This is a genomic window from Acinetobacter sp. 797_lipA (genome assembly GCF_058243025.1).
The window spans coordinates 807,398-922,740 of record NZ_JBZAYQ010000001.1 but is presented as its reverse complement, the minus strand read 5'-3'; the positions used below and the strand labels follow the sequence as shown (position 1 = coordinate 922,740).

105 protein-coding genes, 6 tRNA genes, 1 other RNA gene, 2 pseudogenes and 1 riboswitch (2 of these 115 running past the window's edge) are annotated in these 115,343 nt (G+C 42.0%); of the genes and pseudogenes, 52 read left to right on the top strand and 62 right to left on the bottom strand.

The genetic code is table 11. The annotated features are described in order from the left end of the window. From carB to AC4CU2_RS04430, 3 genes are all read left to right on the top strand, one after another. Positions 1-2,700, top strand: the 3' portion of a protein-coding gene (gene carB / locus AC4CU2_RS04440) for a carbamoyl-phosphate synthase large subunit (protein ID WP_078425325.1). 534 nt of this gene lie to the left of the window's left edge; only the last 2,700 of its 3,234 coding nucleotides appear in the window; the start codon falls outside the window, past its left edge; its stop codon occupies positions 2,698-2,700. Between the two features lie 93 nt (positions 2,701-2,793). Continuing rightward, positions 2,794-3,270 (top strand): transcription elongation factor GreA, encoded by a 477-nt coding sequence (gene greA, locus AC4CU2_RS04435; RefSeq protein WP_005400425.1) that lies wholly within the window; start codon positions 2,794-2,796, stop codon positions 3,268-3,270. 212 nt (positions 3,271-3,482) lie between these two features. Beyond that, a complete protein-coding gene (locus tag AC4CU2_RS04430) occupies positions 3,483-4,100 on the top strand; it encodes a CatB-related O-acetyltransferase (RefSeq protein ID WP_151836779.1) in 618 nt (205 codons plus the stop codon). Positions 4,101-4,134: 34 nt separating this feature from the next. On the opposite strand, the gene AC4CU2_RS04425 is transcribed toward AC4CU2_RS04430, so the two are convergent. Further along, positions 4,135-4,938: a hypothetical protein gene (locus AC4CU2_RS04425; RefSeq protein WP_151836778.1), complete on the bottom strand. Its 804-nt coding sequence runs from the start codon at positions 4,936-4,938 to the stop codon at positions 4,135-4,137. A gap of 510 nt (positions 4,939-5,448) precedes the next feature. Here AC4CU2_RS04425 and AC4CU2_RS04420 point away from each other — a divergent pair. Further along, entirely contained in the window at positions 5,449-5,889 is a 441-nt protein-coding gene (locus AC4CU2_RS04420) for a universal stress protein (RefSeq protein WP_490768340.1), read from the top strand. A 43-nt stretch (positions 5,890-5,932) separates the two neighbouring features. On the opposite strand, the gene AC4CU2_RS04415 is transcribed toward AC4CU2_RS04420, so the two are convergent. Further along, positions 5,933-6,256, bottom strand: a complete 324-nt coding sequence (locus AC4CU2_RS04415; protein ID WP_125279993.1) for an MGMT family protein — start codon at positions 6,254-6,256, stop codon at positions 5,933-5,935. Positions 6,257-6,370: 114 nt separating this feature from the next. Next, positions 6,371-7,870: a cation:proton antiporter gene (locus AC4CU2_RS04410; protein WP_078388592.1), complete on the bottom strand. Its 1,500-nt coding sequence runs from the start codon at positions 7,868-7,870 to the stop codon at positions 6,371-6,373. Positions 7,871-8,093: 223 nt separating this feature from the next. Between AC4CU2_RS04410 and AC4CU2_RS04405 the strand changes: the two genes are divergently transcribed. After that, complete coding sequence (locus AC4CU2_RS04405) at positions 8,094-8,651, top strand: hypothetical protein (RefSeq protein WP_490753216.1); 558 nt, start codon at positions 8,094-8,096, stop codon at positions 8,649-8,651. 53 nt (positions 8,652-8,704) lie between these two features. On the opposite strand, the gene ypfJ is transcribed toward AC4CU2_RS04405, so the two are convergent. After that, a complete protein-coding gene (gene ypfJ / locus AC4CU2_RS04400; RefSeq protein WP_436904961.1) occupies positions 8,705-9,610 on the bottom strand; it encodes a KPN_02809 family neutral zinc metallopeptidase in 906 nt (301 codons plus the stop codon). Between the two features lie 41 nt (positions 9,611-9,651). Then, entirely contained in the window at positions 9,652-10,578 is a 927-nt protein-coding gene (locus tag AC4CU2_RS04395; protein WP_004695578.1) for a DUF808 domain-containing protein, read from the bottom strand. Between the two features lie 197 nt (positions 10,579-10,775). On the opposite strand from AC4CU2_RS04395, the gene trpS reads away from it, so the two are divergent. The 3 genes from trpS to AC4CU2_RS04380 all read left to right on the top strand — a co-directional run bounded on the left by trpS (position 10,776) and on the right by AC4CU2_RS04380 (position 14,651). Further along, the gene (trpS, locus tag AC4CU2_RS04390) at positions 10,776-11,789 is read left to right on the top strand and encodes a tryptophan--tRNA ligase (protein WP_004695576.1); all 1,014 of its coding nucleotides are present in this window, start codon (positions 10,776-10,778) and stop codon (positions 11,787-11,789) included. A gap of 459 nt (positions 11,790-12,248) precedes the next feature. Beyond that, positions 12,249-12,893: a YqiJ family protein gene (locus AC4CU2_RS04385; protein WP_004982725.1), complete on the top strand. Its 645-nt coding sequence runs from the start codon at positions 12,249-12,251 to the stop codon at positions 12,891-12,893. A gap of 45 nt (positions 12,894-12,938) precedes the next feature. Continuing rightward, positions 12,939-14,651, top strand: a complete 1,713-nt coding sequence (locus AC4CU2_RS04380) for a flotillin family protein (protein WP_126037508.1) — start codon at positions 12,939-12,941, stop codon at positions 14,649-14,651. A 299-nt stretch (positions 14,652-14,950) separates the two neighbouring features. Here the strand turns inward: AC4CU2_RS04380 and AC4CU2_RS04375 are convergent, their stop codons facing one another. From AC4CU2_RS04375 to sdhC, 10 genes are all read right to left on the bottom strand, one after another. Further along, positions 14,951-15,325 (bottom strand): hypothetical protein, encoded by a 375-nt coding sequence (locus AC4CU2_RS04375; RefSeq protein ID WP_490768339.1) that lies wholly within the window; start codon positions 15,323-15,325, stop codon positions 14,951-14,953. Positions 15,326-15,693: 368 nt separating this feature from the next. Then, on the bottom strand, positions 15,694-16,584 hold the full coding sequence (gene sucD, locus AC4CU2_RS04370; RefSeq protein ID WP_490768338.1) for a succinate--CoA ligase subunit alpha: 891 nt from the start codon (positions 16,582-16,584) through the stop codon (positions 15,694-15,696). Between the two features lie 11 nt (positions 16,585-16,595). Then, entirely contained in the window at positions 16,596-17,762 is a 1,167-nt protein-coding gene (gene sucC, locus AC4CU2_RS04365; protein ID WP_490768337.1) for an ADP-forming succinate--CoA ligase subunit beta, read from the bottom strand. Positions 17,763-17,934: 172 nt separating this feature from the next. Then, a complete protein-coding gene (gene lpdA, locus AC4CU2_RS04360) occupies positions 17,935-19,368 on the bottom strand; it encodes a dihydrolipoyl dehydrogenase (protein ID WP_490768336.1) in 1,434 nt (477 codons plus the stop codon). Positions 19,369-19,427: 59 nt separating this feature from the next. Next, positions 19,428-20,642 carry a 2-oxoglutarate dehydrogenase complex dihydrolipoyllysine-residue succinyltransferase gene (odhB, locus tag AC4CU2_RS04355; protein WP_062033969.1) on the bottom strand — a complete coding sequence of 405 codons (1,215 nt, stop codon included), beginning with the start codon at positions 20,640-20,642 and terminating at the stop codon, positions 19,428-19,430. Between the two features lie 16 nt (positions 20,643-20,658). Beyond that, the gene (locus AC4CU2_RS04350) at positions 20,659-23,481 is read right to left on the bottom strand and encodes a 2-oxoglutarate dehydrogenase E1 component (RefSeq protein WP_490768335.1); all 2,823 of its coding nucleotides are present in this window, start codon (positions 23,479-23,481) and stop codon (positions 20,659-20,661) included. Positions 23,482-24,285: 804 nt separating this feature from the next. Continuing rightward, on the bottom strand, positions 24,286-24,996 hold the full coding sequence (locus AC4CU2_RS04345) for a succinate dehydrogenase iron-sulfur subunit (RefSeq protein WP_005400410.1): 711 nt from the start codon (positions 24,994-24,996) through the stop codon (positions 24,286-24,288). Between the two features lie 14 nt (positions 24,997-25,010). Then, positions 25,011-26,909, bottom strand: coding sequence for an FAD-binding protein (locus AC4CU2_RS04340; RefSeq protein WP_490768334.1), 1,899 nt, complete (start codon positions 26,907-26,909; stop codon positions 25,011-25,013). Between the two features lie 12 nt (positions 26,910-26,921). Continuing rightward, positions 26,922-27,287 carry a succinate dehydrogenase, hydrophobic membrane anchor protein gene (sdhD, locus tag AC4CU2_RS04335; protein ID WP_004695554.1) on the bottom strand — a complete coding sequence of 122 codons (366 nt, stop codon included), beginning with the start codon at positions 27,285-27,287 and terminating at the stop codon, positions 26,922-26,924. After that, positions 27,287-27,685 (bottom strand): succinate dehydrogenase, cytochrome b556 subunit, encoded by a 399-nt coding sequence (sdhC, locus tag AC4CU2_RS04330; protein ID WP_005400408.1) that lies wholly within the window; start codon positions 27,683-27,685, stop codon positions 27,287-27,289. The genes sdhD and sdhC overlap by 1 nt, the downstream gene beginning before the upstream one ends. A gap of 1,026 nt (positions 27,686-28,711) precedes the next feature. On the opposite strand from sdhC, the gene gltA reads away from it, so the two are divergent. Next, entirely contained in the window at positions 28,712-29,986 is a 1,275-nt protein-coding gene (gltA, locus tag AC4CU2_RS04325; protein ID WP_004695551.1) for a citrate synthase, read from the top strand. 148 nt (positions 29,987-30,134) lie between these two features. On the opposite strand, the gene AC4CU2_RS04320 is transcribed toward gltA, so the two are convergent. The 4 genes from AC4CU2_RS04320 to AC4CU2_RS04305 form a co-directional block, all read right to left on the bottom strand. After that, a complete protein-coding gene (locus AC4CU2_RS04320; protein ID WP_490768333.1) occupies positions 30,135-31,727 on the bottom strand; it encodes a flavin-containing monooxygenase in 1,593 nt (530 codons plus the stop codon). 18 nt (positions 31,728-31,745) lie between these two features. Then, positions 31,746-32,591, bottom strand: coding sequence for an SDR family NAD(P)-dependent oxidoreductase (locus AC4CU2_RS04315; RefSeq protein WP_490768332.1), 846 nt, complete (start codon positions 32,589-32,591; stop codon positions 31,746-31,748). A gap of 15 nt (positions 32,592-32,606) precedes the next feature. Further along, positions 32,607-33,563 carry a metal-dependent hydrolase gene (locus tag AC4CU2_RS04310; RefSeq protein ID WP_490768331.1) on the bottom strand — a complete coding sequence of 319 codons (957 nt, stop codon included), beginning with the start codon at positions 33,561-33,563 and terminating at the stop codon, positions 32,607-32,609. Positions 33,564-33,746: 183 nt separating this feature from the next. Beyond that, positions 33,747-34,253 (bottom strand): type IV secretion protein Rhs, encoded by a 507-nt coding sequence (locus tag AC4CU2_RS04305; protein ID WP_490768330.1) that lies wholly within the window; start codon positions 34,251-34,253, stop codon positions 33,747-33,749. A gap of 203 nt (positions 34,254-34,456) precedes the next feature. Between AC4CU2_RS04305 and AC4CU2_RS04300 the strand changes: the two genes are divergently transcribed. Then, on the top strand, positions 34,457-36,082 hold the full coding sequence (locus AC4CU2_RS04300) for an NAD+ synthase (RefSeq protein WP_078389148.1): 1,626 nt from the start codon (positions 34,457-34,459) through the stop codon (positions 36,080-36,082). A 117-nt stretch (positions 36,083-36,199) separates the two neighbouring features. Here the strand turns inward: AC4CU2_RS04300 and AC4CU2_RS04295 are convergent. Continuing rightward, positions 36,200-36,276 (bottom strand) — tRNA-Met (locus AC4CU2_RS04295). A gap of 691 nt (positions 36,277-36,967) precedes the next feature. On the opposite strand from AC4CU2_RS04295, the gene AC4CU2_RS04290 reads away from it, so the two are divergent. After that, the gene (locus AC4CU2_RS04290) at positions 36,968-37,960 is read left to right on the top strand and encodes an RDD family protein (RefSeq protein WP_490753234.1); all 993 of its coding nucleotides are present in this window, start codon (positions 36,968-36,970) and stop codon (positions 37,958-37,960) included. 52 nt (positions 37,961-38,012) lie between these two features. Here the strand turns inward: AC4CU2_RS04290 and AC4CU2_RS04285 are convergent. The 4 genes from AC4CU2_RS04285 to coaD form a co-directional block, all read right to left on the bottom strand. Continuing rightward, positions 38,013-38,089, bottom strand: a tRNA-Met gene (locus tag AC4CU2_RS04285). A gap of 73 nt (positions 38,090-38,162) precedes the next feature. After that, positions 38,163-38,540: RNase P RNA component class A (gene rnpB / locus AC4CU2_RS04280), an RNA gene on the bottom strand. Positions 38,541-38,566: 26 nt separating this feature from the next. Then, entirely contained in the window at positions 38,567-38,830 is a 264-nt protein-coding gene (locus tag AC4CU2_RS04275; RefSeq protein ID WP_004695536.1) for a YfhL family 4Fe-4S dicluster ferredoxin, read from the bottom strand. Between the two features lies 1 nt (position 38,831). Then, positions 38,832-39,323, bottom strand: a complete 492-nt coding sequence (gene coaD, locus AC4CU2_RS04270) for a pantetheine-phosphate adenylyltransferase (RefSeq protein ID WP_004695534.1) — start codon at positions 39,321-39,323, stop codon at positions 38,832-38,834. A 141-nt stretch (positions 39,324-39,464) separates the two neighbouring features. Here coaD and smpB point away from each other — a divergent pair, with 141 nt between their 5' ends. Further along, positions 39,465-39,941: an SsrA-binding protein SmpB gene (gene smpB, locus AC4CU2_RS04265; RefSeq protein WP_004695532.1), complete on the top strand. Its 477-nt coding sequence runs from the start codon at positions 39,465-39,467 to the stop codon at positions 39,939-39,941. A gap of 28 nt (positions 39,942-39,969) precedes the next feature. Here smpB and AC4CU2_RS04260 read toward each other — a convergent pair whose 3' ends face one another. The 3 genes from AC4CU2_RS04260 to rluD all read right to left on the bottom strand — a co-directional run bounded on the left by AC4CU2_RS04260 (position 39,970) and on the right by rluD (position 42,467). Then, on the bottom strand, positions 39,970-40,536 hold the full coding sequence (locus tag AC4CU2_RS04260) for a flavodoxin family protein (protein WP_005400401.1): 567 nt from the start codon (positions 40,534-40,536) through the stop codon (positions 39,970-39,972). 107 nt (positions 40,537-40,643) lie between these two features. Then, positions 40,644-41,384, bottom strand: a complete 741-nt coding sequence (gene pgeF, locus AC4CU2_RS04255) for a peptidoglycan editing factor PgeF (RefSeq protein ID WP_490768329.1) — start codon at positions 41,382-41,384, stop codon at positions 40,644-40,646. A 30-nt stretch (positions 41,385-41,414) separates the two neighbouring features. Next, a complete protein-coding gene (gene rluD, locus AC4CU2_RS04250) occupies positions 41,415-42,467 on the bottom strand; it encodes a 23S rRNA pseudouridine(1911/1915/1917) synthase RluD (protein WP_490768328.1) in 1,053 nt (350 codons plus the stop codon). 71 nt (positions 42,468-42,538) lie between these two features. Here rluD and AC4CU2_RS04245 point away from each other — a divergent pair, with 71 nt between their 5' ends. Further along, the gene (locus tag AC4CU2_RS04245; protein WP_490768327.1) at positions 42,539-43,522 is read left to right on the top strand and encodes an outer membrane protein assembly factor BamD; all 984 of its coding nucleotides are present in this window, start codon (positions 42,539-42,541) and stop codon (positions 43,520-43,522) included. A 191-nt stretch (positions 43,523-43,713) separates the two neighbouring features. Continuing rightward, positions 43,714-45,609, top strand: coding sequence for a DNA primase (locus tag AC4CU2_RS04240; protein ID WP_490768326.1), 1,896 nt, complete (start codon positions 43,714-43,716; stop codon positions 45,607-45,609). Between the two features lie 25 nt (positions 45,610-45,634). Here AC4CU2_RS04240 and hemA read toward each other — a convergent pair whose 3' ends face one another. After that, positions 45,635-46,918, bottom strand: a complete 1,284-nt coding sequence (gene hemA, locus AC4CU2_RS04235; protein WP_490768325.1) for a glutamyl-tRNA reductase — start codon at positions 46,916-46,918, stop codon at positions 45,635-45,637. 78 nt (positions 46,919-46,996) lie between these two features. Here hemA and AC4CU2_RS04230 point away from each other — a divergent pair, with 78 nt between their 5' ends. From AC4CU2_RS04230 to panD, 11 genes are all read left to right on the top strand, one after another. Then, positions 46,997-48,706 (top strand): tetratricopeptide repeat protein, encoded by a 1,710-nt coding sequence (locus tag AC4CU2_RS04230; RefSeq protein ID WP_195728181.1) that lies wholly within the window; start codon positions 46,997-46,999, stop codon positions 48,704-48,706. Between the two features lie 5 nt (positions 48,707-48,711). After that, positions 48,712-49,293: a lipoprotein insertase outer membrane protein LolB gene (gene lolB, locus AC4CU2_RS04225; RefSeq protein WP_279677676.1), complete on the top strand. Its 582-nt coding sequence runs from the start codon at positions 48,712-48,714 to the stop codon at positions 49,291-49,293. Positions 49,294-49,304: 11 nt separating this feature from the next. Beyond that, positions 49,305-50,135: a 4-(cytidine 5'-diphospho)-2-C-methyl-D-erythritol kinase gene (gene ispE / locus AC4CU2_RS04220; RefSeq protein ID WP_195728183.1), complete on the top strand. Its 831-nt coding sequence runs from the start codon at positions 49,305-49,307 to the stop codon at positions 50,133-50,135. Position 50,136: 1 nt separating this feature from the next. Next, a tRNA-Gln gene (locus AC4CU2_RS04215) sits at positions 50,137-50,211 on the top strand. A gap of 28 nt (positions 50,212-50,239) precedes the next feature. Beyond that, positions 50,240-50,314, top strand: a tRNA-Gln gene (locus AC4CU2_RS04210). Positions 50,315-50,333: 19 nt separating this feature from the next. After that, positions 50,334-50,408, top strand: a tRNA-Gln gene (locus tag AC4CU2_RS04205). Between the two features lie 90 nt (positions 50,409-50,498). Then, positions 50,499-50,573 (top strand) — tRNA-Gln (locus AC4CU2_RS04200). A 36-nt stretch (positions 50,574-50,609) separates the two neighbouring features. After that, a complete protein-coding gene (locus AC4CU2_RS04195; RefSeq protein WP_004695513.1) occupies positions 50,610-51,563 on the top strand; it encodes a ribose-phosphate pyrophosphokinase in 954 nt (317 codons plus the stop codon). Positions 51,564-51,664: 101 nt separating this feature from the next. Continuing rightward, positions 51,665-51,961 carry a 50S ribosomal protein L25 gene (gene rplY, locus AC4CU2_RS04190; protein WP_004695511.1) on the top strand — a complete coding sequence of 99 codons (297 nt, stop codon included), beginning with the start codon at positions 51,665-51,667 and terminating at the stop codon, positions 51,959-51,961. Positions 51,962-51,979: 18 nt separating this feature from the next. Further along, positions 51,980-52,561, top strand: a complete 582-nt coding sequence (gene pth / locus AC4CU2_RS04185; protein ID WP_004695508.1) for an aminoacyl-tRNA hydrolase — start codon at positions 51,980-51,982, stop codon at positions 52,559-52,561. Positions 52,562-52,704: 143 nt separating this feature from the next. Next, a complete protein-coding gene (gene panD / locus AC4CU2_RS04180; protein WP_004695506.1) occupies positions 52,705-53,085 on the top strand; it encodes an aspartate 1-decarboxylase in 381 nt (126 codons plus the stop codon). A gap of 64 nt (positions 53,086-53,149) precedes the next feature. Here panD and AC4CU2_RS04175 read toward each other — a convergent pair whose 3' ends face one another. Further along, entirely contained in the window at positions 53,150-53,752 is a 603-nt protein-coding gene (locus AC4CU2_RS04175; protein ID WP_490768324.1) for a GDYXXLXY domain-containing protein, read from the bottom strand. Continuing rightward, on the bottom strand, positions 53,749-55,533 hold the full coding sequence (locus AC4CU2_RS04170) for a DUF2157 domain-containing protein (RefSeq protein WP_490768323.1): 1,785 nt from the start codon (positions 55,531-55,533) through the stop codon (positions 53,749-53,751). The genes AC4CU2_RS04175 and AC4CU2_RS04170 overlap by 4 nt, the downstream gene beginning before the upstream one ends. 264 nt (positions 55,534-55,797) lie before the next feature. Continuing rightward, positions 55,798-55,960, top strand: a riboswitch (FMN riboswitch). 105 nt (positions 55,961-56,065) lie between these two features. Between AC4CU2_RS04170 and ribB the strand changes: the two genes are divergently transcribed. Further along, positions 56,066-56,725, top strand: a complete 660-nt coding sequence (ribB, locus tag AC4CU2_RS04165) for a 3,4-dihydroxy-2-butanone-4-phosphate synthase (protein ID WP_490768322.1) — start codon at positions 56,066-56,068, stop codon at positions 56,723-56,725. Positions 56,726-56,788: 63 nt separating this feature from the next. Here ribB and AC4CU2_RS04160 read toward each other — a convergent pair. Together AC4CU2_RS04160 and AC4CU2_RS04155 are read right to left on the bottom strand one after the other, a co-directional pair. Further along, positions 56,789-57,402, bottom strand: a pseudogene (locus tag AC4CU2_RS04160) (LysE family translocator). Positions 57,403-57,483: 81 nt separating this feature from the next. Then, a complete protein-coding gene (locus AC4CU2_RS04155; protein ID WP_010327314.1) occupies positions 57,484-57,969 on the bottom strand; it encodes a DUF1289 domain-containing protein in 486 nt (161 codons plus the stop codon). Positions 57,970-58,149: 180 nt separating this feature from the next. Here AC4CU2_RS04155 and trhO point away from each other — a divergent pair, with 180 nt between their 5' ends. Further along, complete coding sequence (gene trhO, locus AC4CU2_RS04150) at positions 58,150-59,082, top strand: oxygen-dependent tRNA uridine(34) hydroxylase TrhO (protein WP_010327315.1); 933 nt, start codon at positions 58,150-58,152, stop codon at positions 59,080-59,082. Between the two features lie 214 nt (positions 59,083-59,296). Next, positions 59,297-59,548 carry a hypothetical protein gene (locus AC4CU2_RS04145; protein ID WP_490768321.1) on the top strand — a complete coding sequence of 84 codons (252 nt, stop codon included), beginning with the start codon at positions 59,297-59,299 and terminating at the stop codon, positions 59,546-59,548. Here AC4CU2_RS04145 and AC4CU2_RS04140 read toward each other — a convergent pair. Next, positions 59,525-60,553: an IS701 family transposase gene (locus tag AC4CU2_RS04140; protein ID WP_007116247.1), complete on the bottom strand. Its 1,029-nt coding sequence runs from the start codon at positions 60,551-60,553 to the stop codon at positions 59,525-59,527. The two genes, AC4CU2_RS04145 and AC4CU2_RS04140, sit on opposite strands and share 24 nt — an antisense overlap. A 227-nt stretch (positions 60,554-60,780) precedes the next feature. Here AC4CU2_RS04140 and AC4CU2_RS04135 point away from each other — a divergent pair, with 227 nt between their 5' ends. Continuing rightward, the gene (locus tag AC4CU2_RS04135) at positions 60,781-61,395 is read left to right on the top strand and encodes a DedA family protein (RefSeq protein WP_026056455.1); all 615 of its coding nucleotides are present in this window, start codon (positions 60,781-60,783) and stop codon (positions 61,393-61,395) included. An 18-nt stretch (positions 61,396-61,413) separates the two neighbouring features. Continuing rightward, complete coding sequence (locus AC4CU2_RS04130) at positions 61,414-61,827, top strand: ABZJ_00895 family protein (protein ID WP_010327317.1); 414 nt, start codon at positions 61,414-61,416, stop codon at positions 61,825-61,827. 61 nt (positions 61,828-61,888) lie between these two features. Here the strand turns inward: AC4CU2_RS04130 and AC4CU2_RS04125 are convergent, their stop codons facing one another. Then, positions 61,889-62,782, bottom strand: a complete 894-nt coding sequence (locus AC4CU2_RS04125) for a LysR family transcriptional regulator (RefSeq protein WP_184118115.1) — start codon at positions 62,780-62,782, stop codon at positions 61,889-61,891. Between the two features lie 103 nt (positions 62,783-62,885). On the opposite strand from AC4CU2_RS04125, the gene AC4CU2_RS04120 reads away from it, so the two are divergent. Beyond that, a complete protein-coding gene (locus AC4CU2_RS04120) occupies positions 62,886-63,488 on the top strand; it encodes a LysE family translocator (protein WP_490768320.1) in 603 nt (200 codons plus the stop codon). A gap of 117 nt (positions 63,489-63,605) precedes the next feature. Here the strand turns inward: AC4CU2_RS04120 and AC4CU2_RS04115 are convergent, their stop codons facing one another. Together AC4CU2_RS04115 and AC4CU2_RS04110 are read right to left on the bottom strand one after the other, a co-directional pair. Further along, complete coding sequence (locus AC4CU2_RS04115; protein WP_490768319.1) at positions 63,606-64,130, bottom strand: YecA/YgfB family protein; 525 nt, start codon at positions 64,128-64,130, stop codon at positions 63,606-63,608. 70 nt (positions 64,131-64,200) lie between these two features. Continuing rightward, positions 64,201-64,410 (bottom strand): PA3496 family putative envelope integrity protein, encoded by a 210-nt coding sequence (locus tag AC4CU2_RS04110; protein WP_004982817.1) that lies wholly within the window; start codon positions 64,408-64,410, stop codon positions 64,201-64,203. A gap of 433 nt (positions 64,411-64,843) precedes the next feature. Between AC4CU2_RS04110 and rpoD the strand changes: the two genes are divergently transcribed. The 6 genes from rpoD to AC4CU2_RS04080 all read left to right on the top strand — a co-directional run bounded on the left by rpoD (position 64,844) and on the right by AC4CU2_RS04080 (position 71,420). Continuing rightward, positions 64,844-66,730, top strand: coding sequence for an RNA polymerase sigma factor RpoD (rpoD, locus tag AC4CU2_RS04105; protein WP_062033953.1), 1,887 nt, complete (start codon positions 64,844-64,846; stop codon positions 66,728-66,730). Between the two features lie 122 nt (positions 66,731-66,852). Further along, complete coding sequence (locus AC4CU2_RS04100; RefSeq protein ID WP_010327321.1) at positions 66,853-67,140, top strand: YbeD family protein; 288 nt, start codon at positions 66,853-66,855, stop codon at positions 67,138-67,140. Between the two features lie 162 nt (positions 67,141-67,302). Next, the gene (gene lipB, locus AC4CU2_RS04095) at positions 67,303-67,962 is read left to right on the top strand and encodes a lipoyl(octanoyl) transferase LipB (protein WP_428854105.1); all 660 of its coding nucleotides are present in this window, start codon (positions 67,303-67,305) and stop codon (positions 67,960-67,962) included. Between the two features lie 132 nt (positions 67,963-68,094). Continuing rightward, on the top strand, positions 68,095-68,574 hold the full coding sequence (locus AC4CU2_RS04090; RefSeq protein ID WP_490769206.1) for a hypothetical protein: 480 nt from the start codon (positions 68,095-68,097) through the stop codon (positions 68,572-68,574). 1 nt (position 68,575) lies between these two features. Next, positions 68,576-69,760 carry an iron-containing alcohol dehydrogenase gene (locus AC4CU2_RS04085; RefSeq protein ID WP_004982825.1) on the top strand — a complete coding sequence of 395 codons (1,185 nt, stop codon included), beginning with the start codon at positions 68,576-68,578 and terminating at the stop codon, positions 69,758-69,760. 265 nt (positions 69,761-70,025) lie between these two features. Continuing rightward, a complete protein-coding gene (locus tag AC4CU2_RS04080) occupies positions 70,026-71,420 on the top strand; it encodes an APC family permease (RefSeq protein ID WP_058870112.1) in 1,395 nt (464 codons plus the stop codon). 65 nt (positions 71,421-71,485) lie between these two features. Here the strand turns inward: AC4CU2_RS04080 and AC4CU2_RS04075 are convergent, their stop codons facing one another. Continuing rightward, positions 71,486-72,040 carry a flavodoxin family protein gene (locus AC4CU2_RS04075; protein ID WP_078389127.1) on the bottom strand — a complete coding sequence of 185 codons (555 nt, stop codon included), beginning with the start codon at positions 72,038-72,040 and terminating at the stop codon, positions 71,486-71,488. 90 nt (positions 72,041-72,130) lie between these two features. Further along, the gene (locus tag AC4CU2_RS04070; RefSeq protein WP_490769205.1) at positions 72,131-72,913 is read right to left on the bottom strand and encodes an SDR family NAD(P)-dependent oxidoreductase; all 783 of its coding nucleotides are present in this window, start codon (positions 72,911-72,913) and stop codon (positions 72,131-72,133) included. A 115-nt stretch (positions 72,914-73,028) separates the two neighbouring features. Here AC4CU2_RS04070 and AC4CU2_RS04065 point away from each other — a divergent pair, with 115 nt between their 5' ends. Next, positions 73,029-73,415 carry a winged helix-turn-helix transcriptional regulator gene (locus tag AC4CU2_RS04065; RefSeq protein ID WP_004695464.1) on the top strand — a complete coding sequence of 129 codons (387 nt, stop codon included), beginning with the start codon at positions 73,029-73,031 and terminating at the stop codon, positions 73,413-73,415. A gap of 24 nt (positions 73,416-73,439) precedes the next feature. On the opposite strand, the gene AC4CU2_RS04060 is transcribed toward AC4CU2_RS04065, so the two are convergent. From AC4CU2_RS04060 to rplU, 8 genes are all read right to left on the bottom strand, one after another. Beyond that, the gene (locus tag AC4CU2_RS04060; RefSeq protein ID WP_010327328.1) at positions 73,440-73,919 is read right to left on the bottom strand and encodes a tRNA (cytidine(34)-2'-O)-methyltransferase; all 480 of its coding nucleotides are present in this window, start codon (positions 73,917-73,919) and stop codon (positions 73,440-73,442) included. 32 nt (positions 73,920-73,951) lie between these two features. Further along, a complete protein-coding gene (gene cysG, locus AC4CU2_RS04055; RefSeq protein WP_490768318.1) occupies positions 73,952-75,328 on the bottom strand; it encodes a siroheme synthase CysG in 1,377 nt (458 codons plus the stop codon). Positions 75,329-75,404: 76 nt separating this feature from the next. Then, on the bottom strand, positions 75,405-76,676 hold the full coding sequence (gene serS, locus AC4CU2_RS04050; protein ID WP_004695457.1) for a serine--tRNA ligase: 1,272 nt from the start codon (positions 76,674-76,676) through the stop codon (positions 75,405-75,407). 100 nt (positions 76,677-76,776) lie between these two features. After that, positions 76,777-77,589, bottom strand: a complete 813-nt coding sequence (locus AC4CU2_RS04045) for an RsiV family protein (RefSeq protein ID WP_010327330.1) — start codon at positions 77,587-77,589, stop codon at positions 76,777-76,779. Positions 77,590-77,720: 131 nt separating this feature from the next. After that, positions 77,721-78,419, bottom strand: a complete 699-nt coding sequence (gene lolA, locus AC4CU2_RS04040; protein ID WP_010327331.1) for an outer membrane lipoprotein periplasmic chaperone LolA — start codon at positions 78,417-78,419, stop codon at positions 77,721-77,723. 219 nt (positions 78,420-78,638) lie between these two features. Continuing rightward, complete coding sequence (locus AC4CU2_RS04035) at positions 78,639-79,772, bottom strand: YadA-like family protein (RefSeq protein ID WP_228276841.1); 1,134 nt, start codon at positions 79,770-79,772, stop codon at positions 78,639-78,641. 343 nt (positions 79,773-80,115) lie between these two features. Then, the gene (rpmA, locus tag AC4CU2_RS04030) at positions 80,116-80,370 is read right to left on the bottom strand and encodes a 50S ribosomal protein L27 (protein WP_004695443.1); all 255 of its coding nucleotides are present in this window, start codon (positions 80,368-80,370) and stop codon (positions 80,116-80,118) included. A 19-nt stretch (positions 80,371-80,389) separates the two neighbouring features. Then, positions 80,390-80,701, bottom strand: a complete 312-nt coding sequence (gene rplU, locus AC4CU2_RS04025) for a 50S ribosomal protein L21 (protein WP_004695441.1) — start codon at positions 80,699-80,701, stop codon at positions 80,390-80,392. Between the two features lie 467 nt (positions 80,702-81,168). Here rplU and sdsA point away from each other — a divergent pair, with 467 nt between their 5' ends. The 9 genes and pseudogenes from sdsA to AC4CU2_RS03980 all read left to right on the top strand — a co-directional run bounded on the left by sdsA (position 81,169) and on the right by AC4CU2_RS03980 (position 93,028). Then, entirely contained in the window at positions 81,169-82,146 is a 978-nt protein-coding gene (sdsA, locus tag AC4CU2_RS04020; protein WP_176538148.1) for an All-trans-nonaprenyl-diphosphate synthase, read from the top strand. A 33-nt stretch (positions 82,147-82,179) separates the two neighbouring features. Then, positions 82,180-84,234, top strand: coding sequence for a site-specific recombinase (locus tag AC4CU2_RS04015; RefSeq protein WP_490769204.1), 2,055 nt, complete (start codon positions 82,180-82,182; stop codon positions 84,232-84,234). A gap of 146 nt (positions 84,235-84,380) precedes the next feature. Continuing rightward, positions 84,381-84,992, top strand: coding sequence for a phosphatase PAP2 family protein (locus AC4CU2_RS04010; RefSeq protein ID WP_004695435.1), 612 nt, complete (start codon positions 84,381-84,383; stop codon positions 84,990-84,992). Between the two features lie 25 nt (positions 84,993-85,017). Beyond that, positions 85,018-86,262 carry an efflux RND transporter periplasmic adaptor subunit gene (locus AC4CU2_RS04005; protein ID WP_490768317.1) on the top strand — a complete coding sequence of 415 codons (1,245 nt, stop codon included), beginning with the start codon at positions 85,018-85,020 and terminating at the stop codon, positions 86,260-86,262. A 12-nt stretch (positions 86,263-86,274) separates the two neighbouring features. After that, entirely contained in the window at positions 86,275-89,454 is a 3,180-nt protein-coding gene (adeJ, locus tag AC4CU2_RS04000; protein ID WP_490768316.1) for a multidrug efflux RND transporter permease subunit AdeJ, read from the top strand. Then, a complete protein-coding gene (gene adeK, locus AC4CU2_RS03995; protein ID WP_151835891.1) occupies positions 89,454-90,911 on the top strand; it encodes a multidrug efflux RND transporter AdeIJK outer membrane channel subunit AdeK in 1,458 nt (485 codons plus the stop codon). Before adeJ ends, adeK begins: the two co-directional genes overlap by 1 nt. A gap of 103 nt (positions 90,912-91,014) precedes the next feature. Next, positions 91,015-91,371 carry a YbjQ family protein gene (locus AC4CU2_RS03990; protein WP_490768315.1) on the top strand — a complete coding sequence of 119 codons (357 nt, stop codon included), beginning with the start codon at positions 91,015-91,017 and terminating at the stop codon, positions 91,369-91,371. 3 nt (positions 91,372-91,374) lie between these two features. After that, positions 91,375-91,812 (top strand): YbjQ family protein, encoded by a 438-nt coding sequence (locus AC4CU2_RS03985; protein WP_490768314.1) that lies wholly within the window; start codon positions 91,375-91,377, stop codon positions 91,810-91,812. 180 nt (positions 91,813-91,992) lie between these two features. Next, positions 91,993-93,028, top strand: a pseudogene (locus AC4CU2_RS03980) (agmatine deiminase family protein). A gap of 94 nt (positions 93,029-93,122) precedes the next feature. Here AC4CU2_RS03980 and AC4CU2_RS03975 read toward each other — a convergent pair. Together AC4CU2_RS03975 and AC4CU2_RS03970 are read right to left on the bottom strand one after the other, a co-directional pair. Next, a complete protein-coding gene (locus AC4CU2_RS03975) occupies positions 93,123-93,929 on the bottom strand; it encodes an SDR family NAD(P)-dependent oxidoreductase (protein ID WP_490768313.1) in 807 nt (268 codons plus the stop codon). Positions 93,930-93,941: 12 nt separating this feature from the next. After that, positions 93,942-94,616: a hypothetical protein gene (locus tag AC4CU2_RS03970; protein WP_490768312.1), complete on the bottom strand. Its 675-nt coding sequence runs from the start codon at positions 94,614-94,616 to the stop codon at positions 93,942-93,944. 183 nt (positions 94,617-94,799) lie between these two features. On the opposite strand from AC4CU2_RS03970, the gene AC4CU2_RS03965 reads away from it, so the two are divergent. The 4 genes from AC4CU2_RS03965 (at position 94,800) to AC4CU2_RS03950 (ending at position 99,203) form a co-directional block, all read left to right on the top strand. Beyond that, positions 94,800-97,694, top strand: coding sequence for a valine--tRNA ligase (locus AC4CU2_RS03965; RefSeq protein ID WP_490768311.1), 2,895 nt, complete (start codon positions 94,800-94,802; stop codon positions 97,692-97,694). A gap of 60 nt (positions 97,695-97,754) precedes the next feature. Then, positions 97,755-97,910: a hypothetical protein gene (locus AC4CU2_RS03960; protein ID WP_490768310.1), complete on the top strand. Its 156-nt coding sequence runs from the start codon at positions 97,755-97,757 to the stop codon at positions 97,908-97,910. 31 nt (positions 97,911-97,941) lie between these two features. After that, a protein-coding gene (locus AC4CU2_RS03955; RefSeq protein WP_490768309.1) for an IS5 family transposase occupies positions 97,942-98,693 on the top strand; the annotation gives its coding sequence in 2 pieces (ribosomal slippage) (positions 97,942-98,278 and positions 98,278-98,693; 753 coding nt in all). 78 nt (positions 98,694-98,771) lie between these two features. After that, positions 98,772-99,203, top strand: coding sequence for a hypothetical protein (locus AC4CU2_RS03950; RefSeq protein ID WP_490768308.1), 432 nt, complete (start codon positions 98,772-98,774; stop codon positions 99,201-99,203). A gap of 128 nt (positions 99,204-99,331) precedes the next feature. Here AC4CU2_RS03950 and AC4CU2_RS03945 read toward each other — a convergent pair whose 3' ends face one another. Both AC4CU2_RS03945 and AC4CU2_RS03940 read right to left on the bottom strand, forming a co-directional pair. Continuing rightward, complete coding sequence (locus AC4CU2_RS03945) at positions 99,332-100,354, bottom strand: molecular chaperone DnaJ (protein WP_490768307.1); 1,023 nt, start codon at positions 100,352-100,354, stop codon at positions 99,332-99,334. 155 nt (positions 100,355-100,509) lie between these two features. After that, positions 100,510-101,271 carry a ferredoxin--NADP reductase gene (locus tag AC4CU2_RS03940; protein WP_490768306.1) on the bottom strand — a complete coding sequence of 254 codons (762 nt, stop codon included), beginning with the start codon at positions 101,269-101,271 and terminating at the stop codon, positions 100,510-100,512. An 85-nt stretch (positions 101,272-101,356) separates the two neighbouring features. Between AC4CU2_RS03940 and gigC the strand changes: the two genes are divergently transcribed. Continuing rightward, on the top strand, positions 101,357-102,235 hold the full coding sequence (gigC, locus tag AC4CU2_RS03935) for a LysR family transcriptional regulator GigC (RefSeq protein WP_004695408.1): 879 nt from the start codon (positions 101,357-101,359) through the stop codon (positions 102,233-102,235). A 30-nt stretch (positions 102,236-102,265) separates the two neighbouring features. On the opposite strand, the gene AC4CU2_RS03930 is transcribed toward gigC, so the two are convergent. The 12 genes from AC4CU2_RS03930 to nuoF form a co-directional block, all read right to left on the bottom strand. Next, positions 102,266-102,997 carry a cold shock domain-containing protein gene (locus tag AC4CU2_RS03930; RefSeq protein WP_490768305.1) on the bottom strand — a complete coding sequence of 244 codons (732 nt, stop codon included), beginning with the start codon at positions 102,995-102,997 and terminating at the stop codon, positions 102,266-102,268. A 121-nt stretch (positions 102,998-103,118) separates the two neighbouring features. Beyond that, entirely contained in the window at positions 103,119-103,412 is a 294-nt protein-coding gene (locus AC4CU2_RS03925; RefSeq protein ID WP_004695403.1) for a cold shock domain-containing protein, read from the bottom strand. An 81-nt stretch (positions 103,413-103,493) separates the two neighbouring features. After that, entirely contained in the window at positions 103,494-104,129 is a 636-nt protein-coding gene (upp, locus tag AC4CU2_RS03920; RefSeq protein ID WP_058870138.1) for a uracil phosphoribosyltransferase, read from the bottom strand. Between the two features lie 122 nt (positions 104,130-104,251). Further along, a complete protein-coding gene (nuoN, locus tag AC4CU2_RS03915) occupies positions 104,252-105,748 on the bottom strand; it encodes an NADH-quinone oxidoreductase subunit NuoN (RefSeq protein WP_005400347.1) in 1,497 nt (498 codons plus the stop codon). A gap of 3 nt (positions 105,749-105,751) precedes the next feature. After that, positions 105,752-107,359 carry an NADH-quinone oxidoreductase subunit M gene (gene nuoM / locus AC4CU2_RS03910; protein ID WP_171455667.1) on the bottom strand — a complete coding sequence of 536 codons (1,608 nt, stop codon included), beginning with the start codon at positions 107,357-107,359 and terminating at the stop codon, positions 105,752-105,754. Positions 107,360-107,366: 7 nt separating this feature from the next. After that, on the bottom strand, positions 107,367-109,256 hold the full coding sequence (gene nuoL, locus AC4CU2_RS03905; protein WP_005400345.1) for an NADH-quinone oxidoreductase subunit L: 1,890 nt from the start codon (positions 109,254-109,256) through the stop codon (positions 107,367-107,369). Continuing rightward, the gene (nuoK, locus tag AC4CU2_RS03900) at positions 109,253-109,561 is read right to left on the bottom strand and encodes an NADH-quinone oxidoreductase subunit NuoK (protein WP_004695395.1); all 309 of its coding nucleotides are present in this window, start codon (positions 109,559-109,561) and stop codon (positions 109,253-109,255) included. The genes nuoL and nuoK overlap by 4 nt, the downstream gene beginning before the upstream one ends. Then, positions 109,561-110,079 carry an NADH-quinone oxidoreductase subunit J gene (gene nuoJ, locus AC4CU2_RS03895; protein ID WP_171056751.1) on the bottom strand — a complete coding sequence of 173 codons (519 nt, stop codon included), beginning with the start codon at positions 110,077-110,079 and terminating at the stop codon, positions 109,561-109,563. The genes nuoK and nuoJ overlap by 1 nt, the downstream gene beginning before the upstream one ends. After that, the gene (gene nuoI / locus AC4CU2_RS03890; RefSeq protein WP_004651038.1) at positions 110,079-110,621 is read right to left on the bottom strand and encodes an NADH-quinone oxidoreductase subunit NuoI; all 543 of its coding nucleotides are present in this window, start codon (positions 110,619-110,621) and stop codon (positions 110,079-110,081) included. The genes nuoJ and nuoI overlap by 1 nt, the downstream gene beginning before the upstream one ends. A gap of 16 nt (positions 110,622-110,637) precedes the next feature. Then, positions 110,638-111,645: an NADH-quinone oxidoreductase subunit NuoH gene (gene nuoH / locus AC4CU2_RS03885; protein ID WP_004695391.1), complete on the bottom strand. Its 1,008-nt coding sequence runs from the start codon at positions 111,643-111,645 to the stop codon at positions 110,638-110,640. 3 nt (positions 111,646-111,648) lie between these two features. Next, positions 111,649-114,330 carry an NADH-quinone oxidoreductase subunit NuoG gene (gene nuoG / locus AC4CU2_RS03880; RefSeq protein ID WP_490768304.1) on the bottom strand — a complete coding sequence of 894 codons (2,682 nt, stop codon included), beginning with the start codon at positions 114,328-114,330 and terminating at the stop codon, positions 111,649-111,651. A gap of 11 nt (positions 114,331-114,341) precedes the next feature. Beyond that, a protein-coding gene (nuoF, locus tag AC4CU2_RS03875; protein ID WP_178928348.1) for an NADH-quinone oxidoreductase subunit NuoF crosses the window boundary here: on the bottom strand, positions 114,342-115,343 show its 3' portion. 330 nt of this gene lie beyond the right edge of the window; 1,002 of the gene's 1,332 nt are visible here — the last part of the coding sequence; its start codon lies off the right edge, out of view — the gene reads right to left on this strand; its stop codon occupies positions 114,342-114,344.

The window sequence follows — 115,343 nt, the reverse complement described above, 5'->3', positions numbered from 1 at the left end:
GGCGGTATCGCTTATAACAAAGAAGAATTCCTTGAAATCTGTGAACGCGGTTTCGATCTTTCTCCAACCAAACAATTATTGATTGATGAATCTTTAATTGGTTGGAAAGAATACGAGATGGAAGTTGTTCGTGACAAAAACGACAACTGTATTATCGTTTGTGCGATCGAAAACTTTGACCCAATGGGCGTGCACACAGGTGACTCAATCACTGTTGCTCCTGCGCAAACATTGACAGACAAAGAATATCAATTGATGCGTAATGCATCTTTAGCAGTTCTTCGTGAAATTGGTGTGGAAACAGGTGGTTCTAACGTTCAGTTCGGTATCTGTCCAGATACTGGCCGTATGGTGATCATCGAGATGAACCCACGTGTATCGCGTTCATCTGCCCTTGCATCAAAAGCAACTGGTTTCCCAATTGCAAAAATCGCTGCGAAACTAGCAGTTGGTTATACCCTTGATGAATTAAAAAATGACATCACGGGTGGAACAACTCCTGCTTCGTTCGAACCTGCAATTGACTACGTGGTAACAAAAATTCCACGTTTCAACTTTGAAAAATTCCCACAAGCAGACGCAACACTGACCACACAGATGAAGTCTGTGGGTGAAGTGATGGCGATTGGTCGTAACTTCCAAGAGTCTGTAAACAAAGCGCTTCGTGGTCTTGAAGTTGGTGCGTGTGGTTTTGATGAAAAAATCGCTGTAGGTACTGAAGGCGCGAAAGAAAAGATCTTGGTAGAACTTAAAGTTCCGGGTCCAGAGCGTATTTGGTATGTAGCCGATGCATTCCGTCATGGTTTCACCTTAGAAGACGTGTTCCAAGCGACGAAAATCGATAAATGGTTCTTGATCCAAATCGAAGACATCATCAAAACTGAAAATGAAATCAAAACTTTAGGTTTTGGTGATCTAAACGCAGACAACATCCGTTCGTTCAAACGTAAAGGTTTATCTGACCTTCGCATCGCGAACTTGATGGGTATTTCACAAAAACAATTCCGTAAGCACCGTTGGAACTTGGGCGTGACTCCAGTTTACAAACGTGTGGATACTTGTGCAGCAGAATTCGAATCTGACACTGCCTACATGTACTCAACTTACGATGATGAGTGTGAATCAAACCCATCTGATAAAGATAAGATCATGGTGATCGGTGGTGGCCCTAACCGTATTGGTCAAGGGATCGAATTCGATTACTGCTGTGTACACGCGGCGCTTGCAATGCGTGAAGATGGTTTTGAGACCATCATGGTGAACTGTAACCCTGAAACAGTTTCAACAGATTACGACACTTCAGATCGCTTGTACTTCGAACCAATCACTTTGGAAGATGTACTTGAAATCGTACGTACTGAAAAGCCAAAAGGCATTATCGTGCAGTACGGTGGTCAAACTCCGCTTAAATTGGCTCGTGCTTTAGAAGAAGCAGGTGCGCCAATTATCGGTACATCACCGGATGCGATTGACCGCGCAGAAGACCGTGAACGTTTCCAACAAATGATTCAACGTCTACAACTTCGTCAGCCAAACAACAGCATTGTAAAATCTGCTGAAGAAGGTATGGCTGAAGCATCGAAAGTCGGCTACCCACTTGTGGTACGTCCTTCTTATGTACTCGGTGGTCGTGCGATGGAAATCGTATACAACGACGACGAACTTAAGCGCTACTTACGTGATGCGGTACAAGCATCAAATGAAGCACCTGTTCTTCTTGACCGTTTCTTAGATGATGCAATTGAAGTTGACGTAGACTGCGTATCTGACGGTAAAGACGTTGTGATCGGCGGTATCATGCAGCATATCGAACAAGCAGGCATTCACTCAGGTGACTCAGCATGTTCTATTCCTCCGTACTCTTTATCTCAAGAAGTTCAGGATGATATGCGTCGTCAAACCATTGCTATGGCGAAAGAGCTTGGCGTAATTGGTTTGATGAACGTACAGTTTGCTGTAAAAGGCACTGACGTTTACATCTTAGAAGTGAATCCACGTGCATCACGTACTGTACCGTTCGTTTCTAAATGTATCGGTGAATCATTAGCGAAAGTTGCTGCACGTTGTATGGCGGGTCAATCTTTAGAATCTCAAGGATTCACGAAAGAAATTATCCCTACATATTTCTCAGTAAAAGAAGCAGTATTCCCTTTCAATAAGTTCCCTGGTGTTGACCCAATTCTTGGCCCTGAGATGAAATCTACAGGCGAAGTGATGGGTGTGGGTAAAACTTTTGGTGAAGCATTCTACAAAGCTGTTTTAGGTGCAAACGAGCGTTTACCAGGTCTTCCAACAGAAGGTGAAGTGAAGCATGCATTTATCTCTGTGCGTGATTCAGACAAACCTCGTGCTGTTGGTATTGCGAAGCAACTGGTAGGCTTTGGCTTCAAAGTACTTGCGACTGGCGGTACTTATGAGTTCATTAAAGCTGCAGGTATTGAGTGTGAACGTGTAAATAAAGTCACTGAAGGCCGTCCTAATATCGTGGACCGCTTGAAAAATGGCGAAGTTCACCTCATTATCAATACAACTGAAGGCAAACAAGCTCAACAAGATTCGTTCTCGATTCGTCGTTCAGCGCTTCAAGCGAAAGTGTATAACACTACGACCTTGAACGGTGCTGATGCTGTATGCCAAGCTTTTGCAATTCAATTGCCAATGGATGTATACCGTTTGCAAGATTTACAAACTGTAGGTTAATTCGTTTGCCGAGAAGTCCCGTCACCTCTCGGTGGCGGGCTTTTTTCATTTATAAACCTATATTTTTTACACTCACAGACTTGAGGGACAACAATGCAACGTTATCCTATGACTCCCCAAGGCAAATTAGCCTTAGAGAAAGAATTACATCAATTAAAAAGTATTGAACGTCCACGTATTATTGCGGCAATTGCTGAAGCACGTGAGCACGGGGATTTAAAAGAAAATGCGGAATACCATGCTGCGCGTGAGCAACAAGGTTTCTGTGAAGGTCGTGTTCAAGACATCGAAGGTAAATTGGGTGCGGCTCAAGTTATCGATGTCAAAGAACTTGAACAGAACGGTCGTGTGGTTTTTGGGGTGACAGTCACTATCGAAAACTTAGACACCGAAGAACAAAAGACCTATATGATCGTTGGTGACGACGAAGCTGATTTTAAAATCAATAAAATTTCAGTGAACTCTCCTATCGCACGTGGCCTTTTGGGTAAAAGCGAAGGCGATGAAGCAAAAATTCAAACCCCACAGGGTGAAGTTGAATACGAAATTGTAAAAGTTGCATATATCTAAGTTTCTTTGATATTTACGGCTGTAAGAACCCCTCGATTGAGGGGTTTTTTGTTTTTGTATTTTCCCAAATACTTCTCCTTTGCTCTCTTCTTATGCACGTGGGAAATTTCACTCTAAGAATGAGATAGATTTAAGGAATCCTTTTCCCTCTCTTTTTCAAAGCAAGACTTTTATTTGTTATAATTCCTTACACCCTGCAATATTATCATTATATGTCTGAACCACTGATTAATTCGCCTGTCAAACACTGGTGTGAGTTTGAGTTCATCTCTAAAACCGTGAAGAATCCGAACATTCATATTAAAGGGAATTACTCTTACTACTCAGCGTATTGGGATCAAGGTTTTGAACGTTGTGTCGTGCGTTATTTACATGATAAGCCTTCTACAACCGACAAACCGATTGATCAGCTCTATATCGGTAACTTCGTTTGTTTTGGCGCAGAATGCGTCATTATGATGGGAGGTAACCAACTACATCGTACTGACTGGATTTCAGCTTTTCCCTTTGATACACGTAGTTTTGTGCCCGCAGGTAATACCATCATTGGGGATGGCTGTTGGATTGGTTCACGTGCCATGATTATGCAAGGTGTGCAGTTAGGTGAAGGCGCAGTAGTGGCAACAGGCGCTGTCGTGACCAAAGATGTTCCACCCTATGCCGTTGTGGGTGGTGTACCTGCCAAGATTATTAAGCATCGCTTTCCCGAAGCAGATATAGAAAAACTGCTTTCCCTTAAATTATACGACTTAGATGAAAAGCAGATTTTAAAAATGCGTGAGCAGTTACAGACGAGTGATGTTACTCAACTCATTGAACACCTGAATTAAACATCTGTTGTGAGATAGCATCTCATTCTTCTTGTTATACCCTCACCCGGAAAGAATCGATCATTTTAAAAGAATCTTGTTGTATTTCTTGCCAATGCGGAAGCAATTCTGCATGAAAATAGATCGTTATATAGCTCGTATTGAATCCATAATTTGGTACATGATAACTTAATTCACAACTTGTATTTTCACTTTGAAAGTAATAGCAATTGATAATGGCATCCACTCCTTTCCCCTCAACTTCTTGCCAAAAAACTCTTTGAGAAACCCGCCCGATTCCTCTAACATCTATTTGGTAGAGTCCAAGATTTAGGTTAAATACTTTTTTTTCATTGATCTCTTTTGCGCTCATCTCTTCATGTGTTGCTATATCTCTTAAGTAGAGTTTTAAACTAGCAATTGAATCAAAAAAGCCTTTGCTCTCTTGTTCTTCTGGCCATATAGTCCGCTGATTGAGTGCTACTGTGATGTTATTTACATTTTTTGAATCCAACTGAAATCCATCTGATGGCTCCATTTCAGGCCATTTGACGTCAAAACTAGCATTTTGAATCTGATCATCGCATCCTTTGATATTATGCTGTTCTCTAACATTCTTACCCCAATAGTTCACATCTTGGTATTCAACTCTTGCAAAAAATAGATAATTTCGATCGATCTTCATTTGTTGATCACCAAATCTCCCACACTCGTAAGGCTGATCTTTTATACTTGGAATATCACTAGGTTCTAAAATTATGGCAATAAAGATCACAATACTAATAATTACTGGTGACAATAATAGTAAGACTAAAAAATCTACGACTGTAAGTGGTTTTCTGAGAAAATCTAAAATCATGAGTTGCCTTAGTTGGTAAATATTTAGCTACCTAATGCTTAACATCTAATAAGTTACTAAAATATATTGTTGTATTTTCTATCATTATCATTAAAATTCAACTACTTATTATTCTTTAAATATAACCATTCGAAAAATTTAAAATAGCTTAACAAACATTTCAACATTCTCTAAATTTGTCCGTTGCCAATTCAGTTGATTCGTATCTGTCATCGTATTTATAAAATAGTAAGTTGTTCATAAATATAAGCTATTTTTTAGACAAAGCCTATGTTTCTTAAACGCTACATTTACATTCAACTTTAGTGTTAAATTGATTATTATTCACACGCTTTTGTGCTAATTTAGAAGTGAGAAATTAGCATTTCATATGCAAATATCCATATGAATTTACTAGGTTTTATTCTTTAAAAAATACAGCTAATATCAAGGTATAAGCTGTATTTAACCCGTGATACATTGGAACAGAAATCTGCACGTATAATCAGTTGATAATAAGGAGAAACAACCATGGCATACCAAAACATTTTAGTCCCTGTAGACGGTTCAGAAACATCATATGCAGCAGTTGCTCAGGCGGCTGAACTTGCTAAAGTATTTGGCGGAAAAATTACAGTCGTTCAAGTACTTGCACTTGACCCTTACATTGCTGCCGAATACATTTCTGCAACTCAAACCAATGACTTAATTGAACGTGCACGTACTTCAGTTTTGAAAACGCTAGAGGAAGCTGCGGCTAAATTTAGCGATCTGGGCATTCCTGTTGAAGCAAAACTACTTGAAGGTCAGGTGGTGCACCGTGAAATTATCAAAGAAGCAGAAACATCTAAAGCAGACCTCATTGTCATTGGCTCTCATGGCCGTACAGGTTTAAAACGTTTATTCCTAGGCAGTGTTGCACAAAGTGTTTTAGGTGAAGCGCACATTCCAGTTTTAGTTGTTCGTCAGTAATACATCGAGTGCTCTACTTCTACGGAGGTAGAGCATTTCTATTTTAAATATCCCACTGGAACTCTTTCATTTTCACTTTGTCCCCAATCACTAAAATACCTTCCGCCAGAAGTAACTGTGCTTGAATGTTCTGTCCCTGATCATTCAGTTTACTTAGGCTAATTTTTCCTTGGGAGTTGATTACCCGATACCAAGGCAAACTACTGTCTGCATCCATATGTTTTAGCACATAGCCTACTAAACGTGCATGTTTGGGAATACCTGCTAAACGTGCAATTTGTCCATAACTGGCTACCCGCCCATAAGGAATCTGAGCGATCACCTGAAAAATCATCGGGGCTAGTTCTTTGACTATCGATTCTGCCATTTCAAATGTGCCCTATTCTAAGTATTCCATAATGACATCATTATTTGATTCAAATAAACCAGCTCATTCATTCTAAAAAGCCCCAATACAGGGGCTTCTTGATTGAGCAAATCACTAAAAATTATCAGGACTTTCCAGCCGTTTCACTTCCTGAACTCGCTCAGGGTTATGCACCGCAGCAATGCCATCATCTGCTTTAACATCAATCAATGCTTCAGGTTGATAGACAATAATGGTTTCATAGCCCTGTGCATCTTCACCAATAATGTACTTGAAACCTTTACGGTTCATTTTATTACACAGACGTTGATACCAACCTTTAAAACCCGTCTTTTCTTCATTCGGATTGTAGTAAAACGCATTCATTACAGCAGGTAATCCTAGACCGCAGACCATGCCTGAAAGCAACACGGCGATAAAAGTATAACCAATCAAAATACTGCTGTATTCACTTAACTCAGGCACGTTAGCTACCGCTAAGATCAATGCTAAGGAGATCCCTCCACGCACTCCCCCCCATGACAAAATCGCCAAACTTCCGTTATAACTTTTCTTACGGAAAGAGGGAAAAAAGGCAAAAGATAAATAGTTCGCTGCAAAACGTGAAGCATGCAGAATAATAAACGCGATGATGCCACCAAAAATTAGACTAAAGCTGAGATCTAAAATAAACAGTTCCAAACCAATTAAGGTGAATAAGAACGAGTTAATAATCCCTTCAACCGTATGCCAAAAATGGTTTACTTCCCGTATCTCGCGCTCTTGTAAAATTTCTTTCCACTTGTTCCCCACAATTAAACCACCGATGACGCAAGCAATCGGTGCTGAAGCATGAGCAAACAGTGCAACCAAGTACGAACCGCAGGCCAAGAGTGCTGTGGTCAAAATGAGAGACTCCATTTCGTGCTTACCACGCAGCAGTCGCAAGATCCCTAAACCAAAGGCCCAACCAATAATGACGGCGACAAAAATTTCATAGAGTAAGGTCTGCAACACACCCATGACAGTAAAATTTTCACCTTGTAAGACATTTAAGAGCGTCATGAATAAGGCAATACACATGGCATCATTAAACAGTGATTCACCTTCGAGCTTGACCATTAAATGATGTGGCGCACGTACCGAACTAAGTACGCCTTTGATCCCAATCGGATCCGTTGCACCCAATGCAGCCCCCAATAGCAAAAGCACCAATAAATCGACATGTTGTCCAATAATGAACTGATAACCGTAGAGCACCACCCCAAAAAACACGGCGCACAGCACCAGTGCAATACTGGCTAAAATGCTGATCGGCTTCCAGTAACTACGTAAGTCTGAGACTTTGAACTTCAGTGCCGAAGAGGTCAAAATGAAGCAAATCACACCATTGATTAAAAAGTCATAAAAGTCGATGTGACGAACCGCTTCTTCAATGTTGTGAATATTGATGGTAATAAACTGATTACCACTCAGCAGGCTCGCGCCCCACTGTAAAATAAAGACAAAAATGGCAGAAACGATGGGTACGCCAATGGCTTGGGGAAAACCTAAAATACGTTTATTAAAAATAGTCGTTGCAATGGATAATGCAAAAATAACGGTAAAAACTTGTAGAAAAAAATAATTTCCCATTGAACTTCCAAATTGGGCGGTTGGGGAGACGGCGGCTTTCGGTGCTGATATATGGAATAAAAGTTCATTTCATACACATTGATGCTCGAAATATTTTAATCATTTTTCACATCAACGCCCGAAAAAAATAATTTTTTTAACATTTCTCCTGATGATGAATTAACATAAGACATATGCATGTTTTTTATGCGTGAACTTTCCCTTTGGCCAAGTTTGATCTCCTATGCAATTCACTTTTAAAACCATCTTTCGGATGTTCTTCGCACTGATTATTTTCATGACCACCTTTGCGTTGTTTCTGACCTGCTTTGCAAAAACCAAAGAAATTTTACAAGCTGAGCAAACTTTCGCCGCAGCTCAAAGTTTTAAAATGAACTCTCGTCCCGATCAAACACTGGTTCTACTTTCAAACAATAAAGCTCCCGATGATCATATTTATTTGCATGTGGCCAATCAGGGTTATATCGCCAAACTCAGCTGTGATCATTATTTAACTGACATTTGTGTGGATGATTACAACGAACAACATACCCGCCAAATTCAGTCAATTGAACTACTCAAAGCAGGTCAGTTTAACTATATTCAGCAAGTCAGTTATCTCGATACACGCACACAAGATGTTAAAACATTGCGTTATACGCCTGAACAAATTCAACAGTTTTACCGTGCGGATATGAGCAACTTAAAGTATGTGGTGTTTGGGGTGTTGTTATTTGCCTGTATTGCGTTATATGTGAGTGTCCGTATTGCTCGAAACTTTAAGCAGTTCTTAAACCGCTAGAATGAATTGCTTGAAATAAAAAAGAGGCGATCAATCGCCTCTTTTTTTATAGCTTAAATGGCTTGATTAAAGGTATCGCAACTTTCAACTTGACCCGATTTAAAGCCCGTGCCAAACCATGTCATACGCTGTTGGCTGGTTCCATGGGTAAAGCTATCAGGGACCACTTGGCCTGTTGCCCGCTTTTGTAGGTAATCATCACCAATCTTATGTGCCGCATCCATCGCTTCTTCAACATCGCCTTGCTCTAAGAACTGAGTCCGTTGATTGTTATGATGCGCCCATACCCCCGCTAAACAATCAGCCTGTAACTCTTGGCGTACCGATAAAGCATTGCCTTGCGCTTTTGAGCCCTGTGCACGAGCCTTTTGCACTTGTTCAGAAATACCTAAAATGGTTTGAATATGATGTCCAACCTCATGTGCCACCACATAAGCCTGAGCAAAGTCACCCGCTTGATCTTGGCGCGCTAACTCCGTTTGGTTTTGCTCACCGCCAATACCCATTTGAGTCCGCATGTCTTTAAAGAAAGCGGTGTCGATATACACCTTCTGATCTGCTGGACAGTAAAACGGCCCCATTGCAGACTGAGCAGTACCACAACCCGAATTGATCCCCCCTGAAAACATCACCAACTTCGGTGGAACATATTGTTGTCCCAATTGCTGTTGGAAAATTTGACTCCATGTGTCTTCAGTATCGGCCAGTACAGTACCGACAAAGTCCATCGCTTCCTGCTGATCAGGCGTTGGGTTATCCAAACCTTGGGTTTCTGCCGCTCCAGTTTGTGCGGTCACTTGTTTAGTGGCTTGGTAGGCTTGCTGCGGATCGACACCTAGAAACTTCCATGCCACAAAGGCCACGATCAGCCCCAAAATACTGATGCCACCCGCCTTGACACCGCCACCACCTCGACGATCCTCGACATTGCTACTGACACGACGTCCCTTCCAACGCATAGCACTCTTCCTTCTTCTAATACATGCTGACCCGATCCAGTTTATGCCTTTTTTGAGCTCGGCCAAACTTTTTTAATCAAGCTCACAATAGCCAATACAATCAAACCAGCCACAAAACCAATCACTAAGTTAATCAGTGTTGGGGTTAATGCCCCCACAATGCTTCCCACAGTTGGAATATGTTCAGCATAATCCACTGAACCTTCCGTGAAATGATGCAATAAAGGCACGCCGTGGGAAATAATGCCACCACCCACTAAAAACATCGCGATAGTGCCTACGATGGTTAAGGTCTTCATCAGTTTTGGTGCAAAAGCCAATAAACCACGGCCAATAGTTTGCTTAAATGAAGAGGCTTGCTGAGTTAGATACAGCCCTAAATCATCAATTTTGACAATCATCGCCACAAAACCATACACACCGACGGTCATTAAAATGGCAATCACAGACAACACCATAACTTTGGTTGAAAAAGTTGCGGCAGCCACAGTCCCCAGTGAAATCACTACAATTTCTGCCGACAAAATAAAGTCGGTACGAATCGCCCCTTTGACTTTATCTTTTTCAAAAGTCGCCATATCGGTTTCAATCGCAGTTAATTCTTGGCTGGCTTCTTCTTCGGTTTTGGCTTTTTTGTGATGCAAACTGTGCAGGACTTTTTCTACCCCTTCATAGCATAGAAATAAACCACCAATCATTAACAGTGGCGTGATCAGCCACGGTGCAACCACACTAATCAACAGCGCGGCAGGGACTAAAATCAATTTATTAACAAAAGAGCCTTTTGCCACAGCCCAAACCACAGGCAGCTCACGGTCAGTACGAACCCCACTGACCTGTTGTGCATTGAGTGCTAAGTCATCCCCCAAAACACCCGCCGTTTTTTTTGCCGCCATTTTACTCATGACTGCAACGTCATCTAATATCGTGGCAATATCATCTAGTAATATTAATAAGCTACTCGCCATTTATTTTTATCCATCTTGAGAATTTTGACATTTTAATCTGTGATCTAAGCTTTTGAATATTTGTTTTTTGAAATTTAACTGATTTTATAATTTTTTCTCTGCAGTTTTTTTAAGACTGACATTGAAAAAGATTATGCCGTACAATGTCTGCATTCTTTGAAAATAGCATGTCGCTACGACGACTTTGGAAATAGATAATGAGTAATCAAGACAACCGTCCTGTTATTTTGACAGGCGACCGTCCAACGGGACAACTTCATTTAGGGCACTTTGTCGGATCTTTACGTTCACGTGTGGGTTTGCAGGATTCACACCATCAGCATTTATTATTGGCCGATGCACAAGCCTTTACTGACAATGCAGATAATTTCGAAAAAGTTCGCCGCAATATTCTTGAAGTTGCCACAGATTACTTAGCTGTCGGAATCGACCCAACCAAAACCACCATTTGCGTGCAGTCGAGCTTACCCGCGCTAAATGAACTCACCATGTTGTATCTCAACTTTGTGACCGTGTCTCGTTTAGAACGTAACCCAACTATCAAGTCTGAAATTCAGATGCGTGGTTTTGAACGTGATATTCCAGCTGGTTTCTTATGCTACCCAGTTGCGCAAGCGGCAGATATCACCGCATTTAAAGCAACGGTTGTACCTGTGGGTGAAGACCAAATTCCAATGATCGAACAGACCAATGAAATCGTACGCCGCTTAAACCGTCAGATTGGTCAGGAATTACTGCCTGAGTGTAAGGCTCTGCTTTCCAATATGAGCCGTTTACCCGGCTTTGATGGTAAAGCCAAAATGTCGAAATCTTTGGGCAATACCATTGTGTTGGACGCAACAGATAAAGACATTAAAAAAGCTGTTAATGCGATGTACACCGACCCGAACCACCTGCGTGTTGAAGACCCCGGCCAGGTAGAAGGTAATATCGTATTTACATATTTAGATGCGTTTGATCCAAATAAAGAAGAAGTTGAAGAACTGAAAGCACATTACCGCCGTGGTGGTTTGGGCGATGGTACGGTGAAAAAACGTCTTGAAGGCGTATTGAAAGAGCTGATCACGCCTATTCGTGAACGTCGTATGGAACTTGCGAAAGATCCTGATTACATCATGGATATTTTGAAGACAGGTACAGACAAATGTCGTGATATCACTCAGCAGACTCTAGATGAAGTTAAATCGGGTTTAGGGGTGTTTCATTTCTAAACCCACCTTAAACTAAAACGCATATTTAAGCCTTTCTCACTGAGAAAGGCTTTTTTAATCGCGAAATAAACACGAATAAGCCACATGCATCTCAAAAACTGACATTTAGTGTCGTTTGTTAACCTAAATTTACAGTACTTAACGTGAATACTCATGAAATAAGAACGCGCAGACCTTATGATGAGTTCATAGCTTAGATTAACCCCGAGATATAACATTTCTCCTTTTTACCGAAACTGTGTAACAACAGATTCGTAGTTCTACGCAATGAATACCCCAATCATTGCGTATTTTTTTGCCTAAAATTTATCAAATCACAATTAAACTGCTCTCTCTTTATGTGCCATCAAATTTAGACATTCTGTTTTTTGAATGCTATGCTAAAGCCCAATTTCAATACAATTCTTTTTAAAAATTTACACTTAACTGATAACAGCATAAAAATAGAGAACCTTTAGAATGTGGGAATTATTTACTCACCCATCCAATTTAATTTTTAGTATTTGCCTCAGCCTCATGTTTTTATTGGGACTACTCGAATTGATTTTATTGGTGTTAGGCGGCGGCTCACAAGGCCTACTTGACCAATTCCTACCTGATGACCTAGGCAGTACTAAAGACGTCGACATTGCACTAGATGCCGATCAAGGTTGGCTCAATGCCCTGCTGGATTGGTTATTTATTGGCCGTGTTCCTCTCTTGGTTTGGCTGATTATCTTCCTCACCCTGTATAGCTTAAGTGGCTTTATTCTACAGTCCATTCTTCAAACTTGGACCGGGAGCTATTGGAGTGCATGGATCATGGCACCTCTTTGCCTCGTACTTTCGATGCCTATGATTCGTTACAGTGCCATGCTGATTGCTAAAATTTTGCCACAAGATGAAACCACAGCAATTTACAGTGAAGAGCTGATTGGACGAACAGCACTGATTATTTTAGGAGAGGCTAAAGTTAACTCACCTGCTCAAGCACGAGTTCAAGATCAGTTCGGGCAAACGCATTATGTACTGGTTGAACCTGAAACAGACCTTCATTTTTCTCAAGGTCAAGAAGTCATTTTGACTCAAAAAACCAAGATTGGCTTTAAAGCCATTTCACTTTAACTCTTTCATTTTGTACTTATAACTTTAAATAAAATCGGGACCCTTATGCTCAGCAATAATTTCTATAACATTCTTATTCTTGCAGGGATTATCTTTGCAGCTCTGGTTATTATCGGCATTATTATTGCCCGTCTGTACCGTCGTTCCAGCAAAGAAATCTCTTTCGTACGTACAGGTTTTGGCGGCGAAAAAGTTATTTTAGGTGGCGGTGCAATTGTACTGCCTGTATTACATGAAATTATCCCTGTCAACATGAACACGCTACGTTTAGAGGTTCGCCGTGCTGATGATCAAGCGCTCATTACCCGTGACCGTATGCGCGTCGATGTCATGGCGGAGTTCTATGTCCGTGTGAAGCCACTAGCAGAATCAATTGCAGTGGCCGCGCAGACTTTAGGACAAAAAACCATGTCTCCAAATGAGTTGAAGAACCTTGTGGAAGGCAAATTTGTCGATTCCTTGCGTGCAGTAGCAGCTGAAATGGCGATGGAAGAGTTGCATGAAAAGCGCGTGGACTTCGTACAAAAAGTACAACAAGTGGTGTCCGAAGACTTACATAAAAATGGTCTAGAGCTTGAAACTGTGTCATTAACAGGTTTAGACCAAACAGGTTTCAAATACTTTAACCCTCAAAATGCATTCGATGCCGAAGGTTTAACCAAGCTGACTGAAACAATTGAAGACCGCCGTCGTAAACGTAATCACATTGAACAAGACGCTGACCTTGCCATTAAGACCAAAAACTTAGAAGCAGAACAAGCACGTCTACAAATCATCCGCGAAGAAGAATACGCCAAACTACAACAAGAACGTGAAATTGCAATTCGCCGTGCAGAACAATTGGCTGAAATTGCCTCTCAGGAAGCTGAAAAAAAACGTGAAGCAGAAGAAGCACGTATCGCAGCTGAGCGTGAAGTCGAGTTAAAGCGTATTGGTGCAGCGCGTGATGTAGAAAGCCAAAATATTCAAAAATCACAAATTATTGAACAAGCACAGGTTGAACAAAAGAAAACCATCGAGTTGGCTGAACAGTCACGTGCCATTGCAATCGCTGAAAAGTCGCGTGAAGAGTCTGAAGCCAAAGCTTCTGCTGACCGTGCCCGTGCTGAAGCCGTTAAAGCTGAAGAAGAAGTGATTACCGTACGTGAAACCCAACGTGCTGAGCGTCAAAAAGCAGTTGAATTGGTTGCGGCGAAGCAAGCTGCAGAAAAAGATGCTATTGCGATTACGGTTGCAGCTGAAGCAGGCAAACAAGCTGCTGCCGATGATGCCGAAGCAGTTCGTATTGCAGCGGAAGCTCAAGCCGAACAAGCTCGCTTAAAAGCCAAAGGTGAAGCGGATGCCAAAATACTGTTGGCTCAAGCAATGGAAAAACAATACCAAGTCGACGCAGATGGTACACGTGCGGTGAATGAAGCCAACAACGTCTTATCTCCAGAGCAAGTCGAAATGCAAATTCGCCTAGCGCTGTTAAAATACTTACCTGAAATCATTCGTGAAAGCGTTAAGCCGATGGAAAACATTGATGACATCAAAATTCTACAGGTTAATGGTTTAGGCAATGTCGGTTCAGCTACAACTGGAGGTGATGGTGCGGAATCTTCACAAATTGCTTTGTCTGATCAAGTGGTGAATAGTGCACTACGCTATCGTACCCAAGCACCATTAATTGATAGCTTGATGAATGAACTGGGAATTCAAGGCGGCGACATCAATGGTTTAACCCAAAGCTTAAAACCGCAAAGCAAAGCTCAATAGTAGTTAGACTTACAAGCAAAAAACGCGACGATCTGTCGCGTTTTTTATCATCTATTTTAATATTCAACTTTCAATAAAATACACATTTAAGCTGTTAAAACGATAGACCCTCTAATTCACTCAGCATAGTAAGCCTATCATCTATTATAAAAATTTAAGTTATTTTAGCTTGGTAATCGATTAGCCTACCATCAGAAAAGTCCAAAAGTAATGTAAACATCCTAGACTCTACAATTGAGTGAAAACATTCTAAACCATATGGCTACAACCTTTTTTACAAATAAACTGAGTTGAACCATTTAGTGCAAACGCACCCAAAAGAAACGGATCAATTGCCCACGATCATAAGGAAAATTTGAAAGGTACTCATATCCAACTTTATTTCGTTTGTTGATTTTAATTTCAATACCATACCCAAATGAAATACTGAGTGCATCCAAATCTGAACTATCAAACTCCCCTGTCCCCAATTTATGGCTCAAACCATCCGAGTTGTAGGCCGAGTAGTTAAATACGCGAATATATTCATTCTCATAAAAATCATTATTGATCAATGTATAATCGTTTTCTTCTTCATTATGTTGTGCAGCTAACTGCTGATAATAGTGGAAAATATCATCACTCAAAGACTCCGCCAAATAGACGTCTTCATTTCCAGCATAAGCGCTATTCATCGCCAACCCGAACAAGAACAAGCAGTGGCAAAACAATAAATGAATCGGCTTTAACATCTGCAATACTATGTCTTCAAAAGAATTACTTTAATTATGAATATAGCATAGTCCGCTATAGAAACAGTGTACACTAAATATTTATCGATTCTCAGATTATTAGGTGCATAGTAAATCTTGCTCTAATTTAACCATTTTGTCTTTTGTTCAATATGGCTTTTTCTATGTGGCTGAATATAATTTTCAACTGGGATTAAGTTACTCTAAACCCTTATATTATTTTTTATATTAGAGCAAACCAATATGCTCTCCACAAAAAAGCCGTATGTGCAATTAAGACATACGGATTTTTCCTTTAAAATATAAAAGGCTTAAACTAAACCTTTATCCTTTAAAAGTTGGAACATCGTTGAACCGAGTTCTGCTGGGCTACGCGTGTACGCCATCCCCGCCTTTTCAAATGCTGCAAACTTTTCTTCCGCTGTCCCTTTACCACCAGAAATAATTGCTCCCGCATGCCCCATACGCTTGCCTTTCGGTGCTGTTACACCTGCAATATAACCCACCACAGGTTTAGTCACATGCGATTGAATATATTCAGCTGCTTCTTCTTCAGCCGTACCACCAATCTCACCAATCATGATAATCGCTTCAGTTTGCGGATCTTCTTGGAACAGTTTCAAACAATCAATTTGGTTCATGCCCGGAATTGGATCACCACCAATACCAATACAGGTGGATTGACCTAAACCAAGCTTAGTCGTTTGCGCAACCGCTTCATACGTCAATGTACCAGAGCGAGAGATAATACCAATTTTACCCGGTTGGTGAATATGACCAGGCATAATCCCGATCTTACATTCCCCCGGAGTAATAATACCCGGACAGTTTGGACCAATCAGACGCGTACCATTACCATTGGTTTCAAGATAACGCTTAGCTTTGAGCATGTCTAAAGTTGGCACACCTTCTGTGATGACCACAATCAGTCCAACACCTGAGTCCACTGCTTCAATAATTGAATCTAATACAAACGGAGCTGGTACATAAATCACTGTCGCATCTGCGCCTGTGCCTACAACGGCATCTTTCATGGTGTTGAATACAGGTAAATCTAGGTGGGTTGTGCCACCTTTACCAGGAGTTACCCCCCCAACGACTTTGGTTCCATAATCTAGCGCTTGTGCTGAGTGGAATGTGCCGTTTTTACCAGTAAAACCTTGTACCAATACTTTGGTGTCTTTATTAATTAATACGCTCATATTGATATTCCTTACGCTTTTACTGCAGCAACAATTTTTTCTGCGGCAACCGACAAGCCATTTGCAGAAATAAGTTTTAAACCTGATTCATCAAGTAATTTGGCACCCAATTCAGCATTGTTTCCTTCTAAACGAACAACCACAGGTACGGTCACATTTACTTCTTGAACCGCTGCAATAATTGCTTCAGCAATCATGTCACAACGTACAATTCCACCGAAGATATTAATCAATACCCCTTGTACAGAGGTATCTGCCAGAATAATTTTAAACGCTTCAATTACACGGTCTTTGGTTGCACCACCACCGACATCAAGGAAGTTCGCAGGTTGGCCGCCATAGAGTTTAATAATATCCATGGTTGCCATCGCAAGGCCTGCGCCATTAACCATACAGCCAATGTTGCCTTCAAGCGCGACGTAGTTGAGGTCAAATTCAGACGCTTTCAACTCCCGTTCATTTTCCTGTGACTTATCGCGCAGCGCAGCAATTTCTGGTAAACGATACAGCGCGTTTGAATCGATCCCCACTTTGGCATCGACACATAGGATGTCACCATTTTCACGCACAGATAGCGGGTTAATCTCAAATAAAGCAAAGTCATTCTCGATGAATGCTTGATACGCAGCAGACATGACTTTCACAAATTGATTCACTTGACCATCTTTAAGGTTCAACTTAAATGCAACTTCACGTGCTTGGAATGGCAATAAACCAACCAAAGGATCAACTTCAACTTTGATAATTTTTTCAGGGGTTTCTTCGGCAACCTTTTCAATTTCGACTCCACCTTCGGTTGAAGCCATAAAGGTCACACGACGGCTTGAGCGGTCAACCACTGCACCTAAATACAGTTCACGCTCTACAGGATACACATCTTCCGCGACAAGTACGCTATTTACAGGTTGTCCATGACTATCGGTTTGATAGGTAACAAGGTTGGTCCCGATGATGCTTTTTGCATATTCAGCAGCTTCCGTTGCTGACTTTACAACTTTTACGCCACCTGCCTTACCACGACCACCCGCATGCACTTGGGCTTTCATGACAGCAAATTTTCCGCCTATTTGTTCAAAGGCTTTTACTGCTTCTTCTGGAGTGGTGGCAAGTACGCCCTCTTGGACAGGCATACCATATTTTTTTAATAGCGCTTTAGCTTGATATTCATGTAAATTCATCGACTAACCTTTTTATTACTGCTTATTTACTTTTTGTTGCACCGAAACTGTTTACTATCACAGTAACCATTTTGGATTTTTAAAACTTCTTGTCTTTATTTTTAGATGATTCTTCATGAGAAGACAACACCTGAAACAAAAAAGAGCGACCGTAGTCGCTCTTTTCGTTGTCTTATTTGCGTTTACGCTGAATTGCGTGAATCGCTCGACCATCAACGGCCAAGGCAGCTTCATGAACCACTTCTGAGAATGTTGGGTGACCGAAAGTCATCAACTGTAGATCTTCAACCGAAGATACAAACTCAAGTGCAATCATACCTTGGTGTACGATGTCAGATGCAGCAGGTCCAATTACGTGCATACCCAGTAAACGATCTGTTTTTGCATCTGCAACAAACTTCACAAAACCAGCACCTTCACCTGCAGCTAAAGCACGACCATTTACCGCGAAACCAAATTGACCCGTTTTCACTTCGTGGCCTTTCTCGATCGCTTGCTGTTCTGTTAAACCGACCCACGCCGCTTCAGGGTGTGTGTAAATCACAGAAATGATGGTGTCATAGTTCACTTGAGCTGCATGACCGTGAATACGCTCAACAGCCATTACACCTTCTTCCATCGCTTTATGCGCAAGCATTGGGCCACGAACCAAGTCACCAATAGCATATACGCCGTCAACAGACGTCGCACACCAATCGTTCACATCAACTAAACCACGTTCGGTGAGTTTGATGCCACAATCATCAGCCAATAGACCTTCAGCATATGCACGACGGCCTACACAAACGATCAACTTATCAAACGCTTGAGTTTTTTCTTCGCCACCTTGAGTATATTTAACAGTGACTTCAGAACCATTAACTTCTGTGCCCGCAACTTTAGCGCCAACACGGATATCAAGACCTTGCTTAGTTAAAAGTTTTTGGTAGTCTTTCGCCAATGCTTTATCAGCCATTGGTAAGAATGCGTCCATTGCTTCAAATACAACAACTTCAGCACCTAGACGACGCCATACTGAACCAAGCTCTAGACCGATTACGCCCGCACCAATGACACCTAAACGCTTAGGTACTTCTTGGAACTCAAGTGCGCCTGTAGAGTCAACAATAATGTTCTGATCAACTGGTGCTGATGGAATGTTAATTGGCACAGAACCCGTTGCAAGAATCACATATTTAGGCTCTAAAACTTGAGTTTCACCTTCGTGAGATACAAATTCTACTTTTTTACCTGCAAGTAATTTACCTGTACCTTTTAACCACTCGATACCGTTACCTTTGAGAAGACCATCAATACCCATGGTAAGCTGGTCAACAATTTTGTCTTTACGAGCAAGTAATTTTGCAAGATCAAAGTTCACTTCACCTGTTGTAATACCGTGATCAGCTAAGTGATGTACTGTATCTTCATAGCGGTGAGAAGAATCAAGTAATGCTTTTGATGGGATACAACCGACGTTTAAGCAAGTACCACCTAAAGATGGCTTGCCTTTGTGAATACGTTTTTCGATACAAGCAACTTTAAAACCAAGCTGCGCTGCACGAATTGCTGCTTCGTAACCACCTGGGCCACCGCCAATTACAACAAGATCAAATTGTTGAGACATTTTTATCTCCAAAAATGGGCTTAGAGGATCGCTCTAAGCCCATGTTTTATTCTTTAGAATTAAAGGTCAAGGATCAATTTAGCTGGTTCTTCTAACAATTCTTTGATTGTTACCAAGAAACCAACTGCTTCTTTACCATCGATTAGACGGTGGTCATAAGAAAGCGCTAAATACATCATCGGTAAGATTTCTACTTGACCGTTTACAGCCATTGGACGCTCTTGGATTTTATGCATACCCAAAATCGCAGTTTGTGGTGTATTCAAAATCGGAGTCGACAACAATGAACCGAAAGTACCACCGTTGGTGATTGTGAACGTACCGCCAGTCATGTCTTCGATGCCCAATTTGCCATCACGTGCTTTGTAAGCAAAGTCACGGATACCATTTTCAACTTCAGCATAGTTCATGCGGTCTGTATCACGAAGCACAGGTACAACTAGACCACGCTCAGAAGATACGGCTACGCCGATGTCATAGTAACCGTGGTAAACAATGTCATCACCGTCAATTGAAGCATTAACTGCTGGGTAGCGTTTAAGCGCTTCAGTTGCCGCTTTAACAAAGAAAGACATAAAACCAAGACGCGCACCGTGACGCTTCTCAAATGCGTCTTTGTATTGTGCACGCATTTCCATGATTGGCTTCATGTTCACTTCGTTAAACGTCGTCAACATTGCAGTTTCTTGAGTTGCAGCAAGCAGACGCTCAGCAACACGCTTACGAAGACGTGTCATTGGAACACGCTTCTCAACACGCTCACCCACAGCAACACTTAATGGTGCTGCAGCTGGAGCTGCTGGTTTAGTTTGGTGATTTGCCACATCTTCTTTCGTAATACGACCACCACGGCCTGTACCCGCAACATCAGCAGCTGGAATGCCAGACTCAGTCAATGCCTTACGCACAGCAGGCGCTTGATCAGCAACTTGAGCACGCTCAACGACTGGTGCAGCACCCGCTTCAGTTTGAGTAACTGCTTGTTCTACTTTCGCTTCAGACTGAACTGCTTCAGTTTGCGCAGCGCCAGATACAGCACCTTCTTCAAACTGTGCAATCACTTCATTTGAAAGAACAGTGTCACCTTCACCTTTAATGATCGATGCAATTGTACCGTCAGCAGGAGCAACAACTTCTAAAACAACTTTATCTGTTTCAATATCACAGATCACTTCATCACGTGATACTGCTTCACCTGGTTGTTTGTGCCAAGTTGCGATTGTTCCATCCGCAACTGACTCAGGGAATACCGGTGCTTTAATTTCGGTTGCCATTACTAAGAATCTCCTGTTATTCAGCTACGATCGCTAAAGCGTCATTTACGAGCTGAGCTTGTTGTTTTGCATGCAAATATGGTGAACCACAAGCCGGTGCAGCAGAAGCTTCACGACCTGCATAACTGATACGTACTGGTTTAACCGACTTCATTACATCATCATATAGACGAGGAGCAATAAATAACCAAGCGCCTTGGTTCTTCGGCTCTTCTTGCGTCCAAACAATGTCTTTTACGTTTGGATATTGAGCAAGAACTTCAGCAATACGTTGTTCAGGGTATGGATACAATTGTTCAATACGAACGATTGCAGTGTTATTCAACTCTTGCTCACGACGTTTCTCAAGCAAGTCGTAGTAAACCTTACCACCACAAAGTACTAAACGTGTTACGTCTGCTTTGTTGATGTTGTCGATTTCATCAATCACAGTTTGGAATGTACCATTTGCAAGTTCACTTAAAGTAGACGTTGCAAGCTTGTGACGAAGTAAAGACTTCGGTGACATGATGATCATTGGTTTACGAATTGGGCGAATCGCTTGACGACGTAAAGCATGGAAAATCTGTGCAGGCGTAGTCGGTGTCATCACTTGCATGTTGTCTTCAGCACATAGCTGTAAGAAACGCTCTAAACGTGCAGATGAGTGCTCTGGACCTTGACCTTCAAAACCGTGAGGAAGAAGTAAGGTTAAACCACACACACGCTCCCACTTGGTTTCACCTGATGCGATGAACTGATCAATCACAACCTGTGCACAGTTTGCGAAGTCACCAAATTGTGCTTCCCAAATGATCAAGCTCTTAGGCAGAGTCGTTGCATAACCATACTCAAAACCTAACACCGCCATTTCAGACAACAATGAGTCATAAATAGCAGTACGTGGTTGATTTTCTTTGATATGGCAAAGTGGAATATAGGTTGAACCATCCACTTGGTTATGCAGTTTTGCATGACGGTGTGAGAAGGTACCACGACCAACGTCTTCACCAGTCAAACGAACCAAATAGCCATCATCTAAAATAGATGCATAAGCCAAAGTTTCTGCAGCACCCCAGTTCAATGGAATTTCGCCAGTTTGCATTTTTAAGCGATCATCAATCACTTTTGCAACTTGACGCTGCATCACAAAACCTTCAGGAAGCTCGCGCATTTTGCGACCAAGCTCTTTTAAGCGATCTTCAGAACATGTGGTATCCCATACGTCTGTATAGTCATGCCCTAAGTACGGTGCCCAATCTACAAACATTTTTGTATTTGGTTCAAGTACCAATGCATTTGCAACGTGCTTACCTGCTTCTAAATCAGCACGGTAGTCTTCAACCATTTGATCTGCTTTAGCACGGTCTAATACGCTTTCTTGAACCAATTGGTCTGCATACAGCGCACGCGTTGTCGTTTTCTTGTTGATGACTTGATACATCATTGGCTGAGTTGCAGCTGGCTCGTCCGCTTCGTTGTGACCACGACGACGGTAACAGAACATGTCAATGACAACGTCTTTACGGAAAGTATGACGGAAGTCATGTGCCAATTGCGCAACAAACAATACTGATTCAGGATCATCACCGTTCACATGGAAAATCGGCGCTTGGATCATTTTCGCGATGTCCGTACAGTATTCTGTAGAACGCGCATCACGTGGATCAGAGGTTGTGAAACCGACTTGGTTATTCACCACAATGTGAACCGTACCACCCACAGTATAGCCACGTGTTTGTGACATTTGGAAGGTTTCTTGGTTAACACCTTGACCTGCAAATGCAGCATCACCGTGAACAATTACTGGCAATACGTCATCACCACCAATGTCTTTACGACGTACTTGACGTGCACGTACTGAACCTTCAACCACAGGGCCGACGATTTCTAAGTGTGATGGGTTAAACGCCAATGCCAAGTGAACTTCACCACCTTGAGTCATTACGTTTGAAGAGAAACCTTGGTGGTACTTAACGTCACCAGAACCTTTTTTATGTAAGCTCTTACCTTCGAACTCACCAAATAGGTCTGCTGGGTTTTTACCCATGATGTTTACAAGAAGGTTCAAACGACCACGGTGAGGCATACCAATGACCACTTCTTTACAACCTACAGAACCTGCACGCTGAATCAAAGCATCAACCATTGGAATGAAAGATTCACCACCTTCCACGCCGAAACGTTTTGCACCAACGTATTTATTCCCTAGGAATTTTTCTAGGCCTTCAGCCGCAGTTAAACGCTCTAATACGTGTTTTTTCTGTTCTGCAGTGAAGTTGAATTGACCACGTGCACCTTCAAGACGTTGTTGAATCCAACGTTTTTCTTTGGTATCAACAATGTGCATGTATTCTGCACCAATTGAAGCACAGTACGTTGCTTCCATGGCTTGAACCATTTCACCTAGAGTTGCTTCGTCTTTACCAATCAAAAGATTACCTGTATTGAATACAGTGTCGAAATCAGATTGGGTTAAGCCATGTGCAGCAAGGTCAAGATCCGGCACGATTTCACGTTTTGCCAAACCTAAAGGATCAAGCTTCGCTTTTTGGTGACCGCGGTTACGGTACGCTGCGATCAGTTGTAGTACGCCAATTTGACGACGTTCATGTTCTGTACTAACAGAACTTTGTACCACTGCTTGAACACGACTTGAATTACGACCTAGTAATAAGAATTGCTCACGTACATTGCTGTGTGGTTGATCACCTTTCGGGTATTTATCGAAGTATGCACGCCAGTCAGCTTCTACTGAGTCTGGTGCAGCCAAGTACTGCTCATAAAGTTCTTCAATATACGCTGCACTATCAGCGGAAAGTTCAGTGTCAAGACGCAATGCGTCAGCAACTTCTTGCATTTGTGGACCCATTTCCTATTGCAAAAACATTTCAGGATGCTTTTTAAGCGAACCCATGATTAGTAATGTCAAATTGGTAACATGACATTAGTCCCCATAAGGCGGATGCCATGAGGCGTTATCACTACATTAGAATTACCCAATGTGACAATGAATCATAACGCCCTCAGCGGCATCATCACTCATTCATACCCGGCCAAAACCGAGCAATTTTTTGCAAATCGACTTAGAAAAAATAAGGCGATGCATTATTTTTTCTAAAGCGACTAACCCTTCATTTATACTCGCTCTAATGCGGCTTAAATGTTGAATTAATGTACATATTTAGCGCGCATTTTTTAAATATAAACGTGCAAAAATTTTAACATACTCCCCATATTTCAATTGATTTTTTTGACACATACCTTTCATAAATTGGCGAAATACACATATCAAAATTTCATCTAATATATGGTGCTTTAAATAAAACCGAGTTTCAACGTAGACCAAAGTCTACTCCAAAAAACACATACGAAAAGAGAGCATCATCTTTCAATATGCCCTCCCCATCAACAACATCCATATTAACATCTTCATAACTTTTTTTGCAGACTCATACTTGCACTTATTTATGACATTTGTTTTAAATCGCCGCGCTTTTCACCAATCTGGTGCAATTTATACAAAAGCCACCTATCACAAACAAAAATAGTGCCAACCACACACTTTCATTCAACCTTATTTTTAATTGCAAAAATCTCGCTATAAAATAAAAAAGCACACCCTAAAGGTGTGCTTTTTCTAACTGATAAATCAGTCTACAGATTAACCCGCTACATCTAAAAGCATATTACGGATGTGACCGATTGCTTTAGTTGGGTTCAAACCTTTAGGACATACTGATACACAGTTCATGATGCCTTTACAACGGAATAGCGAGAACGGGTCGTCAAGACGAGCCAAACGCTCTTGAGTTGCTGTATCACGAGAGTCGATGATAAAACGGTATGCATTCAACAACGCTGAAGGACCCAAAAACTTGTCTGGGTTCCACCAGAATGATGGGCATGAAGTTGAACAACATGCACAAAGAATACATTCATATAAACCATCTAAGTGCTCACGCTCTTCAGGAGACTGTAAACGCTCTTTTGGTGGCGCAGGTTGGTTGTTGATCAAGAATGGATGAATTTTGTTGTACTGATCGTAGAACTGATTCATATCCACAACTAAATCTTTAACCACTGGCAAACCAGGTAAAGGACGAACTGTAATCACTTCTGGTAAGTCGTTTAGGTTCCAAAGACACGCTAAACCATTTTTACCATTGATGTTTACACCATCCGAACCACAAATACCTTCACGGCATGAGCGACGGAATGTTAATGATTCATCCTGTACTTTCAATGCAAGAAGCGCATCAAGCAACATACGGTGCTTATCAGTCAACTCTAACTTGAAAGTTTGCATGTACGGCGCTGCATCCTTATCAGGATCGTAGCGGTAGATATTAAATGTACGAGTACCTCTACTCATCTTACTTCTCCCAATTAGAATGTACGTGGTTTAGGTGGAATTGCAGCAACAGACAATGGCTTGTAACGTACTGGCTTGTACTCAAGACGGTTATCGCTAGAGAACCATAATGTGTGCTTCATCCACTCATCATCACGACGACCATATGGGTAAGCTGGGTGATCAGGCGACTCTTCAAAGTCTACAACCGTATGCGCACCACGGCACTCTTTACGAGCTGCTGCTGAAATCAATGTCGCTTTAGCCACTTCATACAAGTTTTCAACCTCTAAAGCTTCTACACGCGCAGTGTTAAATACTTTAGATTTGTCTTTCAAGTGAATGTTGCGTACACGTGGTTCAATCGCCAGAATCTGCTTCACACCTTCTTCAAGAAGTGCAGTTGTACGGAATACACCAGCATGGTCTTGAACGATGTCACGAATTGCATCTGCAACTTCTTGCGCATTTTCACCTGTAGATGAGTCATCTAACTTACGGATACGTGCAACAGTTTGCTCAAGTACAGTCGTAGGAAGTGGTTGGTATTCATCACCGTGATGTTTAGTCACGTAGTCGATGATGTGCTCACCCGCAGCTTTACCAAATACAACCAAGTCTAGTAGCGAGTTCGTACCTAAACGGTTTGCACCATGTACAGACACGCAAGAACATTCACCAATTGCATAGAAGCCTTTAACAGGTTTCGTAAAGTTACGATCGCCCGCATTAGTCGAATAGATATCGCTATCTTTGTCATAATGTGCTGCAAATGCTTCAGTTTCAGAACCTTCAGGCACAACCACTTGACCGTGGATATTCGTTGGAATACCACCCATTTGGTAGTGAATTGTTGGTACAACTGGAATTGGCTCTTTGGTGATGTCAACGTTCGCGAATTTCTTACCAATCTCAAATACAGATGGAAGACGCTTCATGATCGTTTCAGCACCTAAGTGCGTCATATCAAGCAAGATGTAGTCTTTCTTCGGACCACAACCACGACCTTCTTTAATTTCTTGGTCCATAGAACGTGATACGAAGTCACGTGGCGCCAAGTCTTTTAAAGTTGGTGCATAGCGTTCCATGAACGGCTCACCTGCATCGTTACGAAGGATTGCACCTTCACCACGACAACCTTCAGTTAACAATACACCTGCGCCAGCAACACCCGTTGGGTGGAACTGCCAGAATTCCATATCTTGCAATGGAATACCTGCACGCGCAGCCATACCAAGGCCGTCACCAGTGTTGATATAAGCATTGGTTGATGCACGGTAAACACGACCCGCACCGCCTGTAGCAAACAATGTCGCTTTGGCTTGGAATACTGCAATTTTACCCGTTTCTTGGTCAATTGCTGTTACACCAAGAACATCACCTGCTTCGTTACGAATCAGGTCAAGCGCGATCCATTCAACAAAGAATTGCGTACCCATTTTCACGTTGCTTTGATAAAGCGTGTGAAGAAGTGCGTGACCTGTACGGTCAGCAGCAGCACATGCACGTGGAACCGCTTTTTCACCGTAGTTTGCAGAGTGACCACCAAATGGACGTTGGTAAATCGTACCGTCTGCGTTACGGTCAAATGGCATACCCAAGTGTTCTAACTCATAAACCACTTGTGGCGCTTCACGCGTCATAAACTCGATCGCGTCTTGATCGCCTAACCAGTCAGAACCTTTAACAGTGTCGTAGAAGTGGTAGTGCCAATTATCTTCTTGCATGTTACCAAGAGATGCACCAATACCACCCTGCGCTGCAACTGTGTGCGAACGAGTTGGGAATACTTTAGTTAAAACAGCAACTTTAAAACCAGCTTGAGCAAGTTGGTAAGACGCGCGCATACCTGAACCACCACCACCAACGATGACAGCATCGAAAGTTTCGTGTGGAATATTTGTGTAATCTTCTTTAGGGGTTATAGCGCCCATGATCTATTCCTATCAATTCGCCCAAAAAATCTGGATTGCCCAGATCGCATATGCAAATACAGCAATAATTACTGCTGAAGTCAGTACAAGGCGTAAACCTGAAGCTGAAGGACCCATTTGGCGAGTAGTCACATAGTCAGTGAATACCTGCCACATACCAATCCAAGCATGTGCAACAAGAGATAAGACGGCCAATAAAGATAAAATCTTCATTGGAGCTGTCATCATAAAGCCGTACCACTGTTCATAGCTAAAACCGCCATTGCATAGGATCCAACCTAAAACAACAACTGTATAAACCGCTAATACGACAGCACTTACACGTTGGATAAACCAATCGCGAGAACCTGAACCCGTTAAACCAGTAGCACTTTTCATTAGATAACAATCCATACAAATGCCGCAACGATACCGATTGCAGACAAGATCAATGAAATAGTAGCTGCGATACGACCACTTTGCAGTTCTTCAGCAATACCGATATCTGCAAGTAAGTGCTTAACGCCCGCAATAAAGTGGAAAATTAAGCCGGCTACAAATACCCATACGACAAAACGCACAATGAAGCTATTAAAAATAGCCTGAACTTGAGCAAATCCTTCAGGCGAAGACAATGACTTGTCTAAGATCCATAGAAGTACCGGTACGAGTAAAAATACGATGACACCTGATAGACGGTGTAAGATTGATGCAATAGCCACAGGGGATTTTAAGTTTACTTCTAAAACTTGACCCATGGACAAATTGACAGGTCTGTTGCTTTTCACAGCGGGCATCCTGTAAGTAAAAACTCCATCCGGAGTTTGTTGGAATTAATTCGAAGGAAAGCTGGCATTGTTCAGCAGCTACTTTAAAACTCTAAATTAAATAGCGTTTGAACTTAAAACGACACTGAATTATAAGACGTGAACTATCAAAATACAAACAATGCCCTTGGCCTTTTTGCATAAAAATTCTTTAAATAAGAATCATTAACACATAGATAAATACCTTGCGCTACAATACTTTAGCTTCAAATCTCAGCTATATGGTTGGTTTTTATAAAATAAACACCAAATTCAAGCGCTAAAATTTATACAAAAACGGTAAAATTCGACTTTAGACTAAAGATGCACAAAAAAGTCTTGTATTTAAAACTGGCTAATTTCACTGCTTTATTTTAAGCATTTTTTATTTATATATAAAATGTTCATTATTTTATTTTAATATAGTGGCATAAATATGCATGATGTTGGTGCAACAGATTAATCCCCTACAAGATTGAAATATCTCGTAATAAATTTTAATTAAAACAATTTTTTCACATCCGTATAAATAAAAAAGTGACTTATATATCGTTTTCGAAATACCAAATAAGCTATTTTTTATACAATTAAATCATTTTTTTTGAGTCACTTATTGTTTTTAACAATGACTACGAAAGCAGCATTTTCTTTTTAAAATGATGCGTAAGTTACGAGAATCATAATAAATGTAAATATATGACGACTTGAATTCTGTTTCTTTTCAAGCGCTTTTTTCAATATAAAACTGCTTACAATTGCGCCAGCAACATTTTTTATTTATGCACTTGCTCGTTGAATTAACTTATTATAGTGTGTCGGTGCTGTGATTTTATGCAAATTTTAATGGATTAAATCTTAACTATAACTTCGGAAGTCATCATTTTATCCATAAGTATAATTGACAAAATTTCAGCACTCTCTACTCTTAGAGCAAATTTTTAATCCGTCTGATTCGTGCATTAAAAGATGAGTATTTCGAGTCAGATAAATCATTCACCAGGACAGGAGATCTATTGAATGTCTGAAGCAACTGGCAAAAAAGCCGTTTTACAGCTTGATGGCAAAGAAATTGAATTACCAATTTACAGCGGCACATTGGGCCCAGATGTAATCGACGTTAAAGATGTATTGGCCGCAGGTCACTTCACTTTTGATCCTGGTTTTATGGCTACTGCTGCATGCGAGTCTAAAATCACTTTCATCGACGGTAACAAAGGTGTGCTTTTACACCGTGGCTACCCAATCGACCAGTTAGCAACTAAAGCTGACTACTTAGAAACTTGCTACTTACTTCTCAATGGCGAGCTTCCAACAGCTGAACAAAAAGAAGTATTTGATGCTAAAGTTCGTAACCACACTATGGTTCACGATCAAGTTAGCCGCTTCTTCAATGGTTTCCGTCGCGATGCTCACCCTATGGCGATCATGGTTGGTGTAGTTGGTGCGCTTTCTGCGTTCTATCACAACAACTTAGACATCGAAAATGTTGATCACCGTGAAATTACAGCGATCCGCTTAATTGCTAAAGTACCTACTTTGGCTGCGTGGAGCTACAAGTACACTGTAGGTCAACCATTCGTTTACCCACGTAATGACTTAAGCTACGCTGAAAACTTCTTATACATGATGTTTGCTACTCCAGCAGACCGTGATTACAAAGTAGATCCTATCCTTGCTAAAGCAATGGACCGTATCTTCACGCTCCACGCTGACCATGAACAAAATGCTTCTACGTCTACAGTACGTTTAGCTGGTTCTACTGGTGCGAACCCATATGCATGTATCGCTGCAGGTATCTCTGCACTTTGGGGCCCTGCTCACGGCGGCGCGAACGAAGCTGTTCTTAAGATGCTTGATGAAATCGGCACTGTAGAGAACGTTGCTGACTTCATGGAAAAAGTGAAAACTAAAGAAGTTAAACTCATGGGCTTCGGTCACCGTGTGTACAAAAACTTCGATCCACGTGCGAAAGTAATGAAAGAAACTTGCGATGAAGTTCTTGGTGCGCTTGGCATCAACGATCCACAGCTTGCTCTTGCTATGGAACTTGAACGTATCGCGCTTTCTGATGAATACTTCATCAAACGTAACTTATACCCGAACGTAGACTTCTACTCAGGTATCATCCTTAAAGCGATTGGTATCCCGACGGAAATGTTTACAGTGATCTTCGCGCTTGCACGTACTGTTGGTTGGATCAGCCACTGGTTAGAAATGCACAGCGGTCCGTACAAGATCGGTCGCCCTCGTCAGCTTTACACTGGCGAAGTTCAACGCGACATCAACCGTTAATTCGGTCTGCGTTGATAGACAAAAAACCACCCGCATGGGTGGTTTTTTTATATGTTGAATTTTAAATCAACAATTCACAAGTGACACAGTTTAAGTATTAAAAGACCTGAACAGACTCAGGCTGTTTTTAATATTTAATGTAGCTACTTTAAGCTTCAACAACATCGTAGTGTTTTAGCTCAAGCACAGATAAACGTTGCTTTAACTCGGCCAAGGACCACGGCCAAGCCGCGAAGTTACGCCCATTTTGATCTAAATAATAGCTTGAGCAACCACCTCGGTTAAATACGGTGGTTTTCAAATGGGTTTGCACCTTGGCATTGTGATAACGTAGAACATCTCGTTTTACCATCATACGTTTAAAGCCTTGCTGCTTCATTTTTAGTAGACCATCTACAATGTACTGAATCTGAGCTTCAGCAATGCCAATAAAAGAGTCATAAACCAAGATATTTGGGCCCAATACCAAAAAGGCATTCGGCACATTTTCCAAACTTGTACCCAAGTACGCTTCTGGAGAACTTTCCTTCCAAAGGTCAGCCAATCGCTCACCTTGAGCATTCCATACACGCTGGCCAATTGGAAGATGTGCCACTTCAAAACCGGTCCCCCAGATAATGACATCGACCTCAAATCGCTCCCCATTTGCCACAATGACACCCTGTCCATCAATCTCGACCAAACCTTGTGGCAACAACGTGACATTGTCTTGTTGCAGTGCTGGATAATAATTGTTGGCAAATAAAAGTCGCTTACAGCCGATCGAAAAGTTAGGCGTTACGGCTTTACGTAGGGTGTCATCCTGTATTTGCAATTTTAATAATTGACGGCTTAAAACATTGACTGGCTCAAGTAGTGACGGATGACGCAGCCCAAAGTTGATCGCATTTAAAATACTGGAAACACTTTTCCTCCAGCCTTGCTGAATCATCGGGAATTTGGCCACCAGCGACTTCACACTAGCATTCAGCTGCATATCCGCTTTGGGCAAAACCCACGGTGCAGTACGCTGAAATACGATCAACTCTTTCACCAACGGCTGAATTTGTGGAATAAACTGAATGGCAGATGCACCTGTTCCAATCACTGCAACCCGCCTCCCCGTTAAGTCATAATCATGTTTCCAACGGGCTGAATGGAACATTTCTCCTTTAAACCCCTCTATCCCTTTAATTTTAGGTAAGGACGGTTCTGTAATCGGCCCTGTGCTAAAGATCACGGTTCGTGCTTGATATGCCCCCTGAGAAGTTTCGAGTTGCCAAATACTCGCCTCTTCATTCCACTTTGCACTGAGCAACTCATGCTGAAATCGGATTTTGTCTTGCAATTCAAACTGCTCAACCACCTGTTCCAAGTAACTTAAAATTTCAGGTTGTTTCGCAAATAAATGACTCCATTGATGACTAGGTGCAAAGGAAAATGAATACAATGCCGAAGGTACATCACAGCCACAGCCGGGGTAATTATTATCACGCCACGTACCACCGACCCTATCCGCTTTTTCTAAAACCAGATAGTCCTGATAGCCGACTTGTTTCATTTTATAAGCCGCAGCAATGCCAGAAATCCCAGCCCCTACAACAATGGTATCGTAAGTTTGTACAGCTTTAGGACGAAGCACAGCCTTTTTACGGGTCTGCTTAGGTTGAGCTTCCGTACTTTTTGACGTGGTAGTTTGATCTCGCATTTGATCAGACGGCGCTTGCACATCTACTTGCTCGATCTCTAATTGCGTTTCCATATTCATTTTTCTCTATTCTTATTTTGTGATTTGATTAAACAGTGGATAACCCAAACCTAAAAGCTTGACGTATAAGCTTGGCGATGCGCGTTTCATCCACCAAAACAATTTGGCATCGGGTTGTGGAATAGTATAAAGCTTGCCTGCATCTAAGCGATTTAATGTTTTTTTGACTACAGCATCACTGGTGGTAAACGCATGGTTCATCATCAGTTTGTCAGCCAGTCCAGAATAGCGACTTGGCAAACGCCCATTCTTCATAATATTGGTCGGCACCAAGGTCGGGCACAGCACATTGACTGCAATGTTATAAGCATAAAGTTCTGAAGCTAGGGTTTCTGATAGTGCCAAAACACTAGACTTGGTCACGTTATACGCTGTCATCTCAGGGGCTACGGTATAGCCCGCTGCCGATGCCACATTGATAATGGCACCAAAACCTTGCTGTTTAAATTTGGGTACAAAGTAGTGGCAACCATGAATTACCCCCCACAGGTTGACATGCATACACCATTGCCAATCCTCCAGAGACACCTCATCAAACTTACCACCTAGCCCAACTCCGGCATTATTGATGACCAAGGTGACAGGATGTCCCAAAAGCTGTTCCGCTTGCTCCGCCAAAGCGTGTACAGATTCTTTTAATCCAACATCACAATGCACCGCATAGGCTGACGAAGATGTCATCGACTGAATCAAATCTACCGTCTCCTGTGCCGAGCTTAAATCAATATCTGCACAGATGACATCACCACCACGCTTTGCCAGTTCCAGTGCAAAGCTACGACCAATTCCACTGCCTGCACCCGTTACAACTGCGTAAGCCTTTTGACTTGGTTTATTTTTTTTACTCAACAGTCCCATGTCATAACCTCCTTTTTATGATTTAAGTACTGGAGTAAATTCTTTGGTGAAATAGGGGGTTAATACTCCTGTTTCAGGATGTAGTAAACGCTCTTTGTAATAATCTAAAAATGCAGAAGTGTCATAATCATTCGGATGAAAGCTCGGACGTAAATAGTCAAAAATATGCATCCAACTACTGCCATAGACACCACGTTTCAGCCCAAACAAGAGGCTGAAACTCCGCGGCACATCCTTCCAATAACTAAGACTCACCAAATTAGACGGTTTGCGATAAAACGGAACAAAAACTGACGCCACAGAGATCAGCAGTAAAATAGTGATAAGGGCTGGAAAAAAGCCCGCAATACGTAAGGCATAGTTATTGGAAAGTGATTGAAACACATCATATGCAATGTCTTTGTGCTCAGATTCCTCTAGCATGTGCCACATCCAAATCGCCCGTTGCTTTTCATCTTGAGAATCAAAGAAAATCTCTTCATGGTTCATCATGTATTCAGACAGCACTGCAGTAAAATGTTCAATGCCTGCCATTAAAGACAATTTCATCGGCTGCGGTAAGCGGTTAAAACCGTAATCAAAAACGATTTCAGCTAAATAGCGAAAAATGCCAACGGGTAAATCAATCTGTTTAAAGGTATCGTTCAATTCTTCATGTAGCTTTGAATGCAATGCCTCCTGTCCAATTAAAGAAGTCACACGTTGTTTTAATACAGGGTCTGTGAGGAAATCACGGTGATAACGGGCGGTATCAATCACCAAGTCTTCACCATAGGTCAGAAAGATCGAGAGTGATGCAAAGTAAGCACTGGCTAGCTCCGCATTTAAGTAAAATTTGAGATCAATTTTCTCAGCTTCAAAGTCAAATTTCCTATGCCGAATTGGAATAATCGCAGACTGTTTTTCAGCATCGAATACGGGTCCTGCAAAAATTTGGCTGGCTTTGCCTTTCAATGGAAGAGCGATACGCATAGGACATTCCTTCTTATTTTTAGCTCATTTTTTAGGCTCAATCTCACGATTTTTACCTGTGCTTTGCATTCAAAATAAGAGTCCGCTTCCCCTATGCCACTGGCATTTTTCTTCAAATGATTTGCAATTTATGACTTTAAAATCTGTTGTCTAACAATCACTCCACAGATTTATCTATCGGGGTCAGAACGAGGCTTTGTGTGCCACAAAGGGAATACACTGCTCATAGGCTGAGCATTCTTCGCCATAGTGTTTTTTGAGAAAATAGTCTTGCACCATTTGCGCCTGCTGTTCGATGCCATAGCTTAAAAAATGCTTTCCTTGTTTTAATGCATAACGATATTGACGGTTAAAAAGCGCCTTACGGACTACAGCGAGTCCCTGCTGAATTTGCCAAACATGCGTTAGCTCATGAATCAACCAAGCTTGTTGATGAATCGGTTGGTCGGCAAAGTTTTCGCACCAGTCTTTGATATTAAAATAGACATGTCCATTCGGGCTAATCGCATAATGAGGCAGCACTGCCCGATGCGCGATAATTCGAACCGAATCCATGTTCAGACTGTTCCCAAAAATACTGCTGGCGAGCTTTTTCTCCGCTTCAGTCAAGGGCCGATTTTTAAGTTCAAACTTTTGCTGTATTTTTTGTAAAAGCGGTTGAAACCACACAATCACACTCCATAAAGACATTAGAATAATTTGTTCTTTTTAAGGACATTTACGGATTTTTTTTAGAATATCCCTTAAAAAAAATCGCATTTCGTATATAGTATTCGCACTTATTATTGATTAATACTTCTATTTGTTTATCGTCACTTACACCACGTAGAACTTATAGCTATAACAAACTCAATCGTCGTGTATATCCCTATAGGTATAGGATTTAGTTGGAAATGAAAAGTTTTAAAATTGCACTTGCACAGTTCTCTCCGCACATTGGCAACCTTGAAGCAAATGCCCAAAAAATGTTGGAGCAGGCCAATGAAGCAAAAAAACAAAATGCTGATTTAATTATTTTTCCAGAACTTTCGAGCATTGGTTACCCAGCAGAAGATTTACTTCTACGTCCAAGCCTAACCAAACGCACGCAACAAGTTTTTGAACAACTTAAAACAGTAAAAGACATTGTGATGGTCTTTGGTTTTGTCAATCAAACTGAAGACGGTCAACGCTACAACGCCGCTGCGGTCATGAAAGATGGACAGGTTTTGGGTGTGTATAACAAACAAAACTTGCCAAACTATAGCGTGTTTGATGAAAAGCGTTACTTCACCGAAGGGCATCAGCACCTTGTTTTTGAATATCTGGGTCATAAGTTTGGTGTGTTGATTTGTGAAGATGTTTGGTCACTTTCAACAGTACAACAACTGGCACAGCTCAATGTAGAAACGGCTTTGGTCTTAAATGCTTCACCATATGAAGTCGGTAAGCCGCAGCACCGTGTTGAAACCATGTCTGCACTGGCGAAACAAATGAACCTCAACTTGGTTTATGCCAACCAAGTTGGCGGTCAAGACGACCTGATCTTTGATGGTACAAGCTTCGTGATTGCGAAAAATGGTTCAGTTGTACTTCAAGCAGAAAGCTTTAAAGAGTCTCTGTATTTCGCGGAATACGAAGCAGAACAACAAGCTTTTAAGGCCAATGCGCTGCCGCCTGCTTTAGACACTATGGCAGAGATTTATCAAAGCTTAGTGATGGCGACTCGTGACTATGTACAGCGCTCAGGTTTCCCCGGAGTAATTTTGGGTTTATCAGGCGGGATCGACTCAGCTCTAACCCTTGCAATTGCGGCCGATGCGATTGGCGCCGATAAAGTCCAAGCCGTAATGATGCCATATACCTATACCGCTCAAATCAGTGTAGAAGATGCAGCTGAACAAGCGAAGAGTATGGGGGTGACTTTTGGGATTGCTGAAATCAACCCGATTGTGAACAGCTTTATGCAAACGCTTTATCCGTTTTTTGGCAACAGCCCTGCGGATGCAACTGAAGAAAACTTACAAGCACGTGCCCGCGGTACACTGCTGATGGGTTTATCCAACAAATTTGGTAATTTAGTCCTGTCTACAGGCAACAAATCAGAGTTGGCGGTGGGCTACTGCACGCTCTATGGTGACATGGTGGGTGGTTTTGCAATACTGAAAGATGTGTATAAAACCATTGTGTTTGAACTTGCGAAATACCGAAATAGCATTTCAGACAAGCCTGTGATTCCTGAGCGTGTGATTACTCGCCCACCTTCAGCAGAGTTACGTCCAGATCAAAAAGACCAAGACTCTTTACCGCCATATGATGTACTGGATGCCATTTTGTATGCCTATATCGAAGAAGATATGAGCCAAGATGACATCATTGCCAAAGGCTTTGATGCTGAAGTAGTTGCAAAAGTGATTCGTTTGGTCGATTTCAATGAATACAAACGTCGCCAAGGTGCAATTGGTCCGCGTATCAGCTCACGTGCATTTAGCCGTGAACGTCGCTACCCAATCATAAATGGCTGGAAAGCTGGCGTATAAGCACTTTCTCCAATAAAAAAGCCCAAACATGTGTTTGGGCTTTTTTATATCGACATATTCAAATCTATTTTTTACGCACAAAAAAAGAGACCAAGCTGAGAGCTTGGTCTTTAAAAATGGTGGCTATGACGAGACTTGAACTTGTGACCCCCGCATTATGAGTGCGGTGCTCTAACCAACTGAGCTACATAGCCGTAAACTGTGGGGGCATTATCTATACATATTAAACACCCGTCAAGCCCCACCCTATCCCAATGATCAGCATTTAAACAATTGATAATTAAATGTTTAAAATTAATACATATTTAGTAAAAAAACATCGGGCACAATAGTTAAATATATAAAGGAAACTATCCTTAAGCAGATCAAATCCTTGCTTATTACTACTCTCTTAACAGCACTAAGTGCATGCCAGCTCGTGAGTCCAGCCTTGGTCAATTATAATCACGCTTACATGGATGTTGCCAAATGAATCATCATTCAACACTTATATAGAACATGTAACAAAAAACGATGCATGGCATAGCTCAGCAAAGCCCAACAACGCTTATATCATGTTCAAAAAGATCACCATCTGAACACCTTGAAATTGCAATGCTAAATGCTATGCGCAACTAAACTGAACAAAGAATAAAATTACAGGCTAAAAAAATAAACTTTTGCAGAATAATGTACTGCCTATATGCAGATCCAAAATAGCTTCCATGGATTAAAATCACAGAAGTATCAACTCAATATAAATAAAAAGAATCTCTTCGAATTATTGATTTCATCTCTACAATTCTGTAAAACAGCTCACTATTTAATAAAGTGATTAAAACTTTTTAATCACTGATTACTTTTAACATTAAAACCAATAATTTTATAACAGCATGAGTCATTATTTTGGATAATACAATTGAAAATGATGTATCACCTGATACACAACCTTATATTGCAGGCTTTTGGCGTAGAAGCTTCGCATTTATCATTGATGCTTTGCTCATCGGTGCTTTCTGTAACATTATCTCTAGCCTATTAGGTAAATTTCCTTATGAATACCCTATACTCATAACATTAATTGGTTATCTTTTCGTTGTTCTATATTTTACTTATTGCAATAGCGTTAACAATAATGGACAAACAATTGGCAAAATTCTTCAATCCATTAAAGTCGTCAAACTAGATCAGCAGTATCTCAGCCTATCCGCCTCATTTCTACGATCGGCAATTTTATATGCCCCTTTCTGCTTAATGTCTTTTACGCTACTTTTTCACCCAGTATTGAATAGCATCTTTACGATACTCTTAGGTAGCTTACTGATTTCTATACTTTATTTATATATTTTTAACCGAAAAAATCGCCGCTCTATTCACGACTATCTAGCACACACAATTGTCATAAAAAATGGGGTTGAACCTAAGACTATTTCTACAACATGGAATGTACATTTTTACATCGCGACTATTTTAGTTTTCATTTTTTCAGGGTTACAAGTTTGGAACAGTATTACAAATGACCAAGACTATATTCCTATTTCTTTACAAAATCTAAAATTTAAGGAATTAAGCCAATTTGATTATGGTTATCTCATCCTTCCTAAAAATGAGGAAGGTATAAATCCAACTCAACATTATTATTTAGCCACGATTACCGATCCTAATTTACTCAATAATCCAAGTTATGCTGAAGAATTTGCACAATATATTTTCAAATTAGAACCACGTCACCGTGCAAAATATCTAGAAAATTATGTTCAACTCACCGCTCGCTATCAATTTGGGTTAATTTCAAAAAAACGTTCTTCCACCTATTTAATTGAAACAGATGATCAGCAGAAAATTACTGCTCAGGAAGTTTCTTCACAACAACAAACGCAAATTGGAGGTGGGTATTAAGCCCAAAATAAGGACAAAAAAAGACCACGTTTTGGAACGTGGTCTATAAAAATGGTGGCTATGACGAGACTTGAACTTGTGACCCCCGCATTATGAGTGCGGTGCTCTAACCAACTGAGCTACATAGCCGTAAACTGTGCGCGCATTATGTGGTTTTCTCACCAGTACGTCAAGTACCTTGCGCGCTTAATTGATCAAAATTTGTTGAAGTGAGCCGATAAGCCGGGTTCTGTCGAGAACGATCATTCCTCTAGGCGTACAATCACTCATACGCTCAAGCGACCTACCCGGATCCAGCATGGGCCATGCCTAAAGGATCCCTATTTGGTCTTGCTTCCGGTGGGGTTTACCATGCCATGAACTGTTACCAGCCATGCGGTGCGCTCTTACCGCACCCTTTCACCCTTACCTCCGATTTCGATTGCTCGAAACCATAATGAAGGCGGTCTACTCTCTGCTGCACTTTCCGTCGGCTCACGCCGCCCAGGCGTTACCTGGCACCTTGCCCTATGAAGCCCGGACTTTCCTCCCCTGCTTCAATCACGGAGATCTCCACAGCAGCGATCGTCTGGCTCACTTCGAGGCGCATAGTATCAAATCTTAGACTTAATTGCTTGCGCTTTTTTGAGCAATCAGCTTTTTATATTTATCCATGAGCTCATCCTCAGTTTCCGCATGATTAGGATCCAGCGGAATACAATCCACTGGACAGAATAATTGACACTGGGGTTTATCATAATGTCCGATACACTCTGTGCATAAGTCTGGATTGATTTCATAAATCAATTCCCCCATGAAAATGGCTTCATTGGGGCACACAGGTTCACAAACATCACAATTGATGCATTCATCGGTTATATATAAAGACACATTACCAACCTTGTTGATGTTTACGTTCAAAAGCAGCGACTACAGCTTGCGGTACAAACTTGGTCACATCACCTTTTAAACGTGCTATTTCACGAATCAACGTCGATGAAATAAATGAATACTGCTCTGACGGCGTTAAAAATACCGCCTCAAAGTGTGAATCAAGTTGACGGTTCATATTGGCTAACTGGAACTCGTATTCAAAGTCAGACACTGCACGCAATCCTCGCAGTACAGCCGTTGCCTTTTGTTCACGGAAGAAGTTCACCAACAAACCATCAAAACCTACAAACTCAACATTATCAAGATGGCTTAATGATGCTTTGGCCAAGCTCACACGCTCTTCTAAACTAAAGAGAGGGTTTTTATGATGACCAATGGCAATGGCTACCACCACTTCATCAAACATACGTGATGCACGTGTAACCAAATCAATATGACCATTGGTAATTGGATCAAAAGTCCCCGGGTAAATGACGCGAGTTTTAGACATCCATTTTTACTCTGTTGATTTTGTAGAGCCATATTTTAGCAAAAACTTGTTTTATAGGTGAAGAAACTCCATAAATTTGAAAAAACTTCACCTTAACCCTGCTTTAAGGCACAATAGGTACATTGTTGGAAGTAATTGATTATGGCGAAAGCAACTGTAGTTAAAAAAAATACCAGCGGGACGATTGCACAGAATAAACGTGCACGTCACGACTATTTTATTGAAGAAAAATTTGAAGCTGGCCTGTCACTGCAAGGCTGGGAAGTGAAATCATTACGTGCAGGTCGTATGACGCTGTCTGAGAGTTATATCACCTTTAAAAATGGCGAAGCTTTCCTGTTCGGTGCTCAGATTCAGCCTTTACTCAGTGCATCTACGCACATTGTTCCTGAAGCGACCCGTACCCGTAAGTTACTGTTGAATCGCCGTGAACTCGATAAGTTACTCGGCGCAGTGAATCAGAAAGGTTATTCGTGCGTTCCACTTGTGGCTTATTGGAAAGGGCCACGTGCGAAATTAGAAATCGCTTTAGTGAAAGGCAAACAGCTACATGACAAACGTGCCACGGAAAAAGACCGTGACTGGCAACGTGATAAAGCCCGTATTATGCATAAATAAAAAAAACCTCCCATGTGGAGGTTTTTTATTAATAATCAGCTTTTAGCTCGACCAAATATTTTCCGAACTTTCGAGCAGTTTCCAAGTCACCTTCGGGTGGGGTTATTTCAATACTGGCGTTGTCTGACTGAGTCATCAAACCTAAAAAGCTCGACATCCGATTAATATCGTGTTGGCTACGTCCTGTCGGCATAAACGGTAAACCCGCCCACAACATACCATGCTGCATAGCAAATAAATTAATCTGTTGTAATACCGCCAGTTTATCGCCACTTAAGCCACCGCCATTGGTGAAACCTGCAGCCAGTTTCCCTTGCCAAGCCCGTGCTAACCAACGCTTAGAGGAGTCTTCCATAAACTGTTTAAGTGCTGCTGTGAGACTGCCCATATAGGTTGGACAACCCATCACAATAATATCGGCCTGATCTAACAAATCCCACTGCACAGCAGCAACAGAAATTAAATGCACATCAGCACCCGCCTGCTCTGCACCTTGTGCAATATACTGAGCGACTTTCGCCGTATGACCATAAGCGCTATGATAAACCACACACACATGAACAGGTGCAGCAGAAACAAGATCAGGTACAGACATGGAAACTTTTAAGACCAAAGAATTGAGTTAAGTTTAACACTTCCACTCGCTGAGTGGGGAGTAAGTGCAAGGATTAAAACAGCCAAGCACTTCATCAAAAGCCAAAACTATTGCATAAACACAAAGGTCGCCATACGCCCAGTTTTGGCATGACGGCGATACGAAAAATATTCATCAGACTGGCTAAATGAACACTGATCACCACCAGAAACCACTTCAACACCATGCTGTTTTAGAATGAATTTTGCGATCGCATATAAGTTAGCATAATATTTTCCAGCTTGCGCACCTGTTTGAAATGCAGACTCAAGCTCAGCATACTTTGAACAAAAAGCTTCTTTTACTTCCGCCCCAATTTCAAAACAACGTTGGCTAATAGCCGCGCCCAACCAAGCCCATGTCGGCTGAGTGTTCATGCGGGCAATAGTATTTTCAATAATGCCATGCGCCAGCCCGCGCCAACCTGCATGCAAATTGGCCACTTCAGTTCCATCCGCATTGCCTAAAACCACTGGCAAACAATCGGCTGTCATCATCATCAGGGCATGGTTTGTACGCTGCGTTATCAAACCATCCCCTTCTTGAGCATCAAAGTCAATTTGCTCATTCACTACACGGCATATAGTGCTGTGAGTTTGCGTCATCCATGTGATTTTATCGACCCCATAGCCTGCAAACTCTTCGAGCAAGATCATGCGATGCTGTTGCACACGTGCAGCATCATCCTGTACATGCAAAGCCAAATTAAAGCCTTGTAGTTCAAATTGAGTAGTTTCTAAAGCACGATCATGATGTACACGGGTTTGCCCTACAAAAACACCTGCCGGAAGTCCTTGAACAAATTGCATATACTGTCCTTATGATGATTCAACTATAACTTAGTAGGCTTTGTTTTCCGTGCGTAGTACATCGACCAAGGTCGCCAAGTCTGCTGGCCACGGCGCTTTAAACAACATTTCTTCACCTGTACGAGGGTGTTTCAAACCTAGCTCTGCTGCATGCAAGGCTTGGCGTCTGAAACCACGTAAAGTCTCATCTAAAAGTTCTGTTGCACCTGCGGGCACGCGTACACGTGGCATATACACAGGATCGCCAACTAAACCAAAACCAATATAACTAAAATGCACACGAATCTGATGCGTACGTCCAGTTTCAAGACGAGCTTGGATGCGGGTGAAATGTTGGAAGCGTTCTTTCACGTTGTAGTGTGTTACAGCGTCTTTACCGCCTGGTAATACCGCCATTTTGACACGATCGACAGGGTGACGTTTAATCGGTTCATCCACCGTGCCACCAGCAATCACATTGCCATACACAATCAGGTCATAAACACGGTAAACCGTTTTTTTCGCCAATTGCTTGCTGAGTGAAAATTGTGCTTCTAAATTTTTCGCAACGACCAATAAGCCAGAAGTATCTTTATCAATACGATGTACCAAACCCGCACGAGTCAGTTCTGCCGATTTTGGATAGTGATGCAATAATGCATTGACCAACGTACCCGATGAATTGCCTGCACCTGGGTGAACTACCATCCCAACAGGTTTATTAACGACAATAATGTCATCATCTTCATAGACGATATCCAGCGGAATATCTTCAGGCAGACTACGAGTTTGGGCTTCTAACTCAACTTCAATGGTTAACAGTTCAAATCCTTCACATTTATATTTCGGTTTGACACTGTTACCATTTACCAACAAATGGCCTTCTTTTAGCCACTGTTTGAGTTTTTCACGCGAAAAGTCGCTCCAAATCGTTGCTGCGACTTGGTCTATACGCTGTCCGAGATAAGTTTCATCCAATTGAAATTGCAACGATAAACGTGTTGCAGTAGAGCTTGAAGTATGGTTATCTGCATCCTCAGAATCTTCAAGTAAATTGAAATCGGTTTCAGGGAAATTTGGATCGGAAGATTGTGCTTGAGCCATTTGATCATTCAAATAAAAGTGATTTAATAGCGCAATTGTAGCTCATTGCCCGTATTAACAGAGGAATTTTTATGTCGCTACCACATTATAAAATGACAATGCTTGCTCTAACGATTGGCATTGCATCTGCAATGGTAGGCTGTAGCAGCAATCCCAAGAAAGAAGTGGTAGATACCGGTCCACAATCGAGTGAACAGGTTTATATTCAAAAAGCAGAAAAAGCACTGCAAAGTGGTCAATATACCGACGCTGCAAAACACTTAGAAGCATTAGATACCTATTACCCTACAGGTAAATATGCGCAACAAGCTCAACTAGAGCTGCTCTATGTGAAGTTTCAGCAGAAAGATTATGAAGGTGCGATTGCACTGGCTGATCGTTTCATTCGTTTGAACCCTCAGCATCCAAACGTGGACTATGCCTACTATGTCCGTGGTGTAGCCAACATGGAACAAAACTATGATGGTTTGATTCGCTATACATCTTTAAAGCAAGCACATCGCGATGTGAGCTATCTTAAAGTGGCGTATCAAAACTTCGTAGACTTTATTCGTCGTTACCCTTCAAGCACTTATGCTGTAGATGCTGCACAACGCATGAAGTTTATCAGTAATGAGTTGGCTGAAAGCGAAATGAATGCAGCACGCTTTAATATCAAACGTAAAGCATGGGTCGCAGCACTAGAGCGTGCTCAATGGGTGATTGAACATTATCCACAAAGCCCTCAAGTGCCTGAGGCTTTAGCAACTGTTGCTTATTCGTATGACCAATTGGGCGACAAGCAAACTGCGCAACAATATACCGATGTCTTGAAACTAAATTATCCAAATTTAGTGAAATCGAATGGTGAAGTGAACTTACGCGCTGCACGTAAAGAAGCAAGTTGGGTCAACCGTGCGACTTTAGGTGTGTTTGGTCGTGAAGAACAAAACAGTTCTGAAGAAAAAATCGAACAACCCAAACAAACAGCAGAACGCAGCTTTACCAATCGTGTCAGCTTCGGTTTACTCGATCGCCCTGAAACAAATCAAAACATCAATACTGAAACCGAATAATTCCTCTGAAATATTCGCTATTTTAGAAAGGGCAAGTTATCATACTTGCCCTTTTGTTTTGTGCGATTTCCGCTTGATCAAAACGCTTAAAAGGTATACAAAACAATCTAGATTCGATGGTTTTTTGCATTTTAAAACCTCCATCTCTGCTTCTTTTCACGGTTCAAAACATCAGCGACTGACGATTCGACATGGCTATTCCTCAACACACCATTGACCAAATTTTAGATCGGACCGACATTGTCGACCTGATTGGTCAACGTGTGAAACTTAAAAAGTCAGGTCGCACCTATTCGGGTTGTTGTCCGTTCCATCAAGAGAAATCACCGTCTTTTCACGTATATCGTGACAAACAGTATTTTCACTGTTTTGGTTGTCAGGCCAATGGTAATGCCATTCGTTTTTTAATGGACATCGACAGTCGTAGCTTTATTGATGTGATGAAGGATTTGTCGAGCCAAACAGGCATCGAACTTCCAAAAGACAACCGTGACTCGAAAAAACTGGTGTATAAGCGCGAAGCTAAACCTGCCCAAAAACCACAGGTCGATGTCGCAGAAGCCAAGAAAACCGAGCCAGCTCCAGCACAACCTGAGTTTCAGATTGAGCATGATCCTTTTGCTGAATTTCAGTCCATGGACTACCAAGAGGGTTACGCTGATTTTGATACTTTCGAAGGCTTCAACACCGCCCCCGTTCAGGAAGGCAACTTATACGACCTGTTAGAAAATATTGCGCAATACTATGAGCAACAACTACCGCATAGTCGCGCTGCTCAGCAGTACTTTAAACAGCGCGGGCTCAGCCGAGATACCATTGCATATTGGCGTTTAGGTTATGCACCTGAAGACTGGCAACACTTAGAAAAAGCCTTCCCGCAAGATATCGAAGGCTTAAAGCTACTCGGACTGATTCGTACTAGTGATAACGGTCGTGACTTCGACTTACTGCGGGATCGTGTCATATTTCCGATTCGTGATGCCAAAGGTCGTGTGGTAGGCTTCGGTGGACGTGCTCTCAATGACGAAATTAAGCCCAAATACATCAACTCGCCAGACTCTGAGGTATTTCATAAAAACCAATTACTTTATGGTTTATATGAAGGTCGTAAACAAAAAGCCCAAGACTGGCTAATGGTCGAAGGCTATATGGATGTGATTGCGCTACAGCAGTATGGGATTGCAGGTGCTGTGGCGACCTTAGGGACTGCCAGTAACACCGAACACTTAAATATTCTGTTTAAACAAAACAACCGTATTACCATTGCCTTCGATGGTGACGTGGCTGGACAAAAAGCGGCACGCCGTACTTTAGAAATTGCGTTACCTTTACTCAATGATGGTCGCGAGCTGAAATTTTTTGTTTTACCGAATGATCACGACCCTGACTCATTGATTCGCCGTGAAGGGATTGAAAACTTTAATAAGCTGCTCCAACAAGCTCCACTACTATCAGACTTTGTATTTGCACATCTGACGCAGAACCATGACATCAGTAGCCCTGAAGGTAAAAGTCAGGTCATGAGTGAGTTGCGTCAACTGACGGACTTATTGCCCAAAACAGGCTCTTTCCGTTATTTGCTGAATCAATCCTTCAAAGAAAAACTCGGTTTTGGTCGTCGCTGGACACCTCAAGTCAGCAACGATGCCTCGTTGTCTTTTAATATTCGCACCAAAGATGAAGACTTCGCCCTCGCCGTTCTGATCCATCATCCGTTTTTGTATATTCACTTTGAAACTCTACGCGCCTATTTACCTGAAGATGAACTTTTAGCGCATGTGCTACAAGTCTTAGATGGCATCTTTGATGATTTACCTGATGACCAAGAACTGGCAACCTATTATGTTTTGGGTGCATGTAGCCGTTATGCCAACGCAATAGCCGATATTATGCAGCGCACCAATATTGAAGAACTAACCAAAACACCAGAACTGGCGGATAAACTGGCCAGTGAATATGCCCTTTCGCTTGAAGAAAAATATTTAAAACTTAAACTTAAAGCCCCAAACTCATTAATTGAGACACGAAATTTAAAACATAAACTCTTTGAACTGACCAAAAAAATAGGCTTAAGACTGATTACTTAAACCTATTACATTTTCGTATTTGGATTTAATTTTTAGTTTTACGACGTTTAGCAAAAGTCTCATTTAAACACGTTTGCATTTGTTCAAAATGACTTGGATCTTCTGATTTGGCTGCTTCACGCAGCATAATCGAGGTCGGATGCAGCAACTTCTGCGTCAAACGATGTGCAAACTCTTGCATTACCTGTTCCGCCTTTTCCCCTTTCGCAATTCGTGCCAGCGCTAGATCTAATTCTTCTTGTCTTAACTGTTCACCTTGCTGACGGTAAGCATGGATGGTTTCACCTGCGAGATTGACCTTCTGCTGGGTCACCAACTCGGTTGCTAGTTGGTTGACCATCACCTCTGCTTCAACCGCCGCCTGACGACGCTGGGCAAGGTTTTCATCAATCACCGACTGCAAATCATCCACGCCATATAAATAGACGCCATCTAAGCTTTCCACTTTCGGGTCGATATCACGCGGAACAGCCAAATCGACCATCAATATTTGTTGATAACGACGCTTTTTTAAGGCAGCTTTGACATCTGGATAATGAATCACTTGATGCAAACTTCCCGTACAACTGGAAATGACATCTGCACGCGCTAAGTTATTGGCCAACTGATCAAACTCAATGATTTCAACATCTACACGATGGGCTATTTCTTGAGCCAAAGCTTCAGCCCGTTCACGAGTACGGTTACAAATGAGGATTTTTGCGACTCCCATTTCAGCCAAATGCTTCGCCACCAAGCTATTCATTTCGCCCGCAGCGACCACCATGACTGTCAACTTTTCAGGCTTACTAAACACTTGTAATGCCAACTGAGCCACCGCGTAGCCCATCGATACGGCATGACTACCCACAGCCGTTTCAGAGCGTACGCGTTTCGCCGCATAGAAGGCATATTCAAAAATTCGGTTTAAATGAGGAGAAACTGTATGAGCAGTCTTCGCTAGAGATAGTGCAGATTTGACTTGCCCCAAAATTTGCGGTTCACCGAGCATGAGTGAATCTAAACCGCTTGCAACACGCATCAAGTGAGTGACAGCCTGCGCATTTTCATAACGGTATACATGATTCAACAATTGTTTAACATCTATGCCATTTGCTTGGGCGAGCCAGTTCAATACCATATCTGAGTTTTCAGACATGGCATACACTTCTGTTCTGTTACACGTAGACACCACCACCATTTCATTTAAGTCTTGGTTTTGGCCTTGTTGCTCAAGCAGTTGCGTTAACTTTTCAGGGTTAAATGCAATTTGCTCACGCAATTCTACGGAGGCGGTTTGATGGTTGACACCCAATGCAAAGAAAGACATATCAGATCATCATTTCGCTAAATTTATGCTATTGTGCAATAACGGTGTCATAAAAAGCATTACTTGGATCAAGAAAAATTGCGTCAAACACATTGCCGACTGAGCGGCGCGAGAATTAAGCAATATTCTACCACATTCTTACTCGTCGGTAGCATGGCATCTAGTGCTCATCTTAGAGCAGCTGGAGATTTTTCGCTATCTAATTATGATGCAATTCAACAAAGTATGATTGCCGAATTTGCACTGGCTTACCAAGATAGCGCGACTGCCCTGCACAACTATACTGTGCTGGCGATTAAAAGTAACTCCACCACCATTAAACAACGCGCTTTAAATATTGCCCTTGAACAAAATGACTTGCATGCCGCACTTGACATTGCAACGCATTGGGTGGTGCAAGAGCCTACCGATGTTCCTGCCTTATTTTATTTGTCTCACATTGCACTCAAAGCACATGAATATGAGCTTGCGGCTGAAACACTCGATAAAATTCTCAATATTGATGCCAATGCCGATTTAGAGCAAATCCTTGCGGGGATTGCCCCTGAAGAACCTGAAGATCAAGAAATTCTCATTCAAGCGCTACGTTCGAGTAAGGAGCGGAACAACCCCTCTATTTTGGCGTTGATTGCAGGTTTAGAGGCGCAAAATGGCCAGCTTGACCAAGCCCTAACCACCATCAATAAAGCCCTAAAAAAGCGTGGAAAAGTCACAGGCTACATCCTGATGAAAGCCAACTTACTCAGCGCACTCGGTCAAGAGGAAGAAACCCGTAATTGGTATGCAAAATCAAGTCGTAAACACCGCGACAATGTCGATGTCCGTTTAGCCGAAGCCAAATATCTGATTAAAATTAATGCGTCAAATGAAGCCTTAACCAAGCTTGAGAGTCTGATTAAAAAATGGCCTGAACAAGAAGAAGCCTTGTTTATCGCGGGATTAACCAGTATTGACTTAAAGAAGTACGAAAAAGCGGAAAAATATTTGGTTGAACTACGTAATTCGGCCGAATATCAAAATGAAGCCTATTACTATCTTGCGGTGAATGCTGAACGAAAGCAGCATTTTGAAACAGCCAAGGCCTACTATCGTCTAGTCGATGGTAGCTTGTATACCGTATCGCGTCGCAGCCTCATCAGTATCTATACCCAGCAAAACAAACCCAATGATGCTTTGCGCTTTTTAACCCAAGAACGGGTGAACTATCCACAACATGCAAGCTTTTTGTATCAGGCGCAAGCCGATATCTTAAAGCGCATGAATAACAAAGCTGCAGCCATGCGACTGTTAGATGAGGCGATTAAAAACTTACCGGATGATCCTGAACTGATCTATTCTGAAGTGCTAATGTTGGATCCACATACGGATAAAGACAAACTTGAAAAGTTGCTCAATCAACTGTTAAGTATTGAGCCCAATAGCCCAACCTACCTCAATGCTTATGCATATACTTTAGCCTTGCAAAACAGACGCTTAGATGATGCACGTCGATTTGTTGAACATGCTTTAGAATATGCCCCTGAACAAGCCTCCATCTTAGATACCTTAGGCTTTATTTGTTACTTACAAAATGACTTTAGCACGTCAGCCAAAGTCTTAGAAAAAGCCTACCTCATCAGTGGTAGTGTCAATATTGGCGTGCGTTATGCGCGTTCAGTTTATATGCTCGGTGATCTGCAAAAATTCTCCACTGTGTTACAACAACTCAAACAAAAACACCCAAATGATCCTCAATTGGATCAACTCAATACTTTATTGTTACCCCAACAACTGAAAAAGAGCTCATAGTTTTTATGCGTATTTTCTCAAATCTGAGCTTAAGCTTACTTGCTGCAAGTAGCTTAGCACTAACAGGCTGTCAACAATTTACTAAACCACAGCTTGACCCAAACACTATACAAACCGAATCTGATCAACACTTTAGCTTACAGGGTAAAATTGGAGTACGTACGCCTGAACAAACAGGCAGTGCTTTTTTCACATGGGTACAACAGCAACAAGAGTTTGATATTGAGCTCAGTGGAATTTTGGGGGTTGGTAAGACGCAAATTACTGGTCGTCCAGGTGAAGTTAGCCTGAATAGTGCTAAAACTGGCCTCATCCAAGCTGAAACTCCTGAAGAACTTTTAAAAACAGCAACAGGTTGGCAGGCACCCATCACCCATTTAGTCAATTGGGTTCAAGCCAAACCTGCAACAGTTCAAGCACAAATCCAACGTGACAGTGCCAAACGAGCGGTAAAGATCATTGAAGATGGTTGGAGCGTTGAGCTGAGCTATAACGAACAAGCCCATATGCCAAATCGGTTGATTTTAAAACAAGCACTTGAAAATGGTGCAGAAAACCGTATTACAATGGTCATTCAAAACCGCTAGTTTATCTCGTTATGATCCGTGTCCCTGCCCCATCAAAACTGAATTTGTTTTTACACATTACGGGTCGTCGTGAAAACGGCTACCACGAACTGCAAAGTATTTTCCAGTTGATCGATCTGTGTGATTGGTTAGAGTTTGAGCTCCGTACAGATCAAGAAATTCATATTGAAGGCTTAAACAGTGTCGATTTGAGTCAAAATTTGATTTATAAGGCGACGCAGATACTTAAGCCGTATGCACAAACAGCCACCGGTTTATCCATTCGTCTTGAAAAAAATATTCCGATGGGTGCAGGCTTAGGTGGTGGTTCATCGGATGCTGCAACGACATTAATCGTAGTCAATCAACTGTGGCAGTGCGGGCTAAATACTGAGCAATTAGCAGACTTGGGTGTTCAGTTAGGCGCAGACGTTCCCATCTTTGTCCATGGTCGCAATGCATGGGCTGAAGGCATAGGTGAGCACTTAACATTCATAGACTTAGATCAAAAACAATACATTGTGTTAAAACCTGATTGTTTTATCAGCACTCAATTGCTTTTTTCACAAAAAACATTGACAAGAAACACGAAGAGCTCTAAATTTTGCGCCTATCAGTTAAAGCCATCTGATTTTGGAAATAATTTTGAGCCTTTGGCAAGAAGTTTATATCCAGAAGTAGATGAAGCAATGCAATATCTCGACCAGTTCGGTATTGCAAAACTTACAGGTACAGGTGCTTGTGTTTTTACTGAAGTAACGAGTGATATGAACATTGATGATGTTCTTGCAAATGCACCATGTAAAGCTTACTTGGTCAACAGCTTGAATGAATCACCAATAAGACATTTCTACGTTACCTGATAGGGGTATCGCCAAGTGGTAAGGCACCGGTTTTTGATATCGGCATCCGTTGGTTCGAATCCAGCTACCCCTGCCATTTTATTTCACCTGTAGATGACTGTACTAGGGGTATCGCCAAGTGGTAAGGCACCGGTTTTTGATATCGGCATCCGTTGGTTCGAATCCAGCTACCCCTGCCATTTTACAGTAATCAAATTTAGGGGTATCGCCAAGTGGTAAGGCACCGGTTTTTGATATCGGCATCCGTTGGTTCGAATCCAGCTACCCCTGCCATTTTCCAAAAAAGACAGAGCAACACTTTGCTGTTCTACTGTTAATTTACCTTGACAGAATGACGCAAAAATATTAAAGTTCTGCCGCATTAGGGGTATCGCCAAGTGGTAAGGCACCGGTTTTTGATATCGGCATCCGTTGGTTCGAATCCAGCTACCCCTGCCATCTAATTCCTAAATTGCCAACCGCCAAGGGTGCTTCATGCCCAATCTTGTCGTTTTTAGTGGATCTGCACATCCACAATTCGCCCAAAAAGTCGTAAGCCACTTGCACATCCCTTTAGGTGCTGCATCTATTGGTCAATTTTCTGACGGTGAAATTGCTGTCGAAATTACTGAAAATGTTCGTGGTAAAGACGTATTTATCGTACAACCTACTTGTGCCCCAACGAATGATAACCTAATGGAAATCCTCGTTATGGCTGATGCTTTGCGTCGTGCAAGTGCTGGTCGTATTACCGCAGTGATTCCTTATTTCGGTTATGCGCGTCAAGACCGTCGTCCTCGTTCATCACGTGTTCCAATTACTGCAAAAGTTGTCGCAGATATGCTGACAACTGTAGGAATTGACCGTGTGGTAATGATCGACCTTCACGCTGACCAAATCCAAGGTTTCTTCGATATCCCTGTAGACAACATCTACGGTACACCAGCGCTTTTAGCTGACCTTCGTCAACAATCACATGACAACCTCATGGTGGTTTCTCCTGACGTTGGCGGTGTCGTTCGTGCACGTGCTGTTGCTAAACAAATGGGCGATATTGACCTTGCTATCATCGACAAACGTCGTCAAAAGGCAAACGAATCACAAGTCATGCACTTGATTGGTGATGTTAAAGGCCGTGACTGCGTCATCGTAGATGACATGGTGGATACTGCAGGTACGTTATGTAAAGCTGCTGATGCATTGAAAACATTTGGTGCGCGCAAAGTGGTTGCTTATGCAACTCACCCTGTTTTATCAGGTAAAGCTATCGAAAACTTGAAAAACTCTGTGATTGATGAATTGGTTGTTACAGACACCATTCCTCTTTCTGAAGAAGCTCAAGCTCTTGGTAAGATTCGCCAAGTTTCAGTTGCGAGTATGGTTGCTGAAACAATTCGTCGTATTAACAACGAAGAATCTATTAGCGCAATGTTTGATTCTTATCTATAATATAGCGCTGAATTTTAAAAGCCCTGCCCAGTGCAGGGCTTTGTCTCACTAGGTCGGTCGCAGATCTAGTTTATTTAAAACTTAAATTAAGGATGTCTATCATGGCAAACTTCGTATTAAACGCTCAAGCGCGTGAAGCAGCTAACCAAGGGAAAGGTGCGAGCCGCCGCCTTCGTCACGCTGCTCAAGTTCCAGCTATCATCTACGGTGGTGCTGCTGAACCTGTAGCTGTTACTTTAGAACTTCGTGAGCTTGTTAAAGCTTTAGAAAACAACGCTTTCTTCGAAGAAGTTGTTGAAATCAAAGTTGGCGACAAAGTTGAAAGCGTTAAAATCAAAGCGTTACAACGTCACCCAGCTAAAAACACACCTATGCACGCTGACTTCGTTCGCGCATAAGTGTTATTGGTGTAATTAGTGTCAAATATTTCACTGATTGTTGGTTTGGGCAACCCAGGTTCTGAGTATGCCCAAACCCGCCATAATGCAGGCTTTTGGTTTGTTGAACGCCTTGCAGAACAATATGGCATTACGCTTAAAAAAGACCCAAAATTCAATGGAATGAGTGGGCGTGGTAATATCGAAGGTCAAGACGTCCGTCTGCTATTACCCACAACCTTTATGAACCTTGTTGGTAAAAGTGTTGTTCCCTTCGCAAAATTCTACAATATTGCTCCAGAAGCAATACTGATTGCTCACGATGAACTGGATATGAACCCTGGTGTCATTCGCCTAAAAACAGGTGGTGGTCATGGTGGTCATAATGGTTTACGTGACATAGTCCCTCATATCGGTCCAAATTTCCATCGCTTACGCATTGGTATTGGTCACCCCGGTTCAAAAGAACGTGTTTCAGGACATGTCTTAAGCAAAGCACCAAGCAATGAACAAAATTTAATGGATGATGCAATCCATCACGCATTGGCTCGCACTAAAATGCTGGTGAATGGTGAGATTCAGCCTGCCATGAATCAAATCAATGCTTACAAACCAAACTGATAAGTCAAAAAAATGTTGAACCATGCTGCTTGCCATACTGTCATTTTAAAGGCAAAATGCGCTTGCCTGATTGCTTATCCAGCAAGTTCAGATTGATTCAACCATAAGATAACGATCTTAGGTCCACTCAGGAGACGCTAGCCATGCTATCTCGTTTATTAAAAGCAAAAATCCACCGTTGTGTTGTTACCCAAGCTGAACTTCATTATGAAGGTTCATGTGCAATCGATGGTCTTTTATTGGATTTAGCCGGTATCCGTGAATATGAAGAAATTCACATGTGGAACGTGACTAATGGTAAGCGTTTCAGTACCTATGCAATTCGTGGTGAAGAAGGTTCTGGCATCATTTCAGTCAATGGTGGTGCAGCACATCAGGCCGATGTAGGCGATTTAATGATTATTGCTACCTTTGGTGATTTTACAGAAGCTGAAGCAAATGCACATAAACCACGTTTAGTTTATGCAAATCCAGACAACACTGTAAGTCACATGGCAAACTGCATTCCAGTACAAGTGGCTTAAGCCCAATAAATTAAAAAAATCCGCTGCGTGCGGATTTTTTTATGAGCAGAATAATGCAATTGGATCAATTCAGAGTAGCACGAAACCCACTCAACCAATCTCGTTTGCTCTCACAGCCTAAATCTTGTAGCTGATCACCTTTCAATGCAGTGAGTATCGCATTGCCTTGCTCATCGACTTTAAACTCAGCATATTCTGCCTGCTGATAACAATCCGCCAAACCTTCTGCAAATAAAAAACTTCTCGACGCAGGATAAAGTCCGCTATAGCGATTATTCGGGTTTTGTAAAATCAGTCGAGCTGTACGAACATTTTTCGGCAACTCAAAATAACTATGTATCACGCGCCTCTGTGAATCGAGTTCAACATAAGTGAGCACCGAAGATTTGTTCTTAATCACTTCATCAAAATAATGACCTGAAAAAATCTGATCTTCTTGATTGCTGTTGGCTTGGCTGGTGCTTTCTGGACTCAAATGCTGAGGCGCAAAATAAAGTTGATAATTCAGCGCCATATAATCCCCCTGAATAATCGAACGCGGGTCTACAGGTTGCAAACGCACATACATGCTTTGACTATTGTTTAAGTGCCATTCATTTTTAAAAATTAAGCCTAAAAATACCGCGATGCTGAGTAATGCCAAAGCAAGAGGAATCATTTTCTTCATATGCCGAACTCCTCTTTTTGCTTAAATAGCATCAAGCTCAATGTCAGCAAGAGCAACATCAGACCTGACAAGAACATGCTTAAACTTTTAATTAGAAAGGTCACGTCAAGGGAATAATATAAAAACCCTAAAATTAAAGCGAAAATTGCCAGCGCAAATCCATAGATCACTTTATCTTGTGTTTTTAATGCCCATGAAATGATGGCCAAACAAATAAAAATATCGAAATAACCATAAAAAATCAGCCCTACTGCAAAAGCAGTCAAAATAAAATGCGCAAATAAATGAAACTGCTTTTGAATATGTAAAAAGACAAAAAGTACAAACCATAAAATCGGTAAGCCAAAAGCCAATATAGGAATGTGCTCAATTTTCGCTAATTCATATTTTCCAAATAAAGTATAAAAGCCCATGGAAAATAGAATAATCCCAAGCGATGCAAGCAATATACTGCGTTGATATTCAGTTGGCTGTATGAATTTTATGGCCAAAATTCCCAGATAAAAAACATAATTCCAAAGTGCTAAATAAACAAAATTTTCAACAATATTACGCCAACTGAGATGTGCATTAATATCCCAAATACACGCCACACCTGCTGCATATAAACCCAAAATTTGAACAAAGACAAAGAACCAATGTGTTCGCATGAAATAAGCGAGTACTAGCATCGCCAATTGTAACAATAGAATAGGAAGAATTTGATTGATTAAATCAACGGTGTGAAAGATCACAGCAATTTGTCCTGCAACCCAGAGACAATAAGCAAATTGTCTTAAAAACAAACTTTGTTTGGCTTTTAACAGATAAGCTGCCAACACTACAAAGACAATGCCCATAATCAAGGAGAAATTCCCCCAAAAGGTCAGCATCAACGTTGCAAAGACGATGCCCGCAATCCAAGCTCCCACAGCAAGTGGAATAGCATTGAACCGACTATGTGGAATAAATTTAATCAACATGTAAGTGATGAAAGCAAACCACGCAAAAATAATCAGTGCGATAAAAAATAATTCAAAAATTTCATTCTGACCAAACCACTCCGTCACCGCCTTCACAATGGTCAAGGTAAAGCTAATGCCTAAGCCAACTGCTGAAAGTGCGCTACATAGCTGATCTTTATTTTGATAATAGTAAGCCAGTGAAATGCCCAACAAGAGAAAAGACACTGTGAAATAAAGAATGCTTTTATCCGCATAGAGATACATCGCCATATGCCAAACCGAGAGAATGGCAAACCACAGCAAGAATAAATAACGGAGTTTCGAATAATATTTATTGCAGAGATAGAATTGAATCAGTGCAAATACATGAATACTGATTAAGAAGAGATCTGGATATTGATCCCCCCAAAAGGTTTGGATAAAAAATAGAAACAGTGCCAACTGGCTGGTAATACATAAAAGGAAAAATACACCGATATTCGGACGATATAACCACGGTAAAAGCAGCACAGACCAAAGTATAAATAATAAATAGCTGTCAGCACCCGTTTGATAAATTTGACCAATCACAGCCAGACTTAAACCAATCATCAAACCACAGATACTATGTAAACATTGCACGAGAAAATCATGTTTTGTCAGCCACAAGCTGCAAACCACACTAAGTAATAATAACAACTGAGGAATAGCCGGCTGAATATTTTGTGGCAACATAAACCAATTGGCAGCAACCAAATACAGCATACTGACCGCGATGAGGGTAAAACCAAAAACTTGAAGATGCTTTATAAAGGATTCAGCACTCCAAGGGTAATCATATTGTTGAATTTTGATCAATTCTAATTCCTCACTCTTATTTTTATCTTGATCATTTCAAACCATTCAAACTATAGAAAAACTTCTTATTCATGTTTATGGTTTTTCTCAGATATTCATTTTTTGAACATTAAACTCATACTAAGTGAAATCATACACAGAGAGTGTTGGTCTTTAGCAAACCAATAACATAAGCAACCCTATAGCAAAAATTGTTCTATGTATAAAACTGATCATTCTAAAACACCCCTGTTTTTCTAAATATTTAGCACTATAATGGGCTTACATCGCTTCAGGGCGGGGTGCAATTCCCCACCGGTGGTAAGTTCAGTTGAATGACTCAGACTGAATCAGCCCACGAGCCAGCCAAGCAGAAATCATCTATTTGGCTCGCAGATTTGGTTCAATTCCAAAGCCGACGGTATAGTCCGGATGAAAGAAGACGACGTGACCAATAGAATCTAAGGTGCAAACCTGTGAGGATTTATTGCTACGCCAATTTTTCAAAGTCCTGAAATGTTCAACCGTACTTCAATTTTACGCGAGCGTTTCAATGTCTAGTTTGATTCAACCCGAAATTTTCTTTTCAGCCCTCTCTCCAGCTGAACAACGTATCCAACAAGCTTTAGAAGATATCCGCCAAGGTAAACCTGTTTTGGTGATGGATGACTTTGACCGTGAAAACGAAGCCGACCTCGTTGTGGCTGCCGAAACTCTCACTGTCGAAACGATGGCACGCATGATTCGTGATGGTTCTGGCATTGTCTGTTTATGTCTGACCGATGAACTGGCCGATCACTTAGACCTTGTGCCAATGGTGTCAGATAACTCAAGTCAGTTTAAAACTGCATTCACGGTGACCATTGAAGCTGCAACTGGCGTGACCACAGGTGTGTCTGCGCAAGATCGCACCACCACAGTCAAAGCAGCAATTAAAGATGGGGCTGTTGCCAGCGACTTAAACCGTCCTGGTCATGTATTCCCTCTTCGTGCACGCCAAGGCGGTGTGCTCACCCGTCGCGGTCATACCGAAGGAACGATTGATTTAGCTCGTTTAGCAGGCTTAAAACCAGCAGGTGTCTTGTGTGAACTGACCAATGCCGATGGAACTATGGCCTCTGGCATTCAAGTGTTGGCATATGCGCAAACGCATCAGTTGACTGTGATCACCATTGAAGAATTGGTGCAGTATCGCATTAAACACGGAGTCTAATTTTTACGCTCCCCCATCAAAAAGCCTCCATATTGGAGGCTTTTTGATGCAGTACCATCAGCATCAAGCAAACACAGTATAAATACCATAGAGCGCAATACTGACCAATATCGCACCACAAACGCCTAATAACTTATTGTACAAAGCGGACTGCGATAGTTTATTAAAACCCAAATAAACCAAAGACAACGTGCTGAAGTCTAAAATAATCCAGAGAATGGTCAACAGTACAAGGCTGACATCAACATCACTGGTTACCCCAATGAATTGTGGGAAAAATGAAGCAAAGAAAATAATATCCTTCGGATTCGAAATACCCACCAAAAAACCTTGCTTAAAGCCCCCTGCACCGCCTTTAGTTGCACAGGTGATGTTTCTGTTTCTTGTACAATGGCTTCTTTTAAAATTTGAAAGCCAAGATAAGCAATATATACGCAGCCTAAAATCTTAATCGCATTTAACCAATGCTCTGCAATGTTTAAAAAGCCTTTTAAGATGAGCACAGATAGTACAATGAGAACCAAAGAGGCTAAATTCGTCCCAAAAATGGTTTTTAAGGCTTGTTTATATCCACCTTTTAGACCTGCACTGGCAACCAACAACATCACTGGGCCAGGTGTTGCAATCATGACCACCACGGCCATGCAGTACAGCATCAGCTCAAATACATTGACCATCTAAAAAACCCTTTCCCCCAGTTACACTGGGCAACTATTGCAATAACCGCATATTATTTTTGACGCAAAAACAAAGAGAGCTTACTCATCTTCTACAGTCTGGATAAGATGTTGTCGAATCACGTCGGCGCGTAAAAATGCCAAGTCATAACTGGCGGTCGCCAGTGCAAGCACACGATGCTCAAATTCTTGCCAAATCGGTTTGACTTGTTCGGCTAGGATGCCTAAACCACTTTCTTCACTCAAGTTTTTATTCTTTTCACACACTTTTAATGCGTGGTATAGCTTGCGTCCTTTTGATGCATCTGAGCGTAAACGCACTCGTTTAGACAAAACAAACGCTTCCACCTGCTGTACATCTGCAAAAGGCAACATTGGGACTAAAATTTGATCGAGTTGCGCATCTAAACGCTGCCATACTGAGCTATGCTGCTCAGCCGTGTAGGTATTCCACTGAATCACTTCATGATTAAAGCGACGACAACCACGACACACAGAATCACCAAATACCGTTGAACAACGCCCTGCACATGGGGTCAAAGAGGCAATTCGACGATCTGTACTCAAAACATACTCCTGTTAATAAACGCACCAAAACAAAACGGATTTTGTCTTTGGCAACTGAATATACACGCTCACCTACCACTTGAGAAGCCATTTAAAATGTTTACTTATCTCGCATCTTGATTCAATTCCATGTAAAATGTGCGCCTTAAAATTATCTATCAAAATACATTGGAGTACTCCATGAACGCTACTGTAGAACAGCTTGCACCTGTAGAACAGCAAGCGACGACTGGTTGGGTTGTTGCCGCACTTTATCAATTCAAAGAAGTTCAAGATCCTGCTGATCTTCAACAACGTCTTTTAGACTTGGTAAAAACCATCAACCTATGTGGTACTCTGATTGTAGCGGGCGAAGGCATTAATGGTACGGTTGCAGGCGATCGTGCCGCGATCGATATGATTCATCAATTCCTTCTGAATGAAGGTTTTAACGAAATGGAATACAAAGAGTCTGACAGTGCAGACAAACCATTTCGTAAAATGAAGATTAAACTTAAAAAAGAGATCGTGACTTTAGGCGTTGAAGTAAAGCCACGTGATTTAGTCGGTCACTACCTTGACCCGAAAGAATGGAATGACCTGATTGCTCGTGATGACGTCATTTTGATTGATACCCGTAATGACTATGAATACAAAGCTGGAACATTTAAAGGTGCTATTGACCCGAAAACAGAAAGCTTCCGCGAATTTCCAGAATACGTTAAACAAAACCTTGAACAGCACAAAGATAAAAAAATTGCGATGTTCTGTACAGGTGGTATCCGCTGTGAAAAATCGACCTCTCTTCTCCTTCAAGAAGGTTTCAACGAGGTTTATCACTTAAAAGGCGGCATCTTAAAATACTTAGAAGAAACCCCTGCTGAACAAAGTATGTGGGAAGGTGAATGTTTCGTTTTTGATGGCCGTACTGCAGTCACTCATGGTGTTGAAGAAGGCCTTAACATTAAGTGTCATGCTTGTGGTTGGCCACTTCTTCCTGCTGAAGCAGAAGAAGCTAGCTATGAACATGGTGTGTCATGCAAATACTGTATCGACAACACCACAGAAAAACAAAAAGAAGGCTTCCGTATGCGCCAGTCACAAATTGCTGCGGCTAAACGTAAACGCCTTTAAAATCATTCAGATGATTTAAGTCAAGAATAAGCCCTCATTTGAGGGCTTATTCTTTTATGCAGTTCGCATTTTTTAAAAATATTTAACAATTTTGTCACAACATTGAACTCAATCTGAGTCATACTGTATAAATAATAAGCTAAAGTGGTGTCCTGAAGGTCTCCACATAACAATAAAAATGACATGCCTAAACGACGAAAATAGGATGATTGCCATGCATAAAATAATCATGCCACGCCATCGCACACTGATTCGCAATGCCGCAGCAAACCGTATCGAGCAATATCACAGTACCAGCTTCAACCAAATCAAAGCCAAGCTTGAACAGCGCACGCATTTATTTATCGTGGTTTTGGGCATGTTGATTGGTTCAAGTATCGCGCTCGGCATTGGTTACCATCTAAGCTCAAATCTTTTAAATTATACTAGGACTTACGCACTATTATTTATAGATTCTCTGTGGTAGCAGATGATTTTTATCGAGAATAAAGTCATCAATGAAGTTTTTGATAACTGGTCTAAATAATTTCTTCTGCCAACGATATACATTTTCAAAGATCCGCTCAAACTGGTTCTTTTGTATCTCGACGTAGGCCATCAAGGCTGAAAAAATATGATTCAAAATCAGTTTAGATCGTCTTACTTGAAACTTTTCAATATGACAAACCTGTTTAATCACCCGGTGATATTGCTCTATTTTCCAATGACTTGAATGTAATTCATGAAAACCCTCAAAGGACAATAAATCATCTTCATCTTGATGCACAATATAAAACCTCTGCTGTTCTTTTAACTGAGTCTTAAATAATTGTACAAAGCCAAAATCTTTGAGCCAGACCACTTGACCCTGATGGAAATTTGGCAATAAACGCAGTTGAAACCATTGTCCTTTTTCTGGGGAAACCTTACGGTTACAGTCGATACCAAACATAAATCGAATACCATATTTTCTTATGGTTTTTAGATTTCCAGTCGATGAATACCAACTATCACCTGTAATAAATTGAATCTTTGCACCCCAACTGAGTACTTCACTTAACATATCCATAAAGTAATCATTCTTGGTTTTACTTTCAGATTTGTCATAAATTCGGAAATTAATTGGAATATTTTGACCATTCTGATCTGTCGCATACAAGGTAATGAGATTAATACCCTTGACGGATCGGTGGTGTTTGCCTGACCAAAAATAGCTAACCAAGTCCATATGTTGACTATAGGGTTTATCTAAAACAGTATCATCAATACTGACTATAAGTTTATTATTATCAATATGTTGAATTGCTTCTTGATATAGGTCGTGAGGTGTGTAGTCTTCACGTTCTAGAAAGCGATTTACACTATCATGCGAGATGTTATAAGTCTCGGCAAGTTGTGTGCAGCTAATAGAGTTCGGTTCTGTCATGAGAAAGCCCATATAAATGGGTAATGTACAAGTTGCTGTAGAAGCATGTTTAATTCGTCTGATCACAGATACTTTATAAAGTATTTTAATACTTTTTTGAATCCGTCAATGCGTAAGTCCTATATACATTGCTCAGCTTAATCCCAGTTGCGCTGGCCTATAGCTTACGTAAAGTCTATATTCACACGCTAACCCATACCCGTTTCGATGAATAGAAAACAATACATTTCAATTCTTTACCCACATGCGATAAGTCCTTAAGATAACTTATCGCATTTATTTTTATGGTCTATATGAACCTCACTGCATGGATCATCTCCGTCATGGAACAATTGGGTTATTGGGGAATAGCCTTACTCATGTTTCTTGATAATGTTTTTCCGCCCATTCCTTCTGAAATTATCATGCCTTCGGCAGGTTATGCCGCATCACAAGGCGAGTTGGTTTTAATTGGGGTCATTATTGCAGGATGTATTGGTTCACTCTTTGCCGCAGCAGTGCTGTATTGGATCGGCTATCAATTTAAACAAGAGTACATTTTCAGATGGGTCGACCGCTATGGTAAATATCTATTTATCAAATCCGCCGATGTGAAAAAATCCTTAGATTGGTTTGAGCAGTATGGTCACCGTATTGTATTTTTTGGTCGTATGATTCCTGCAGTGCGTTCACTGATTAGCATCCCTGCGGGGATGAGCCGTATGCCCTTTTGGAAGTTCATGTTTTATAGTGGACTCGGCACAATTATTTGGACAACATTTTTAGCAACAGTCGGTTATTACTTTGGTGAAAACCAAGCACTGATGCATCAAATTTTTAGCAAAGTCGGTTATGTCATTATTGCCATTGTCGCTGTGATTATCCTTTGGTTTTTATATCGCAGGCATTTGCGTAAAACACGCAGCTAATTTATTTTGGGGAAATACATGAAACACTATTTACTGCATTTTGCGGCGGTATATAGCATTGCTTTGGTGCTGTTAATCACCGTACTGGTCTTTGGTTTAAACCTTGGCGGTTTAACCTTAATTCCGACCTTAGTGGCTTGTGCACTGATTAGTGTCAGACACTTCGTAAAAAAAGAACACCGTGTTCCAAATAATCATGAAAAAATACAACTGGTTTGGAGTTCAAGTGCTGTCGCAATTATCGTCGGTAGTTTCTTTGTGCTGTTTTTAGTGCTGATGAATCCCAATGCTGAAGCCATTATGAAATCAGTCGATAATGCCGGCATTGGACTTACCGCTGTCGTTATGCTGTGTATGGTCGCGATTCATGGCGCTATTTTTCATATTGCCTATGGTTGGTACGCAGACTATTGTTTTAAAAAGTTGCCATAAAAAAGCACCTCGTTTGAGGTGTTTTTTATGCTCGATAGATAGCGATCACATGCGCACGTGATTAGTGCTTTTGAGCGGAAAGTGCCATTAACTTTGTTTGGCTAGCTCTCATTTCTTCAATCAACCAATCCTTAAAAATGACTTTATGCGGATCATCCTCAAAAGGAGATGCGGAAAGTAAATAATAAGCGGAGCCATCTTGCACAATAGGGCTAAGCATATCTAACATTTGAAAATCGAGCTCTTTTTCAACCATATAGGCTGAAACCACTGTTGCACCTAAACCAGCTAAACATGCCTCTATACACAAATAGAAATGTTCCAACGCTACTTTTTCAAAATGCGTAAACTGCGCTTTATATGTATCTTTAAATTGTGTCCAAACTTTAGGTCGCGAACTGGAAATAAACAGCTGTGACATCGGGGCTAAATGATTATGACGCGATACACAAACCATATGCTCATCCGCCATTTTTTCGCTATAAATGGCCTTGCCCCACTCAAAATCATTACGCCTTAAGGCCAAGTCAATGTTTTGTGCTTTAAAATCCGCTTCTCCACCAGCTGTTAACAAACTGATATCAATCTCAGGATAACGCAGCTTAAATTGAACTAAACGCGGAATCAGCCATTTCATGGCGATAGTCGGTTCACAGGATAAGATTAAGGTCTTCTTCTCATTCTTTTTTTCTCTTGTCATCTGCACGAGGCACTGGTCAATCTGAGGAAAAACCTGCTCACAACAATCAAACAGTGTGAGGCCATCTCCCGTCAGCTGTAACTTTTTGCCGTCACGAATAAATAAACGATGCCCCAGTGCCTCTTCCAAATTTTTTAACTGTTTACTGACCGCACCTTGAGTGACAAAGAGTTTTTCAGCAGCGTTAGTCACACTGTCATAGCGGGCGACATAGTAAAAAAACTTAAGAGAATTCAGTGATAAACGCTCAATCATTCCAAAAACTCATCAAAAGGAAAGAATTAAAATCGATTTTCACTATAGCAAATATATGAAAAATATATAAATCCTTTAATTCAACCCGAACAAGGATCAATGAGTGAATGAAATTATAGCGATTGCAATCATCACCCTACTTGCAGTCATCAGTCCCGGTGCTGACTTCTCTCTGGTCAGCCGAAATAGTTATCTGTATGGGCGTAAACAAGGGATCTATACCGCATATGGTATTGCTTGTGCTGTATGGATCCATATTAGCTATAGCGTACTGGGGCTCAGTTTCTTAAAGCACTACATTCCGAACCTATTGCATATCATTCAGTATATTGGCGCGCTGTACCTGATGTATATCGGGTACAAAACATTTACCCAACAGCAAATTAGTGACCATGCCACTCATACCTTGCTGCGCCCACGGCAAGCATTTATACAAGGTTTTCTAGGCAATAGCTTAAATCCCAAAACTACGCTATTTGTGATGAGCATCTTTGCACAGTTACTACGAGGCAATCATGGTCTGATGCATTTAATTGGTTATGGCATGTTTATCTCGGCCAGTCATCTACTATGGTTTTTGCTCATTTCACTATTCTGCTCTACCCCAGTGATCCGAAATAAAATTTTACGCAAACAAGTGAGTATTAACCGTGTCATCGGTACCGTACTCGCAACTTTAGGACTTTGCTTATTTCTCACAAATTAAGCATGAGTAGTACCTGCGTTTAAACACTAAAATTTGGGCATAAAAAAACGTCCTCTAGGGACGTTTTTTTATTTGCTTACTAATGCCTGCGTCGCTGATGTCACGACACAAGAACAATTATGCTGGCGTATGATACATGAGATAAAGTTCGTTTAAGTTCTCTGGAATTTCTTCTGCAAGCTCATCCATTAACTGACCGTTACGACGGAAAGTTTCCATTTGCGGATCTTCTTCGTCAATCCCACTAAATACCATAATTGGTAAAGTAAGATCGACCAGTTGCTCTTCAAACTCAGGCGTGAACCATGCATCTTCATTGAGGAACATTGCATCAACAAAACCAACGCTCCAATCCCCTAGACTTGACTCAACATCAGCCTCTTCAATTTCAAAAGGAAATTCAATCCCTTCTTCATTGGCAAGGTTTTGACGAATAGACTCAAGCCAAGCTTTCACTTGCGCGATGATCTCGGCAGGCACTTTCTTTTGATTATTATCAAAAAGTTCATCCAACCATTTTGCAAAAGTAGGACCAACTGCAATTGCACACAAGAAACCATGAGTCGCTCCAAAATCTAGACCATACTCATTTTGGTCACCATCTAGATATTCACTCAATAAGTCTAAATCTAAAGCACTCATTTCAAATCCAAATTCAGAAACTGATTAGGGCATTAGCATAGCATTTTCAGAGACGATGCTACATCTGATTTTAGTCTTCTTCGTCGTCAAAATCGTCGTCATCGTCGATGTCGTAATCAAAATCTTTAAGCTCACGTTCCAAACGGCGCTGTGCAAGAAGGTCATCAATCAGGCGACGTTTTTCTAATGATTCTTTCGCACTAATTTTACTTGATGACTCATCAAAATTAACATCATCATCAGCGTAGTTATCATCTAGTTCAAAATCTGTAGAAGACACTAAAACTACCTCATAGTGAAAAAATGTGAAGGGTCTTAGCCGCTATTTATATGGGTTCCAAAACCTTGTCAAGTTTTATTTGCATTTAGAGCAATTAATTTGACTTTTAGTCTTTATTTCTAACCAATTTTTATGGCATGATATAATCCACCCTGCGTCTTTGTAGTTTACGACTTTAAATGGTCACATAAAATCCAAATTGTTCAGATTTCAAATTTGGGTTTTGAACTTGAGCACGCTCGGGATGAACTTGAAAACAACAAATTCACCCCCATCTAAATCACTGAATTTATATTTTTAATATTTTATCAGGCAGCTTTTGGCTGACTATCCCTGATGGAATACGCAGTTATTTACAAATAAGTTTATGAAGCGAATTGTGCCCAGATGCACAGTTTTCCACTGCCACAGATTCAACGAAGAGTAAGCAAAGATGAGCGATATGACTTCCCCTACTTCACAAGTAGCGGCTCTGATTAGCCGAGGCAAAGAGCAAGGTTACCTAACTTACGCTGAGGTTAACGATCATCTCCCAGACTCGATCACTGAAAGCGAACAGATTGAAGACATTATTCAAATGCTTCAAGACGTCGGTATTCCTGTGCACGAACGTGCACCTGAATCTGATGATGCAATGTTTGAAGGTGGTAATGAAGCTGCCGATGAAGTTGCTGAAGAAGAAGCCGCTGCTGTTCTTGCCTCTGTAGAAAATGAGCCTGGTCGTACCACTGACCCTGTCCGCATGTATATGCGTGAAATGGGTACTGTTGAACTGTTAACGCGCGAAGGCGAAATCAGTATTGCAAAACGTATTGAAGAAGGGATTCGTGACGTTCTTCACTCGATTGCTTACTGGCCAAATGCGGTTGAAGTGGTATTACAAGAATACAAAGATTATGAAGCGGGCGAACGTCGTCTTGCAGACATCCTTTCAGGTTATTTAGACCCTGAAACTGATGAAGCTATTCCAGAAGTTCTTGAAGAAGAGTCTGAAATTGATGAAGAAGATGATTCTTCAACCAAGTCTACCAAAGATGTGAAATTGGATGACGACGAGGAAGAAGAAGAGTCTGAAAGTGATGATGATTCTGAAGGTGAATCTGGCCCAGATCCTGAAATTGCCAAAGCGCGTTTTGACGAACTGACTGCGGCTTGGAAAAACACCCGAACCATCATCGAAAAACATGGTCGTTCAAGCAAAGAAGCAGAAGACGCTTTAGAGTCACTTGCAACTGTGTTTATGATGTTCAAATTTACACCACGTTTATTTGACATCATTTCAGAAATGATTCGTGGTACACATGAACAAATCCGTACCTCTGAACGTGAAGTAATGCGCTATGCAGTACGTCGTGGTCGTATGGATCGTACTCAATTCCGTACCTCTTTCCCAGGTCAAGAGTCAAACTTTGCTTGGTTAGATGAACAAATTGCGAAAGCTTCGCCAGACCAAAAAGGCTATCTTGAAAAAGTACGCCCTGACGTTTTAGCGTTCCAACAAAAAATTGCAGACATTGAAAAAGATTTGGGCCTTGATGTTAAAGGCATCAAAGAGATTTCAAAACGTATGGCTGTAGGCGAGGCGAAAGCACGCCGCGCGAAAAAAGAAATGGTTGAAGCGAACTTACGTTTGGTCATCTCGATTGCGAAAAAATACACCAACCGTGGCTTACAATTCTTGGACTTGATCCAAGAAGGTAACATTGGTTTGATGAAAGCGGTAGACAAGTTTGAATACCGTCGTGGTTATAAGTTCTCAACTTATGCAACGTGGTGGATTCGTCAGGCCATTACTCGTTCGATTGCCGACCAAGCGCGTACTATTCGTATTCCAGTACACATGATCGAAACCATTAACAAGATCAACCGTGTATCACGCCAACTTCTGCAAGAAATGGGCCGTGAACCAACACCAGAAGAACTCGGTGAGCGTTTGGAAATGGACGAAGTTAAAGTGCGTAAAGTGCTGAAAATCGCCAAAGAACCTATTTCGATGGAAACACCGATTGGCGATGATGAAGATTCGCATTTGGGTGACTTCATTGAAGACAGCAACATCACTTCACCTGTCGATGCTGCAACGTCTGAAGGCTTAAAAGAAGCAACGCGTGAAGTGCTTGAAAACTTGACTGAACGTGAAGCGAAAGTATTGAAAATGCGTTTTGGTATCGACATGCCAACGGATCATACTTTGGAAGAAGTGGGTAAACAGTTTGACGTGACACGTGAACGTATTCGTCAGATTGAAGCGAAAGCACTGCGTAAATTACGTCACCCTTCTCGTTCTGAACACTTACGTTCATTCCTAGAAAACGACTAATTGATACCGATACGTTGGAGACTTGAAATTTAATCACGAGTCTCCATTAAGTATTTAAGAGCAACACCTAACGCCTGCAGTTTCGCAGGCGTTTGAAATAAGGGGGACTGACGCTCATGACTATGTTAGACCGTACACCATCACGTGAATTACAAGAACATCTTTGGGTATTTCCTATGGACTACCCAATTAAACTCATTGGCTTTGCCAGCACTGAGTTACATGTTGCAGTGGTTGAAATTTTAGTCAAACATTTTCCAGAGTTTGATGGTGAATCGATCCAAGTCCAACCATCACGCACAGGTAAATACCATTCTTTAACTGCCCAATTGCGTTTTGAAGAATTAGAACAAGTTCATCAACTGTATGCAGACCTTGCGGCTTGTCCGTTAATTAAAACGGCGCTGTAATTCAAATGATGTATCAATGAGACACGCTTACGAGCGTGTTTTTTTGTGCCTAAATTTTTGATCTATTGAATTCAGCTTATTCACTAAAGAAATCCCCCTACGCTCTAGATCTTTTCTTTATAATTTCAGACATACTTTTTGTTTTATAAGGACGCAAGTGCCGTGTCAGATGCCGTTCTCAAACCACAACTCATTATTCGCCAGTTTGATAGCTTAACTTCATATGCTGACCGCTTTGTAGAAATGAAAGCACTGACTGAACAACGAGATGCAGACACACCAGATGAACTTTGGATTTTGCAACATCATGACGTGCTCACCCAAGGTCAAGCTGGAAAACCTGAACACATCCTCATGAGCAGTAACATTCCTGTGGTACAAACGGATCGCGGGGGGCAAGTCACTTGGCATGGTCCCGGGCAGTTGGTTGCCTATTTTATGTTTGACCTCAACCGACTTGGTTGGAACGTCCGTACCTTGGTGTCTTATGCTGAAAACCTAATGATTGAGTTACTCAAAAAATATGAGATTGAAGCCTATGCCAAACCTGATGCACCCGGAGTGTATGTCGATGGACGCAAGATTGGCTCATTGGGTTTTAAAATTCGTAAAGGCCGCAGTTATCACGGTTTATCCTTAAATATTGACTGTGACTTATTTGGGTTTCACACCATTAATCCATGCGGCTATACGGGCTTAGAAATGGTGCGTATCTCAGACCTCAAATCAGACTACCCGCGTTTTGAAAACTTATGTGCTGACATTATTGAAACTTTACAGCACAGCGGTTACTTTAAAGAAGTTCAAGTACAGCATATATAAAGGCTTTGCTTTTCATGGAAAAATAAATTAGAGTATTTACTCTAAACTAATAATTATTTTTAGAAAGGACAACAGCGAGTGATTAACGTAAATTCAGTGAAACCCGCTCTGCAATTGACCTATGTCAAACTTATGATGGATGTGATTGGCCGAGGATTGGTCATGGCCAGCCAAGTCGATAGTGAAATTCAACAAGAAGTTGCCAAATTTCCAGCCAATTTCACCTTATCGATGAATGTCTTTCCAAACGGCCCGGCTTTTTTAGCCAAAGTGACCGAAAACCATCAACTCAAATTACTTACTCCGGGAAGTTTAAAGGCAGATTTAACCATCACTTTTAAACATCTAAGCCATGCCTTTTTGGTGTTTTCATTTCAAGAAAGTACAGCACAAGCTTTTGCACACGACCGTATGATTGCAGATGGCGATATTTCTTATGCGATTCGCCTCGTCCGCTGTCTGAATAAAATGGAATCGTTGATTTTACCGAAAATGGTCGCTGAACTTGCCGTCAAAGAATACCCAACTGAATTGGGCTTAAAAGAAAAACTCACTGGTGCTGCAAATATTTATCTCAAAGTAGCCCAATCATATTTAAAACGGAGTGCATAACATGGCGAAGCCTTATTACGAATTTTTCTGTCCTGTAAAAGTGATCGCTGGTCATGCTGCTTTAGAACACATTCCGTTTGAACTGGCAACATTAGGGGCAACCCGACCTTTAATCATTACCGACAAAGGTGTACGTGCCAATAATTTACTGGCACCCATTGAAGCAGCATTTGAGTCTACCGATGCGGTGATTGGTGCAATTTTTGATGATGTTCCACCCGATTCAAGCTTAGAGACAGTACGTAAAGCGGCCAATTTATATCGTGAACACCAGTGCGATGCGATTATTGCTGTCGGTGGCGGATCGGTGATTGATACCTCGAAAGCCACTAATATTTTGGTATCTGAAGGTGGTGATGACTTACTCAAATACTCTGGGGCACACAACCTACCTAAACCACTCAAACCCTTTTTTGTGATTCCAACCACGTCAGGTACAGGGTCTGAAGTTACCATGGTTGCAGTGGTGTCTGATCCAGAGAAAAATGTCAAACTGCCATTCGCATCGTACTATTTAATGCCGCATGCTGCGATTCTCGATCCACGTATGACCCAAACCCTGCCACCGCACTTAACTGCGATGACCGCAATGGATGCCATGACCCATGCCGTCGAAGCCTATACATGCATGGCACACAATCCGATTTCAGATGCTTATGCTACAGCTGCAATTAAAAAAGTCAGCAATCATTTGTTTAATGTGCTGGATAATCCAAGCGATGCCAACGGCCGCTTAGAATTGGCTCAAGCTTCGACCATGGCTGGTATTGCATTTTCAAACTCGATGGTGGGCCTTGTACACTCACTTGGACATGCCTTAGGTGCAGTTGCACACTTGCCGCACGGACTATGCATGAACCTGTTCCTCCCTTATGTCCTTGAATTTAACAAGGAAGTGAATGGTGACAAGATTGCAGAGCTCCTGTTACCGCTTGCAGGGCCAGACATTTATGCGCAGACTCCTGCCCACTTACGTGCAGACAAAGCCATCAGCACATTACTCACCATGCGTGATCGCTTATTTACCCTAACCAAGTTACCACGCACGCTCAGTGAAACAGGAAAAGTGACCTTAGAACAACTGGATGAGGTGGCAGAAAAGGCCCTCAACGATGGTTCAATCATTTACAATCCGAAAGAAGCCAGCTTAAAAGATTTAAAAGCAATTTTAGAAAAAGCTTGGTAATTCATAAAAAATCAGCCAATATAGCGACAATCTTAGCCTGATGCTTTTTTAAACATCGGGCTTTTATTTGCCATAAGGAATAATGCTTTCCTTACACCTATTGGCATAAAAACTGCTAAAAAATCTGAAAAAGTTACTGACAAAAGCGGCCAAATTAATGTAGATTGGCGCACTTTTGAAATTAAACACAGGGGGGATCGTTCGTCTCAAACGATCCTTATTAAACATGACTGATCCTTGATCAACGATTAAGAGGATAACGCCGTTGACTAATATTTCTGGGACTCAATCGGCAGCTAAACTGCAAAAAACGCTAGGTCTCTGGCACATCATTATTATTGGTTTAGCTTATATTCAACCAATGACATTATTTGATACTTTCGGTTTAGTATCAGAAGAAAGTCATTATCATGTGCCAACGTCATATATCATTGCTTTAATTGCAATTTTATTCACATCGATCAGTTATGGTCACATGATTCGTCGCTACCCTTCCTCGGGTTCAGCCTATACCTATGCGCAAAAGTCCATCCATCCGAATGTCGGATTTATGGTCGGTTGGTCATCATGGTTAGACTATTTATTGTCTCCAATGGTCAACATCATTCTTGCCGTGATTTACCTTGAAGCCTTATTCCCTGATGTAAACCATTGGGTCTGGGTGGTTGGTTTAACTGCATTTATGACCGCGGTCAACTTACGTGGTGCACGCTTCGTTGCAAACTTTAATGGTTTGATCGTTTTTGTCCAGTTAGGTGTGATTGCTTACTTCACGTGGATGGTCTACAGCTTGCTTGCTGGTGGCGTCAACGCAGATGGTACTTTGATCAATGCGAAATATCAGTTATGGAGTTTAGAGCCATTCTGGAATGAGCTTACTTCACTGGGTGCCCTGATTACAGGTGCGACTTTGCTGTGCTTCTCATTCACAGGTTTTGACTCGCTCAGCTCGCTGGCAGAAGAAACAAAAGATACCGAGAAAACTCTACCTAAAGCGATTTTCTTAACGGCACTCTTGGCCGGTGTGATCTTTATTATCAGCACCTACTTCATGCAGATTTACTTCCCGAACGATCCAAAGACTTACTTTGAAGATGTTGCTGCAACACAGCCTGACATTTTACAAGCCGTCGGTGGTGTTGCGTTTAAAACGGTGGTGCTGTACTTCGCAATTGTAACTGTTATGGCATCGGGTATTTCGGCACATGCAGGCGTTTCACGCTTAATGTATGTGATGGGCCGCGATGGCGTGATTAACAAGAAGATTTTTGGTCATATTAGCCCGAAAAGCTTCACACCGTCTTATAACATTCTCATTGTAGGTGCTGTAGCATTAACCGCTGGCTTCATGGACTTAGACATCGTTATTTCGATGATCAGCTTCGGTGCATTAACTGCATTTACCTTTGTAAACTTATCGGTGATTTCAAGATATGCACTGCGTGATGGCCGCACAAAGAATATTAAAGATATCTTTAGCTTTGTGATAATTCCAATGTGTGGATTCCTCAGTATCTTTGCCATGTGGCTAGAGATTGAAGAAACCGCGTTGAAATTCGGTTTATGGTGGGCAATGTTTGGTATTTTATACTTAGGTTATAAAACCAAAGGCTTTAAGCAACCTGCACCACAACATAATGAATTTGACGATCCGCTCTAATCTTTCATTCAAAAAGAAAAAGACGCCAAGTGTGTCTTTTTCTTTTTTAAACTAGAGCTAAAAAACTAGCCCTTAAATTGTTTAGTCATTTTAGCAATACGCTGTGCATAGGCTTTTGTGGTTTCGAGATCCCCGGCTGGGATTTCATCCGTACTTGCATCCGCTGGTGATTGCACCAACAAGCCTACAGAACCACCCAAATTATTTACATCTTGACGGGTTGCCGCTTTACTATTGGCAGGCAATAAACCCAAGCTTACCCAAATACCGCCATGCTGCGATGCAAGTGTTTGTAGTTGAATTAAGGTCACTTGCTTATCACCATTTAAGCTTGCGCTATTGGTAAAGCCACCGAAAATTTTATCTTGCCATGCGCGAGTAAACCATTTTTTTGAAGATGCATCGGCAAACTTTTTAAATTGCCACGGCGCAGTGCCCATATAAGTTGGTGCACCAAATACAATTGCATCAGATTGATCCAGTGTCAGCCAATCTTGCTCTGGAATGTCTCCATTTGGGTCAATCTCCACCAAATTTGCACCAATTTCTTGCGCAAAAGTTTGTGCAATCACTTTGGTATGTCCATAGCCTGAATAAAAAACCACTGAAATATTCGACATTTTAGTTTCCTCTTTTGAATCACTTGATTGGCATTGCTTCGTCAAGCATGACGCTGCGTAAACCATTAAAAATAAATAGTATGAAATATCTTAAACACTTGCCTGATCGGGCTTGAGCTTCACATAACTTGCAACTTCAGCGCTTAGGCCCTGCTTCAACTGCTTGGTCTTTTCACCGATCAAAACTTCATAAGCATTTTGCTCGATGCCTTGAAAGATTTCTTGGGCTACTGTTTCTGGCGCAATCTTCGGAATGGGTAATGAACGAGTCAGATCGGTGTCAATAAAACCCACATGCACCCCCATGACCTGAATATTAAATTGAGACAACCACTGACGACTTGAGTTGGTATATGACCAAGCTGCCGCTTTAGAAATGGCATAACTGGTCAAAACAGTGCTTGGCTCCCAGAATACATCCGAGAGAATGTTGACCACATAAGCCTGTTGGCTCTTTTGCAAGATCGGAGCAAAAATTTGCGTCACCCGCATCAAACCCAATAAATTGGTTTCCAAAATCTTTTGCGTAGTCGTGATAATACTGGCATCGACAGGATGTTCATTCAAAAGCGCAATGCCCGCGTTATTCACAATAATCGTGGTATCTGCGCATTGTTCTGCTGCCTGCTGAATAGATGCTTCATCATTTACATCCAGTCGAATCGGGATAAGCCCCTCTTCCTGAAAGCTGCCAATCTGGCGCATACCCACATAGATCTTTTTAGCGCCCTGACGACGTGCCTCCCGAGCGATGGCAAGTCCTAAGCCACGATTCGCACCCGTAATAAAAACAACAGCCTCTGAAACTTTCATCATGTGATCCATCCAATTGCCAATATCTTGCGAAAGCGTAGTCTGATGACAGCGCTGCATTAAGTCTGTATTCATGATACACTTATGAAACCTAGTATCAATTAGTTACCACTTAGTAACTGGTCTGATTGATTGTTTCAAATGAAGATAGAACGTAAAAGGAGCATGGTTAGAAATGAATAAGCCAATGAAATTTAATATTTTTCATCCAGATTGTCCTGCTCGTCTTTTTTTTGAAAAATTTGCAGACAAGTGGATTTTATTGATTGTGTATACGCTGGATCAAGAGTCGCAACACTTTAATGAGCTCAAGAAAAATGTTTTAGGTATTTCACCTAAAGTACTGTCACAAAAATTAAAGATCTTAGAGCGCGATGGTTTTTTGACGCGAACCATTCATGAAGACAATGTGATTCGCGTGGAATATGCGTTAACCGAGATTGGCAAAGACTTTGCTCAAAATGCCTATCAAATGAAAGATTGGGTCGAAGCCAATATGCTTAAAGTTTTAAAATCCAGAGCTGGATTCGATCAAAAGCTAGAAAAAACAGAGCCCGCTTAAGCGGGCTCTATCATAGCAGTTTGATTAGGCTAAAGGCTTAAAACCCTGCTGACGCCATGCTTCATACACAATCACGGCTGTCGCATTGGATAAGTTCAAACTGCGCGAGTTTTCAGCCATGGGCAAACGAATCCAATGCTCTTTTGGAAACAACATACGAACCTGTTCAGGCAGACCACGCGTCTCAGGTCCCATAAGTAACGCCACGGGGCGATTCAAATCCGAAGTATGCGGGGTTTCCGTTCCTTTGGTGGTTAAAGGATAAATCGCATTTATATCGACACCTTTTTCAGCTAAATTTGCTAAACACTCATCGAATGTTTCCCAAATTTGCATGCGCGCCCACTCGTGGTAGTCCAAACCTGCACGTTTGAGTTTTTTATCATCCAGTTCAAAACCAAGTGGCTTAACCAAATGCAGCTGCGCTCCAGTATTGGCACATAAACGAATGATATTGCCTGTGTTTGCAGGAATTTCGGGCTCGTATAAAACAACATGGATCACAGCTTTTCTCTACTCTTTCAATATGGCAATAATTAATCTTGCCATTGTAATTGTTCACGTAAGCTCACCACATCACCAATGATGGTCAATGTAGGCGCTTGAATATGATTTTCTTCAACTTTTGATGCAATATCCGCTAAAGTCCCAACCACCACTTTTTGTTCTGGCGTGGTACCTTTCGAGATCAAAGCAACTGGCATGTCTGGGCGCTGGCCATGCTCAATTAACTTTTCACAAATTTTTTCTAAACCAACCAAGCCCATGTACAGCACAAGTGTTTGATTTTGATAAACCAACTCATCCCACGGTAACTCAGGCGAACCTTCTTTTAAATGCCCCGTAAGGAAACGCACGCTTTGCGCATAATCGCGATGTGTCAACGGAATGCCTGCATAAGCCGAACAACCCGAAGCGGCAGTAATCCCTGGCACCACTTGAAATGGCACACCTGCAGCAAAAAGTTCTTGAATTTCTTCACCACCGCGACCAAAGATGAAAGGATCACCACCTTTTAAACGGCAAACACGTTGACCTTTTGAGGCATATTCCACTAGTAAGGCATTAATGCCTTCTTGCGGTACAGCATGGTTAGAACGGGCTTTACCCACATAAATTTTTGTTGCATCGCGACGGCAGAGTTCCATAATCGCAGGAGAAACCAAACGATCATAAATCACCACATCGGCTTGTTGCATCAAACGTAATGCTTTAAGGGTCAGTAACTCAGGATCACCTGGACCTGCACCAACCAAATACACCTCACCTTTCGGGGTTTTCCACTCCAACAGCGCTTGTTCGATTAAACGATCTGCTTCTGCAAGGTTGTCATGAAAAACCTGTTCTTTCAGGGGGCTTGCATATAAATCTTCCCAAAATACACGGCGCTCGTCAGGATTGGAAATCTTCGCTTTCACCGCTGCACGCCATTTTCCTGAAAACTCAGCCAACTTGCCCATCCCATGTGGAATGCTGGTTTCAAGCTGGGTTCGAATTTGGCGAGATAACACGGGGGATGTACCATTGCTGGCCACTGAAATCACCAAAGGTGAACGATCGACAATAGCAGGAACCATAAAACGGCAATGTGGTGGATCATCAACACTGTTGACCAGTATTTTCAGCGCTTCACAGTCCTCAAAGACTTGGGTATTCACCGCATAATCATCTGTTGCAGCAATCACTAAACGATAGTCATTGAGTTGAATCTGCGCAGGATATAGCGCTTGGATATATTGCCCTTGGCTTTCTTCAACCAGTTGCAATAAATTTGCATCAATATCAGGAGCAATGACATGAATCACTGCTCCTGCTTTATGTAACAATACTGCCTTACGGTAAGCAATATGCCCACCACCGACAATCAGACAAGGTTGCTGTTGCAACTTTAAAGAGATTGGAAAAATATCCACGCACGACCTCAATGAGTTTTATCTGACTGTCTTAAAGCAATTATTGTGCACAAAACTGTGCAGTACATCGACTTTATTAGTCAATGTACTCAGCACCGCCCATATATGGACGAAGCACGGTTGGGATTTCAATCGAACCATCAGCACGTTGGTAGTTTTCCATGACTGCAAGTAAAGTACGGCCCACAGCCAAACCTGAACCATTCAGCGTATGTACAAATTCAGTTTTCTTTTGGTCTGCACGGTAGCGTGCTTTCATACGACGCGCTTGGAAATCCCCCATGTTTGAACATGAAGAAATTTCGCGGTACGTATTTTGACTTGGTACCCAAACTTCAAGATCGTAAGTTTTAGTTGCACCGAAGCCCATATCACCACCACAAAGAATGATCTTACGGTACGGTAAACCAAGTGCTTTCAAGATCCCTTCAGCATGACCTGTAAGCTCTTCAAGTGCTTGCATTGAGTCTTCAGGTTTAACAATTTGCACCATTTCAACTTTGTCGAATTGATGCTGACGAATCAAGCCACGCGTATCACGACCATATGAACCTGCTTCACTACGGAAACATGGCGTATGTGCTGCATATTTCAGTGGTAAACGGTCTGCATCAATGATTTCATCACGCACGAAGTTGGTTACAGGCACTTCCGCAGTTGGAATGAGGTAATACTCTTTTTCACCTTGTAATTTGAATAAATCTTCTTCAAATTTAGGCAATTGGCCTGTACCACGGAGTGAGTCAGCATTGACTAAATACGGCACATAAGCTTCGGTATAACCATTTTCCAAAGTATGCGTATTCAACATGAACTGGGTAATCGCACGTTGTAGACGAGCAAGTGGCCCTTTGAGCACACTGAAACGAGAACCTGTCAATTTGGTCGCAGTTTCAAACTCAAGACCGCCCATCCACTCACCTAAGTCAGTGTGATCTTTAATTTCGAAGTCAAACGTACGCGGCGTACCCCATGTGAGGATTTCCACGTTATCGCTTTCGTCTTTTCCTTCAGGAACAGACTCATCTGGCAAGTTTGGAATGCTAAGTGATTTTGCTTCAAGTTCAGCTTGTAATTCAGACAAAGCGACTTCTGCGGCTTTGATTTCATCACCAATCGCTGACATGCGCGTCATAATTTCAGATGCATCACCACCAGCTTTTTTAATTTGGCCAACTTGTTTTGCACCCGAATTACGTTCAGCCTGAAGAGATTCAGTTTTGGATTGAATCTCTTTACGGCGAGCTTCTAGTGATGCCCATTCTTCAACATTCAGTTGTACACCACGTTTTGCTAAGGCTAAATTTACAGCCTCAATATTATTTCTGAGTAATTTCGGGTCGATCATAGCCAATCTTTTGCAAAGAAAAAAACTGGCTATAGTGTAAGCGCTTCAGGCCGAAAAATACAGTCACGCGATCACTAGCTGTGGCTTATTACAGCAATTTTCATGGCTTTTCTTTGCTCGCTTTTTCTCGTTCAGCTGCATAATCGACAAAACTCGGCAAATATTCCGCCTTAATTAAGCCGCTGGCTTGTTGATACGGTAAAACCAATTCAGACATCCCTTCTGCATAAGATGCTAATTCGTATAAGGGATAGACGAACACCACACCTTTGGCACTCATATAATAATTATCGGTCAGCTTCAATTGCTCGCGTGAAATATTATGATCAGACAGCCACATGCTATTGGCACCATACAATGCATCTAATAATTGAGACTCTGTCTTGTCTACCACGATATCACTCAGCGCAACCCGTTTTTTCGTTGCCAAATCTAAGGTGATGTACTCGTTGTGATACATGCCATGTGCGGCACGCGCTGGGTAGTGATAATACATCAAGACAAAATCAGCATATTTTCCACGCTGCGCCACATAACGGACATCAGACAAAGTTTCACTGAGCATGTTTTCATCAATCTGTGGCTTTGACTGCTTCAAACTTTCAAATGCCACAGGATTGGCTTTTTTCATCCGTTCATCAAAATATTGATTGATCCATGGGACATTGGTTTCCAAGCTGTACAGCTGGTATTGGGTACATCCTTCCTCATCACAAGCAATAGAATGCGCCAATTGTAATGGTCGAACTTTTGCCTCAATCAGTGGCAAAGTCTGTGTGACTTGAGCTGGTTTAGTTGTCTCTTCACTTTTTGCAGCGTTACTGTCATTTTGTGGCTGACATGCACTCAGCAACCCCGTACACAACATCATTGCGAAGACAGATCCAATTTTATTGTTATGAAGTAATATCATGATTTACCCGCAGTTAAGTATTCAATAGCACAGACTATACAAAGCACAGCCATAACTTCCCACCACGTTATGTAACTGGACTTGATCCAATAAAAAACCACCCGAAGGTGGTTTTAAACAACAGACTCATTTTATTGGTCAATAATGTCTGTGCCTTTAGGCGGAGTAAAATTAAAGGTTGAAGCTGGAATATTGGTATTTACCTTAGTGTTATTAAAACGCACATAGGTTGTTTGTCCCAAAGAATCTTCTAAGATCATTAGCGTTGGCGCATTTTTCGCACCAAAACTGATCGTTAAACTTTGAAACGCACCATCATCGCTTTTTGGGTACAGGGTATAGTAAGTTTTGCTCTGATTTGGTTGCGTAATACGGTATGACTTACGAATCTGTTCCGTATTCCCTGACAATAATAGTGCAGGGGTATTCGCCACCTGTTCATCTAAAGTCTGACGAACCGCTTGCTGTAAGTCTGGATCATAAATCCATACCGTTTTGCCCGAAGTTACAATAGTTTGCTTCGCAGGGCTTGTGGTTTCCCAATAGAATTTTCCTGGACGCTCAACTTTCATCACCCCTTTAAAGGTCTGATTCATATGCTGAGCAGATAAACCTTGTTTCTTCGGTGCTTTAGATGAATTTGTGACTTTGGTGGTTTGCTCAAAGTTAGAACTGATACTTTGAATACCACTCAACTGTTTCACTAAACTCGTCGTCGCCTGTTGCTCCGATGCTGCAACCGGAGCTGCAAATACTGTACTGCTCATAACAGGGCCAAGTGTTACTACACCTACTGTCATTGCACATAAAGTCTTACGAAGCATTTTCATAATCTCACCTTTTATAATTTGCGCAGTCGCAATTTGTTAGATGAGCTATCTTAAATCAAATTTTATGGCTAATAATTGAGAATATAAGAAGATTTGTATATTTATTGGTGCTTAATGTTGTGAAATATCCATCATGATGAAGATCAGATGTGCTCTTTAGATATAGAAAAGCCTCTAAATGTGCAGAGGCTTTCTAACTGAGGTTAAGAGGTATCACTGTCATTTCCATTGCCAACCAATTGCCGCACCTGCACCGAAATCACCTTCACTATTGGTTGTCACAGCTACTTTGTATACATATTTGTTACTTTCAGTCACACCACTGAGACCAAAAGCATAACCTTGCTCACCTTCCCATGTACCCACACCAGCACTAAACATATTGTAGCCAGCATCTGTCGGTTGCGGTAAAGATGCTATTGCGATACTTGATGCTACTGCTGCATAGGTTCGATCTTCAAGTTTTCGCATGTCTCTGTTCAAGGCATTTACACGGCTATCGGTATAAGCATTTGCTTGGTTGAGAGTTTGTTGCCCAACTTGGTTCACATAGGTTTTTGCTTCATTCAAGATGTAGGTATCAGCAGCATCCATCACTTCTTTAGAGATCCCATTGGTGCCATTTGTACCTTTAAGGCTGGCCAACCATTGAGTAATGCTACCCTCAAAGCCATTACCAACTGCAACATCATAAGCACTAAAACCTGTTGCACCTGTCATCCCTGTATTACCCATATCGCCTTTTAAGCTCGCGAGCCATTCAGTGATGCTACCGTCAAAACCATTAACTTGCGCAACTTGATAAGCATTATATCCTGTCGCTCCCGTTTCACCTTGCACACCTTGGATACCTTGCTCACCCTGTAAGCCTTGGAGGCCTTGTTCACCTTGTGCTCCAGTATCTCCTTTCACACCTTGTAAACCTTGTTCACCTTGCGCTCCAGTTGCACCTGTTGCTCCAGTATCACCTTTGTCGCCCTTGTCTCCCTTATCACCTTTGGCTCCTGTAGCACCCGTTGCTCCAGTATCACCTTTCACACCTTGGATACCTTGCTCACCCTGTAAACCTTGGAGACCTTGTTCACCTTGTGCTCCAGTGGCACCCTGAAGACTCTCTATCCAAGCTGTTTCATTTTCGAGATCAGTTTTATTTGGATCAGGATTATAACTCATTGTATTGACCGCAATTTCATATGCACTCAACCCATCCTCACCATCAGCTCCTGCAGGTCCTGCTGGTCCTGGTATTCCACTTCCAGGACAACTACCTGTGTCTTGATTAGAATTACACGAACCTGCAAAAACATTTGTATTCGCTGTCATTAAAATCGCACTTAAAACAAGCACGTTCATAGCAAACCTTTGTAGACAATGGTTTGGCTTAAGTGTTTGTAGATTCATTGCAGCAGAAACTGCAGTACTAATATGAGTATGTTCTTGTTTTAAGTTCTGACCAGAGACTTTCATTATCTAGCTGTCTGGATTACCCAAGACATTTGTATCTATTTTATTCATATCCGTCTGCCTTTCTTTTAATTTTGTTTCTTTATTACACACCTATTTTTTGTGATGCACATCACTATTTATTGGTATTTAGTGCTTTATTTCAAAATATAAAAACACAAGAAAAATAAGCTAACCATATGAATAGACGAAAAAAAACCCACAAAATGTGGGTTTTTCTTACTATTAAAACTTACGCTTCAACAGTTACGTAGCGACGGCCAAACTGACCTTTCACTTCGAATTTTACTACGCCGTCAGCGGTTGCAAACAAAGTATGGTCACGGCCCATACCAACGTTTTGACCTGCGTGGAATTCTGTACCACGTTGACGAACGATGATGTTACCAGCAGTCACAGATTGACCACCGTAAATTTTAACACCAAGCATTTTAGGGTTCGAATCACGACCGTTCTTAGTCGAACCACCGGCTTTTTTAGTTGCCATGTCTCATTACTCCTCGTGATTAGCCTGAAATAGCTGTAATTTTCAACTCAGTGAACCATTGACGGTGACCTTGTTGTTTACGGTAGTGTTTACGACGACGCATTTTTACAATACGGATTTTGTCGTGACGACCATGGCTAACTACTTCAGCAGTTACAGTAGCGCCAGCAACAACTGGAGCACCGATTTGAATGCTGTCACCATTTACTAGCATTAATACGTCATCAAACGTAATAGTTGCGCCAGTTTCAGCTTTCAACAATTCAACTTTAAGGGTTTCACCCTCTACAACACGGTGCTGTTTACCACCGCTTTGGATTACTGCGTACATAATGTACTCCAAACATGCCCGTGTCGTCGTGCCGATAAAGGAAGATATCGATCTTAATACGAACGCCACTGGGGTTAATCAAGGGCAAGGATTTTAAGTGATATTGACTCAAACAACAAGAGATTTGCCGAACTTATTAGACTAAATTAACGATTATTTAATAATCGAGAAAAACTCAATCAACAAATTACAGTTCAACTCTGGCTTGACTTTGCTTACAATGAAATAGATTTTTAAAATCAATCCGCTATAGTATGGATGAATTGATTTTAAAAATGTAAATAAGCCTACAAATGCAGTACGCTTATACATTGGGGAAATAAGGAACTGTCTTTCGTAAAATACAGCCTCGCACACTAGCGAGTCTTATTTATGATTGAAATGAATCATTTAGACAGGTATCCCTATTTACACAATACTGGTAATGCTGATTTTTATCACTTTATATAGATGAGGCCGCTCTTCAAATGACCATCGACTTTAAGCAAGATATTCTCGCCCCTGTAGCTCAAGACTTTGCCACGATGGACACATTTATTAATGAAGGCATTACCTCTAAAGTGGCATTGGTCATGGCGGTGAGTAAACATGTGGTTGAAGCAGGTGGTAAACGCATGCGTCCCATTATGTGTTTATTGGCTGCCAAAGCCTGTGGTGCAGAAGATCTGGAACGCCAGCGTAAACTTGCTGCCATCATTGAAATGCTGCATACCGCAACTTTAGTCCATGATGATGTGGTCGATGAATCTGGCTTACGTCGTGGTCGCCCAACGGCCAATGCAACTTGGAACAATCAGACCGCAGTACTGGTGGGTGACTTTCTAATTTCACGCGCCTTTGATTTGTTGGTCGATCTCGGTGATATGACCTTACTCAAAGATTTTTCTACAGGGACTTGTGAAATTGCCGAAGGTGAAGTGCTACAACTTCAAGCACAGCACCAACCTGAAACCACAGAACAAACTTATTTAGATATTATTCACGGTAAAACGTCACGTTTATTTGAACTGGCAACTGAAGGGGCTGCCATTCTTTCTGGGACACCGCAGTACCGTGAACCACTACGTTTATTTGCAGGCCACTTTGGCAATGCCTTTCAAATCATTGATGATATTTTAGATTACACCTCAGATGCTGAAACATTAGGTAAAAATATTGGCGATGATTTAATGGAAGGTAAACCGACTTTGCCGTTAATCTCAGCATTGAAAAATACAACGGGTGAAGAACATAACATTGTTCGTCGAAGTATTGCGACAGGTGGAACGGCAGATCTTGATCAAGTCATTGCTATCGTAAACAGTTCTGGCGCACTAGATTACTGCCGACAACGGGCGCATGAAGAAACCGAAGCCGCACTTCAAGCATTACAGGCTTTACCTGACAGCCAATATCGTCAAGCACTGGTCAATTTAACCCAACTGGCTTTACATCGAATTCAATAACAAATGATGCTTTAAAATGTTTTTAACTTGCCTATGCATATAAAATTTAATGATCTTTTCTCTCAAATGCAGCAACAGCTTGAGCAACCTCAAGCTGTTTTAAATGATCAACTTTTAATTGAGTTGGTGGAGCGTATTCGTCCAATAGATGCGTATCAAACCGATGAAATCCACCAAAAATTTCAAGCGCTCATTCAAGCATTACTCATCACTCCCGATGCCGCATCAACCTTACAAAGCTTTGTGCTGCGGCTTATTTCCCAATATAAACAAACCAGTCTTTATGCCGATACAGGTATCTTGTCTTTAGATGGGTTTTGGAATCAATTGTCGCAGCGTTTAGGGGCACATTTTCTCCCGCTCATTAATGACGAAACTCAACTACAAGATTTAGTCCGTCGCGTTTTTCCCAACCGAAGTGACAAATATTGGCTCGATAACATCCGAGACAGTGACTGGCTACAACTGCTGAACCTGCTCAATCACGGGCATGCCAATCAAAAAGAAAAAGTCAAAATTCGCAGTGAAGTGATTAAAGCCATTACGGTGTTGTCTTATCGGATAAGTGGTATTGGTTTATATCCAGAGTTTATTAATGCGCATCCTGAGCTGACCGAATATGAATCGCCTTTTTTAGTGCAGAACCGCGAAATTATCGAGTTCATTCAACAGTATAAAAAGGCACATCAAGACGCAGAAACCTCGAGTGTGGTTGCCCCACCCGACGCTTCTCAAGCACTGGTCATGATTGAGCAGTGTCGTGATGTGGTATTGAAAATTCGTCGTGCGACTAGACGTATTGGAGTCAGTGTCAGTTTAACCTATCTGATTTCCTTACTTGAGCAATGCTTAGACCGTGTCGAACTATTGCTCAATTTAATTGTAGAAGAAGGCGAAGTACACTATGAAGCGGTGAGTATGCTCTTGGTCGATATTACCGCTGCGATTTATAGCGAACGCAGCGTACGCTCTCTACTCACTACCAATAGTGAACTAATTGCGTTACAGGTAACTGAAAATGCCAGTAAAACCGGGGAACACTATGTAAGTACAGACAAACAAGGCTTTTTAGCCATGTATAAGTCCGCAGCGGGTGCAGGAGTTATTATTGCCATTATGGCAACGCTCAAAACCTTGTCGGCACGAATGATCATGGCGCCGCTCATGCAAGCCTTTGTTTACAGCATGAATTACTCATTGGGGTTTATGTTGATTCATGTGTTGCACTTTACTGTGGCAACAAAGCAACCAGCAATGACAGCGGCGGCACTCGCGGCAACCGTACAACAGCGCAAAGGTTCAAAAACTGCGCAAATTGCTGAATTAGCAGCGCTGATTATTAATATTATTCGCACCCAATTTATTGCTATTTTGGGCAATATCTCAATTGCCATCCCTGTTGCCGCCTTTATTACATGGGCATGGGCAACTGGCATGCATGAACCACTACTCAACCATGCAAAAGCGGCGAAAGTCTTACATGACTTAAACCCTTTTACCTCTTTGGCCATTCCGCACGCCGCCATTGCGGGTGTCTGTTTGTTTTTATCGGGACTTTTGGCGGGTTATTTTGACAATATGGCGGTTTATCGCAAAGTTGGCCCTCGCTTAAAAGCACACCCTCGTCTCAAAACCATCATGGGGCAAGAACGACTCGATAAATTTGCAGGCTATATAGAACGCAACTTAGGTGCGTTGGCGGGTAATTTTCTGTTCGGGATTATGTTAGGAAGTATGGGAACCATTGGTTATATTTTGGGTTTACCCCTAGATATTCGCCATATTGCCTTTGCTTCAGCAAACTTCATTCAAGGCCTGATGAATATTAATGGTAGTCCTGAGATTGGCTTGATTATTGTATCGTTCCTCGGAGTGCTCGCTATTGGTCTAACGAACTTATTTGTCAGTTTTACCCTCACGATTATTGTGGCTTTACGTGCACGTCGAGTTCGATTTGAACAATGGAAACCTTTAGCAAAATTGGTCCTCACCCATTTTCTGACTCGCCCTAGTGATTTCTTTTGGCCCCCGAAAGTCCCACTTGAAGTTGAAGAAAGTTCAAACAGTACAAAACACCATCCAAAATGATTTTGTACTGATTTTGAGCTCTTGTTACACTGTAAACAAAATTTTATACATGATTAATCAACACTTGAATTAAAGTGTACTGATGAGTACACTTTAACCCAGTAAATAACCGCGCTTAAATCGGTTGAAATGACACGAGTTCCAGCATGCCTTACTTGTTGCTTTTTATCGGTATTATTTTATTTATAATCAGTGCATTAGTTCTAAGCATTCAACCACTTACAGATTTAGATCTGGCGATGGTCGAATATTTCAGCACATTAAGAACTGAACCTATAGATAAGCTTGCAATACTTTTATCAGCACTCGGCGGCATGCCGTTTGTATTATTTCTAACCACTCTATGGTGTTTCCATCGTGCATGGTATAAAAAGTATAGAGATGTTGTTTTTATTGGTTTAGGCGTTGTTGGAAGTATTGCTTCTGCTTGGCTACTTAAATTTCTAATTTCGAGACCACGCCCACCAGAAATGTTTCACCTAGTGACGAGCTATGGTGCTTCCTTTCCGAGTGCGCACAGTATGTATGCTGCCACTTTGGCGTGTCTTGCCATTTTCTTAAGTCGACCATTTTCTGCACATCGTCATGTTGTATCCATTGCTCTTTTATGGATGCTGATGATGGGAATTTCAAGAGTCTATCTTGGAGTACATTTCCCATCCGACGTTCTCGCAGGTTGGAGCATTAGTATTATCTGGATTTCACTGCTTTACATCTTGTGCGGCAGATATACCCAATTAAATACACATTATTTTTAGATAAGAATCTAATCGAGGTGGAACTATGATGTCGGCAAAGCTTTGGGCCCCAGCCCTTACCGCTTGCGCATTAGCAACGAGTATTGCACTTGTTGGTTGTAGCAAAGATCCAAAGGATGCGCAGCAAGCTGGCGCTTCTCAACAAATGCCACCTACTGAAGTCGGTGTCATTGTTGCACAACCACAAAATGTAGAACAATCTGTAGAGTTATCTGGCAGAACCACGGCATTTGAAATCTCTGAAGTTCGCCCACAAACGAGTGGAATCATTCTAAAACGTTTGTTTGCGGAAGGCAGTTATGTACGTGAAGGTCAAGCACTTTATGAACTTGATGCTCGTTCCAACCGCGCAACATTTGATAATGCCAAAGCAGCATTATTACAACAAGAAGCGAATTTAAGCACACTCAGAACCAAACTAAATCGTTATCAGCAACTGGTTTCAAGCAACGCTGTTGCGAAACAGGACTATGACGACTTAGTGGGTCAAGTAAAGGTTGCTGAGGCACAAGTGGCCGCAGCACGTGCTCAAGTTAAAAATGCTGAAGTGGACTTAGGTTATTCAACCATACGCTCACCAATTTCAGGTCAAACCAACCGCTCTACAGTTACTGCGGGTGCTTTGGTGACTGCAAACCAAACAGAGCCATTGGTGACAATTCAACGTTTAGACCCAATCTATGTTGATATCAACCAATCTAGTTCTGAACTTCTTCGTTTACGTCAACAATTGAGTAAAGGTAGCTTAGACAGCAGTAACAACACCCGTGTGAAACTGAAACTTGAAGATGGCAGTGACTATCCAATCGAAGGCCGCTTAGCGTTCTCTGATGCCAGTGTCAACCCAGATACAGGGACAGTGACGATTCGTGCGGTGTTCCCGAACCCGAATCACTTGTTGCTTCCTGGTATGTTTGCCAATGCACAAATCGTTCAAGGCGTAATCCCGAATGCGATGTTAGTGCCGCAAATTGCGGTGACTCGCACACCAACAGGTCAAGCGATGGCAATGATTGTGAATGACAAAGGTGTAGTAGAGGCTCGTCAAATCACCACAGTTGGTATTCAAGGCCAAGACTGGATTGTGACTGAAGGCCTTAAAACAGGTGAAAAAGTTATTGTTGACGGAATAGCGAAAGTTAAAGCTGAACAGAAAGTTGTTGCGAAACCGTATCAACCTAAAGCAGCAGCACCTCAAGCTCCAACAACGGATGCTAAAAAGACAGAAGCTGGTGCAAAAACTGAACAAAAAGCTACTTCAAACGCATAAGGGGTAGACTGAATGGCTCAATTTTTTATTCATCGCCCCATTTTTGCGTGGGTGATTGCACTGGTGATTATGTTGGCGGGTATTATCACGCTGACAAAAATGCCGGTTGCCCAATATCCGACGATTTCACCGCCCTCGGTGACAATCTCTGCAACTTATCCGGGTGCTTCTGCACAGACTGTTGAAAACACAGTCACTCAGATCATTGAACAACAAATGAATGGTTTAGATGGTTTACGTTACATTTCATCTAACAGTGCGGGTAACGGTCAAGCGTCTATTAACTTAAACTTTGAACAAGGCATCGATCCTGATATTGCTCAAGTTCAAGTACAGAATAAACTACAATCGGCAACGGCGCTTTTACCTGAAGATGTACAACGTCAAGGTCTAAAAGTCACCAAGTCTGGTGCGAGCTTTATGCAAGTTCTTGCATTTTACTCTCCAGATGGAAGTCTTTCTGGGGCGGACATTAATGACTATGTAAACTCAAACATTTCTGAACCACTTAGCCGTGTTGCAGGTGTTGGTGAACTTCAAGTCTTTGGTGGTCAATATGCGATGCGTATTTGGCTAGATCCAGCGAAAATGAACAGTTTGCAAGTGACACCAAGTGACATTGCTGCTGCAATTCGTGCTCAAAACGCTCAAGTGGCTGTAGGTCAGTTAGGCGGTGCACCATCTGTGCAAGGTCAAGTGCTGAACGCAACAGTGAATGCTCAAAGCATGTTGCAAACCCCTGAACAATTTAGAAATATTTTTCTAAAAAATACATCTTCTGGTGCTCAAGTTCGCTTAGGTGATGTTGCGCGTGTTGAACTCGGGTCAGATAACTATCAGTTCGACTCTAAATTTAATGGTAAGGCTGCTGGCGGTGTTGCGATTAAACTTGCAACTGGTGCAAATGCACTAGATACAGCAGCGGCTGTAGAAAAGCGCCTCAGTGAACTTCGTAAAAACTACCCAAATGGTTTAAAAGATCAACTGGCTTATGACACTACACCGTTTATTAAGCTGTCGATTGAAAGTGTTGTACACACGTTGATTGAAGCTGTCGTGTTGGTGTTCATTGTCATGTTCTTATTCTTACAGAACTGGCGTGCCACGATTATCCCAACATTGGCTGTTCCAGTGGTTGTATTGGGCACATTTGCTGTCATTAACATCTTCGGTTTCTCAATCAACACGCTCACTATGTTTGCGATGGTCTTAGCGATTGGTCTTCTGGTCGATGATGCGATTGTTGTGGTGGAAAACGTCGAACGGGTAATGCAAGAAGAACACCTCGACCCTGTAGCTGCGACCGAAAAATCAATGCAACAGATTTCTGGTGCCTTGGTCGGTATTACCAGTGTATTAACTGCGGTATTCGTACCGATGGCATTCTTTGCAGGTACAACCGGTGTTATTTACCGTCAGTTCTCGATTACGCTAGTTACCGCAATGATTTTGTCACTGATCGTGGCATTAACATTCACCCCTGCCCTGTGTGCAACCTTGTTAAAACAACACGATCCGAATAAAGCAGAAAGTAATAATATTTTTGCGCGTTTCTTCCGTTGGTTTAACAGCAGCTTTGAAAAGCTATCCGTAAAATACCAAGGTGGTGTCAACCGTATGACCCATCATAAAGTATTTTCTGGTGTGGTTTATTTACTGGTGATTGCAGGCTTAGTTGGCCTATATAAAGCTTTACCATCCTCATTCTTGCCTGACGAAGACCAAGGCGTCGTCATGACTTTAGTTCAGCTTCCACCAAGTGCAAGCCTTGAACGTACCGATAAAGTCATCACCACAATGACAGACTATTTCATGAATAAAGAAAAAGAACATGTAGAGTCCATCTTTACTGTTTCTGGTTTCTCATTCACAGGTGTTGGTCAAAACGCAGGTCTTGCCTTTATCAAGCTGAAGGACTGGAGTGAGCGTACGACACCTGAGTCGCAAATTGGTGCCATCATCCAACGTGGTATGGCATTGAATATGATCGTGAAAGACGCCTCTTACATCATGCCATTACAGTTACCTGCAATGCCTGAATTAGGTGTATCTGCTGGTTTTAACATCCAGTTGAAAGATGCAAGTGGTCAAGGTCATGAGAAATTGATTGCTGCACGTAATGCTATTTTAGGTATGGCTGCACAAGACAAACGTCTTGCAGGCGTCCGTCCTAATGGTCAAGAAGATACACCTCAGTACCAAATCAACATTGATCAAGCGCAAGCGGGTGCAATGGGTGTGAGTATTGCGGATATCAATACAACCATGAGCATGGCTTGGGGTGGTTCATATATTAATGACTTCGTAGACCGTGGTCGTGTGAAAAAAGTCTATGTGCAAGGCGAAGCAAATGCACGTATGATGCCTGAAGACTTGAACAAGTGGTATGTACGTAATAGTAGCGGCACAATGGTTCCATTCTCAGCATTTGCAACAGGCGAATGGACTTATGGTTCACCACGTCTAGAGCGTTATAACGGTGTATCTTCTGTAAACATTCAAGGTACTCCAGCACCGGGCGTAAGTTCGGGTGATGCAATGCTCGCGATGGAAGAAATTATTGGTAAGTTACCGTCTATGGGCTTACAAGGTTTCGACTATGAATGGACAGGCTTATCTTTAGAAGAACGTGATTCGGGCAATCAAACAGCTCCGCTGCTTGTTCTTTCAATGCTTATCGTCTTCTTATGTCTTGCCGCATTGTATGAAAGTTGGTCTATCCCTGTTTCAGTATTGCTAGTTGTACCACTCGGTATTCTTGGTGCATTTGCACTGACATGGTTAGGTATGATCATTAAGGGCGATCCAAACTTATCGTTCAACATCTACTTCCAAGTTGCGATTGTTGCCGTGATTGGTCTTTCTGCGAAAAATGCGATCTTGATCGTAGAGTTTGCAAAAGAGTTGCAAGAACAAGGCGAAGACTTGTTTGATGCAACCCTTCATGCTGCAAAAATGCGTTTACGCCCAATTATCATGACCACCCTTGCTTTCGGTTTTGGTGTCCTTCCGCTTGCCCTTTCAACAGGCGCTGGTGCAGGTAGTCAACACTCGGTAGGCTTTGGTGTCCTTGGTGGTGTAATTAGTTCTACACTGTTGGGTATTTTCTTCATTCCAGTATTCTTTGTTTGGATTCGTAGTATTTTCAAATACAAACCTAAGAAACAAAATAATCAGGAGCAAACATCGTGATGCAAAAAGTATGGTCTATTTCAGGTCGTAGCATTGCGGTATCTGCACTTGCGCTTGCTTTGACTGCATGTCAAAGCATGCGTGGTCCAGAACCCGTCGCTCAAGCGGATATCCCAACAGGATATATTGGTTCAACGACAGGTCCATCTGTTGCAGAACAAGGCTATAAAGACTTTTTTGCTGATCAGCGTTTAGTCCAAGTCATCGAGTTAGCACTAGCCAATAACCGTGACCTCCGTACGGCGACTTTAAATATTCAACGTGCTCAGCAAGCGTATCAAATTAGCGAAAACAACCAACTACCAACCATTGGTGCAAGTGGTAGTGTTCTTCGCCAAGATACACTCAGCAGCAACAAACCCATGACAACCTATAATGTTGGCCTTGGCGTAACTGCGTATGAGTTAGACTTTTGGGGTCGTGTTCGTAGCTTAAAAGACAATGCTTTAGACAGCTATTTAGCGACTCAAAGTGCACGTGATGCAACACAAATTTCGTTGATTGGTCAGGTTGCGCAAGCATGGCTGAGCTATTCGTTTGCCAATGCCAACTTAAAACTGGCAGACCAAACCTTAAAAGCACAGCTTGAGTCGTACAATCTGAACAAAAAACGTTTTGATGTGGGTATCGACAGCGAAGTCCCTGTACGTCAAGCGCAAATTTCGGTTGAAACTGCGCGTAATGACGTTGCGAACTACAAGACTCAACTTGCACAAGCTCAGAACTTGCTCAACCTGTTGGTGGGTCAGCCTGTTCCTGCAAACTTATTGTCTCCTCAACCTGTGAAACGCATTACCCAAAGTACGGCATTGACAGCGGGCTTGCCAAGCGACTTGTTAAATAACCGTCCTGATGTCCGTGCTGCGGAATATCAATTGTCTGCTGCGGGTGCCAACATTGGTGCGGCAAAAGCACAGTTGTACCCAACTATCAGCTTAACGGGTACGGCAGGTTATGCATCGACAGATTTAAGCGATTTATTTAAATCAGGTGCCTTTGTATGGTCACTTGGCCCAAGCTTGGATATTCCAATCTTTGACTGGGGCACACGTCGTGCCAATGTGAAGATTTCAGAAACTGACCAAAAAATTGCGTTGTCAGATTATGAAAAAACCATTCAAACAGCCTTCCGCGAAGTGAATGATGCCTTGGCAGTACGTGAAAATATTGGTGACCGTTTGGCGGCGCAACGTCGTCTAGTAGATGCAACCAACACCACCTATAAGCTTTCAACTGCTCGCTTCCGTGCAGGTATTGATAACTACCTCACCGTACTTGATGCACAGCGTACATCGTACTCGGCGGAACAAGGGTTGTTATTGCTTGAACAAGCAAACTTAAACAACCAAGTTGAAGTGTATAAAACCCTCGGTGGCGGCGTTAAAGCCAACACTGCTGATCAAGTGGTGAAACAGCCTTCTTCTTCAGATGTGAAATACAACAAAACAGCAAACTAAGGTTTGCAACAGCAAAAGCTCACTTCGGTGGGCTTTTTTATTGCTTTTTGCTGGGGTTTTTCCTATCTTCAAAGATAATCAAATCATTTGAATATTGAACATTATGCTTTTAAGTAACCTTGAGTCTGTTCCTGGACATACCATTTCTCAACAACTGGATGTGGTCTATGGCAGTACGGTTCGAAGTAAACATGTCGGGCGCGACTTTTTGGCAGGGTTAAAAAATATTGTCGGTGGTGAACTCACTGCCTATACCGAGCTTTTAGAAGAATCCCGCCAAGAAGCCATGAATCGTATGATTGCAAAAGCGCAAGGCTTAGGAGCCAATGCCATTGTGGGTATTCGTTTTTCAACTTCTAATATTGCCCAAGGTGCATCTGAGTTATTTGTTTATGGCACTGCGGTCCATGTCATACCGTTAGATAACCATCTCCCCGATCCATTTCCAACACAGGCCTAAGCGATGGAAAGTTTAGTTTTCCAACTGCTGATCTTTGCGGTGCTCTTTAGCGTCGGTTTTGGCTTTGGTCGCTACAATGAACGGAAACATTTGGCAGAGCTTGAACAGAATGAGAAGCGTCTTGCCTATATTACCGTGGGTAATTTACGCAAAGTAAGCTTCGAGCAGTCTGGGCACATGATCAGCAGCAATGTTGTGATTTCTCATGATTATTTCAAATATGTACTGGCGACCGTGCAAAACTTTTTTGGGGGTAGACTCACCAGCTATGAAAGTGTTGTCGATCGTGCCCGTCGTGAAGCCATTGTCCGACTCAAACTTAAAGCAGAAAAACACGGCGCAACGCATATTGCTTGTATGCGACTGGCGACCACAGAAATGGGCATGCAAGGCGGTATGGTTGAAGTCTTTGCTTATGGGACTGCCATTCAAAATCCTTAAACAGCGACTATTGACCAATCATCCATTCACTAAACTCAAACAGCATGAGCGTTCAAAATAGCTCATGCTCGCTCACCTTCTATCGTACATTCGGTTGGTAGATTGCTCACTAGAGCATAATTCTCTACACTGAACACAATAAAAATGGACATTACCTACACTGTAAATAGGTCACAGATAATGAAATCTTTAGCACTAAAAATAAGTATGGCTGTACTCAGCATGATTCCACTTGTAGCCAAAGCTGAATTAATTGTACTGGCATCCCCCTCAAAGTAATGATGCTTACTATGCAAAAATGATTGATGATATTTTTGATTTTCACGTCGATTATGCAAAAAAAATTATTAAAAACGGAGACAATGTCGTTGTCCTGACGGACAAACACCTCTACCCCGACTATGTCAAAGCCTTGGGCAAAAAGCATGTGGCAATCGCACCGATGCATGACATTTGGATGCGCGACTTCACCAGGGCTAATCCAGCTCAACCCCTCATGTTCCGCTACACGGCGGCAGGACAAGGTGGCGCTAAAAAAGGTCAGGCCATTTCAGATGAAGTGCAAGACGAATTTAAATACTACAGCCAAAAGGCTGGCTTACAGTTTACGCAAAGCAAACTGTTGAATGATGGCGGAAACTGGGTGGAAGATGGTTATGGTAATGTCGTCCTCAGCACCAAATTTCTAGCGGATAACAAGCTCACCGAAAGCGAAGCCCGCAAAAAATTAATGGCTTTAACAGGTGCAAAGCAGATTGCATTCATTGAAGCCGATGAACAAGGTGGCTTGGAACATGCCGATGGTGTGGTCAGCTTTGTCGATCAAAACACCTTGGTGATTAACTCTTACCCTGAAGATCCCGACTATGCCAAGCAACTCAAAGCCGATTTAAAGCGCGGCATTCCCAATGTTAAAATTCGTGAAATCATCACCCCTTATGATGGCAGCGAAATCTACGATGAAAAATTTGGTTCTGCATGTGGCCTATACACCAATATGCTGGTGACGCCTGAACGGATTTACTTCCCGCAATTTGGGATTAAAGAGGATACTGTCGCTTTACAACAAATTCGTAGCGTAACCAAACGTACTCTTGTCCCAATACAGTCTTCTAATGTCTGTCATATGGGCGGCGGTGTGCGCTGTTTGTCTTGGCAAGTGCGTGGGAAAAATGCGGAATTGTTTTTAAACTATTTAAATAAAATCAGTAAGTAGTACAACTCTATCTCCCCTATCAAAGTATAGGGAATATGGGAACAACATCCCCAAAAAGGCAGGTGGAAGTGACGTTCCTCCTGCCTTTTTAAATTTACTTCACTTTCATCTTACGAATCATTTTATACAACGTTGTAGGCGATAAACGAGACACCAGAACCCCCATTTTCTCCTTCCGTCCACCGACTACAATGTATTCTTCACCTTTAAGCAAAGCACTCACCACCGTTTGCGCAAAAATATCGGGTTCTAGACCATTTTCAATCGCTTCGTCTTGATGACCCTGTGGTTTACCCTCGCCATTTAAAGCATTAAACGAAACATTGGTTTTAACAAAGCCCGGGAAAATCACAGATACATCTACGCCCTCATTGGCCACTTCGGCACGCAGGCTATTTGCCCACATATGAATGGCAGCCTTGGCTGCTGAATAGCTGGCACGGTACTGCGTCCCCAATAGTCCCGCAACACTCGAAACAAAGGCAATACGACCTGATTTTTGCGCTAAAAATGTTGGTAGAACAGTTTTGGTTAAAAACACTTGTGAGAAATAATCCACTTCCATAATCGCACGTTCAGTCTGCATGCTGGTGTCAGCAATCAAGGTACGCTGGCTTAAACCCGCATTATTAATCAGCCAATCAATTCGACCTTTTTTCTGTAGCACTTGCTCATAGGCATGACGGACTTGAGCTTCGTCGGTAATGTCGGCACAAATGGAAATGTGTTGATCCGGATTCAGCAGCCCGACACGAACTTTTTCGAGTTCGTCAAACCGTCTTGCCGTGAGTACCACCTCTGCCCCTTGTAAAGCACATTCTTTAGCCAGTGCCTCACCTAACCCTGAAGATGCCCCCGTAATCCACACCACTTTAGCGTCTAAACTATTTAACTGTGCCATGTCCTTATTGCCTCATACCGAAGTTTTATTTGCAGATTGATCATTTAAAAAAGTCAGGAAATGATCAAAATATTGACTCATCATCTGCGCATCATAGATACGCCCTAATTTATCAAAACGTTTATAGCCCAATTGGGTCGTCAAGTTAATCACCCCATTTAGTGTTTTATCGACCACCAGATTAAATTTAAGCATTTTTTTGGGTTCACGGACCAGACTGGTCACCCCTAGATCGACAATTTGCGTAAACACCTTCAAAGCTGGAGCAACATAACTGTTATTGCCCTTTTCCATCTGTTCCGCACAACCCAAAAGTTCGGTGACTAAAGTTTTTTCGACTGGGTAGCTTAAAAAATGTGTGCTCTCGTTGTCATACATCATTTGCTCTAGATAATTCACCATTGGAATTAGACGGTCATTTGAAAAAAACGACACGGACCACGGCATGTACTTACGTATAGTGTCTACAATGTGCTGAATAATTTTTTCAGACTCCCCATCGCCAGAAGTAGACAAGCGTGCAAGATCACCAAAGACTTGATCAATCACTTCACATGAAATATCCGCTAAAACCTCACCCAAAGGTTTGGCAAGACTTTGGCTTTCGCCGGCATTAAGCTGTTGATGAATGTGGGCAAAGCGTTGGTGAGTTTCAGGTTTTAATTTTAATGATATTTGATAAGTCATAGTGATCCCCCCTTTTTTTGATTTTTACTGCGAACACTGCGCACTCTAGGTTTAGACACATCATAAAGCGCTCTGCTTCATGTCGCAATTGCTAGATCAACGCATTTGCTTTACATGCCCCCATTTGCCATTTCTTTGCTACAATAGATGCAATTTTTTATCTACTTTTGAACTGTTTGAACTATGACTGATTCAGCGCAAAATATTGCTACAACTTACGATCCGACCGAGATCGAGAAAAAATGGTACCAAACTTGGGAAGAGCGCGGCTATTTCAAGCCCTCTGAAAAAGGTGAGTCATTTTGTATCATGATTCCGCCACCAAACGTCACCGGTAGCTTGCACATGGGTCATGGTTTTAACAATGCCATTATGGATGCCTTAACACGCTACAACCGGATGTCTGGTAAAAATACCTTATGGCAACCAGGTACAGACCACGCGGGTATTGCAACGCAAATGGTGGTTGAACGTCAGTTGGGTGCTCAAGGTGTCAGCCGTCATGACCTTGGTCGTGAAAAATTCATCGAAAAAGTCTGGGAATGGAAAGAACAATCAGGCGGTACGATTACACGTCAAATTCGTCGTTTAGGTTCTTCAGTAGACTGGTCGCGTGAACGCTTCACCATGGATGAAGGTTTATCCAATGCAGTCAAAGAAGTCTTCGTAAAACTGCATGAAGATGGCTTAATTTACCGCGGTAAACGTTTGGTAAACTGGGATCCAAAACTGCAAACTGCCCTTTCTGACCTCGAAGTTGAGTCGGATAAAGAAGAAGCAGGTTCACTCTGGCACTTCAAATATTTCTTTGAAGATAAATCACTACGCACTCACGATGGTAAAGATCACATCGTTGTAGCGACGACTCGTCCTGAAACATTATTGGGTGATACTGCTGTTGCTGTTGCGCTTGATGATGAACGTTATACTGATCTAGTAGGTAAAAACATCATCCTACCGATTACAGGCCGGGCAGTTCCAATCGTTAAAGACGAATATGTAGACAAAGAATTCGGTACAGGTTGTGTGAAAATCACCCCTGCGCATGACTTCAATGACTATGAAGTGGGTAAACGCTGCGAATTGCCAATCATCAACATCTTCAACAAAAATGCGGAAGTGTTGGCTGAATTTGAATACATCGCGAAAGCGGGCGAACAAATTTCTAAAACTATTCCTGCACCTGCAGACTACATTGGTTTAGAGCGTTTTGAAGCACGTAAAAAGTTAGTTGAACAAGCTGAAGCCGAAGGCTGGTTAGACCAAATCCAACCGTACACGTTGAAACCACCTCGCGGTGACCGTTCAGGCGTGATTGTTGAACCTCTACTCACAGACCAATGGTATGTAAAAATTGCGCCACTTGCTCAACCTGCCATTGAAGCAGTGAAAGATGGTCGCATCAAGTTCGTGCCTGAGCAATACAGCAATATGTACATGGCGTGGATGAACAACATTCAAGATTGGTGTATTTCACGTCAATTGTGGTGGGGGCATCGTATTCCTGCTTGGTACGATGCTGAAGGTAACGTATTCGTTGGTCGTGACGAAGAAGAAGTTCGTGCGAAAAACAACATCCCCGCTAACGTTGAATTGAACCAAGACGAAGACGTACTCGATACATGGTTCTCATCAGGTCTGTGGACATTCTCAACTTTAGGCTGGACAGGCGATGCTGAAAACGACAAAACCAACTACTTCTTAAACACCTTCCATCCAACAGATGTATTGGTCACTGGTTTTGACATCATCTTCTTCTGGGTGGCGCGTATGATCATGCTGACCATGCACTTCATGAAAAATGAAGATGGTACGCCACAAGTGCCGTTTAAAACGGTGTATGTACATGGTTTGGTACGTGATGGCGAAGGTCAAAAAATGTCGAAGTCTAAGGGCAACGTGCTTGATCCTTTAGACCTCATTGACGGTGTTGACCTTGAGACTTTGGTACAAAAACGTACTACAGGTCTAATGAACCCGAAACAAGCGGCGAAGATTGAAAAATCAACCCGTAAAGAATTCCCAGAAGGCATTCAAGCCTATGGTACCGATGCGGTTCGTTTCACCTTCTGTGCACTTGCGAACACGGGTCGTGACATTAAGTTCGACATGAAGCGTGTTGAAGGCTACCGTAACTTTGCCAACAAAATCTGGAACGCAACCCGTTTCGTGATGATGAACTGTGAAAATCAAGAAATTGGTAGCGAAGCTCGTCAAGACCTTTGGGAATTGCCTGAACAGTGGATCGTGAGCCGTCTGCAAAAAGCAGAAGCTGCGGTACAACAAGCCTTTGCCACTTACCGTTTAGACTTGGCTGCACAAGCAATTTACGAGTTCATTTGGAATGAATACTGTGACTGGTATGTCGAACTGACCAAACCTGTTCTGAATGATGAAAATGTATCGGTTGAGCGTAAAGCTGAAGTTCGTCGTGTACTCCTAGCGGTAATGGAAGCATCTTTACGTCTTGCACATCCGTTGATGCCGTATTTGACTGAAGAAATTTGGCAGACACTTGCACCTAAACTCGGTATTTCTGGCGAAACCATTATGTTGGCACAATACCCAGTTGCCAACCCTGAGCGTGTAAATGAACAGGCTGAAGCCGATATGCAATGGCTTCAAGGTTTGATTGGTGCGGTACGTAACATTCGTGGTGAAATGGGCTTAGGTAATGCGCGTTTATTACCAGTATTGCTACAAAACACGACTGAAGCTGAAAAAGCACAGATCACACGTATTGAAGCCTTGTTTAAAGCATTGGCAAAAGTAGAAAGCATTACGTTCTTGGCTGACGGCGAACAACCGCCATTGTCTTCTTCTTCTGTAGTGGGTCATGCCTCTGTCTTTGTTCCTATAAAAGGTTTAATTGACCCGAAAGCGGAATTAGGTCGTTTACAAAAAGACTTAGACAAAGTGCAAAAACAGCATGACGTCATTGCAGGCAAACTTTCTAATGAAGGTTTTGTCGCGAAAGCACCTGCGGCTGTAGTTGAAGGCGAAAAAGTAAAACTTGCTGAATTTGCTGACCAGTTAGTGAAGATTAAAGCGAATATGGAACAGATTGCAGCGCTATAATGCTGTAATTTGACTACTATTTAATCTAGAATCCTCTTCAAATTTGAAGGGGATTTTTTTATGTATCCAATAATTGGACATCATATTTTTTTATTTTTATTAGGAATACTTTTATTCTTTACAGTGAACTTTATAGGTAAGTATTCAAAAGGATTTGGGTATGCAGAAATTAAATTTGATATTCATAGTGATGAACTAGGGCTTGTTGAGAATTAACAAAGGCTACTGATTAATTTATAATAGTACTATGGATAGATACATACTTACTGATGCCCAATGGGCAAAAATGGAACCTTTTTGCCTAGGTAAAGTGACCGATCGAGGTCGTAGTGGAAAAGATAATCGATTATTTTTAGAAGCAGTCCTATGGATTGCCCGTACAGGCAGTCCATGGCGTGATCTACCTCCTCATTTTGGTAAATGGAATACCGTCTTTAAAAGATACCGTGATTGGGTGAAAGCTGGTGTATTTGAAACTATTTTTGCATCTGTAAATGAAGATGTTGATTTGGAATACGCCATGATTGATGGAACGATTGTTAAAGTTCATCGACATGGGCAAGGTGCAAAAGGGGGACTTTCAAACAGTCTATAGGTAAATCTCGAGGTGGAATGACCTGTAAAATTCTTGTCTTAGTGGATAGTCTAGGCAACCTTATTAAATTTCGATTAATGCCTGGTCAATATCACGATTTAGTAGAAACCAAACCTTTAATTGAAGATGTTGATTTTCAAGCATTACTGGCTGATAAAGCATTTGATGCAGATTGGCTCATCCAAGAACTCAATGAACGTAAAGTGAAAGTGGTGATCCCACCTAAATCTAATCGAAAAGTAATGAGAGCATTTGATACGATTATGTATAAATGGCGTCATCTCATTGAAAACTATTTCTGTAAGTTAAAAGAATTTAAACGTATAGCGATGCGTAGTTGTAAAACAGATACGAGTTTTGAAGCCATGATTCAATTGTGCGCGAGTTTAATTAACTCTCGGTAATTCTCAACAGACCCTAATAGATATCTAATTGATCAAAAAAACTTAGAGGATTTTAAATTTTTAAGACATACTTCACTAATGCCTTTTGATTGCATTTTTAAATTTTTTATAAAAGATATAATTTTTTCTATTATGATTAATGAAGATTTTAATAGACCATTTATTTTTAGAAAATTAGAAAAAATATTGTGTAAAGTATCAGGTAAACGTTATACACAAGGTATTATGCAAGTTTCATCGATCATCCCTTTATCTGATGAGGAAAGCATCAAATTAGCAATCCATAAAATTTTTGAAGATGCATATAACTGCTTTCTTGAAGAAACTGTTTATCTATCAGAGTCCTTATTAGTGATTTATATTGGGCGAAACTATAATCCATGTGATGACTATATCAGTTCAGTTGACAATATATATAACATTATTAAAAATGAAAAATCTGGTGAGCTACAGATTTTTATTAATGACCACACACTAATAGGTTTAGATTCATCGTTTAATCTTGAATAATTTTTCCTCATCCCCCTATTACATAGGGAAAGGGAGCATCATCTGACCTAAAGATTACGCATGAATTTAACAATGGATGTTCCCTCTCCTTTTAGGAGATGAGCAGCGCTGCTGCGCAAGGGGAGAGGTTACAACACCCCATGCCCCAACAACATCTCTACCCCACTCACCTTTTTCATAAGCTTTAAACATTCTTTTTCCCACTTCAACTGCTGTTTTAACTCAGCAGCATCCTTATCTATCACCTTATACACATCACTCATTTTGAGCTGTTTGGTATTAATATGGCTACTCAAGTGAAAAGACGCAAAGATCTTTTCTAACAGGCTTTGCAAGTTCTGACTCTGTGTTTCCAAAGACAACTGATAAAACTTCACTTGTTCCGAACTTAAAACTTTTGAGCCTAAGCCTTTATTGGTTTCTAGCTGTAACTGAAGCTTCAATAAATAAAATAAATCCTGCTCTGCATAAGCTTCATTTACCTTCTGTAAAAGTTCAGTCTTATCTAATTTCTTCGCTTCATTAGGCTCACGGTCAGGGTGAATCATCGCGGTAATTTTTAAAAACACGGTTTTCAGTGACTGCGCTGCCATTTTGACGGCCTGCTCATGCTTTTCTTGTTGTTTTAACTGCTTGGCACGTTCTCGTTCTGCTTCATATTGGGCAGAATCGTATTCATAATTTTCCCAGTCCGCATCCACGTTTTGTTCTACCGTTTCAGCAAGGTTATGACTTTGTATTGAGTTTGCTTTGGTTTTCTTCGCGCGTATATGCTCTGCATGCTGCATATAGAAAGTATCAATTTTCTCTACCTGCTCTTTCTGCGCGGAAGTCAGCATCTGAGATTTTTTTAGTATTTTGGCTAAAGCGGCTATTTTGGTGTCAATCTGCACCAAATCTGCTTTGCTAAAGGCATCGCTGGCCAAGTGATTCCACAGGGTATCGAGCTGTGTAAATAGAACCGTGTGTAACTCGCTATACACAGGTAAAAGCTTGCTGCGCGTATAATTTTGAATCTCAGATTGCGCATTTTTCCATGCCGCCAGTTCTTGTTTTTGTTGTTCAATGCGCTCAATTAAACGATTTAATTTTTTCTGCTGCGGACTGAGTTGGGCCTCTGACTGAGCCGTCGTTTTTAACGCTGAAGACATAACCCATCCAACCCAGTACAAAAGAGAAATTATAGCGCGATCTGAGCGCACAAGCAGTGATCTCTCTTTTTAAGCCAATTTTAAAATCTGAGTGATTCAAATTTTAAATAAAAAAAGCCCATCATTCGATGAGCATTTTATTTAGATAAATAGCTTTACCAATAGTTTTCGACCGCAATATTTCCTTCACCACGGCGGTTCATGGTCAGGCCACGTGCTTTTAATGCCTCTTTGGTATCTTCGACCATTTGCGGGTTACCACACAGCATCACATGGCTGGTTTCTGGGTTGAGACTCAAACCAACTGCTTTTTCAAGCTCACCATTTTCAATCAAAACCGGTAAGCGGTCATGCAGTGAGGCATGCGGATCACGAGTAATAATCGGCACAAATTTAAAGCCTGTATGCCCTTCACCAAAAGTCTCTGCAATTTCTTGAATACGTGTTGCATACGCCAATTCAGAGGCTGTACGTACGCTATAGACCAGTGTAATGCTCTCGTACTTCGACCACGTCTCAAAGTCTTGCAACATCGAAATAAAAGGTGCCAGCCCTGTCCCTGTGCCCAGCAACCATAAGTCTTTTGGTAGTGGCAATTGATAACGCGCCAAAGTCAAAAAGCCATACGGGATCTTTTCGAGGTAGATCTCATCATTAACTTTTAAATGTTGTAAATTTGAGGTAAATGCACCTTCAGGCACCACAATCGAGAAAAACTCTAAAGTTTCATCAAAAGGAGAAGACACCACCGAATACGCTCGAACCACCAATTCATCACCCACTTTGATGCCAATACGGGCAAATTGTCCTGCGGTAAACTTAAAATGTGCAGGTCGCGTCATGGTGAAGCTAAAAAGTGTATTGGTCCAACGGTGTACGGATAAAACCTTTTCTAGGCTAAATTTTTCAATTGACATGATTTCAGCGTGGCATCAAAGACGTTGCTCATGTTAGCATGACCACATAATTTGTTAATATTTTTTAAATGTTAAGGCTATATTCATGCGCATGACTTTACGCCAGTTGGCGGTTTTTGTAGCAGTTGCTCAAGAAGGCACAGTAACCAAAGCCAGTGATGCGGTTCGACTCACCCAGAGTGCTGCGAGTATGGCTTTAGCAGATCTAGAAGACGGTTTGGGAGCTCCTCTGTTTGACCGTCTAGGTAAGCGTCTTCAGCTCAATGATCTGGGTCGTTTCCTGCTGCCACAAGCTTTAGAAATTTTGGGTCGCTGTGATGCTTTCGAGCAAGCCGCTAAAGGTGAGTTACAAAGCATTGATTTGCGTTTGGGGGCAACCCTGACCATCAGTGACTACCTCATGCCTGACCTGATGGCTGACTTCTTACAAATTCAACCTCAAGCCCATTTACAGCTGCAAGTTGGTAATACCCGTCAAATGATTGAGGCGGTGAATCAGTTCCAACTAGATTTAGCCTTGATTGAAGGCTCTTGTCACTTGCCGCAACTGCAATGTATTCACTGGCGTGACGATGAATTAGCGGTCTGCTGTGCACCAGAACATCCTTTGGCACAGTTAAATCGTACATTAACGCCTGAAGACTTTAAATCGGTCGAGTGGATCTTGCGTGAAGAAGGTTCAGGTACGCGTGAAGTGTTTGATAACGCTATTTTAAAAGACTTGCCTGATGCCAATATCCGTCTGACCTTGGGTCATAATGAAGCGATTTTAAAAATCGTGGCGGGTGGTTTAGGGATGTCATGTATTTCAAAACTGGCAACGGAACCTTTGCGCGAAAAAGGCCAGTTGGTGGTACTTGATACTCCGTTCTGGTCTCTAACGCGTCCACTGTTCATGTTGGTGCATCGTCAGAAGTACCAAGGCCCAGGACTCAAAGCCTTTATGAAATTCTGCGAAAAATAAGTAAGCAAAAAGCACCCGAGGGTGCTTTTTTTATTTCCCAAATTGGTGCTCACAAGGTTCACCATCATTGTTCCCATCCATTTTAGTATTTGGACAGTTCCTTAAGAAGTAAACCGCTTCCTCATAGGAACGCATTTGGGAGCAATGGATCCGTCCATCGCATTTAAACTGCCCTGTACTAACAGGTAAACGACCATTTTGTTTATCAATACTTTCCGTCACGCGTTCAGAGCGTGGTTGATTGGTCTGATGCAGACCTGCATCTAAATTACGCTTCCCTTGCTCAGATAAGATTTGATCAGGCAACTTTCCTAAAGCTTTACGCTGTTCTTCTACAATCTGTTGCTGCTCGAGCATCAACTGTTCAGCTTTACGCTGTTTTTCTGCACTATAACTTTGATATTTCCCATAGGTCAAAAAGCCCAATATCGCGACGATAATGATGCCAATCACGGTGATGATAGTACTTTTATGCCCTGCCTCATGGTAACGTGGTGAGGCTTGGGTACGTACTTTTTTCTTATTTGATGATCTCGCTGCTTTGCTTTCTGAGGACAGACCAAGCCGCTGGATATTGCCAGCCTTAAACTTGCCTTGGTCTTCTACAATCATAAACTGAAGTGCTTCACCAATCTTAGGTTCAATGTTGTTCTGTGGCAAATCTTTGATATGAAAAAACACATCATCAATATCCCCTTCCACCTCAATGAAACCAAAACCACGTGAGGTACTAAAGCTTTTGATTTTCCCTTTCAGAAACATAATCTGCTCTATTCAATTGTATTTTTCGTATTGTAATCAATAAAAAAGAGGCTAAAAAGCCTCTTTGCTTCAAAATGCAAAGATTAATCTTTGCACGATTGAACTCTGAATCAACGCTGACTTAGCGTCTAAAATTAGACAATAAGTCTGTGGTGATCGATTTATTATGGCTTGAGACTTTCGACTTCTTGGCTTTGGCAGAGTTGTCTTCAACCCGCTCAATTTTAATTGCTTTATAGCGATCGCCATTTTCAACCACATTAAACTTCACGCGTTCATTGCGTTTCGGCTCACCTGAGTCTGCAGGAAAATCCGAGATATGAAAAAATACTTCGCCTTCAGGTGAGGAAATAAAGCCAAAACCTTTGTCAGCGTTATATTGCTTAACTTTTCCTTGATATTGCTCGGCCTTCATAAACAGATCCTAATATGTACACGCTTTGTTGTAGTATATAAAAAAGAGGCTATAAAAGCCTCTTTTTGCTGGGGCTTAATCTTAATCTTTTTGAACTGAACCAAAGATTTTGTCGCCCGCATCGCCTAGACCCGGCACGATATAACCATTGGCATTTAAGCCTTGGTCAATTGAAGCCGTGAAAATAGTGACATCTGGATGCGCATCCAAAACACGTTTAATACCTTCAGGCGCCGCAACCAACACCATCACACGGATGTCTTTACAGCCACTTGCCTTCAATACATCAATCGCAGCAACCAATGAAGAACCTGTGGCAAGCATCGGATCGATGATCATCGCTAAACGGTTTTGTACATCTGGAACTAATTTTTTGTAATAAGTACGTGCTTCAAGCGTTTCTTCATCACGCTCTAAACCCAGTACAGACACTTTGGCACTTGGGATCAGGTTTAAAAAACCATCCAACATGCCAATACCCGCACGTAAAATTGGCACAACCGTGATTTTTTTACCCACAATGCGATCTACCGTTACTTTACCATTCCAACCATCAATTTCATGGTCGCAAACAGGTAAATCTTTGGTCGCTTCATAGGTCAACAGCATGGTCACTTCTTGAGCCAGCTCACGGAAGTTTTTAGTGCTGATATCGGCACGACGAAGAAGACCAAGCTTATGACGAATCAGTGGATGACGAATTTCATGGATAGCCACGGGAGAGCACCTAAAAGGTAAAATAAAATTCCTTACATTATAAAGCTTTTTATCGTGCGATAAAAACAAAAAAGCCCCCAATTGATGGAGGCTTTTTTGTTAAAACGAAACGTTTTTAAAAATTAGTGCTGTTGAGAAAGCATAAAGTGGATTGGAGATAGAATCTCTGACTGGAGTGCTAACTTGATAATTGGATCTGGATAGATACCAATCACAAGCACTGCTGCCGCAGCTAAAAGCACCATAATACCACCGACTTTTTGACCCCAATGATCCACAGCGTCTACACGAGGTGCATCTGGTGGTGTCATGTACATGACAACCATCACACGGAGATAGTAGTACAGACCAATACCAGAACCAACGATGATCATCGCAGCAAGGAACCAATGTTGAGTCGTTACCGCAGCCATGACCACAAGGAACTTACCAATGAAGCCCGCTGTCAAAGGAATACCCGCAAGCGATAGCATCATCACGGTTAATACGGCAGTCAAGACTGGACGACGCCAGAATAGACCACGGTAGTCCGCTAAGCTTTCTGCTTCGTCTACGTTGTTGTATGGACTAGACATCAATGCAACCGCACCGAACGCACCAATCGTAGTTAACACATAAGTGATCACATAGACCGATACGTTACCAAGGCTTGCATAGGTCATGCTGATTAAACCAATCAACAAGTAACCAAAGTGCGCAATTGAAGAGTATGCCAAGATACGTTTCAAGTTCACTTGTTTCACTGCAAGGAAGTTACCCACCAAGATCGATAACACCGCAATCACGGTTAAGATCGTCACGATTGAGTCAACAAGGATCGCACCTGAAGTAAGGATGTAACGTACAAACAGACCAATCGTCGCTACTTTTGCAGCTGTAGCAAGGAATGTTGCGATCGGAGTTGGGGCACCTGCATAAACGTCTGGCGTCCATTTGTGGAATGGCGCTAAAGACAGTTTGAATGCCACAGCAAAAACAATCAGACCTAAACCTAAAAGTACCATTGGCTGTTGGATATTTTGCATTAACGCTTGAACATTGTCATAGAACGACATTGAACCTGTGTATGCGTAGATGTAAGCCATACCCATCAACAACATTGCCGAAGCTGTTGCTGAAAGCACCAAGTACTTCACCCCCGCTTCTAAAGACTTAGAGCGTTGGTGTGTATATGCCAATAAGCCATATACAGGAATCGACATCAACTCAAGGCTAATGAAGAACGATGCATAGTGAGAACTTGCCACCATTAACATTGCACCAGTCACAGATGACAACATTAAGATATACAATTCTTCACGGTTATCTTTATAGCTTTCAATATAAGCATGCGACAGAGTACAGCATGCCAAAGCAGCAATTAGAATAATTACTTGGTACAGCAAGGTGAATGCATCCACCATGAACATACCCATCACGTTCGCAGGTTTAAAAGCACCACCGAACATTGTGAATAGTACATATGCTGCTGCAAGGTTTAAGCCCACCACTGATGCTGTCGCAATTAAGTTATGGTTACGCTTAATTGCAGTAAGAATCATCACGACAATCGTTGTTAAAGCAACGATCATCACCGGAGCTAAAGGCATAAGCTCAGAAAATGACATTGTGAAGTTCATGACTTATTGCATCTCCACATTTTCGAGTTGAACAGTTGCTTGACTCGCAACGTCAACTACTTCTTGTACAGGAATGTAGCTGTTCGCTAACCACGCCATGCTTGAATTTGAAATATCAAGGAAGCTTTGTGGGTACAGACCAAGCCATAACAGACCGAAAGCACAGATTAACAAGATCACTACTTCACGCGCATTTAAGTCTTTCAATGGGTTGTTGTAGTGCTGCTGTTGTTCTTCGTTTGGCGTACCAAACAACGCTTTGTGGATCAGAATCAAGCCATAAAGACCTGCAAATACTAAGCTTACTGCTGCAAGAATAGTAAACACTGGGAATTTTGCATAAGAACCCATCAAGATCAGGAACTCACCAATGAAGTTACCTAGACCCGGAATACCTACAAGCGCCGCCACGAAGAACATGAGGAAGAATGCAAGATATGGGAACTGACCACGCATACCGCCCATCAAACGCATATCGCGCGTATGAACACGCTCGTACACTTGACCACACATAATGAACAATGCAGCAGATGATAGGCCATGTGCCAACATCATGATCATCAAACCTTGGAAGGTTAAAATGTTACCTGCGTAAATCGCAAGTAAAACAAAGCCCATATGTGAAATTGACGTATACGCAAGTAAACGTTTCATATCGGTTTGCTGGAAAGCACACCAAGCACCGTAGAAGATACCGATTAAACCGAAAATGATCGCGATGTCTGCAAACTGTGCAGAAGCCGCTGGGAAGAATGGAATCACAAAACGTAGTAAACCATATGCAGCGGTCTTAATTAAGATACCTGCAAGGTCAACCGAACCTGCTGTAGGTGCTTGCGCATGCGCATCTGGTAACCAGCCATGTAATGGGAAAACTGGAAGTTTTACCGCAAAACCGACGAATAAACACAGCATGAATGCAAAAGCAACAGCAGGTAATTCTTTGTCTAAAGTATTGGCTACAGCTAATAAATAGTTGTAATCAAAACCGATCATACCCGTCATCATGTAACCGTAAACCACAAGGCCTAGGATACCGATGAGCATGATAAGACCAGCGACTTGCGTATAGATAAAGAATTTGGTTGCAGCGTAAACACGTGATTTACCTTCTGCCCCTTTATGACCCCAAAGCGCGATCAAGAAGTAGATAGGTACAAGCATCATCTCCCAGAAGAAGAAGAACAAGAACATGTCAATCGCTAAGAATACACCGATCACACCACCCAAAGACCATAAAAGGTTTAAGTGGAAGAAACCAACATTCTTTTGAATTTCACCCCAAGAACAGCCGACAGCTAATACACCTAAAAGTGCCGTTAAGCCCACCATTAATAGAGATAGGCCATCCACCGCTAAATGGATGTTAATGCCTAAAGTTTGAATCCATGGCAACATGAATTCAGCAGACCACGATGGCACTTTCGCGCCAAGTTCGTAGTTAAATGTACCTGTTTGCCACAGCGCAAATGTTAAGCCCAAAGTAATGAGCATACCAATCAGCGCAATATAACGCGGCAGTTTGTCGTCGAGTTTGTCGACTAACCAACAAATAAAACCTGCAATGAACGGAACTAAGATCAGCGCGGGTAGAATCCAGTTGTTTGTGATTTCCATCTTATTTCCCCACGATCTGAGTTACGATCAAGACCATTAGCAATACAAAGATACCTAATGCCATGCTTGATGCGTAATCACGCAATGAACCCGTCTGACGTGAACTTGTGAAGCTGTGACCGCCTTTTACAAGTGCAGGCAAGACTAACCACAAACGATCAATTGGATCACGACCTAAAATCTTCGCAATAAGCAAATATGGTTTCACAAAAACGATGTCATACAGCGCATCGAAGCCCAGTGCATTACGGCAAATGTTTGCAAGACCTGCACCCAATGACGTTTTAGCAAAGCCTTTCACTGCGCTATAAGCAAACGCGAATAAGACCACACCAATCACTAAACCAACCAATGCAATACCTACAGCAGTCCATTCAGCGCTATGCATGCCATGTTCTAAAGCTTCAGGAATCACAAATGCTGGAATTTTTGCTGCATTTAAAATGCTTTCCACAGGTGCTTTAAGTGCCGCACCGACGAAAGTTGAAAGTACAGCAAGAATCGCCAAAGGACCCCAGAAGGTAATGCCTTTAATCGCATGATACGGCGTATTTTCTTTACCAAAGAACACAACCCAAATGAGGCGGAATGTGTAAATCGACGTTAAGAAAGCACCAGCTACACCCACCCAATACAATGAGTTATATACTGCGATTGATTCGCCTTGTACCCAAACTGCGCCCAAGATCGCGTCTTTCGAGAAGAAGCCCACGGTGAAGTATGGAATCGCGGCCAATGCACCGCCACCAATGGCGAAACAAGCAAATAGGAATTTGTTCTTGTAGAACAAACCGCCCATCTTGAAGATGTTTTGTTCGTGGTGGTAAGCCAAAATCACTGCACCTGAAGACAAGAACAATAATGCCTTGAAGAATGCGTGAGTCAGCATGTGGAACAGGCCTGCTTGGTAAGCTTCAGCACCCACAGCCATAAACATATAACCCAGCTGACTCATCGTTGAGTAAGCCAAAATACGTTTGATGTCGGTTTGAACCAATGCAGCAAAACCAGCCACCAACAACGTTACCGCACCAGTGATTGAGATAAACATCATCACTTCAGGGGCCATTTCAAACACGGTGTACATACGGCAGCACAGGTAAACACCTGCAGTTACCATCGTTGCAGCGTGGATCAATGCAGATACAGGAGTAGGACCTGCCATTGCATCGGCCAACCATGTTTGTAATGGGATCTGTGCAGATTTACCTGCAGCACCCAAGAACAACATCAGTGCTGTCCAAATGGTTAAAGATGAACTTTGTGTCATCACTGTTGGTGCAGCGGCAACCACTTCAGCAATGTTTAAAGTACCGAACTGTTGGTAAATTAAGAACAAAGCGATCAGTAAGAAAACGTCACCGACACGTGTTACGGTGAATGCTTTAATTGCTGCAAAACCATTTGCAGGATTTTGGTAGTAGTAACCAATCAGCAAGTAAGAGCATAGACCTACGCCTTCCCAACCTAAGAACAATAACGCTAAGTTATCGCCTAATACGAGCAGCAACATGCTGGCAACGAACAAGTTGAAATAAGAGAAGAAACGCGCGAAGTCTTCTTCACCACGCATATACCATGATGCAAAGATGTGAATCAGGAAACCCACACCTGTCACCATACCCATCATGAGCAGTGATAAACCGTCAAGATGTAAGCTAATGCCTGGGCTTAGATTGCCTACATTGAACCATGTCCAAAGATGTTGAACATAAGTCACTTTGCCGTTATTAACAAAGTCTAGACCAGCGATCAAAGCAACCAATGCAGAAAGGCCAACCGCTCCTACACCAATAATTGCAGCGACATTTTCAGGAAGCTTGTTGCGACCTGCCGCTAAAAGGACAAAACCAATGAGCGGGAATAATACTGTTAAATATAAAAAACTCATCCGCGCATCTCACTAGCAGCATCCACATCCAAGTGATGGAAGCGATGGTAGAACTGAAGGACGATCGCAAGACCAATACAAGCCTCTGCCGCAGCAAGCGTTAAGATCAGAATAAACATGATTTGTCCGTCTGGTTGTACCCATGCACTACCAGCCAAAACAAACGCAAGCGCAGCTGCGTTCATCATGATTTCAAGGCTCATTAACATAAATAATAGATTGCGTCGCACCATCACACCGTAAAAACCCAGTGCAAAAAGAATGGTTGCAACAATCAAACCATGTTCTAAAGGGATGTTGCCCATTATTGTTTGTCCTCTTCTGCACCTGGTTCACGTTTGCCAAGATGGAATGCTGCAACCAACGCAGCAAGCAATAACATGGCAGCAACTTCAACCAATAATAAATAGTGAGTAAAGAGTGCTTGGCCAACGACTTTTGGACCCACAACTTCAGTACCCATAACAGGGCCCGCCGCTGTGTAGTCAGAGCCGAGCATCCACACCAACACCAAGCCCATTAAGAAGCTCATGAGTGCTGGATATGCCCAAGCAGACGATGTTAACCATTTACGTTCTTGTTCAACGGTGTGTTGACCAAGGTTTAACATCATCACTACGAATACGAATAACACCATGATCGCGCCGGCATAGACGATGATCTCAAGCGCGCCAGCAAATGGCGCACCCACGATCATAAACATACCTGCAACTGCCAAAAGTGACACGATCAAGCTTAATAAAGCGTGTACAGGATTCGCGTTGGTCACAACACGAATCGTAGAAACGATGGCCACAAGTGCCATCAAATAAAATGGCCACATCATGGTAATAAGCTCCGTACATCAACTGGTGCGCTTTCACGCTGCGCTTGACCTTTGTCTTTTCCAGTTACAGCCATACCTGTTACACGGTAGAAGTTGTAGTCTGGGTATTTACCAGGACCTGAAATGAGTAAGTTTTCTTTCTCATACACCAAGTCTTGACGAACGTATTCACCCAACTCGAAATCTGGAGTCATTTGAATTGCAGTCGTCGGACATGCTTCTTCACACATACCGCAGAAAATACAACGTGAGAAGTTGATACGGAAAAACTCCGGATACCAACGACCATCTTCTTTTTCTGCTTTTTGTAGTGAAATACAGCCAACAGGACATGCAACTGCACATAAGTTACACGCAACACAACGTTCTTCACCATCTGGGTCACGTGTTAACACGATACGACCACGGAAACGTGGTGGAACAATTTGTTCGGCTGGCACTTCTGGGTAAAGAATGGTGTCACGTTTGCGTGTCACGTGTGAGAAAACCATCCACAGTGAACGTACGATTGACCCGAACCCAGCTAGAATTTTATACATTTTATTCTCCCTGCCCTTACCACAGAATCACTGCGCCAGTAACTAATAAGTTAACTAACGCTAATGGTAAGCAAATCTTCCAACCAAAGTTCATCACTTGGTCATAACGCGGACGCATAAGTGAACCACGAGCCAAGACAAACATCATCACAAAGAATGCTGTTTTGATAATGAACCAGAATACTGGTGGAATGAACGGAATATCGATGTTAAATGGCGCTAACCAACCACCGAAGAATAGCGTGACGATCAATGCAGAGATCAGAACTACGTTGACGTATTCCGCAACGAAGAACATCCCCCATTTCATACCGCCGTACTCGACGTGGTAACCTTCCGCCAATTCTTGTTCTGCTTCTGGTTGGTCAAATGGGTGACGGTGAGTTACCGCAACACCTGCAACCACGAAGATTAAGAAACCTAAGAACTGTGGAATGACAAACCATACATCTTTTTGTGCTTCTACAATTTCACGCATGTTGAATGAGCCTGCAATTGCAACCACACCCATCAGTGAAATACCCAAGAACACTTCATACGAAATGGTTTGAGCTGCAGAACGTAGACCACCAAGCAATGCATATTTATTGTTTGATGACCAACCACCAAACAATACGGCATAGACGGCAATACCTGCCATTGCCATAAAGAACAATAGACCGATGCTCATGTCTGCAACACCTAAGTATGGTGATACAGGAATAACCATGAACGACATCACCGCTGTTGCCATGGCAACAGCAGGAGCTAAACGGAAAGTCAATTTGTCAGCAAACTTTGGTGTCCAGTCTTCTTTGAACATGATTTTCAACATGTCGGCAACGATCTGGAACATCCCCCCAGGACCTACACGGTTCGGACCATAACGGTCTTGCCATAAGCCCAGTAAACGACGCTCAATAAAAGACATCAACGCAGCGATGAGTACTACAACGAGTAAAATCACAATCGCTTGAATGACTGAGTAGGCAATTGGCCAGTTCTCAGCCCAAAGCGGCGTTTGACGGATTAATTCTTGTTGCATGAATTACGCTCCTACCGCGACTGATACAGGCTCAGCAAGTGAAACCGTAGGTGCAAGACCAACTGGATAACCAATATAACCTGTAGGTAAATAATCAATCACTTGAACTGGAAGTACGATCGAAGTCTCACCTGATTTCACAGTGATTTTTTGACCATCTTGAACATTCAAACGAGTTGCATCTTGCTCACCCACTGCAAAGACCGCTTCAGGAATACGCGATTCCATCGCAGGTGTTTTCACAGTAAATTCACCAGAAGCAAAAATGTGATGCATCGGCACTAAACGGAAGCTTTCAGGGTTTGCAACCACAACCGCTGGAGCAACGAAAGTACGTGCTGGGCGCTTCGCTAAACGATCGAATAAACGCACACCCGAATCACCACCTTTTAAGTGACCACCCACGTTATCTTGGAATTTATTCCAAGCTTGCGGTGAGTTCCAACCTGCTGACCATGCAAATGGTACCAGTGGAGACGGCGTCTGGTTCCCAACATAACCTTCCATAGAGAATGTTAATGCCGAGTCGATATCTGTCGGTTGTTTCGGTTCATGCACGTTCAATGGTGCACGCATAGAGGTACGACCAGAGTAACGACGCGGTTCACGCGCAACTTTCAAACCATGGACACGGAAGCCCGCATCTGGAGCCACATCTTGAATCGCAGCAAGTGCAGGTACGTTTTTCGCAACTGACTCAATCACGTCATCAAGCAAGGTCCAAGAAATCGCTTTACCTTTTGCGCCTGTTTCAATGGCATGTAACCAGCGCCAAGATTCTTTAATCGCCAGTTCAGGTTTGTAGTAGCTCGGGTCATACACTTGGTAGAAACGTTGTGCACGGCCTTCTTGAGAGACAACCGTACCATCACCTTCAGCAAATGACGCAGCAGAAAGTACGATATCTGCTTTCTTCACAGTTTCAGTTTCAGAGTGATCTAAAACAATCACGTCTTTACCAGAAAGTGCTGCTTCAACTTGTACCGCTGGCAAACGACGGAATAGATCATTTTCAACGATCACAACCGTGTCATAGTCTTGCGCAAACGCTTGTTCTAAGCTTTGACCACCGAAGATTGCTAAGCCCATAGAGTTCACTTCAGGAACCGTCAAGGTTAAGCCAGCATTTCCACCAAGGTTTTGCGCAACTTGTGCAGCAGCTTCCATGATGGATGCGTCTTGTAAACTTGTACCTGAAATGATCAGCGGTTTCTTCGCCGCTTTCAGTGTATCTGCAATGTTCTGAGCAAATGCTTTCGCATCGTCTGCTAGACCAAGAATTGCATCACCCTTCACAGCAGCAGCAACGGCAAAACCTAAACGAGCGATGTCGTTTGGAGAAGCAACCACTTCACCTACAGCAACATCAGCTAAGCGTGTTTGCGTTGCAGCGAGGATGAAAATCGGTGATTTCGCATCTTGAGCAATACGTTGTAACGGTTCTGCTAACCAGTCTTGCGTACGACGTTCCGCAGCCATTTCTTTGGCTTTGTTTTTCGCCGCTTGACGAACAGACAACGCCATACGTGGCGCAGTTTGCGTTAAGTCTTCACCCAAAATAAGCACAGCATCATAGCTTTCGATTTCACGCATACCCGGGTTATATACACCTTCGGTTTGCATAATCGATGCAGCCAATTCAACCAAGTTTTGCTCTTTTTGAGACATACCTGTTGAATAGTTCTCTTGACCAACTAATTCGCGAAGCGCGAAGTTTGACTCAAGTGATGCTCGTGGAGAACCAATACCCAAAACTTTTTTGCCTTGGATATTTGCAATCACGGTATCTAATGCCTGATCTACAGAAACTGTAGTGACTTCAGCACCATCACGGAACTGCGGTTGACGTGGACGATCTGCACGGTTCACATAACCTGTACCAAAACGACCTTTATCACACAAGAAGTATTGGTTTACTTCGCCGTTAAAACGGTTTTCGACACGACGAAGTTCGCCATAACGCTCACCCGGAGAAATGTTACAACCCGAAGAACAGCCTTGACATACGCTTGGCGCATACTGCATGTCCCACTTACGGTTATAACGTTCTGAGTGAGTTTTGTCAGTGAATACACCTGTAGGACATACTTCAGTTAAGTTACCCGAGAATTCAGACTCTAAAGTGCCTGACTCAGGACGACCAAAGTAAACACGTGACGCGCTTGCATACACACCAAAGTCAGTACCACCCGCATAGTCGTTGTAGTAACGAACACAACGGTAACATGCGATACAACGGTTCATTTCGTGTGAAATGAATGAGCCCAGCTCTTGGTTGTAGTGTGTACGTTTAGTGAAACGGTAACGACGACGGTCGTGTTGAGTCATCACGGTCATATCTTGTAAATGACAGTGCCCACCTTCTTCACAGACTGGACAGTCGTGTGGGTGATTCGTCATCAAGAACTCAACAATTGACGCACGGAAGTCTTTCGCTTCTTTGTCTTCAATCGAGATGTAGGTATTGTCAGATGCAGGCGTCATACATGACATGACTAAACGACCACGCGTATCTTCAGGATTCGCGTATTGAGTCACGGCACATTGACGGCAAGAACCGACAGAACCTAAGGATGGATGCCAACAAAAGTACGGGATATCAATACCCAAAGACAAACATGCTTGCAGCAAGTTCTCTGAGCCATTGACTTCGTACGATTTGCCATCGACATGAATTGTAGCCATAGTCGAATTCCTTAAGCTTGTTCTACGTTGCTAGTTTGCGCAGCAGCATTCACTACTTTTGCTTCAAACTCGCCACGGAAATATTTGAGTGCACCCATCAACGGTTCCATTGCACCTGGAGCATGCGCACAGAAAGTCTTACCAATCCAAAGCTTACGAGTAAGTTCTTGTAAGTGATCGATATCTTCTTTCTTACCTGTACCATCTTCCAATGCTTTCAGTGCTTTCACCGCCCACGGTAAACCATCACGACAAGGCGTACAGAAACCACATGACTCACGTGCAAAGAATTCTTCTAAGTTACGTGTCGCTGAAACCATACATTGCGTTTCATCCACCACCATCAGCAAACACGTACCTAAACGTGAACCTGCTTTCATGATGCTCTCAGCATCCATCGGTAGATCAATGTGTTCAGCAGCCAAGAAGTCTGTAGACGCACCACCCGGTAACCATGCTTTAAGCTTCAAGCCATCACGCATACCGCCCGCATAGTCTTCAATGACTTCACGCGCAGTTGTACCAAATGGAAGTTCCCAAAGACCAGGGAATTTCACCTTGCCAGATGCACCATAAATTTTTGTGCCTGGATCTTTCGATTTACCCGCAGATAAGCCGATATACCATTCAGGACCACGTAACATGATTGCTGGTAAGTTATTGTAGGTCTCTACGTTGTTAACAATGGTAGGACGACCCCAAGCACCTGCAACTTGCGGGAATGGTGGTTTCGTACGTGGGTTTGCACGGCGACCTTCAAGCGAGTTAATCAATGCAGTTTCTTCACCACAGATATAACGACCCGCACCCGTGTGCACATGCAACTCGAAGCTCCAGCCAGTTCCAAGGATGTTTTCACCCAAGTAGCCTTTGGCACGAACTTGCTCAAGCGCTTCATTTAAGTAAGCAGCTGCTTCAATGTACTCACCACGAATGAAGATATAACCATGAGTTGCTTCTAGCGTATACGCTGCAATCAACATCCCTTCGATCAATTGGTGAGGAAGTTTTTC

Excerpts from the sequence above, each read along its gene's own strand:
- AC4CU2_RS04420 (WP_490768340.1), top strand. The coding sequence starts at position 5,449 with ATGGCATACCAAAACATTTTAGTCCCTGTAGACGGTTCAGAAACATCA.
- AC4CU2_RS04130 (WP_010327317.1), top strand. The coding sequence starts at position 61,414 with ATGAAACACTATTTACTGCATTTTGCGGCGGTATATAGCATTGCTTTG.
- AC4CU2_RS03970 (WP_490768312.1), bottom strand. The coding sequence starts at position 94,616 with ATGACTTATCAAATATCATTAAAATTAAAACCTGAAACTCACCAACGC.
- nuoK (WP_004695395.1), bottom strand. The coding sequence starts at position 109,561 with ATGGGCAACATCCCTTTAGAACATGGTTTGATTGTTGCAACCATTCTT.
- AC4CU2_RS04125 (WP_184118115.1), bottom strand. The coding sequence starts at position 62,782 with ATGATTGAGCGTTTATCACTGAATTCTCTTAAGTTTTTTTACTATGTC.
- AC4CU2_RS04035 (WP_228276841.1), bottom strand. The coding sequence starts at position 79,772 with ATGAACGTGCTTGTTTTAAGTGCGATTTTAATGACAGCGAATACAAAT.
- rplU (WP_004695441.1), bottom strand. The coding sequence starts at position 80,701 with ATGTACGCAGTAATCCAAAGCGGTGGTAAACAGCACCGTGTTGTAGAG.
- AC4CU2_RS04085 (WP_004982825.1), top strand. The coding sequence starts at position 68,576 with ATGGCGAAGCCTTATTACGAATTTTTCTGTCCTGTAAAAGTGATCGCT.
- ribB (WP_490768322.1), top strand. The coding sequence starts at position 56,066 with ATGTCTAGTTTGATTCAACCCGAAATTTTCTTTTCAGCCCTCTCTCCA.
- AC4CU2_RS03990 (WP_490768315.1), top strand. The coding sequence starts at position 91,015 with ATGCTTTTAAGTAACCTTGAGTCTGTTCCTGGACATACCATTTCTCAA.
- panD (WP_004695506.1), top strand. The coding sequence starts at position 52,705 with ATGCTATCTCGTTTATTAAAAGCAAAAATCCACCGTTGTGTTGTTACC.
- AC4CU2_RS04375 (WP_490768339.1), bottom strand. The coding sequence starts at position 15,325 with ATGAATAGCGCTTATGCTGGAAATGAAGACGTCTATTTGGCGGAGTCT.
- AC4CU2_RS03950 (WP_490768308.1), top strand. The coding sequence starts at position 98,772 with ATGCCTTTTGATTGCATTTTTAAATTTTTTATAAAAGATATAATTTTT.
- trhO (WP_010327315.1), top strand. The coding sequence starts at position 58,150 with ATGAACGCTACTGTAGAACAGCTTGCACCTGTAGAACAGCAAGCGACG.
- sucD (WP_490768338.1), bottom strand. The coding sequence starts at position 16,584 with ATGAGCGTATTAATTAATAAAGACACCAAAGTATTGGTACAAGGTTTT.
- lolB (WP_279677676.1), top strand. The coding sequence starts at position 48,712 with ATGCGTATTTTCTCAAATCTGAGCTTAAGCTTACTTGCTGCAAGTAGC.
- ispE (WP_195728183.1), top strand. The coding sequence starts at position 49,305 with ATGATCCGTGTCCCTGCCCCATCAAAACTGAATTTGTTTTTACACATT.
- AC4CU2_RS04075 (WP_078389127.1), bottom strand. The coding sequence starts at position 72,040 with ATGTCGAATATTTCAGTGGTTTTTTATTCAGGCTATGGACATACCAAA.
- hemA (WP_490768325.1), bottom strand. The coding sequence starts at position 46,918 with ATGTCTTTCTTTGCATTGGGTGTCAACCATCAAACCGCCTCCGTAGAA.
- adeJ (WP_490768316.1), top strand. The coding sequence starts at position 86,275 with ATGGCTCAATTTTTTATTCATCGCCCCATTTTTGCGTGGGTGATTGCA.
- AC4CU2_RS03965 (WP_490768311.1), top strand. The coding sequence starts at position 94,800 with ATGACTGATTCAGCGCAAAATATTGCTACAACTTACGATCCGACCGAG.
- lolA (WP_010327331.1), bottom strand. The coding sequence starts at position 78,419 with ATGAAAATGCTTCGTAAGACTTTATGTGCAATGACAGTAGGTGTAGTA.
- AC4CU2_RS04385 (WP_004982725.1), top strand. The coding sequence starts at position 12,249 with ATGTGGGAATTATTTACTCACCCATCCAATTTAATTTTTAGTATTTGC.
- AC4CU2_RS04245 (WP_490768327.1), top strand. The coding sequence starts at position 42,539 with ATGTCGCTACCACATTATAAAATGACAATGCTTGCTCTAACGATTGGC.
- sdhD (WP_004695554.1), bottom strand. The coding sequence starts at position 27,287 with ATGAAAAGTGCTACTGGTTTAACGGGTTCAGGTTCTCGCGATTGGTTT.
- AC4CU2_RS03960 (WP_490768310.1), top strand. The coding sequence starts at position 97,755 with ATGTATCCAATAATTGGACATCATATTTTTTTATTTTTATTAGGAATA.
- lpdA (WP_490768336.1), bottom strand. The coding sequence starts at position 19,368 with ATGTCTCAACAATTTGATCTTGTTGTAATTGGCGGTGGCCCAGGTGGT.
- AC4CU2_RS04410 (WP_078388592.1), bottom strand. The coding sequence starts at position 7,870 with ATGGGAAATTATTTTTTTCTACAAGTTTTTACCGTTATTTTTGCATTA.
- rpmA (WP_004695443.1), bottom strand. The coding sequence starts at position 80,370 with ATGGCAACTAAAAAAGCCGGTGGTTCGACTAAGAACGGTCGTGATTCG.
- smpB (WP_004695532.1), top strand. The coding sequence starts at position 39,465 with ATGGCGAAAGCAACTGTAGTTAAAAAAAATACCAGCGGGACGATTGCA.
- rpoD (WP_062033953.1), top strand. The coding sequence starts at position 64,844 with ATGAGCGATATGACTTCCCCTACTTCACAAGTAGCGGCTCTGATTAGC.
- AC4CU2_RS04070 (WP_490769205.1), bottom strand. The coding sequence starts at position 72,913 with ATGCAGCGCTGTCATCAGACTACGCTTTCGCAAGATATTGGCAATTGG.
- AC4CU2_RS04135 (WP_026056455.1), top strand. The coding sequence starts at position 60,781 with ATGAACCTCACTGCATGGATCATCTCCGTCATGGAACAATTGGGTTAT.
- AC4CU2_RS04305 (WP_490768330.1), bottom strand. The coding sequence starts at position 34,253 with ATGTCTTTATGGAGTGTGATTGTGTGGTTTCAACCGCTTTTACAAAAA.
- AC4CU2_RS04345 (WP_005400410.1), bottom strand. The coding sequence starts at position 24,996 with ATGAGTAGAGGTACTCGTACATTTAATATCTACCGCTACGATCCTGAT.
- trpS (WP_004695576.1), top strand. The coding sequence starts at position 10,776 with ATGAGTAATCAAGACAACCGTCCTGTTATTTTGACAGGCGACCGTCCA.
- AC4CU2_RS03945 (WP_490768307.1), bottom strand. The coding sequence starts at position 100,354 with ATGTCTTCAGCGTTAAAAACGACGGCTCAGTCAGAGGCCCAACTCAGT.
- greA (WP_005400425.1), top strand. The coding sequence starts at position 2,794 with ATGCAACGTTATCCTATGACTCCCCAAGGCAAATTAGCCTTAGAGAAA.
- AC4CU2_RS04045 (WP_010327330.1), bottom strand. The coding sequence starts at position 77,589 with ATGATATTACTTCATAACAATAAAATTGGATCTGTCTTCGCAATGATG.
- AC4CU2_RS04195 (WP_004695513.1), top strand. The coding sequence starts at position 50,610 with ATGCCCAATCTTGTCGTTTTTAGTGGATCTGCACATCCACAATTCGCC.
- AC4CU2_RS04405 (WP_490753216.1), top strand. The coding sequence starts at position 8,094 with ATGCAATTCACTTTTAAAACCATCTTTCGGATGTTCTTCGCACTGATT.
- gltA (WP_004695551.1), top strand. The coding sequence starts at position 28,712 with ATGTCTGAAGCAACTGGCAAAAAAGCCGTTTTACAGCTTGATGGCAAA.
- AC4CU2_RS04260 (WP_005400401.1), bottom strand. The coding sequence starts at position 40,536 with ATGTCTGTACCTGATCTTGTTTCTGCTGCACCTGTTCATGTGTGTGTG.
- odhB (WP_062033969.1), bottom strand. The coding sequence starts at position 20,642 with ATGGCAACCGAAATTAAAGCACCGGTATTCCCTGAGTCAGTTGCGGAT.
- AC4CU2_RS04350 (WP_490768335.1), bottom strand. The coding sequence starts at position 23,481 with ATGCAAGAAGTTGCTGACGCATTGCGTCTTGACACTGAACTTTCCGCT.
- nuoN (WP_005400347.1), bottom strand. The coding sequence starts at position 105,748 with ATGAACTTCACAATGTCATTTTCTGAGCTTATGCCTTTAGCTCCGGTG.
- AC4CU2_RS04380 (WP_126037508.1), top strand. The coding sequence starts at position 12,939 with ATGCTCAGCAATAATTTCTATAACATTCTTATTCTTGCAGGGATTATC.
- nuoJ (WP_171056751.1), bottom strand. The coding sequence starts at position 110,079 with ATGTGGCCATTTTATTTGATGGCACTTGTGGCCATCGTTTCTACGATT.
- AC4CU2_RS04425 (WP_151836778.1), bottom strand. The coding sequence starts at position 4,938 with ATGATTTTAGATTTTCTCAGAAAACCACTTACAGTCGTAGATTTTTTA.
- AC4CU2_RS04090 (WP_490769206.1), top strand. The coding sequence starts at position 68,095 with ATGATGGATGTGATTGGCCGAGGATTGGTCATGGCCAGCCAAGTCGAT.
- ypfJ (WP_436904961.1), bottom strand. The coding sequence starts at position 9,610 with ATGCGTTGGAAGGGACGTCGTGTCAGTAGCAATGTCGAGGATCGTCGA.
- AC4CU2_RS03940 (WP_490768306.1), bottom strand. The coding sequence starts at position 101,271 with ATGTCAATTGAAAAATTTAGCCTAGAAAAGGTTTTATCCGTACACCGT.
- nuoI (WP_004651038.1), bottom strand. The coding sequence starts at position 110,621 with ATGTATAAAATTCTAGCTGGGTTCGGGTCAATCGTACGTTCACTGTGG.
- AC4CU2_RS04005 (WP_490768317.1), top strand. The coding sequence starts at position 85,018 with ATGATGTCGGCAAAGCTTTGGGCCCCAGCCCTTACCGCTTGCGCATTA.
- nuoH (WP_004695391.1), bottom strand. The coding sequence starts at position 111,645 with ATGCAACAAGAATTAATCCGTCAAACGCCGCTTTGGGCTGAGAACTGG.
- adeK (WP_151835891.1), top strand. The coding sequence starts at position 89,454 with ATGCAAAAAGTATGGTCTATTTCAGGTCGTAGCATTGCGGTATCTGCA.
- AC4CU2_RS03925 (WP_004695403.1), bottom strand. The coding sequence starts at position 103,412 with ATGAAGGCCGAGCAATATCAAGGAAAAGTTAAGCAATATAACGCTGAC.
- AC4CU2_RS03975 (WP_490768313.1), bottom strand. The coding sequence starts at position 93,929 with ATGGCACAGTTAAATAGTTTAGACGCTAAAGTGGTGTGGATTACGGGG.
- sucC (WP_490768337.1), bottom strand. The coding sequence starts at position 17,762 with ATGAATTTACATGAATATCAAGCTAAAGCGCTATTAAAAAAATATGGT.
- AC4CU2_RS04310 (WP_490768331.1), bottom strand. The coding sequence starts at position 33,563 with ATGCGTATCGCTCTTCCATTGAAAGGCAAAGCCAGCCAAATTTTTGCA.
- AC4CU2_RS03985 (WP_490768314.1), top strand. The coding sequence starts at position 91,375 with ATGGAAAGTTTAGTTTTCCAACTGCTGATCTTTGCGGTGCTCTTTAGC.
- AC4CU2_RS04065 (WP_004695464.1), top strand. The coding sequence starts at position 73,029 with ATGAATAAGCCAATGAAATTTAATATTTTTCATCCAGATTGTCCTGCT.
- AC4CU2_RS04300 (WP_078389148.1), top strand. The coding sequence starts at position 34,457 with ATGAAAAGTTTTAAAATTGCACTTGCACAGTTCTCTCCGCACATTGGC.
- AC4CU2_RS04015 (WP_490769204.1), top strand. The coding sequence starts at position 82,180 with ATGCATATAAAATTTAATGATCTTTTCTCTCAAATGCAGCAACAGCTT.
- nuoG (WP_490768304.1), bottom strand. The coding sequence starts at position 114,330 with ATGGCTACAATTCATGTCGATGGCAAATCGTACGAAGTCAATGGCTCA.
- sdsA (WP_176538148.1), top strand. The coding sequence starts at position 81,169 with ATGACCATCGACTTTAAGCAAGATATTCTCGCCCCTGTAGCTCAAGAC.
- AC4CU2_RS04100 (WP_010327321.1), top strand. The coding sequence starts at position 66,853 with ATGTTAGACCGTACACCATCACGTGAATTACAAGAACATCTTTGGGTA.
- AC4CU2_RS03930 (WP_490768305.1), bottom strand. The coding sequence starts at position 102,997 with ATGTTTCTGAAAGGGAAAATCAAAAGCTTTAGTACCTCACGTGGTTTT.
- AC4CU2_RS04415 (WP_125279993.1), bottom strand. The coding sequence starts at position 6,256 with ATGGCAGAATCGATAGTCAAAGAACTAGCCCCGATGATTTTTCAGGTG.
- gigC (WP_004695408.1), top strand. The coding sequence starts at position 101,357 with ATGCGCATGACTTTACGCCAGTTGGCGGTTTTTGTAGCAGTTGCTCAA.
- serS (WP_004695457.1), bottom strand. The coding sequence starts at position 76,676 with ATGATCGACCCGAAATTACTCAGAAATAATATTGAGGCTGTAAATTTA.
- AC4CU2_RS04430 (WP_151836779.1), top strand. The coding sequence starts at position 3,483 with ATGTCTGAACCACTGATTAATTCGCCTGTCAAACACTGGTGTGAGTTT.
- AC4CU2_RS04115 (WP_490768319.1), bottom strand. The coding sequence starts at position 64,130 with ATGAGTGCTTTAGATTTAGACTTATTGAGTGAATATCTAGATGGTGAC.
- coaD (WP_004695534.1), bottom strand. The coding sequence starts at position 39,323 with ATGTCTAAAACTCGCGTCATTTACCCGGGGACTTTTGATCCAATTACC.
- AC4CU2_RS04010 (WP_004695435.1), top strand. The coding sequence starts at position 84,381 with ATGCCTTACTTGTTGCTTTTTATCGGTATTATTTTATTTATAATCAGT.
- pgeF (WP_490768329.1), bottom strand. The coding sequence starts at position 41,384 with ATGCAATTTGTTCAAGGACTTCCGGCAGGTGTTTTTGTAGGGCAAACC.
- nuoL (WP_005400345.1), bottom strand. The coding sequence starts at position 109,256 with ATGAGTTTTTTATATTTAACAGTATTATTCCCGCTCATTGGTTTTGTC.
- AC4CU2_RS04240 (WP_490768326.1), top strand. The coding sequence starts at position 43,714 with ATGGCTATTCCTCAACACACCATTGACCAAATTTTAGATCGGACCGAC.
- AC4CU2_RS04340 (WP_490768334.1), bottom strand. The coding sequence starts at position 26,909 with ATGGGCGCTATAACCCCTAAAGAAGATTACACAAATATTCCACACGAA.
- rplY (WP_004695511.1), top strand. The coding sequence starts at position 51,665 with ATGGCAAACTTCGTATTAAACGCTCAAGCGCGTGAAGCAGCTAACCAA.
- AC4CU2_RS04320 (WP_490768333.1), bottom strand. The coding sequence starts at position 31,727 with ATGGAAACGCAATTAGAGATCGAGCAAGTAGATGTGCAAGCGCCGTCT.
- sdhC (WP_005400408.1), bottom strand. The coding sequence starts at position 27,685 with ATGCCCGCTGTGAAAAGCAACAGACCTGTCAATTTGTCCATGGGTCAA.
- rluD (WP_490768328.1), bottom strand. The coding sequence starts at position 42,467 with ATGGCTCAAGCACAATCTTCCGATCCAAATTTCCCTGAAACCGATTTC.
- AC4CU2_RS04175 (WP_490768324.1), bottom strand. The coding sequence starts at position 53,752 with ATGAAGAAAATGATTCCTCTTGCTTTGGCATTACTCAGCATCGCGGTA.
- AC4CU2_RS04145 (WP_490768321.1), top strand. The coding sequence starts at position 59,297 with ATGCATAAAATAATCATGCCACGCCATCGCACACTGATTCGCAATGCC.
- AC4CU2_RS04395 (WP_004695578.1), bottom strand. The coding sequence starts at position 10,578 with ATGGCGAGTAGCTTATTAATATTACTAGATGATATTGCCACGATATTA.
- AC4CU2_RS04315 (WP_490768332.1), bottom strand. The coding sequence starts at position 32,591 with ATGGGACTGTTGAGTAAAAAAAATAAACCAAGTCAAAAGGCTTACGCA.